The organism is Pseudomonas fragariae (ex Marin et al. 2024) (assembly GCF_059621105.1).
On sequence record NZ_CM184369.1, the window covers coordinates 4381258 to 4496600 of the forward strand.

General features: G+C 59.9%; 87 protein-coding genes and 2 pseudogenes (2 of these 89 only partly in view). 26 read left to right on the plus strand and 63 right to left on the minus strand.

The window, feature by feature from the left end:
- Positions 1-1021 carry the 3' portion of a PQQ-dependent sugar dehydrogenase gene (locus AC54XV_RS18950; protein WP_104652878.1) on the plus strand. The gene continues 308 nt to the left of window position 1, outside the view, so the window shows 1021 of its 1329 coding nt (coding positions 309-1329); its start codon lies beyond the left edge, outside the window; its stop codon occupies positions 1019-1021.
- 328 nt (positions 1022-1349) lie between these two features.
- On the opposite strand, the gene AC54XV_RS18955 is transcribed toward AC54XV_RS18950, so the two are convergent.
- The 6 genes from AC54XV_RS18955 to AC54XV_RS18980 all read right to left on the minus strand — a co-directional run bounded on the left by AC54XV_RS18955 (position 1350) and on the right by AC54XV_RS18980 (position 6684).
- Positions 1350-1895, minus strand: coding sequence for a C40 family peptidase (locus tag AC54XV_RS18955; RefSeq protein ID WP_003369637.1), 546 nt, complete (start codon positions 1893-1895; stop codon positions 1350-1352).
- An 89-nt stretch (positions 1896-1984) separates the two neighbouring features.
- Complete coding sequence (locus tag AC54XV_RS18960; protein WP_011268584.1) at positions 1985-2713, minus strand: C40 family peptidase; 729 nt, start codon at positions 2711-2713, stop codon at positions 1985-1987.
- 75 nt (positions 2714-2788) lie between these two features.
- A complete protein-coding gene (locus tag AC54XV_RS18965; RefSeq protein ID WP_162886629.1) occupies positions 2789-3553 on the minus strand; it encodes an NAD-dependent deacylase in 765 nt (254 codons plus the stop codon).
- Positions 3547-4251: a DnaA regulatory inactivator Hda gene (hda, locus tag AC54XV_RS18970; protein WP_003369632.1), complete on the minus strand. Its 705-nt coding sequence runs from the start codon at positions 4249-4251 to the stop codon at positions 3547-3549. Before hda ends, AC54XV_RS18965 begins: the two co-directional genes overlap by 7 nt.
- A 216-nt stretch (positions 4252-4467) precedes the next feature.
- Positions 4468-5541 (minus strand): AI-2E family transporter, encoded by a 1074-nt coding sequence (locus AC54XV_RS18975; protein WP_003404282.1) that lies wholly within the window; start codon positions 5539-5541, stop codon positions 4468-4470.
- A 39-nt stretch (positions 5542-5580) separates the two neighbouring features.
- Positions 5581-6684: a DUF2066 domain-containing protein gene (locus tag AC54XV_RS18980; protein WP_496717126.1), complete on the minus strand. Its 1104-nt coding sequence runs from the start codon at positions 6682-6684 to the stop codon at positions 5581-5583.
- Positions 6685-7025: 341 nt separating this feature from the next.
- Between AC54XV_RS18980 and purM the strand changes: the two genes are divergently transcribed.
- The 4 genes from purM to AC54XV_RS19000 all read left to right on the plus strand — a co-directional run bounded on the left by purM (position 7026) and on the right by AC54XV_RS19000 (position 10387).
- A complete protein-coding gene (gene purM, locus AC54XV_RS18985) occupies positions 7026-8084 on the plus strand; it encodes a phosphoribosylformylglycinamidine cyclo-ligase (RefSeq protein WP_011268588.1) in 1059 nt (352 codons plus the stop codon).
- On the plus strand, positions 8084-8734 hold the full coding sequence (gene purN / locus AC54XV_RS18990; protein ID WP_003404287.1) for a phosphoribosylglycinamide formyltransferase: 651 nt from the start codon (positions 8084-8086) through the stop codon (positions 8732-8734). Before purM ends, purN begins: the two co-directional genes overlap by 1 nt.
- A gap of 8 nt (positions 8735-8742) precedes the next feature.
- Complete coding sequence (locus AC54XV_RS18995; RefSeq protein WP_003369623.1) at positions 8743-9456, plus strand: DUF3108 domain-containing protein; 714 nt, start codon at positions 8743-8745, stop codon at positions 9454-9456.
- Between the two features lie 751 nt (positions 9457-10207).
- A complete protein-coding gene (locus AC54XV_RS19000) occupies positions 10208-10387 on the plus strand; it encodes a hypothetical protein (RefSeq protein WP_002554613.1) in 180 nt (59 codons plus the stop codon).
- Positions 10388-10465: 78 nt separating this feature from the next.
- Here AC54XV_RS19000 and AC54XV_RS19005 read toward each other — a convergent pair whose 3' ends face one another.
- From AC54XV_RS19005 to cysM, 5 genes are all read right to left on the minus strand, one after another.
- A complete protein-coding gene (locus tag AC54XV_RS19005; RefSeq protein WP_003407712.1) occupies positions 10466-11005 on the minus strand; it encodes a DUF2058 domain-containing protein in 540 nt (179 codons plus the stop codon).
- A gap of 30 nt (positions 11006-11035) precedes the next feature.
- Positions 11036-11869: a nucleoside triphosphate pyrophosphohydrolase gene (gene mazG / locus AC54XV_RS19010; protein ID WP_011268591.1), complete on the minus strand. Its 834-nt coding sequence runs from the start codon at positions 11867-11869 to the stop codon at positions 11036-11038.
- Between the two features lie 113 nt (positions 11870-11982).
- Entirely contained in the window at positions 11983-14226 is a 2244-nt protein-coding gene (gene relA, locus AC54XV_RS19015) for a GTP diphosphokinase (RefSeq protein ID WP_011268592.1), read from the minus strand.
- 156 nt (positions 14227-14382) lie between these two features.
- The gene (rlmD, locus tag AC54XV_RS19020) at positions 14383-15738 is read right to left on the minus strand and encodes a 23S rRNA (uracil(1939)-C(5))-methyltransferase RlmD (RefSeq protein ID WP_024640383.1); all 1356 of its coding nucleotides are present in this window, start codon (positions 15736-15738) and stop codon (positions 14383-14385) included.
- Positions 15738-16640 carry a cysteine synthase CysM gene (cysM, locus tag AC54XV_RS19025; RefSeq protein ID WP_003407727.1) on the minus strand — a complete coding sequence of 301 codons (903 nt, stop codon included), beginning with the start codon at positions 16638-16640 and terminating at the stop codon, positions 15738-15740. Before cysM ends, rlmD begins: the two co-directional genes overlap by 1 nt.
- A 250-nt stretch (positions 16641-16890) precedes the next feature.
- On the opposite strand from cysM, the gene AC54XV_RS19030 reads away from it, so the two are divergent.
- The 3 genes from AC54XV_RS19030 to AC54XV_RS19040 all read left to right on the plus strand — a co-directional run bounded on the left by AC54XV_RS19030 (position 16891) and on the right by AC54XV_RS19040 (position 20566).
- Positions 16891-19644, plus strand: coding sequence for a response regulator (locus tag AC54XV_RS19030; RefSeq protein WP_011268595.1), 2754 nt, complete (start codon positions 16891-16893; stop codon positions 19642-19644).
- A gap of 80 nt (positions 19645-19724) precedes the next feature.
- Positions 19725-20162: a hypothetical protein gene (locus AC54XV_RS19035; protein ID WP_003407729.1), complete on the plus strand. Its 438-nt coding sequence runs from the start codon at positions 19725-19727 to the stop codon at positions 20160-20162.
- Positions 20159-20566 carry an META domain-containing protein gene (locus AC54XV_RS19040; protein ID WP_003407731.1) on the plus strand — a complete coding sequence of 136 codons (408 nt, stop codon included), beginning with the start codon at positions 20159-20161 and terminating at the stop codon, positions 20564-20566. Before AC54XV_RS19035 ends, AC54XV_RS19040 begins: the two co-directional genes overlap by 4 nt.
- Before the next feature lie 170 nt (positions 20567-20736).
- Here AC54XV_RS19040 and AC54XV_RS19045 read toward each other — a convergent pair whose 3' ends face one another.
- Positions 20737-21204, minus strand: coding sequence for a TlpA disulfide reductase family protein (locus AC54XV_RS19045; protein ID WP_011268596.1), 468 nt, complete (start codon positions 21202-21204; stop codon positions 20737-20739).
- A gap of 128 nt (positions 21205-21332) precedes the next feature.
- Between AC54XV_RS19045 and arsC the strand changes: the two genes are divergently transcribed.
- The 3 genes from arsC (at position 21333) to AC54XV_RS19060 (ending at position 23059) form a co-directional block, all read left to right on the plus strand.
- On the plus strand, positions 21333-21686 hold the full coding sequence (arsC, locus tag AC54XV_RS19050; protein ID WP_024659880.1) for an arsenate reductase (glutaredoxin): 354 nt from the start codon (positions 21333-21335) through the stop codon (positions 21684-21686).
- Positions 21683-22288: an NAD(P)H:quinone oxidoreductase gene (wrbA, locus tag AC54XV_RS19055; protein ID WP_003418197.1), complete on the plus strand. Its 606-nt coding sequence runs from the start codon at positions 21683-21685 to the stop codon at positions 22286-22288. The genes arsC and wrbA overlap by 4 nt, the downstream gene beginning before the upstream one ends.
- Positions 22289-22387: 99 nt before the next feature.
- Positions 22388-23059, plus strand: coding sequence for a DNA-3-methyladenine glycosylase I (locus AC54XV_RS19060; RefSeq protein WP_024652778.1), 672 nt, complete (start codon positions 22388-22390; stop codon positions 23057-23059).
- Between the two features lie 6 nt (positions 23060-23065).
- Here AC54XV_RS19060 and ttcA read toward each other — a convergent pair whose 3' ends face one another.
- A complete protein-coding gene (gene ttcA, locus AC54XV_RS19065) occupies positions 23066-23890 on the minus strand; it encodes a tRNA 2-thiocytidine(32) synthetase TtcA (protein WP_011268597.1) in 825 nt (274 codons plus the stop codon).
- 194 nt (positions 23891-24084) lie between these two features.
- On the opposite strand from ttcA, the gene AC54XV_RS19070 reads away from it, so the two are divergent.
- On the plus strand, positions 24085-24579 hold the full coding sequence (locus AC54XV_RS19070) for a SprT family zinc-dependent metalloprotease (RefSeq protein ID WP_024652777.1): 495 nt from the start codon (positions 24085-24087) through the stop codon (positions 24577-24579).
- 66 nt (positions 24580-24645) lie between these two features.
- On the opposite strand, the gene AC54XV_RS19075 is transcribed toward AC54XV_RS19070, so the two are convergent.
- From AC54XV_RS19075 to AC54XV_RS19090, 4 genes are all read right to left on the minus strand, one after another.
- Positions 24646-25998 carry a dicarboxylate/amino acid:cation symporter gene (locus tag AC54XV_RS19075; RefSeq protein ID WP_003407743.1) on the minus strand — a complete coding sequence of 451 codons (1353 nt, stop codon included), beginning with the start codon at positions 25996-25998 and terminating at the stop codon, positions 24646-24648.
- Positions 25999-26392: 394 nt separating this feature from the next.
- Complete coding sequence (locus AC54XV_RS19080) at positions 26393-27739, minus strand: ATP-binding protein (protein ID WP_496717127.1); 1347 nt, start codon at positions 27737-27739, stop codon at positions 26393-26395.
- Entirely contained in the window at positions 27736-28413 is a 678-nt protein-coding gene (locus tag AC54XV_RS19085) for a response regulator (RefSeq protein ID WP_003314580.1), read from the minus strand. Before AC54XV_RS19085 ends, AC54XV_RS19080 begins: the two co-directional genes overlap by 4 nt.
- Before the next feature lie 27 nt (positions 28414-28440).
- The gene (locus tag AC54XV_RS19090) at positions 28441-28791 is read right to left on the minus strand and encodes a hypothetical protein (RefSeq protein ID WP_003407754.1); all 351 of its coding nucleotides are present in this window, start codon (positions 28789-28791) and stop codon (positions 28441-28443) included.
- Positions 28792-28963: 172 nt separating this feature from the next.
- On the opposite strand from AC54XV_RS19090, the gene AC54XV_RS19095 reads away from it, so the two are divergent.
- Positions 28964-29752 (plus strand): dienelactone hydrolase family protein, encoded by a 789-nt coding sequence (locus AC54XV_RS19095; protein WP_003407755.1) that lies wholly within the window; start codon positions 28964-28966, stop codon positions 29750-29752.
- 454 nt (positions 29753-30206) lie between these two features.
- Here AC54XV_RS19095 and AC54XV_RS19100 read toward each other — a convergent pair whose 3' ends face one another.
- On the minus strand, positions 30207-30740 hold the full coding sequence (locus AC54XV_RS19100; RefSeq protein WP_011268600.1) for an REP-associated tyrosine transposase: 534 nt from the start codon (positions 30738-30740) through the stop codon (positions 30207-30209).
- Positions 30741-31166: 426 nt separating this feature from the next.
- Between AC54XV_RS19100 and AC54XV_RS19105 the strand changes: the two genes are divergently transcribed.
- The gene (locus tag AC54XV_RS19105; protein ID WP_197739785.1) at positions 31167-31892 is read left to right on the plus strand and encodes a 4'-phosphopantetheinyl transferase family protein; all 726 of its coding nucleotides are present in this window, start codon (positions 31167-31169) and stop codon (positions 31890-31892) included.
- Here AC54XV_RS19105 and fhuF read toward each other — a convergent pair whose 3' ends face one another.
- From fhuF to AC54XV_RS19120, 3 genes are read right to left on the minus strand one after another with little or no spacing between them, the layout of a single operon-like run.
- Positions 31893-32639 (minus strand): siderophore-iron reductase FhuF, encoded by a 747-nt coding sequence (fhuF, locus tag AC54XV_RS19110; protein WP_058399499.1) that lies wholly within the window; start codon positions 32637-32639, stop codon positions 31893-31895.
- Complete coding sequence (locus tag AC54XV_RS19115) at positions 32597-34207, minus strand: ATP-binding protein (RefSeq protein ID WP_024650760.1); 1611 nt, start codon at positions 34205-34207, stop codon at positions 32597-32599. Before AC54XV_RS19115 ends, fhuF begins: the two co-directional genes overlap by 43 nt.
- A gap of 4 nt (positions 34208-34211) precedes the next feature.
- On the minus strand, positions 34212-34955 hold the full coding sequence (locus AC54XV_RS19120; protein ID WP_024650759.1) for a response regulator: 744 nt from the start codon (positions 34953-34955) through the stop codon (positions 34212-34214).
- A 707-nt stretch (positions 34956-35662) separates the two neighbouring features.
- Here AC54XV_RS19120 and AC54XV_RS19125 point away from each other — a divergent pair.
- On the plus strand, positions 35663-38575 hold the full coding sequence (locus AC54XV_RS19125) for a ribonucleoside-diphosphate reductase subunit alpha (RefSeq protein WP_496717128.1): 2913 nt from the start codon (positions 35663-35665) through the stop codon (positions 38573-38575).
- 265 nt (positions 38576-38840) lie between these two features.
- Positions 38841-40088, plus strand: coding sequence for a ribonucleotide-diphosphate reductase subunit beta (locus tag AC54XV_RS19130; protein WP_002554639.1), 1248 nt, complete (start codon positions 38841-38843; stop codon positions 40086-40088).
- A gap of 260 nt (positions 40089-40348) precedes the next feature.
- Here AC54XV_RS19130 and AC54XV_RS19135 read toward each other — a convergent pair whose 3' ends face one another.
- Complete coding sequence (locus tag AC54XV_RS19135; RefSeq protein WP_496717129.1) at positions 40349-60376, minus strand: non-ribosomal peptide synthase/polyketide synthase; 20028 nt, start codon at positions 60374-60376, stop codon at positions 40349-40351.
- 407 nt (positions 60377-60783) lie between these two features.
- Positions 60784-61113, minus strand: coding sequence for a hypothetical protein (locus AC54XV_RS19140; protein ID WP_480468218.1), 330 nt, complete (start codon positions 61111-61113; stop codon positions 60784-60786).
- Here AC54XV_RS19140 and AC54XV_RS19145 point away from each other — a divergent pair.
- Positions 61040-61314: pseudogene (locus AC54XV_RS19145) on the plus strand (ribonucleotide-diphosphate reductase subunit beta); the annotation flags it as partial. The gene AC54XV_RS19140 and the pseudogene AC54XV_RS19145 sit on opposite strands and share 74 nt — an antisense overlap.
- Positions 61315-61491: 177 nt before the next feature.
- Here AC54XV_RS19145 and AC54XV_RS19150 read toward each other — a convergent pair.
- A complete protein-coding gene (locus AC54XV_RS19150; RefSeq protein WP_011268608.1) occupies positions 61492-62748 on the minus strand; it encodes an McrC family protein in 1257 nt (418 codons plus the stop codon).
- Positions 62745-64298: an McrB family protein gene (locus AC54XV_RS19155; RefSeq protein ID WP_480468209.1), complete on the minus strand. Its 1554-nt coding sequence runs from the start codon at positions 64296-64298 to the stop codon at positions 62745-62747. Before AC54XV_RS19155 ends, AC54XV_RS19150 begins: the two co-directional genes overlap by 4 nt.
- A 429-nt stretch (positions 64299-64727) precedes the next feature.
- Between AC54XV_RS19155 and AC54XV_RS19160 the strand changes: the two genes are divergently transcribed.
- On the plus strand, positions 64728-65303 hold the full coding sequence (locus AC54XV_RS19160) for a BRO-N domain-containing protein (RefSeq protein WP_058823018.1): 576 nt from the start codon (positions 64728-64730) through the stop codon (positions 65301-65303).
- A gap of 52 nt (positions 65304-65355) precedes the next feature.
- On the opposite strand, the gene AC54XV_RS19165 is transcribed toward AC54XV_RS19160, so the two are convergent.
- The 9 genes and pseudogenes from AC54XV_RS19165 to AC54XV_RS19205 form a co-directional block, all read right to left on the minus strand.
- Entirely contained in the window at positions 65356-65646 is a 291-nt protein-coding gene (locus AC54XV_RS19165; RefSeq protein WP_058398917.1) for a hypothetical protein, read from the minus strand.
- A 424-nt stretch (positions 65647-66070) separates the two neighbouring features.
- The gene (locus AC54XV_RS19170) at positions 66071-66439 is read right to left on the minus strand and encodes a hypothetical protein (protein WP_011268612.1); all 369 of its coding nucleotides are present in this window, start codon (positions 66437-66439) and stop codon (positions 66071-66073) included.
- Between the two features lie 82 nt (positions 66440-66521).
- Positions 66522-66866: a hypothetical protein gene (locus AC54XV_RS19175; RefSeq protein ID WP_024642229.1), complete on the minus strand. Its 345-nt coding sequence runs from the start codon at positions 66864-66866 to the stop codon at positions 66522-66524.
- A 36-nt stretch (positions 66867-66902) separates the two neighbouring features.
- The gene (locus AC54XV_RS19180; protein ID WP_011268614.1) at positions 66903-67187 is read right to left on the minus strand and encodes a hypothetical protein; all 285 of its coding nucleotides are present in this window, start codon (positions 67185-67187) and stop codon (positions 66903-66905) included.
- Positions 67188-67202: 15 nt separating this feature from the next.
- Positions 67203-68546, minus strand: coding sequence for a DUF6861 domain-containing protein (locus AC54XV_RS19185; RefSeq protein ID WP_129451786.1), 1344 nt, complete (start codon positions 68544-68546; stop codon positions 67203-67205).
- A gap of 639 nt (positions 68547-69185) precedes the next feature.
- The gene (locus tag AC54XV_RS19190; RefSeq protein ID WP_480468212.1) at positions 69186-72302 is read right to left on the minus strand and encodes an autotransporter domain-containing protein; all 3117 of its coding nucleotides are present in this window, start codon (positions 72300-72302) and stop codon (positions 69186-69188) included.
- A gap of 96 nt (positions 72303-72398) precedes the next feature.
- Complete coding sequence (gene eprS, locus AC54XV_RS19195; protein ID WP_111522641.1) at positions 72399-75404, minus strand: autotransporter serine peptidase EprS; 3006 nt, start codon at positions 75402-75404, stop codon at positions 72399-72401.
- A gap of 559 nt (positions 75405-75963) precedes the next feature.
- Positions 75964-76998 carry a methyl-accepting chemotaxis protein gene (locus AC54XV_RS19200; protein ID WP_373634054.1) on the minus strand — a complete coding sequence of 345 codons (1035 nt, stop codon included), beginning with the start codon at positions 76996-76998 and terminating at the stop codon, positions 75964-75966.
- Between the two features lie 249 nt (positions 76999-77247).
- Positions 77248-77529 (minus strand): annotated as a pseudogene (locus AC54XV_RS19205) (PAS domain-containing protein); the annotation flags it as partial.
- Positions 77530-77771: 242 nt separating this feature from the next.
- On the opposite strand from AC54XV_RS19205, the gene AC54XV_RS19210 reads away from it, so the two are divergent.
- Positions 77772-78122 carry a topoisomerase DNA-binding C4 zinc finger domain-containing protein gene (locus AC54XV_RS19210; protein WP_003402554.1) on the plus strand — a complete coding sequence of 117 codons (351 nt, stop codon included), beginning with the start codon at positions 77772-77774 and terminating at the stop codon, positions 78120-78122.
- Positions 78123-78154: 32 nt separating this feature from the next.
- On the opposite strand, the gene AC54XV_RS19215 is transcribed toward AC54XV_RS19210, so the two are convergent.
- From AC54XV_RS19215 to recQ, 3 genes are all read right to left on the minus strand, one after another.
- Entirely contained in the window at positions 78155-80368 is a 2214-nt protein-coding gene (locus AC54XV_RS19215; RefSeq protein ID WP_058823022.1) for a FimV/HubP family polar landmark protein, read from the minus strand.
- 95 nt (positions 80369-80463) lie between these two features.
- Positions 80464-80898, minus strand: a complete 435-nt coding sequence (locus AC54XV_RS19220; protein WP_024651731.1) for a MarR family transcriptional regulator — start codon at positions 80896-80898, stop codon at positions 80464-80466.
- Positions 80899-80991: 93 nt separating this feature from the next.
- The gene (gene recQ / locus AC54XV_RS19225) at positions 80992-83121 is read right to left on the minus strand and encodes a DNA helicase RecQ (protein ID WP_003402551.1); all 2130 of its coding nucleotides are present in this window, start codon (positions 83119-83121) and stop codon (positions 80992-80994) included.
- Between the two features lie 177 nt (positions 83122-83298).
- On the opposite strand from recQ, the gene AC54XV_RS19230 reads away from it, so the two are divergent.
- Positions 83299-83886 (plus strand): UPF0149 family protein, encoded by a 588-nt coding sequence (locus AC54XV_RS19230; RefSeq protein WP_003314545.1) that lies wholly within the window; start codon positions 83299-83301, stop codon positions 83884-83886.
- 10 nt (positions 83887-83896) lie between these two features.
- Positions 83897-84310, plus strand: a complete 414-nt coding sequence (locus tag AC54XV_RS19235) for a YbaN family protein (RefSeq protein ID WP_053275858.1) — start codon at positions 83897-83899, stop codon at positions 84308-84310.
- Between the two features lie 38 nt (positions 84311-84348).
- Here the strand turns inward: AC54XV_RS19235 and pap are convergent, their stop codons facing one another.
- Entirely contained in the window at positions 84349-85845 is a 1497-nt protein-coding gene (pap, locus tag AC54XV_RS19240; RefSeq protein ID WP_111522640.1) for a polyphosphate:AMP phosphotransferase, read from the minus strand.
- Positions 85846-85993: 148 nt separating this feature from the next.
- On the opposite strand from pap, the gene mnmC reads away from it, so the two are divergent.
- The 5 genes from mnmC to AC54XV_RS19265 all read left to right on the plus strand — a co-directional run bounded on the left by mnmC (position 85994) and on the right by AC54XV_RS19265 (position 93948).
- Positions 85994-87991, plus strand: a complete 1998-nt coding sequence (gene mnmC, locus AC54XV_RS19245) for a bifunctional tRNA (5-methylaminomethyl-2-thiouridine)(34)-methyltransferase MnmC2/FAD-dependent 5-carboxymethylaminomethyl-2-thiouridine(34) oxidoreductase MnmC1 (RefSeq protein ID WP_111522639.1) — start codon at positions 85994-85996, stop codon at positions 87989-87991.
- Positions 87992-88193: 202 nt separating this feature from the next.
- On the plus strand, positions 88194-88862 hold the full coding sequence (locus AC54XV_RS19250) for an ABC transporter ATP-binding protein (protein ID WP_024639723.1): 669 nt from the start codon (positions 88194-88196) through the stop codon (positions 88860-88862).
- Position 88863: 1 nt separating this feature from the next.
- Positions 88864-91344: an FtsX-like permease family protein gene (locus AC54XV_RS19255; RefSeq protein ID WP_111522638.1), complete on the plus strand. Its 2481-nt coding sequence runs from the start codon at positions 88864-88866 to the stop codon at positions 91342-91344.
- The gene (locus tag AC54XV_RS19260) at positions 91334-92413 is read left to right on the plus strand and encodes a lipocalin-like domain-containing protein (RefSeq protein WP_058398909.1); all 1080 of its coding nucleotides are present in this window, start codon (positions 91334-91336) and stop codon (positions 92411-92413) included. The genes AC54XV_RS19255 and AC54XV_RS19260 overlap by 11 nt, the downstream gene beginning before the upstream one ends.
- Positions 92414-93309: 896 nt before the next feature.
- On the plus strand, positions 93310-93948 hold the full coding sequence (locus AC54XV_RS19265; protein ID WP_496718973.1) for a hypothetical protein: 639 nt from the start codon (positions 93310-93312) through the stop codon (positions 93946-93948).
- 21 nt (positions 93949-93969) lie between these two features.
- On the opposite strand, the gene AC54XV_RS19270 is transcribed toward AC54XV_RS19265, so the two are convergent.
- From AC54XV_RS19270 to AC54XV_RS19390, 25 genes are all read right to left on the minus strand, one after another.
- Positions 93970-95214: an SGNH/GDSL hydrolase family protein gene (locus tag AC54XV_RS19270; protein ID WP_496717130.1), complete on the minus strand. Its 1245-nt coding sequence runs from the start codon at positions 95212-95214 to the stop codon at positions 93970-93972.
- Positions 95211-95390, minus strand: a complete 180-nt coding sequence (locus tag AC54XV_RS19275; RefSeq protein WP_058399409.1) for a hypothetical protein — start codon at positions 95388-95390, stop codon at positions 95211-95213. Before AC54XV_RS19275 ends, AC54XV_RS19270 begins: the two co-directional genes overlap by 4 nt.
- Positions 95391-95483: 93 nt before the next feature.
- Positions 95484-96017 carry a glycoside hydrolase family 19 protein gene (locus AC54XV_RS19280; RefSeq protein ID WP_096126854.1) on the minus strand — a complete coding sequence of 178 codons (534 nt, stop codon included), beginning with the start codon at positions 96015-96017 and terminating at the stop codon, positions 95484-95486.
- A 64-nt stretch (positions 96018-96081) separates the two neighbouring features.
- Positions 96082-97422: a tail fiber domain-containing protein gene (locus AC54XV_RS19285; RefSeq protein ID WP_496717131.1), complete on the minus strand. Its 1341-nt coding sequence runs from the start codon at positions 97420-97422 to the stop codon at positions 96082-96084.
- 23 nt (positions 97423-97445) lie between these two features.
- The gene (locus AC54XV_RS19290; RefSeq protein ID WP_496717132.1) at positions 97446-98132 is read right to left on the minus strand and encodes a hypothetical protein; all 687 of its coding nucleotides are present in this window, start codon (positions 98130-98132) and stop codon (positions 97446-97448) included.
- Entirely contained in the window at positions 98132-98440 is a 309-nt protein-coding gene (locus AC54XV_RS19295) for a hypothetical protein (RefSeq protein WP_074806345.1), read from the minus strand. Before AC54XV_RS19295 ends, AC54XV_RS19290 begins: the two co-directional genes overlap by 1 nt.
- Before the next feature lie 8 nt (positions 98441-98448).
- Positions 98449-102144: a TipJ family phage tail tip protein gene (locus tag AC54XV_RS19300; RefSeq protein ID WP_496717133.1), complete on the minus strand. Its 3696-nt coding sequence runs from the start codon at positions 102142-102144 to the stop codon at positions 98449-98451.
- 54 nt (positions 102145-102198) lie between these two features.
- On the minus strand, positions 102199-102786 hold the full coding sequence (locus AC54XV_RS19305; protein ID WP_024639076.1) for a tail assembly protein: 588 nt from the start codon (positions 102784-102786) through the stop codon (positions 102199-102201).
- Positions 102783-103565: a C40 family peptidase gene (locus AC54XV_RS19310; protein ID WP_496717134.1), complete on the minus strand. Its 783-nt coding sequence runs from the start codon at positions 103563-103565 to the stop codon at positions 102783-102785. The genes AC54XV_RS19305 and AC54XV_RS19310 overlap by 4 nt, the downstream gene beginning before the upstream one ends.
- Before the next feature lie 2 nt (positions 103566-103567).
- Positions 103568-104266 (minus strand): phage minor tail protein L, encoded by a 699-nt coding sequence (locus tag AC54XV_RS19315; protein WP_496717135.1) that lies wholly within the window; start codon positions 104264-104266, stop codon positions 103568-103570.
- Positions 104267-104301: 35 nt separating this feature from the next.
- A complete protein-coding gene (locus AC54XV_RS19320) occupies positions 104302-104646 on the minus strand; it encodes a phage tail protein (protein ID WP_496717136.1) in 345 nt (114 codons plus the stop codon).
- Entirely contained in the window at positions 104646-108728 is a 4083-nt protein-coding gene (locus AC54XV_RS19325) for a phage tail tape measure protein (protein ID WP_496717137.1), read from the minus strand. Before AC54XV_RS19325 ends, AC54XV_RS19320 begins: the two co-directional genes overlap by 1 nt.
- A gap of 57 nt (positions 108729-108785) precedes the next feature.
- Positions 108786-109136, minus strand: a complete 351-nt coding sequence (locus AC54XV_RS19330; RefSeq protein ID WP_496717138.1) for a hypothetical protein — start codon at positions 109134-109136, stop codon at positions 108786-108788.
- Positions 109137-109170: 34 nt separating this feature from the next.
- Positions 109171-109437 (minus strand): phage tail assembly protein T, encoded by a 267-nt coding sequence (locus AC54XV_RS19335; RefSeq protein ID WP_496717139.1) that lies wholly within the window; start codon positions 109435-109437, stop codon positions 109171-109173.
- A gap of 17 nt (positions 109438-109454) precedes the next feature.
- Positions 109455-109790, minus strand: coding sequence for a phage tail assembly chaperone family protein, TAC (locus AC54XV_RS19340; RefSeq protein WP_103688324.1), 336 nt, complete (start codon positions 109788-109790; stop codon positions 109455-109457).
- A 9-nt stretch (positions 109791-109799) separates the two neighbouring features.
- Positions 109800-110303, minus strand: coding sequence for a phage tail tube protein (locus tag AC54XV_RS19345; RefSeq protein WP_496717140.1), 504 nt, complete (start codon positions 110301-110303; stop codon positions 109800-109802).
- A gap of 65 nt (positions 110304-110368) precedes the next feature.
- Positions 110369-110734 carry a DUF3168 domain-containing protein gene (locus AC54XV_RS19350; protein WP_496717141.1) on the minus strand — a complete coding sequence of 122 codons (366 nt, stop codon included), beginning with the start codon at positions 110732-110734 and terminating at the stop codon, positions 110369-110371.
- Positions 110734-111207 (minus strand): HK97-gp10 family putative phage morphogenesis protein, encoded by a 474-nt coding sequence (locus AC54XV_RS19355; RefSeq protein WP_496717142.1) that lies wholly within the window; start codon positions 111205-111207, stop codon positions 110734-110736. The genes AC54XV_RS19350 and AC54XV_RS19355 overlap by 1 nt, the downstream gene beginning before the upstream one ends.
- On the minus strand, positions 111200-111538 hold the full coding sequence (locus AC54XV_RS19360; protein WP_496717143.1) for a phage head closure protein: 339 nt from the start codon (positions 111536-111538) through the stop codon (positions 111200-111202). The genes AC54XV_RS19355 and AC54XV_RS19360 overlap by 8 nt, the downstream gene beginning before the upstream one ends.
- Positions 111538-111831: a head-tail connector protein gene (locus AC54XV_RS19365; protein ID WP_198710470.1), complete on the minus strand. Its 294-nt coding sequence runs from the start codon at positions 111829-111831 to the stop codon at positions 111538-111540. The genes AC54XV_RS19360 and AC54XV_RS19365 overlap by 1 nt, the downstream gene beginning before the upstream one ends.
- Complete coding sequence (locus AC54XV_RS19370; protein WP_496717144.1) at positions 111832-112050, minus strand: hypothetical protein; 219 nt, start codon at positions 112048-112050, stop codon at positions 111832-111834.
- Between the two features lie 60 nt (positions 112051-112110).
- Entirely contained in the window at positions 112111-113313 is a 1203-nt protein-coding gene (locus tag AC54XV_RS19375; RefSeq protein ID WP_198710472.1) for a phage major capsid protein, read from the minus strand.
- A complete protein-coding gene (locus tag AC54XV_RS19380; protein WP_029572532.1) occupies positions 113310-113951 on the minus strand; it encodes an HK97 family phage prohead protease in 642 nt (213 codons plus the stop codon). The genes AC54XV_RS19375 and AC54XV_RS19380 overlap by 4 nt, the downstream gene beginning before the upstream one ends.
- A complete protein-coding gene (locus AC54XV_RS19385) occupies positions 113938-115152 on the minus strand; it encodes a phage portal protein (RefSeq protein WP_496717145.1) in 1215 nt (404 codons plus the stop codon). The genes AC54XV_RS19380 and AC54XV_RS19385 overlap by 14 nt, the downstream gene beginning before the upstream one ends.
- Positions 115153-115154: 2 nt before the next feature.
- Positions 115155-115343, minus strand: partial view of a terminase large subunit gene (locus tag AC54XV_RS19390; RefSeq protein ID WP_496717146.1) — the 3' portion only. Its footprint extends 1491 nt past the window's final position; the window shows 189 of its 1680 coding nt (coding positions 1492-1680); its start codon lies off the right edge, out of view; the stop codon is at positions 115155-115157.

Below are 115343 nucleotides of genomic sequence, written 5' to 3' on the forward strand. Positions count from 1 at the left end.
ACCGGATGATTCCAAAGGCATTCGCGGCTGGGTGATGGAAAAAGTCATGGGCCGCGCCGGTGCCGGTGTGCCCAGCGCCAACCGCATCACCTTGCTGCGTGACGTGGACAAGGACGGTGTGGCAGAGACGCGCACGGTTTTCCTGCAAAACCTCAATTCGCCGTTCGGCATGACCCTGGTGGGCAACAAGCTGTATGTGGCCGACACTGACCGCCTGATCAGCTTCCCGTATGAATCCGGGCAGACCTCGATCAGCGCGCAAGCGACCGAAGTGGTCGACCTGCCGGGTGGCACGCTCAATCACCACTGGACCAAGAACGTCATCGCCAGCAAGGATGGCAGCAAGCTGTACGTGACCGTGGGCTCCAACAGCAACGTGGCCGAGAACGGCATGGACAAGGAAGAAGGTCGTGCGGCGATCTGGGAAGTGGACGCGGCTACCGGTAACCACCGGATCTTCGCGTCCGGCCTGCGCAACCCCAACGGCATGGATTGGGAACCGAAGACCGGCAAACTGTGGACGGCGGTCAACGAGCGCGACGAGATCGGCAGCGACCTGGTGCCTGACTACGTGACCTCGGTGCAGGACGGCGCATTCTACGGCTGGCCTTACAGCTATTACGGCCAGCACGTCGACGAGCGCGTCAAGCCGCAGAACCCGGCACTGGTCGCCAAGGCGATTGCCCCGGATTACGCAGTCGGTCCGCACACCGCTTCGCTGGGCCTGGTGTTCGCCGACGGCAAGACACTGGCTGCACCGTTCAACGAAGGCTTGTTCATTGGCCAGCACGGCTCCTGGAACCGCAAACCGCACAGCGGCTACAAAGTGGTGTTCATTCCATTCAGCGGCGGCAAACCCAACGGCACCCCGGTCGATGTGTTGACCGGCTTCCTCAACAAGGATGAAAAAGCCATGGGTCGCCCGGTTGGCGTGGTCAATGACCAGCGCGGCGGATTGCTGGTGGCCGACGATGTCGGCAACAAGATCTGGCGCGTGACATCCGCCAAGGCTGCTCAGTAACGCCGAGCGTAGAGGTTTGACGCAGAGCGTTGCACGATAGTTGAGATCATCGTTCCCTACGCTCCAGCACTCGGCGTTACACACAAGCCCTGGAGAGCCCGGAATACGTGCCTTTCAGGGTTCTGCCCGAAGGGCGTAGGAGCGAACTTGTTCGCGAAGGCGGTGTTTCAGAAGATGCATTTTCGGCGATCATACCGGCCCTTTCGCGAACAAGTTCGCTCCTACGGCCTACGGCCAGAATCTAAAGTAACGTTGAGCGCTCCGCGTGGGCGTGGGCATGCAGTTCTGGACGCTCTTGAGTGCGCGCAGAGCAATCAGCGCGAAGCGCTTAAGGCCGATTCTGCGCCAGGCTGGACGGCTGAATCACGCGTTTGGCGTTGAGATAGGCTCTCTGCCAGTAAGGCTTGTCGAGGCTGTCGAGCTTGACCGTGCCGCCGGTGGCCGGCGCATGCACGAAGCGGCCTTCGCCGACGTAGATCCCGGCGTGGGACACCTGCGAACCGCCCGACGTGGCGAAGAACACCAGATCACCTGACTGCAATTGCTCGCGACGAATATTCGGTGCGCCCATCACGATCATCTCGCGTGTGGAACGCGGCAGGGAAATGCCCGCCGCATCACGATAGACATAGCCTATAAGACCGCTGCAATCGAAACCGGAGTCAGGCGTGTTGCCGCCCCAGCGATAAGGCGTGCCAACCAGCCCCAACGCACGAAACAGCACGTCTTCGGCAGCCGGAGAAAGAATCTGGGGAGGTGCAGTGACCACCGGACGCTGAACGATCCGGGGCGCTTTGGGCGGAGGCGGCGCGCTGGCGCAGGCACCGAGCAACGCAGCAACAGAGATGACTAACAGGCGCAACGCAATCGACATAACCACAACAACCTATCCGGATGCGGCTTACGCTGCCGAGAAGCTCAAAAACGCAGAAAGACCCGAAGGTCTTGTGCTGCGCGTTCTATTTATTTACGCCGCTTGGGCGCGGTCTTGACTGTAGTCGAAGTCATCGCCGTTGTCTGCGTTACTTCAGGTGTCGATTTTACTGCAACAGTACCCGGGGCCATCGCCAGAGGCCGCTTGGCCTCGATGAAGGTCTTGCTCCAGTAGGCGTCATCGAGGCTGTCGATTCGCACACCGCCGCTGCGGCGACTGCTGGAGTGGATGAACTGCCGATTACCGGCGTAGATCGCTGCGTGGCTGACCTGACCACGACCGCGAGTACTGAAGAACAGCACATCACCCGGCTGAAGCTTATTGCGCGCTACCAGAGGTGCGTTGACGTTGATCATTTCACGCGTGGAACGTGGCAGGCTCATGCCGGCCTCTTCGCGAAACAGATAACCGATGAAGCCGCTGCAATCGAAACCCGAAGAGGTCGACGTGCCGCCGAACTTGTAGCGGGTGCCGATCAGCGACTTGCCACGCTCCAGGATGCTGTCGGCCAGGGCCGGCAGTTGGTAAGACTTGTTATCAGCGAACTGGGACAGTTCGTCTTCGGTAGCGAGCTCGTCCTGCAGGACTGCCGCGTCGGCACGACGGGCTGCGGACTGGGCATTGGCGTTGATTGCACTCTGATAGCGTGGAACTGGCTGGGCCTGTTCCTGCTGTGCGACCGGCATATTGGCCGAGCAACCGAAGAGAAATGTAACGAGTGCGAGAGGCACGAGGGGTGCGAAGCGAACAACTTGCATGGGCACAACCGTGGCTGACTAGTTAAGATGGCGAGACTATGCCTTTTATGAAGGTGATTTGCAAATTCAATCGAACTAGATGTGACTTATGAGTTCGGCCATGACATGTGCCGCGCGGTACGGCAAAAAGACGTCCATCTGCGCGCTGTGATCCGTCGGCTGTGGATTGATTTCTGCGGTAAAACCCCCGGAAACCCTGGTGCGAATGACCGGTTCGTGAATGTAGGGGAAGCTTGCGGTGGTGCCAATACTCAACACTGCGTCATAGCCTTTAGCCAGCTGTTCATGCAGTGTTTCCAGCGCTTTTTCGGGAAGCATTTCCTGAAAAAGAACGACGGACGGTCGCAAAATGCCACTACATGCCGGGCATAAGGGGGGCAAAGGGCGCCGCAAGTGCTCACTCAATTGCGAATCCTCAGCACCGCAGGATTGGCAAAACAGTGGCGAGAGTTGCCCGTGAATTTCGATCAGGCGCTCCGGCGGACTGCCTGCCGCGCGATGGTAACCGTCGACGTTCTGGGTCAGTACCCAGCACTCGGGTTTGATGCGCTGCAACTGGGCGATGGCGTAATGCGCGACATTCGGCTCGCCACCCAGGCACGCCTTGCCCAGTTCGGCGATGTATTTCCAGCACAGCTCAGGATCACGACGCAGCATGGGCCCGGACAGGGCCATTTCGATAGGCAGGCCATCGTCGGTCTTGCCATTGTAGAGCCCGCCCACGCCACGGTAGGTCGGCAGCCCCGAATCGGCAGACAGCCCCGCCCCGGTGATCACCAGAATCCGTTTTGCATGGCGCAAGGCAGCCGCCGTCTGCATCAACAGCGCCTGATCTACCACCCGAGGGTCTCTTTAAGGAAGGGAATGGTCAGCTTGCGCTTTTCCTGGAGTGACGCCTGATCGAGGCGCTCGAGCAATTCGAACAACGCGCTCATGCTGCGTGTACCACGCGTCAGGATGAAATGCCCGACATCGTCGGTCAGGTGCAGGCCGCGCCGTGAAGCACGCAGTTGCAGGGCACGCAGCTTGTCCTCGTCGGACAGCCCGCGCATCTGGAACACCAGCGCCATGGTCAGGCGCGATTTCAGGTCGGGAAGCTTTACCGGCAGTTCGCGGGGCGATTTGGACGCGGCAATCAGCAGACGACGGCCGCTGTCACGCAGGCGATTGAACAGATGAAACAGCGCTTCTTCCCAGTCCGGCTTGCCGACGATCGCCTGCAGGTCGTCCAGACACACCAGTTCGTACTGCTCCAGATGATCGAACAGCTCGATGCCTTCATCTATGACTTCGGCCAGCGGCAGATACACCGCAGGCTCGCCCAACTGTTCGAAACGCAGGCAGGCAGCCTGCAGCAGGTGCGTGCGCCCTACCCCGTCCTTGCCCCACAGATAGATGAGGCTTTCGGTCCAGCCAGCGTCGGCTTCGCACAGCCGCTCGACATAGCCGAGTGCAGCGGCGTTGGCGCCTGGATAGTAATTGACGAAAGTGGCGTCATCACGCAGACGCACACTCAGGGGCAGCTGAATCGGTTTCATGCTGACTAACGGCTCATGCAAACCGTCAAGGGCCTCTGTGTAAAGAGCGCAAAGTTTATACCCGTGACGCTGGTCGCACAATGCGACAGACCTCAAGCAAAATCAAAGGTTTGCGTCAGGGTGAGTGAAGCGCCGCCCAGTACGGGGCGTTTGAAGGGGCGCATACCCTCAAGGCATGAGCCTCTTCACCGGGCGGCGAAGAGGCTTGCGTCGACCTTACAGCTCCGGATCTTCCGCGCCTGCGTAGATTTCCGAGTCCTTGTACAGATCATGCATGTGCCGCACCAGCACCATGATCACCGCCGCCACCGGCAGGGCCAGCAGAATGCCGGTAAAACCGAACAGCTCGCCACCCGCCAGAATCGCGAAAATGACCGCGACCGGGTGCAGGCCGATGCGATCACCGACCAGCAAGGGCGTCAGCACCATCCCTTCGAGGGCCTGACCGATCATGAACACCGCCACGATCCCCATCATCGGGTACAGGTCACCGCCAAACTGGAACAGCCCTGCCACCAGCGCAGAACCGATACCGATCACGAACCCCATATAAGGCACGATGGCCGCCAGACCGGCAATGACGCCGATCAGCAGGCCCAGCTCCAGTCCGACCAGCATCAGACCGGCCGCGTAGATCACGCCAAGGCCGACCATCACCAGCAACTGACCGCGTATGAACGCGCCCAATACTTCATGGCACTCGCCCGCCAGCTTGACGATTTGCGCTTCACGCTGACGCGGCAGCAGGCCACGAATCTTGCCGGTCATGATGTCCCAGTCGCGCAGCAGGTAGAAACACACCACGGGAATCAGCACCAGGTTGGTCAGCCAGCCGATCAGCGCCAGGCTGGACGCAGTAGCCTGGGACAGCACGATAGAGACGATGTCCCCGGCCTGGCCCATATGCTCGGAGATGGCTGCCTTGATCTTGTCGAACTTCCAGAACCCGTCTGCCAGCCCGAACTTGGCCTGGACCCACGGCAATGCCGCGTGTTGCAGCCAGTCGAGAATCTGCGGCGCCAGCTCGTAGAGACGGAACAACTGCTTGGCCAGCATCGGCACCAGAATCAGCAGCAATGCCATCAGCACCAGCGTGAACAGCCCGAACACGACCACCACACTCAGGGTTCTGGACAGTCCGGCACGCTCCAGGCGATCCACCAGCGGATCGCCCATGTAGGCCAATAACAACGCCACCAGAAAGGGAGTGAGGATTGGGTGCAACAGCACCACGAACGCGACCAGCAAGGCCAGCCCGCCGATCCAGAACCAACGCCGCATATCAGTCATCAACATCCCTCAAGCCAATGGAAAAGCGTTCTTGCCGGATTACCAGCGGAAATAAAGTTGTGGCGCGGACGCCGGAACAATCATCGGTGCGGGCGCAGGTGCCGGAACAGCAGCAGCTCCATTGGCTGGCGCAACCGGCGCAGTCGCATCGACAGGCGCAGCAGGCGGCGTTGCGGTAGCGGCTGCTTCGGCTGCGGGCACTTCCTGCAGTTTGGCCAGCGACAACTGCGAGCGTAGCTGATCGGTGCTGCCGCTGACCTCAAACACCACTTTGTCGCCTTCGACAGAACTCAGACGCACGCCGAACGGTTCGAGTAACTGAAGCAGTTGCGCATAGCGCTCAAGCGTCATGCCCTGAACCTGGATCAGCATGCCGGTCGACGCACCGGGCTTGGCAACGAAGCGCGGCGCCAGACGCTCGCTTACCGACAGCAGCACAGCATCGGCCAGCGCCTCGGAGCTGGCGCCGGTCGCGCTGCCCTGTTCACGCTGATCACCCAGCCACAAGCGCCATTTGCCCTGCCACTGACCGCCATCTTCCTTAGCATGCACAGCCAGTATCGCGTCGGCGCCATAGCGCTCGGAGGCTTCCTTGAGCGGTGCAGGGTCAGTGCCCTCCAGGGTCTTCGCATTACCGATGCCCTGCTCGCTCAAATCAGCCAGCGGCAGACGCAGCGGCAGTCCGCGGTGCTGAGCGGCCTGGCGCAAGGGTTCGGCGGCGGCCTGACCGTCGCCGACCAGATTCGAGCCTTCCACCGAATCATTCAGCCACCAGCCGAGAATCGACGGACGATTGTTGCCCCAGATCGACAGACCCGCATCGCGCAACGCGCGTTCGGTGGTTGCCGGATCGAAGTCGACCAGCAGGGTCTCCGGCGGTCCGGCCTCGTAACCGTACTGGCTGATGATCTGCTGCGGGTCCTTGCGCAGCGCGGCGATGGCCGAACCCTGCACGGCCTTGGCGTCGCCGGTCAGGCGCAGCACCAGGGTGTCGACGGCGGCCTGCGTGGCCCGCGTGCGCTCATCGGGCGACTGGCCATTGACCGGTTCGCGGACCTGATAAAGGTTGCTGACCGTCTCGGCAAGGCTGGGAAGGCTGATCAGGGACAGACAGCCGATTAGAAGAATTCTGGAAAAACGCATGGACAGTTCCCGAACGGAAAAAAGTGAAAAGAAGCTGTTTCAGCAGGTATGCAAGTCTGGGACAGACGTGAGCCCACCCATCATTCAGTTCGCGCATAAAGTACACCTTAAACGTCCAGGCTCGCACTCACAGGCCGCCGGGTTGAGTTTATTTGGTGCAACACCGCCCTGTTGTCGGCGCAAGGATGGCCCCTGATGAGCAAGCCTGATAAAATCGCGCGCCTTCGCAGACCGGCAATCGCCATGGCCCCAACATTACCACCGCATGACAGCGCGGTGCTGAACGGGCCCTAACGCAGCGGTCGATACCTCCGAATCCCCCCTAAAGGCCTGGATTTTCTATGAGCAAGCAACCCTCCCTGAGCTATAAAGACGCCGGTGTAGACATCGACGCCGGTGAAGCATTGGTCGAACGCATCAAGAGCGTCGCCAAGCGCACCAAGCGTCCGGAAGTCATGGGCGGCCTGGGAGGCTTCGGCGCCCTCTGCGAAATCCCGGCCGGCTACAAGCAACCGGTTCTGGTTTCCGGCACTGACGGCGTGGGCACCAAGCTGCGTCTGGCGCTGAACCTGAACAAGCACGACACCATCGGCATCGATCTGGTCGCCATGTGCGTCAATGACCTGGTGGTCTGTGGTGCAGAACCGCTGTTCTTCCTCGATTACTACGCCACCGGCAAGCTCAACGTCGACACCGCTGCTCAGGTCGTCACCGGCATCGGCGCCGGCTGCGAACTGGCCGGTTGCTCGCTGGTGGGTGGTGAAACCGCTGAAATGCCGGGCATGTACGAAGGCGAAGACTACGACCTGGCAGGCTTCTGCGTCGGCGTGGTGGAAAAGGCCGAGATCATCGACGGCTCGAAAGTCGCTGCCGGTGATGCCCTGCTCGCCCTGCCATCGTCCGGCCCGCACTCCAACGGCTACTCGCTGATCCGCAAGATCATCGAGGTGGCAGGTGCCGATATCGAAAACATCCAGCTGGACGGCAAACCGCTGACCGAACTGCTGATGGCACCGACCCGCATCTACGTGAAGCCGCTGCTCAAGCTGATCAAGGAAACCGGCGCGGTCAAGGCCATGGCCCACATCACCGGTGGCGGCCTGCTCGACAACATCCCACGCGTACTGCCGCAAGGCGCTCAGGCTGTGGTCGACGTCGCCAGCTGGCAGCGTCCGGCTGTGTTCGACTGGCTGCAGCAGCAAGGCAACGTTGCGGAAAACGAGATGCACCGCGTGCTGAACTGCGGCGTTGGCATGGTCATCTGCGTCGCTCAGGAGCACGTCGAAGCGGCCCTGAAAGTACTGCGTGACGCAGGCGAGCAGCCTTGGGTGATCGGCCAGATCGCCAGCGCTGCCGAAGGCGCCGCACAAGTAGAGCTGAAAAACCTCAAGGCGCATTGATGCCAGCCATCTGCGAAGTCGTGGTGCTGCTGTCCGGCACCGGCGGCAACCTGCAAGCGATGATCGACAGCTTCAAGGACGGGGCCAGCCCCGTCCGCATCCGCGCGGTGATATCCAACCGCGCAGATGCGTTCGGCCTGCAACGCGCCCGGGACGCAGGCATCGAAACCTGCGTACTGGATCACACCGCGTACGACGGCCGTGAGGCCTTCGATGCAGCGCTGATTGAACGGATCGACGCCTTTCAGCCACAGTTGGTGGTATTGGCCGGGTTCATGCGCATTCTCAGCGCAGGGTTCGTTCGCCACTATCATGGCCGTCTGCTGAATATCCACCCTTCCCTGCTGCCGCGTTACAAAGGCTTGCACACGCACAAGCGTGCGCTGGAGGCCGGCGACGCCGAGCATGGCTGCAGCGTGCATTTCGTTACCGAGGAACTCGATGGCGGCCCACTGGTCGTACAGGCAGTTATTTCGGTACAGTTGCACGACACGCCCGCAACGCTCGCGCAACGGGTCCATGTTCAAGAGCACCGTATTTACCCACTGGCCATTCGCTGGTTTGCCGAAGGCCGACTGAGCCTTGGTGAACAAGGTGCGTTACTCGATAGCCAGTTACTCCCGGCCAGCGGCCATCTGATTCGACATTAGGAGATACTATGCGTCGCGCTCTGCTCTTCGCTTTCGCTCTGCTCGCATTGCCTGCCGTACAGGCCGCAGACCTTCAACCCTTCTCCGCGAGCTACACCGCCGACTGGAAACAACTGCCCATGAGCGGCACGGCTGAACGCAGCCTGGAAGCCGGCGCCAATGGCACCTGGACCCTGAGCTTCAAGGCCTCGATGATGATCGCCAGCCTGACTGAAGTCAGCACACTGAAGGTCGACAAGGACACCCTGCTGCCACAGACCTACAATTTCGAGCGCAGCGGCCTGGGCAAATCCAAGAAGGTCGATCTGGCGTTCGACTGGAACACCAAGTTCGTCACCGGCACCGACCGTGGCGATGCGATCAAGCTGCCGCTCAACCGTGGCATTCTCGACAAGTCCACCTATCAGCTGGCGTTGCAACATGACATCGCTGAGGGCAAGAAGAGCATGAGCTATCAGGTTGTCGACGGTGATGAAGTAGACACCTACGACTTCCGCGTGCTGGGTTCGGAAAAAGTCACCACCAAGACAGGCCAGGTCGATGCGATCAAGGTCGAGCGCGTACGTGACCCGACGCAAAGCAAGCGCACCACCGTGCTGTGGTTCGCCAAGGATTGGGATTACCTGCTGGTCCGCCTGCAACAGGTCGAAACCGACGGCAAGGAATACAACATCGTCTTGCTGGACGGCACCGTCAACGGCAAGGCCGTCAAAGGCAGCTGATTGCCCTGACCGCCCGCACCACAGAGCCCCGCTTTTCAGCGGGGCTTTTTATTGGCTGAAGGCATGCGACGCACGATAGTTACGATCATCGTTCCTCACGCTCCAGCGTGGGAATGCAGGTCTCGACGCTCTGCGTCGTCAAGAGGACGCGGAGCGTCCAGAAAGGCATGCGACGCGGAGCGTCGCACGATAGTTGAGGTTATCGTTCCGCACGCTCCAGCGTGGGAATGCAGGTCTCGACGCTCTGCGTCGTCAATGAGGACGCGGAGCGTCCAGAAAGGCATGCGACGCGGAGCGTCGCACGATAGTTGAGGTTATCGTTCCTCACGCTCCAGCGTGGGAATGCAGGTCTCGACGCTCTGCGTCGCAAAAGAGGACGCGGAGCGTCAGGAAAGGCATGCGACGCGGAGCGCCGCACGATAGTTGCGATGATCGTTCCGCACGCTCCTGCGTGGGAATGCAGGTCTCGACGCTTTGCGTCGTCACGAGGACGCGGAGCGTCTGGAACGGCGTTTTCACGTGCGTTCGGACAGCCTCGAAGCACATGAAACATCCTTCATTTTGCCACCACCGCGCTGTAAGCCTCGCCATGCAAGGGCTGCAGAAGATCGATCAGTTTCTGACCACTGGGGAACCTGAACAGGCTATTTACTTAGGCAGCTAACAAATCCTATAAAAGAGTCCTGCGACACATCGCCGCAGTATCCAGAGGCCTGACCATCAAGGCCATCAAAGTCAGGAGCTTACTACTATGACTGTCAGAGTTACTGAACGCGACGACGCCCACCTCTCTCACGAAGCCGTTGCCGACGGCATCCAGATCTGGGATGTGCACCAACAGGACCAACTGGTAGGCATGTTCCACGTTGAGTCCGATGCCCTTCGCTATAAGGAAGAGCTGGAAGCGCTGGAAAGCCAGGGCAACCACTGAACAATTCTCAGAACAGGAAAAGACAAAACCCGCTGAATGCGGGTTTTGTTTTGACAACGCAATGACCGCGCCGCGGGCTTACCACATCAGATCGTCAGGCACCTGATACGCCGCGTACGGGTCGTCTGCATCCGGCGCTTCGGTCGGGGTGTTGAGCAGCACGATACGACGCGGGTCACGCTCCTGAATCTTCAGCGCAGCCTCACGCGGAATGATCTCGTAACCGCCGCCGTGGTGAACGATGGCCAGTGAACCGCTGCTGAGCTTGTTGCGCACCATGGCGTTGACCGGGATGCGCTTGACCTTCTTGTCGTCAACGAAGTTGTAGTAATCCTCGGTGATCAGCTTGGGCAGGCGCGACACTTCGATCAGTTGCTTGACCTGAGCGGTACGGGCTTTCTGCTCGACCTTCTCCTGCTGCTGACGGTTCAGCTCCTGGTCACGCCTGGCCTTCTCGGCCATGGCCTCCTGGGCCGCACGCTTTTGCGAGTCATCGGCCTGAGCCTGACCCTTGTGCACCAGACGCTGCTCTTTCTGCTTTTCTTTGCCGACCTGCTTGGCCTGCTTTTGGTTGACCAGACCTGCCTTGAGCAACTGATCGCGAAGGGAAAGGCTCATTGTCTACTCACTTATACCGTTACCGCACACTCAGCCGCAGCCGGGTGTGCTCTTTTCCTGACGTTTGGCTTCGCCCCACAACGCGTCCATTTCTTCGAGCGAGCACGCTTCGATAGGACGCTGCAGGTGACGCAAAGCCTGTTCAATGAATCGGAAGCGTCTGTCGAATTTGCTATTGGCCGAGCGTAGCGCAGTTTCCGGGTCGACCTTGAGGTGTCGGGCCAGGTTGACGACGCTGAACAGCAGGTCGCCGACTTCCTCGGCGATGCCCTCGGCGTCATTGTCGACCATGGCCTCGAGAATTTCATCGAGTTCTTCACGCACCTTGTCGACCACCGGCAAGGCCGCAGGCCAATCGAAACCCACTTGCGCTGCACGCTTCTGCAGTTTGGCCGCACGACTCAACGCGGGCAAGGCCCGGGGCACGTCGTCGAGCAGCGACAACTGCTCGGGCACACCGGCCTTTTCGGCACGCTCCTCGGCCTTGATTTCGTCCCAACGACGATTGACCTGCTCGTCGGTCAGGCGCGGCGTTTCTGCCGGCGCGTACAGCTCGCCGGTCGGAAACACGTGCGGATGGCGACGCAGCAACTTGCGGGTAATACCGTCGATCACATCGTCGAATTCAAACCGGCCTTCCTCTTTGGCCAACTGTGCATAGAAGACCACCTGAAACAGCAGGTCTCCCAGTTCACCCTTCAGATGGTCGAGGTCGCCCTGTTCGATGGCATCAGCCACTTCATAGGCTTCTTCCAGCGTGTGCGGCACGATGCTGGCGTAGGTCTGCTTCAGGTCCCACGGACAGCCGAACTGCGGATCACGCAGCCGGGCCATGAGGTGCAGCAGGTCTTGAACTGTGTACATAGGCTTCCTTCGGTCGCAGCGGTTTAGCTTCAAGCTTCAAGCTAGAAGCCACCGCAATCTGCTTTAGCTTTAGCTTTAGCTTGCAGCTTGCAGCTTATAGCTTATAGCTGCCCCTAGGGCGTCCTGTTCCTGCGCGTTTCAATGATGTTCGGCAACTGGGAAATGCGCCCCAGCAACCGCCCCAGCGCGTCCAGACCCGGAATCTCGATGGTCAGGGACATCAGCGCTGTGTTGTCTTCCTTGTTCGAACGGGTATTGACCGCCAGCACGTTGATCCGCTCGTTGAGCAGCACCTGGGTGACGTCCCGGAGCAAGCCGGAACGGTCGTAGGCACGGATGATGATGTCCACCGGATAGGTGAGTACCGGCACCGGCCCCCAACTGACCTGAATGATCCGCTCGGGCTCGCGACCGCCCAGCTGCAGCACCGAAGCGCAATCCTGACGGTGAATGCTGACGCCACGCCCCTGAGTGATATAACCGACGATCGCATCGCCCGGCAGCGGCTGGCAGCAGCCGGCCATCTGCGTCATCAGGTTGCCGACGCCCTGAATCTGAATATCGCCACGCTTGCCGGGCTTGTAGCCGGTGGCCTTGCGCGGGATCAGCTCCAGCTGTTCATTGACGCGATCAGGCTCAACCTGCTGCTGAGCCAGATTGACCAGTTGCGCCAGACGCAGATCGCCCGCGCCCAATGCCGCAAACATGTCGTCGGCGGTCTTGTGATTGGCCTTGTCCGCCAGCTTGTCGAAATCGACCTGCGGTAACGCCAGGCGCGCCAGTTCGCGTTCGATCAGGGTTCTGCCGGCGGCGACGTTCTGGTCGCGAGCCTGCAACTTGAACCAGTGAACGATCTTGGCCCGCGCACGCGAGGTGGTGATGTAGCCCAGGTTCGAGTTCAGCCAGTCGCGGCTCGGCGTACCGTGCTTGCTGGTGATGATCTCGACCTGCTCGCCGGTCTGCAGGCTGTAGTTGAGCGGTACGATGCGGCCATTGATCTTCGCACCCCGGCAGTTATGGCCGATTTCGGTGTGCACCCGATAGGCGAAGTCCAGCGGTGTCGCGCCCTTGGGCAGGTCGATGGCGTGGCCATCCGGGGTGAAGACGTAGACGCGGTCAGGCTCGATATCAACCCGCAACTGATCGGCCAGACCGCCGATGTCGCCCAGCTCTTCATGCCATTCGAGCACCTGACGCAGCCAGGAAATCTTCTCTTCGTAATGATTGGAGCCGGATTTGACGTCGGTGCCTTTATAGCGCCAGTGCGCACAAACGCCCAGCTCGGCCTCTTCATGCATGGCGTGGGTGCGAATCTGCACTTCCAGCACCTTGCCTTCCGGCCCGATCACCGCGGTGTGCAGCGAGCGATAGCCGTTTTCCTTGGGGTTGGCGATGTAATCGTCGAACTCTTTGGGAATATGCCGCCACAAGGTGTGCACGATACCCAGCGCGGTGTAGCAGTCGCGCATTTCCGGGACCAGCACACGCAACGCACGCACGTCATAGATCTGGCTGAACGCCAGGCCCTTGCGCTGCATTTTGCGCCAGATGGAGTAGATATGCTTGGCACGGCCGCTGATGTCAGCGGTCACGCCGGTGGCCTGCAGCTCGTTATCGAGTTGAGACATGACGTCGCTGATGAAGCGCTCGCGGTCCAGCCTGCGTTCATGCAGCAGCTTGGCGATCTGCTTGTATTGATCGGGCTCCAGGTAGCGGAAGGACAGGTCCTCCAGCTCCCATTTGATGTGACCGATACCCAGGCGGTGAGCCAGCGGTGCATAGATGTCGAAGACTTCGCGAGCCACACGGTTGCGTTTTTCGTCGTCGGCATTCTTCACCGCACGAATCGCGCAGGTACGTTCGGCCAGCTTGATCAGCGCAACGCGAACGTCGTCGACCATCGCCACCAGCATCTTGCGCAGGTTTTCCACCTGCGCCTGACTGCCGAGCACCAATGACTGACGAGGGCTGAGACTGGCGCTGATCGCGGCCATGCGCAGCACGCCGTCGATGAGTTTGGCGACCGTTGCGCCAAAGCGCTGCTCGACGTCCGGCAGCGCAATGAGACCTTCACGCACGCCACGGTAAATGACCGCAGCGACCAGCGAGTCCTGATCCAGCTTGAGGTCAGCCAGGATCTCCGCGATTTCCAGACCGGTCTGGAAACTGGAGGTGCCCTCTGCCCAATGATTCTTGTGAGCCTTGTCGGTCTGCTCGGCTTCCCGGGCAAATTCACAGGCCTTTTTCATGACTTCCCGGTCCAGGACCAGGTCGACGCTGACAATATGATCGAGCCACGCGTCGAGATTGATACTGCCGTCTGTGTTTATCGGCTGGTTCGCTCTCACCTGTACCATGCTGCTTACCTTCCCTACGGCGCGATGAATAGCGCCATCAGTCGCCAGCCTTCTGAGCGAATGCCACTTGCCGGGCAAGCAAGGACCGGCATTCGCGGGCCAGTCGGATTAAATGAGATTCCTTGTCAGCAACGAACTCGTTCCAGTGAACGCCGCTCACTTACTCATTTCAAATAAAGCCATCGCCTCGACATGCGCCGTCTGAGGAAACATATCGAGGATTCCGGCACGTTTTAATCGGTAGCCCTGACGGATCAGTTCGACCGCGTCACGAGCCAAAGTTGCCGGGTTGCATGAAACATAAAGCAGTCGCCGGGCCCCCGTCTTTCTGATCTGGCGGACCACTTCAAAGGCTCCGTCACGCGGTGGGTCCAAGAGTACCGCAGAAAACCCCTCTGCCGCCCAGTCGGCCTGTGTCAGCGGCTGGGAAAGATCCGCCTGAAAAAACCGCACATTGTGCAGATCATTACTCATTGCGTTGACGGCTGCACGCTCGACCATGGTCGCAACGCCTTCGACCGCCACCACGTCCCTGGCCAGCCCCGCCAGTGGCAAGGCGAAATTGCCCAGACCACAGAACAGATCCATGACACGCTCATCTTTTGCAGGCGCCAGCCATTGCAGGGCCTGCTCGATCATCGCGGTATTGACCGCCGCGTTGACCTGAATGAAATCTCCCGGTCGCCAGGCCAGTTGCAGGTTCCACGGCTCCAGCCGGTAGCCCAGCGTATCGCCGGGGCTGGCCGGTTGCGGCTCGCCTTCGCCGTGTAGCCACAGCTGCGCGTCGTGCCTGGAGCAAAACGCCTGCAACAGCGCCAGGTCGGCCTCGGCAAGCGACGCGGTGTGGCGCAACAACACGGCAGTCGCAACCCCACTGAACAGCTCGACGTGACCCAGCACCTGCGGCTTGCTGAAACTTTTCAGCATGCCAGGCAACTCATTCATGATCGGTTGCAAGGCTTGTACCAGCACTGGACAGTGTTCGATGCTGACGATGTCCTGGCTGGCGGCTGCGCGGAACCCCACATCCAGCCTTTTGGCCTTGGCATCCCAGCGAACCGCGACCCGCGCGCGTCGGCGATAGGCCAGCTCGGCACCACTCAAAGGTGCCGCCCATTCATCCGGCACCACGTTCGCCACGCGCAGCAACTGCTCGGCGAGCATGCGCTGTTTCAGGGCAAGCTGTTCCTCATGGGGCACATGCTGAACACTGCAGCCGCCGCAGCGACCGAAATACTCACAGGCCGGAGCGCGACGCATGGCGCTGGCAGTGAACACCCGCTCGGTGCGCGCCTCGACGACCTTGCCGCGCGCATTAAGTACGCGCGCCTCGACCTCTTCGCCCGCCAGACTGCCGGCGACAAACCAGGTTTTACCCTCGAGAAAGGCGATACCGCGACCGTCGTCGGACAGCCGCTCAATGGTCAGCCGCTGCTTTTTACCGGCAGGAATCTGTACGGTTTTAACGCCGCCCGCAGGCTGAAAGCGCAAACCTCTTTCATGCTTGGCCATCAGTTGGGCGAATCATAGACGCCGGTCGACAGGTAACGGTCGCCTCGGTCACAGATGATCGCCACAATCACGGCGTTTTCGACTTCACGGGAAATACGCAATGCCCCGGCGACCGAGCCACCGGACGACACGCCACAGAAGATGCCTTCTTCGCGAGCGAGGCGGCGCATGGTGTCTTCGGCTTCGCTCTGGCCCATGTCGATGATGCGGTCGACACGGTCCGACTGATAGATTTTCGGCAGGTATTCCTGCGGCCAGCGGCGAATACCGGGGATCGAAGCGCCCTCCATCGGTTGCAGACCGACGATCTGCACGTCGGGGTTCTGCTCCTTGAGGTAGCGCGAGGTGCCCATGATGGTGCCGGTGGTGCCCATCGAACTGACGAAATGGGTCACGGTACCGCCCGTCTGCCGCCAGATTTCCGGACCGGTGGACGTGTAATGCGCCTCGGGGTTGTCGCCATTGGCAAACTGATCGAGCACCTTGCCACGGCCTTCGGCCTGCATGCGCTCGGCCAGATCACGGGCACCTTCCATGCCGTCATCCTTGCTGACCGAAATCAGCTCGGCGCCATAGGCGGTCATCGCGGCCTTGCGTTCGGCACTGGAGTTGTCCGGCATGATCAGAATCATACGGTAGCCCTTGATCGCCGCAGCCATGGCCAGCGCGATTCCGGTATTGCCGGAGGTGGCTTCGATCAGCGTGTCACCCGGATGGATCTGGCCGCGCAACTCGGCGCGGGTGATCATCGACAAGGCCGGGCGGTCTTTTACCGAACCAGCGGGGTTGTTACCTTCGAGTTTCAACAGGAGGGTATTGCTGGTATTACCCGCCATGCGTTGCAGACGCACCAGCGGGGTGTTGCCGACGCAATCGGCAATGGTTTGATACTGCAGGGTCATGGCGTCTTCGCAATCCAGACTGCGGGGGGTGCCTATCATAACGGCAAACGGCCAAAGCCCATATCACGCAAAGTGCGCTGCTTATTCCCAAAAAGAATAACCACCGATTTTTCCGCTGCCACCCCGCCCTGCATAGAGAGTTAGGTGCCCATGCCGACGGTAAATGGCTAAACTCATCCCCTTGTGCCGATACAGCAAGGCAGCCGATGCCTGATATCGACGGACTGATACGTGTTGCCGGAGGAAGAGCGTGCTGACCAAGCTGGGTATAAAAGGCCGTGTGCTGCTACTGACTATTTTGCCTGCCAGCCTGATGGCGGCGATGCTCGGTGGCTATTTCACCTGGATGCAGTTGAGCGAACTGCAAAGCCAGCTGCTGCAACGCGGCGAAATGATCGCCCAGGATCTGGCGCCCCTTGCCGCCAATGCACTGGGGCGCAAGGACAAAGTGCTGCTCAGTCGCATCGCCACCCAGACGCTGGAGCAGACCGACGTGCGCGCCGTGTCGTTTCTCGACACCGATCGCACGGTACTGGCCCACGCCGGGCCGACCATGATCAGCCCGTCGCCGATTGGCAGCGGGTCGCAGTTGCTCAGCTCGACCGGCACCGACGCCACGCGCTACCTGCTGCCGGTATTCGGCAGTCAACGCCACCTGACCAGCCCGATCATTCCTGCCGAAGCCGACACCCTGCTGGGCTGGGTCGAGCTTGAAATATCCCATAATGGCACGCTGCTGCGCGGCTACCGAAGCCTGTTTGCCAGCCTGCTGCTGATCCTCACCGGGCTGGCGTTCACCGCAACCCTCGCGGTACGCATGAGCCGCACCATCAACGGGCCGATGAGCCAGATCAAACAGGCCGTGTCGCAACTCAAGGACGGCAATCTGGAAACCCGTCTGCCACCGCTGGGCAGCCGCGAGCTGGACGAGCTGGCGTCGGGCATCAACCGCATGGCGGCGACGCTGCAGAACGCACAGGAAGAACTGCAACTGAGCATCGATCAGGCGACCGAGGATGTCCGGCAGAATCTGGAGACCATCGAAATCCAGAACATCGAACTGGACCTGGCCCGTAAGGAAGCGCTTGAAGCAAGCCGGATCAAGTCGGAGTTCCTGGCCAACATGAGCCATGAAATCCGCACGCCGCTCAATGGCATTCTGGGCTTCACCCATTTGCTGCAGAAAAGCGAACTGACGCCGCGCCAGTTCGACTACCTGGGCACCATCGAGAAGTCCGCCGACAACCTGTTGAGCATCATCAACGAGATTCTCGACTTCTCGAAGATCGAGGCCGGCAAGCTGGTGCTCGACAATATCCCGTTCAACCTGCGCGACCTGTTGCAGGACACCCTGACCATCCTCGCCCCGGCGGCGCACGCCAAGCAGCTGGAACTGGTCAGTCTGGTGTACCGCGATACGCCACTGGCGCTGTCCGGCGACCCGCTGCGTCTGCGGCAGATCCTGACCAATCTGGTCAGCAACGCGATCAAGTTCACCCGCGAAGGCACGATCGTCGCGCGCGCCATGCTCGAAGATGAAACCGAAGAGCACGCGCAACTGCGCATCAGTGTGCAGGACACCGGGATCGGCCTGTCCAGTCAGGATGTGCGAGCGCTGTTCCAGGCCTTCAGCCAGGCCGACAACTCGCTCTCGCGCCAACCGGGCGGTACCGGACTGGGTCTGGTGATCTCCAAGCGCCTGATCGAACAGATGGGCGGTGAAATCGGTGTCGACAGCACACCGGGCGAAGGTTCGGAATTCTGGATCAGCCTGAAACTGCCCAAGGCCCGCGAAGACAAGGAAGAATCACTCAATATTCCGCTCGGCGGCCTGCGCGCCGCAGTGCTTGAACATCATGACCTGGCGCGTCAGGCGCTGGAGCATCAACTGGAAGACTGCGGCCTGCAGACCATCGTGTTCAATAACCTGGAAAACCTGCTCAACGGCGTGACTGCAGCGCACGAGACGCCAGCGGCCATCGATCTGGCGGTACTTGGCGTGACGGCGCTGGAAATCTCTCCGGAACGGTTGCGCCAGCACATCTGGGACCTGGAAAACCTCAATTGCAAGGTCATGGTGCTGTGCCCGACCACCGAGCACGCGCTGTTCCAGTTGGCCGTCCACGATGTCTACACGCAACTGCAGGCCAAGCCCGCCTGCACGCGCAAACTGCAAAAAGCCCTGTCCGAGCTGATCGCGCCGCGAGCGGTGCGTGCCGACATCGGCCCGCCATTGTCGAGCCGTGCACCGCGAGTGCTGTGTGTGGACGACAACCCGGCCAACCTGCTGCTGGTGCAGACCCTGCTCGAAGACATGGGCGCTGAAGTGGTCGCTGTCGAGGGCGGCTACGCAGCGGTCAATGCCGTGCAACAGGAAGCGTTCGACCTGGTGTTGATGGACGTGCAGATGCCCGGCATGGACGGTCGGCAGGCTACCGAGGCGATCCGCGCCTGGGAGGCCGAACGCAACCAGAGCTCGCTGCCGATCGTGGCCCTCACCGCGCATGCGATGGCCAATGAAAAACGCTCACTGCTGCAAAGCGGTATGGACGACTACCTGACCAAGCCGATCAGCGAACGGCAGCTGGCGCAGGTGGTGCTCAAGTGGACCGGGCTGGCGCTGCGCAACCCTGCGCCGGAACGCCAGAATGAAGCGCTCGAGGTGCACGTCGGGCCGCTGGTGCTGGATCATGAAGAAGGGTTGCGCCTGGCTGCGGGCAAGGCGGATCTCGCCGCCGACATGCTGGCCATGCTGCTGGCCTCCCTGGACGCTGACCGCGAAGCCATTCGTGTGGCGCGTGCCAACCAGGATGTACACGCCTTGATCGAACGCATCCACCGTCTGCACGGCGCAACGCGTTATTGCGGCGTTCCCCAGCTGCGCAGTGCCTGCCAACGCGCCGAAACCCTGCTCAAGCAGAACGCCCCGCACACCGAAGAGGCCCTTAACGATCTGGACAAGGCCATCATTCGCCTGGAAGCCGAGGCGCGGGTCATGGCTTGAGCGTGCGGCGCGACACCTTTCGTGCCTGACGCTCCAGCGTGGGCGGAGCATGTTAGGATGCGCGCAATTTTGGAGGACCCATGGTCGAACACGATTTTCGCTACAGCATGCTCAACCCCCAGCACACACTGACCGAATGCCGCACGCTGGCGCCCGGTCGCTACCAGGTCACCGGCAACGGCGGCTCGATTCACGACAACGACCAGTTGCTGGTGACCATCAAAGGCAGCAAAAGCCTGCACATGCGCCTCACCGTCGAGAAAGTCCGGCACCTGATCAACCCGCCCGGCCAGTGGATTGCGGTGGCTAAAGGCCCGGTATTCGACGAGTTGGCGATCCATCAGTGGAAAGTGCATTGCGACAGCTGCGCCGCCGAACTGAACTTCGAGTTCATGGTAGAGAGCAAGCTGGGCGTCAAGGCGCAGAAACCGGCCGCTACCGCGCGCATCGCGGAGCTGGGCTGGAAAACCGATGGCGAGAAGCACTTCTGCAAGAAGTGCCAGGAGAAAGCGGCATGAAACAGTTTGCGCTCCTGAGCCTGATCGGCGGCGCGCTGCTGGTTGGTTGTACTGCTGACCCGCTGCCGATCCAGCAGGATCACAGCTATGTAACCGAGTGGATCGGCGAACGTCCGCTGATCGATAACAGTCGCTTGACCATGACGCTGGGTGCCGATGGCCGGGCGTATGGCAATGCGGGCTGCAACCATTGGTTCGCGCCCTATACGCTGAACGATCACAGCATCAGTTTCGGCCCGCTGGGCAGGACGCGCAAGATGTGTGCGCCGGCGTTGATGGAGCAGGAGCAGCGTTTTATCAAGGCGATGAGCAGTGTGCAGCGCTGGGATATCTCGCCCATCGAGCAGTTGCGTCTGTGGCCAACGCAGGGCAAGCCGTTGCGTTTCTGGCTGGAAGATAGCTGATTGTAACTATCGTGCCGAAGCTCAGCGTAACTTGCGACGCAGAGCGTCTAGAACTGCATTCCCACGCTGGAGCGCAGGGAACGATCACTATCGTGCGACGCTCCGCGTCGCATGCCGTTCTGGACGCTCCGCGTCCTCGTTGCTACGCCAAGCGTCGAAAATCGATCCGATCAGCCCTCGCCGCGCAGTGTCTTGAGCTTCTGGATCACGGTCGCGGCTGATTGTTCGCCGAGCAGTTGTTCGCGCATTTTGCCCTTGTCGTCGATGATGTAGGTCACCGGCAGCGCCTCGGAGGGCGGCAGGCTGTATTGCTCGGCTGGGTCCTGAGCGAGCACGGTGAATTTGATGCCCAGTGCATTGGCAGCGTTTTTCAGTTCGTCGCCCTGCAGGTTGTCGAAGTTGACCCCCAGCACGGTGACTTTCTGGTCCTTGAGCTGTTCGGACAATGCATTGAACTCCGGAACCTCTGTACGGCAGGGGCCACACCATTCGGCCCAGTAGTTGACCACCAGCCAGTGCCCCTTGATGCGTTCGCTGGCGACCTTCTGGCCATTCTGATCATTGCCCAGGTCCACGCCACATCCGCTGAGCAGCAAGCTGCCGAAAAGTATCACCGCTGCTGTTAATCGCCTTGCCATTTGCTTGTTTCCTCGCCCCGTTCAACCTGCAATTACTTATACCCACGCCACGACTATTGACCATTCGATATGTCGGACAGTGCCATCGCTGGTTAGAATACGCCACCCACACAAGATGCGACGAGCAAATGACCGATCTGACGCTGTATCACAACCCGCGCTGCAGCAAGTCCCGCGGCGCGCTGGAACTGCTTCAGGCCCGCGGCCTGACGCCGGACATCGTCCTGTACCTGGAAACCCCGCCCGACGCCGACAGTGTGCGCGACCTGCTCGGCAAGCTGGGCATCGGTGCCCGGCAACTGCTGCGTACCGGCGAGGACGATTACAAGCAACTCAATCTGGCCGACCCGAGCCTGAGCGACGAGCAGCTGATCGCCGCCATGGCCGCTCACCCCAAACTCATCGAACGACCGATTCTGGTCGCTGGCGACAAGGCTGTCATTGGCCGCCCACCCGAGAACATTCTGGAGCTGCTGCCGTGAGCACACCCTACATTCTGGTCCTTTATTACAGCCGCAACGGCTCCACCAGCGAAATGGCCCGGCAGGTTGCCCGCGGCATCGAACTGGGCGGCATGGAAGCGCGGTTGCGCACCGTGCCCGCCGTTTCCGCCGACTGCGAAGCGACCGCCCCCGAGATTCCGGAAAGCGGCGCGCTGTACGCGACCCTCGACGACCTGAAAAACTGCTCCGGCCTGGCACTGGGCAGCCCGACGCGCTTCGGCAACATGGCCGCGCCGCTGAAATACTTCCTCGACGGCACCAGCAACCTGTGGCTGACCGGCGCACTGGTCGGCAAACCGGCTGGCGTCTTTACCTCCACCGCCAGCCTGCACGGCGGTCAGGAAACCACGCTGATGTCGATGCTGCTGCCCCTTCTGCACCACGGCATGCTGATCATGGGCCTGCCCTATAGCGAATCGGCGCTGCTGGAAACCACCGGGGGTGGCACGCCCTACGGTCCCAGCCATCACGCAGGTGCCGACGGCAAGCGCGCGCTGGACCGTCATGAAACCGACCTGTGCCGCGCACTGGGCCAGCGTCTGGCCAGGACCGCGGTGCAACTGGACGCGCCGCGCAGTTGAACCGGCAGAACGCCGGGGGCTTTCAGTTAAATCGTAAACTTGCAGGGCAAGGGTCGGTCTGACCCCTTGTCCTGCCTGTTGAATTTCTTTGGAGAACCGATGCACGACTACAAATGGCTGAACGAGTATTGCCTGAATCGATTCGGCTCCGCCAAAGCTCTGGAAGCTCATCTGCCCTCCCCCAAGACACCCAGACAACTGCAAGCCATCAGCGCCGACCGCTACCTGTCGACCATGGCCCTGCGGGTTTTCCGCGCAGGCCTGAAACACAGCCTGGTAGACGCCAAATGGCCAGCGTTCGAGGAAGTGTTCTTTCGCTTCGACCCGGAGAAAGTCGTGCTGATGGGCGCCGATCATCTGGAGCGACTGATGCAGGACGCGCGCATCATTCGTCACCTGGGCAAGCTCAAGAGCGTGCCGCGCAACGCGCAGCTGATTCTGGACATCGAGCAGGAGCATGGCAGTTTCGGCACGTTCATCGCCGAATGGCCGGTCGATAACATCACCGGCCTGTGGCAGTACATCGCCAAACACGGCAACCAGATGGGCGGCCTGTCAGCGCCGCGCTTTCTGCGCATGATCGGCAAGGACACCTTCATTCCGACCTGGGATGTGGTTGCCGCCCTGAACGCGCAGGATATCGTCGACCGTGTGCCGAGCAGCAAACGCGATCAGGCGATCGTGCAGGACGTCTTCAACCAGTGGCACGCAGAAAGCGGTCGGCCGATGTGCCAGCTGTCAGCCATGCTGGCGTTCACCGTCAACCACTGAGCATTGTCAGATATTCACCACATTGACGAACCGTGATGCTGCGGTTTCGTCGATGCGCAGATTGGTGAAGTCGAACAGGTTGCGATCGGCCAGCTGCGAGGGCTGCACGTTCTGCAGGGCGCGGAAGATGCTCTCCGTGCGGCCCGGTGTCTTGCGCTCCCAGTCCTGCAGCATCTCCTTGACCACCTGACGCTGAAGGTTTTCCTGCGAGCCGCAGAGGTTGCACGGGATGATCGGAAACTGCTTGAGGTCCGAGTAGGCCTGGATGTCCTTCTCGTGGCAGTACGCCAACGGACGAATCACCACGTTGCGGCCGTCATCGGCACGCAGCTTGGGCGGCATGGCCTTGAGCGAGCCATTGAAGAACATGTTGAGAAAGAATGTCTCGACGATGTCGTCACGGTGGTGCCCGAGCGCCATCTTGGTGGCGCCGATCTCGTCAGCGAAGGTGTACAGCGTGCCGCGACGCAGCCGTGAACACAGGGAGCAGGTGGTCTTGCCTTCCGGGATCAATTCCTTGACCACTGAATACGTGTCTTTCTCGACGATGTGGTACTCGATACCCAGTTCTTTCAGATAGGCAGGCAGCACGTGTTCAGGGAAGCCGGGCTGCTTCTGGTCCATGTTGACCGCCACGATGTCGAACTTGATCGGCGCGACCTTCTGCAGGTGCATCAGCACGTCGAGCATGGTGTAACTGTCCTTGCCGCCGGACAGGCAAACCATGACCTTGTCACCCTCTTCGATCATATTGAAGTCGGCAACCGCTTCGCCGGCCAGCCGACGCAGACGTTTCTGCAGTTTGTTCTGATTGACTGAAAGGGTGCCCATGTATGGAAATATCCGCTGACGATAGCTTGAGAAAAGCCGGGCATTTTACCCGTAACCGACCATTCGTTAAATATGCTGCGATCGTGCTGTTCAGACAGGCGAACAGACTGGAGCAAAAATGACCACCGGGCGGCTGGCGTGTTCAGAGCTTAGCCACATTGCGGCATACTTGGCGCACTGGAGAACCCTAAAGCATGCCCGACCAACTCAATTCACGCGTCGAAACCTGTTACCAACAAGCCGAAGCCTTCTTCAAGCGCACCTTCAAACGCCCGGTGGTCAGTTTCCAGTTGCGCGGTCAGAAGGCCGGTGTCGCTCACCTGCATGAAAATCTCCTGCGCTTCAACCCGCAGCTTTACAAGGAAAACGCCGAAGACTTCCTGCGCCAGACCGTGCCCCACGAAGTCGCGCACCTGATCGCCCATCAGCTGTTCGGTGGCAGCATCCAGCCACATGGCGAAGAATGGCAATTGATCATGCGCGGCGTCTATGAACTGCCGCCCAATCGCTGCCACACCTACGCGGTCAAGCGGCGCAGTGTGATCCGTTACATCTACCGCTGCCCGTGCCCCGACAGCGACTTCCCGTTCACCGCGCAGCGTCATGGCATGGTTCGCAAAGGACGGCGCTACCTGTGCCGCCGCTGCCGCGAGACGCTGGTGTTCAGCGGCGAGACGCGCACGGAATAGTCCTCCGATAAACAGCAGGCATAAAAAAACCCATCCGAAGATGGGTTTTTTATGGCCTGAAGGGTATCAGACGGTTTTGGTGGTGTTCACTGCAGCGCCTGGAGTCGGGCCTTCGGCAACGCCGAGGTCGTCTTCAGGGCGGGTTTCCAGAATGGCAGAGCCACCGGAAGCCAGCTCAGACTGCAGCTTGTCGGTGTCCAGCTCGCCGACCCACTTGGCAACCACAACGGTGGCAACAGCGTTACCGACCAGGTTGGTCAGGGCGCGGGCTTCGGACATGAAGCGGTCGATACCCAGAATCAGCGCCAGACCGGCTACCGGCAGATGGCCTACGGCCGACAGGGTCGCAGCCAGTACGATAAAGCCGCTACCGGTTACGCCGGCAGCACCTTTGGACGACAGCAGCAGTACCAGCAGCAGGGTGATCTGATGCGTGATGTCCATGTGCGTGTTGGTCGCCTGAGCGATGAACACGGCGGCCATGGTCAGGTAGATCGACGTACCGTCCAGGTTGAACGAGTAGCCCGTCGGGATAACCAGACCGACCACAGACTTCTTGGCACCCAGGCGCTCCATCTTGATCAGCATGCGCGGCAGGGCCGATTCCGAAGAAGAAGTACCCAGTACGATCAGCAGCTCTTCACGGATGTAGCGAATCAGCTTGAAGATGCTGAAGCCGTGAGCGCGGGCGATCGCGCCCAGTACAAACACGACGAACAGTGCGCAAGTGATGTAGAAGCAGATCATCAACTGACCCAGTTGCACCAGCGAGCTCACGCCGTAGGCACCGATGGTGAAGGCCATGGCACCGAACGCACCCAGCGGGGCCAGTTTCATGATCATGTTGATGATGTTGAACATCACGTGGGCGAAGCGATCGATGAAGTCCAGAACCGGCTTGCCGTAGGCACCCAGGCGATGCAGCGCGAAGCCGAAGATCACCGAGAACATCAGGACTTGCAGGATATCGCCGTTGGCAAACGCGCCGACGATGGTGTTCGGAATCACGTTAAGGATGAAGCCGACGATACTCTGGTCCTGACCGGCAGTGACGTAGGCAGCGATCTTCGAAGCGTCGAGCGTGCTGACGTCGATATTCATGCCGGCACCCGGCTGAACCACGTTGACCACGATCAGACCGATCAGCAGGGCGATGGTCGAAACGATCTCGAAATACAGCAGCGCATAACCGCCGGTCTTGCCGACCGACTTCATGCTCTGCATGCCAGCGATACCACTGACGACGGTACAGAAGATGATCGGGGCAATAACCATCTTGATCAGTTTGATGAACCCGTCACCCAGCGGTTTTAACGCCTTGCCGGTGTCCGGGTAGAAATGACCGATCAGGATACCGATGACAATCGCAACGATTACCTGAAAATAGAGGGATTTGTAGATGGGCTGACGAGTCGTCATTGCAGTTTTCCTCAAGGGCGTCGTCGGGCATCTTCACCTGATGCACGCGAGCCTATAAAGCGCTAACCCTCCTGCACTGGAGGGATTTGTTTTGTCGAGCTGCGCAAGGCAGGTCTCTGCCATGTAGATAGCAATACGCGTGCCATGGAGTCATTTTGATATCAAACCCCCGCATTACAAGGCGCACACTGGTAACGGTAGTCGGGATTCAACAGGAGAGGTGGCGGTTTTCCGCCGTATGATGGGAAAAATGGGCACACAGTGGCGGGTATCCGCCTTCTTTCGCCGGTGACGGTAGCGCTCGGTGACGCGCAGAGGTGTGACGCAGAGCGTCACGAACGGCATTCCCACGCCGGAGCGTGAGGAAGGATAGGTGTCCGGGTGAACACGATCGTCACTGCGCCAGAAAATGAATCCTGAACGCCGCGCCGCCCAATGGGGAATCGCCCAGCGTCAGTTGCGCGCCGTAGCTTTCGATGATGTCCTTGACCACCGCCAGGCCGATGCCTTGCCCGGGGTTCTGGCGGTCCAGCCGTTCGCCGCGTTCGAGAATGCGGGCACGCTGGCTCTGCGGGACGCCGGGGCCGTCGTCTTCGACGCACAGTTCATCGCCGGTCGTTGAACGCGTGAAGCTGACGCGCACTTCGCTCAGGCACAGCCGATAAGCGTTTTCCAGCAGGTTGCCGAGCATTTCCAGCAACGCGCCCTCTTCCATATGCACCTGGCAGTGCTCGGGCAGGTCCAGCGTGGTCTTCACCTGTTTGTCGCGATACACCTTGTCCAGCGTGTTGCACAGGCTTTCGACCACGGGTCGCAGCATCACGTGATGCCGCACCAGACCGCTCTTGCGCAGGCTGGCCCGCTGCAGTTGATAGCCGATCTGCTGGCTCATGCGTTCGATCTGCGATTGCAGCACCCACGCCTGCTCGACATCCTCGGGGCGCTTGGCGATGTTCTCGCTTACGCCCTGCAAGACCGCCAGCGGGGTTTTCAGGCTATGCGCCAGGTCGTCCAGAGAGTCGCGGTAACGAATCCGCTGCTCGCGCTCGCTGCGCAACAGGCGGTTGAGCGAGTCGGTCAGGCGCAGCAGTTCGCTGGGGTGTTCTTCGCTGAGGCTGTCGCGCACGCCGGCTTCCACCTGATCCAGTTCCTGGCTCAAGCCGCGCAAGGCCCGCAGCCCCCAGGTCAGGCCCATCCACAGCAACCCGAGCAGCACCGCCAGTGCTGCGCCAAAGCCCAGATAAAGCTTGCGGCGCAGGCCGTCGATGGTTTCCTGATAGCCGCGCAACGGCTGCACGGCAACGATACTGAATGCGGCATTGCGCCCGCCGAGCAGCCGGATCTCGACGTCATAGACGAAATACTCATCGCCATTGATTTCCTTGATCTTGGTGAACTCGCTGCCCTGCCCGTCGTATTGCGGGCGGTAGTCGATGTTCTCGCCTTCGGTCGACAACGAGCGCCAGACCATCTGCCCCTGGCGGTTATAGATGTAACCCAGCAGACGGCTACCGGGCAGATTGAATTGTTCGCCCGGCAGTACAGACGGCATCAACAGATGACCATCTTCGACGCGCGCGGCCGAAATCATGGTGGTGACATCGGAAGCCAGGCGTTGCTCGATCGCTCCGCGCAGCGCCAGGCTGAACGCTCCCTGCAGAGCAGGCAGCATCAGCAGCATGAAGATCACCGCCAGCGTGGCGGCGCCCAGCATCAGGCGCAGGCGAAGCGAACGAATCACGTACAGCGCTCATTGAACAGATAGCCCATGCCGCGCACGGTTTCGATAGGTTTGAAGGCCACGCTGCTGTCCAGTTTGCGACGCAGACGACCGACCAGCACTTCGATCACGTTCGGGTCGCGCTCGTCGTCATCAGGGTACAGCTGCTCCATCAGGCGCTCCTTGGGCACCACTTGCTGGTGATGGAGCATCAGGTACTCAAGAATGCGGTATTCGTAGGCCGTCAGCGCCAACGGCTGCTCGGCCAGTGCCGCGTGCTTGCGATTGAGGTCCAGCAACAGCGGGCCAGCCGTGATGGTTGACTGAATGAAGCCGCTGGAACGCCGTAACAAAGCGTTCAGCCGTGCCTCCAGCTCTTCGAACTGGAAGGGCTTGACTACGTAGTCGTCAGCCCCGGCCGCCAGGCCTTCGACCTTGTCCTGCCAATTGCCGCGCGCGGTCAGGATCAGGATCGGAAACGCCTTGCCTAGTGCGCGCAGCTGGCGAATCAGGTCCAGGCCGCCAATGCCCGGCAGGCCCAGGTCGATCACCGCCAGGTCGTGATTGAATTGCGCGACCTGATACAACGCCTCTTCAGCGTTGGCCACCGCTTCCACCACATGCCCGGCTTCGGTCAGACGGGTTCGCAGGTGGTGGCGCAGCAGCGCTTCATCCTCAACTACCAACAACTTCATGCAGCTCTCCCAGGCACAATCGCAGCCTCAAGACAAAGAATGAAACGACATCGTCGCATCAGTACTCAACAGGCGGGCGCTGACGGGCACGTGTTGTGTCACATCATAGCTGCCCAGCAGGATTTCGCGGCTGACAGGCGCACCATTGTGAGTGCCCGTCAGACTGCCGTAAACCGGTGGCGAATAAAGCGTCCCCACCGAGACGTTGGAATGCGCCTGCTCCCCGAGCGCGTGCCCCCAGCTGTTGGTATCGTCAAGCCTTTCGCTGGTCTTGCTGAACTCGATACGGGCCACGTCAAGCCGACCATCACCCGCCTGCACCGCAGCACTGCCACCCAGAAAAGCCAGGGCCAGGAAAAACTTGTTGAGATTCAACATATCGACTCCTTTTGCGCTCGGGGACGCTGTCAAGGTATGGGCCAACAGTAATCGCGCCGGGCTGAACCCCGACTGAACACTGCATGAACCGGCGCTGAACAGTCATCCACACCCTGTGCAGCAGAATCGGCTATGGTTATTTGCCAACTCAAACATCAACAAGGAGCTGACCATGCGTGTGTGGATTGCAATGATCATGATGGGTCTGACCGGCCTCGCCCAGGCGGCGATCAAGACCGAGCAGATCGATTACAAAAGTGCCGACGGCACCAAGCTGGTGGGCTATTACGCGTACGACGACGCGGTAAAAGGCCCGCGCCCTGGCGTCCTGGTGGTCCACGAATGGTGGGGCCTGAACGACTACGCCAAGCGCCGCGCCCGCGATCTGGCTGCACTGGGTTACAGCGCAATGGCCATCGACATGTACGGCGAAGGCAAAAACACCGAGCACCCGAAAGACGCGATGGCCTTCATGCAGGCCGCGCTGAAGGACAGCGATGCCGCCGACAAGCGCTTTGACGCCGGGCTGGAGCAATTGAAGAAGCAGCCACAGACCGATCCGAAGAAGATCGCAGCGATCGGTTACTGCTTCGGCGGCAAGATCGTGCTCGATGCGGCACGCCGCGGTGAACCGCTGCTGGGCGTGGTGAGCTTCCACGGCGCACTGGTCACCAACACCCCGGCGAAACCGGGCATCAAGGTGCCAATGCTGGTCGAACACGGCGCCAAGGACAGCATGGTCACCCCTGAAAACGTCACCGCATTCAAGAAGGAAATGGACGACGCCAAGGCCGACTACAAGTTCGTCAGCATCGACGGCGCCAAACACGGCTTCACCAACCCCGACGCCGACCGCCTGAGCCACGGCGAACACGGCGGCCCGGACATCGGCTACAGCAAATCCGCCGATGAGAGCTCCTGGGCGGACATGAAAGAGTTCTTCAAGAAGATATTTGGTTGACTGTCAGATGTTCCTTCTACACGGAGCGTCGGCACGATAGTCGGGATCATCGTTCCTCACGCTCCAGCGTGGGAATGCAGTGCTCGACGCTCTGCGTCGCAAAAGAGGACGCAGAGCGTCCAGAAAGGCATGCGACGCGGAGCGCCGCACGATAATTACGATCATCGTTCCTCACGCTCCAGCGTGGGAATGCAGTTCTCGACGCTCTGCGTCGTCAAGAGGAAGCAGAGCGTCCGGAACGGCATGACGACGCGGAGCGCCGCACGATAGTTGCGATCATCGTTCCGCACGCTCCAGCGTGGGAATGCAGTTCTCGACGCTCTGCGTCGCAAAAGAGGACGCAGAGCGTCCAGAAAGGCATACGACGCGGAGCGCCGCACGATAGTTGCGATCATCGTTCCGCACGCTCCAGCGTGGGAATGCAGGTCTCGACGCTCTGCGTCGCAACAATGCGTTAATACCAGCGCTGAATATCGATCAAACCGCGCTGCCCCTCATAATCGCGGGCGCTGGAGTATCTCCAGTGCTCACCGACATCCACATAACCTCTCTTTACCGGGTTATGGTGAATGTAATCGAGCTTCTGCCGCATCACCTTTTCATTCCACACAAGCTCGGCATGGGCTCCTTCCTGCCAGACCTGATAAACCCTGTCACTCTTGTGCAGGCGCTTGACGAACCGCAGACGCTCCAATGTGCTGTCGGCATTGGCGTTCTCAAGTGCTGCGATTATCTGTCGAGCCGTAAAAGACTTGAAACTACTCACACACTTGTCCAGAGCGGGCGCTTGGGCCACGAAGTGCAAATGGTTTTCCAGTACGACATACCCGAATAGCTGCAGTCCCTGATGAGCCTGTTGATAGCGCCAGGCATTGAACAGAATGTCTACCAGAACAGGCCGGGTAAAAAGCGGTAACCACTCCACCACTGTGCAGGTCAGGAAGTGAGGCTTTTCAGGTTCGGTGATGGTGTATCTGCTTCGACCCATGTGTTCATCCTTGAATCATCAGAGGCGCGAAAGGTACCTTCCGACCGAGTACGTGGAAATAATGAAAGTGTGACCAGTTTTTTTGCTCTGAATCGCCAAGAGGACGCAGAGCGTCCGGAAAGGCATGCGACGCGGAGCGACGCACGATAGTTGAGATGATCGTTCCTCACGCTCCAGCGTGGGAATGCAGGTCTCGACGCTCTGCGTCGTCAAGACGCGTAGCGTGCGGAAAGGCCTGCGACGCGGAGCGCCGCACGATAGTTGAGATGATCGTTCCGCACGCTCCAGCGTGGGAATGCAGGTCTCGACGCTCTGCGTCGCCGAGAGGACGCAGAGCGTCCAGAAAGGCCTGCGACGCGGAGCGCCGCACGATAGTTACTGCTAGTGCCCTTCCCTCCAACCCGTTCCCCCGGCAAAATGCCGCCCATGACTGAACTATCCCACCTCCCCATCTGCTGCCCGGAACTGATCCGGCATTGGCCGCTGCCACAAGCCTTGCCGGGAGCAGTACTGGTGAGTGGACATTTTGATCCGCTCAAGCTGGCAGACGGCGACTTTCAGCGTTGTGAGCTGCAAATGCCGGCGAGCATTCAGCGCTCGGTGGCCAAGCGTCAGACTGAATTTCTCGCCGGTCGTCTCTGCGCACGCGAAGCCATGCGTCAGCTCGATGGCCGTCTGCACGTTCCTGCAGTGGGCGAAGACCGCGCGCCGGTGTGGCCCTCGGATGTCTGCGGTTCGATCACTCACAGCACCGGCTGGGCCGCTGCCGTGGTTGCGCACAAGCAGCAGTGGCGCGGGTTGGGGCTGGACACGGAAAACCTGCTGAGCCATGACCGCGCCTCGCGGCTGGCCGGGGAAATTCTGACGGCGGCCGAGCTGGCAGAGATGGCGGCGGGTCCGGAAGATCAGATCGCACTGCGCGTGACCCTGACTTTTTCGATCAAGGAAGCGCTGTTCAAGGCGCTCTACCCCATCGTGCACAAGCGTTTCTATTTCGAAGACGCACAACTGCTGGAATGGTCCGCCGATGGCCACGCCCGGCTACAACTGCTGATCGACCTGTCCAGCGAGTGGCATGCGGGCAAGGAGCTGGACGGTCAGTTCAGTGTGCAGGACGATCACCTGTTGAGCCTGGTCGCCGTCGAAGGCTGATCAGCCGGGCAGCGGACAATGCTCGCAACGCCCAACCCACTCGACCCGATGACTCAAACAGCACACACGCCGTTGCCTGCGTGGTTCACCACCTCGCGCCTGCGGCACATAACGCACGGTCTGAAACAGAGGATTGGTGCGCCCGTCCGGCCTTTTCTTCTCGCTTAACAGCGCCAGCCCCGCAGCCAGCGACGCATCACTGCAGGTAGCCAGCTGCGCAAGGCAGCCTTCCAGATAATCCCCGGCGCTGCTCCACAACACAGCAGCCGACAGTCCGCCATAAGCGCTCAGAGAAGTAATGAAGGGCTGCAGATTGTCATCGAGCAATCCGGCAAAGCGCTGAAACGGATCAACCGCAATACCCCGCCAGACGCTTCCCTCCCCTGCCAGCCTGATGCCGCTCGGCACCCCACGCTCATCCAGCGCCAACGCCACTTGCTCCAGCTGTAACGGCCAATGCCAGTCATGCACCAGGCTGGCCACCAGCACCGGCGGAATCAGTTGCATGAAGTAAAACTTGGCCCACTGCGACACCAGCACCGGCAATTGATCGGGCATCAGTTGCGGCCCGTAAACAGTCAGCAGTATCTGATCAAGACGCTCGGGGCGCAGCAGATCAGGCAACGTCATCACCGGACGCGGATCATCCGCCGTCAGCAAGGTCCGCCCGAACCGCTCAAATGGCCCGGCAAACAAAGGCAAGCTCAACGCGGCACCTGCGTGCGCGGCCAGGTCAGGCTGAAGCATGCTCCGCCCAGGCTGACGCTGTGTCCGATCAGCGCGCGGCCTTCATGCCAATGGATGATCCGCCGCACGATCGACAGACCCAGCCCATGCCCGCCCGAGGCACGGGTGCGGCTGTCATCGATGCGCATGAACGGCGTGAAAATCTGTTCCCAAGCCTGCTCCGGCACGCCAGGACCATCGTCGTCCACGTCGATACGGCACTGCTGCGCTTCCAGCCGATAACTGATACGCACCTCGTTGTCGGCATGGCGCAGCGCATTGCTCACCAGGTTCTGCACGGCGCGATGCAGGTAGCGCGGCTCACCCTCGACCCAGGCAGCCTCGCCCTCTTCGGCCCTCAGGCATTCGCCCCGCGAAACCCGCACATCGGCACGCAATGGCGCCAGTTCGGCGATCACCTGATCGATCAGCGCATCCAGATCGACACGCTGGAAGTTCAAGGTCGGCGCGCCCTGCTCAAGACGCGCGTAGGTGAGCATTTCATCGACCAGCTTGTCGAGGTCCTGAATATCGCTGTCCATGCCACGCATGTATTTGCGCCGCGCCTCGGGAGTGGCGGCGTCGCTGACCATCTCCAGACCGAAACGCAGACGCGCCACCGGCGTGCGCAATTCGTGGGACACCGCGCGCACCAGTTCACGCTGGATCATCAGTGAGCGCTGCAGGTGTTCGGCCATGCTGTTGAACGCCGCCGCCACACGCCCCACCGAGTCGGAGCCTTCGGTCGGCACGCGGCTGTGCAGGCTGCCTTGGGCAATCTGCGTGGCCGCCGCTTCCAGCTCCAGCACCCGTCGCTCCAGACGCCGCACCAGCAAGTACACCACCAGACCGATCAGACACAGGCCCATCAAGGCGATCAGCAGCAGCCAATGCAGCGGATAGGGGTTCATCTGGTACAGCGGGCCGATTTCCAGCACCCAGTTGGTGTCGACGATCCCGGCCAGCACGCGGATCGAATCGCCGCCCTTGCCCAGCGCCATGACCGTATCGCCCTCATAGACGCGGCGGCGCTGGTCATCGTCCAGATCCGCCTGATCCAGCGCCAGCAGGTGCAGGTCGAAACCGAACCCCTTGTCGCTGCGCAGGGCCTGCAGGCGCGCCGGTTGCTCGTCGACTGGAAAGCGCACCAGTTCATCGATCAGCAGGTAAATAGTGGCTCTCGCCAGTTGTTCGGTGATCTGCTGCACTTCGCCGGTCAGCAACAGTGGCTCCTTGTCGCTCAACTGACGATAAACCCTGGCAGCGTGCGGCCCGATCTGTTCGACCACTACCTTGCCGCGCGCCAGTTGCCCCAGTGCGCTGCTGTCGAGGTGAGCCTGTTCAAGGGTTTGCAGACTCAGGGGAATGCCCAGCAGGCGCTCCCAGACTGCCAGGGCGCGGCGCCGTTCGATGCCGTCGAGGGGCAGCAGATTGTCGGCCATGATCGTAAAGGTGCCATGGGCCAGGCGCTCGCGGTACTGCTCGCCGCGCGACTGGTTGAGCACATGCAGGGCCAGCACGCCGAGCAGCGCGACCAGCACCAACACGCCCAGCACGCCACCGTAGATGCGCAGAAAGATCGAATTCATCAGGTCAGCCGCTGAACACGTGGCCGCTCATGTCCTGCGCCGCTTCGGGCACAAACAGATAGCCCTTGCTGCGCACGGTCTTGATCAGACGCGGATGAATGGGATCGTCGCCGATCTTCGGGCGGATACGCGAGATACGCACATCGATGGAGCGATCCTGCCCGTCGTACCCCACACCGCGCAGCGCGGTGAAAATCTCTTCGCGGGACAGCGTGCGCCCGGCGTTGGCCACCAGCAGCCACAGCAGGTCGAACTCGGCACCGGTCAGCTCGATGCTCTGCTCGCGAAGCCAGGCCTCACGCAGTGCGTTGTCCACCACCAACGGCCCGAACACCAGACGGCGCAGCTCGGCAGCCGGCACCTGCGGCGCTTCACTGCGGCGCAGCAGGGCTTTGATACGCGCCAACAGCACGCGCGGATGCACCGGTTTGCAGACGAAATCGTCGGCGCCGGTGTCGAGTCCTTCTATATGGTCGGTGTCGTCAGTGCGCGCGGTGAGCATCAGAATCGGCCCGTCGTAGCGGTCACGCACGCTGCGGCAGATGCTGAAACCGTCCTCGCCGGGCAGCATCAGGTCGAGAATCACCAGATCCGGCTGCTCGGCGATGATCCGCACCGCCGCCAGCGCGCCGTCGCCTTCGATGCTGACGCGCAGGCCGTGGTTCTGCAGGTAGTCGCTGGTCAGTTCGGCCAGTCGCTGGTCATCCTCGACGATCAATACGTGCCAGGTGTGTGGTTCCACAGCCATCTTTCCTTGTCGTTATCGACCGCTTTTGTTTTTGCAACGCAGGGGTTGCGGCATCGCGTCGCAGGCGAGTGTAGCAACCCTTGCGCGGATCACACGACACCGCAGGCGGCATAGCACATGACATGCCAGAACGGCCTTGCAGCTGCGTTTTTTTGTGATAGGGTTCGCGCCCTCAAAAATCAGCAGTGCATCGCCGGTGCCTACAGAAATCGGTGACAAACGGTCACGATCCAGTAGTTATGCGGCCTACACGCACGGTGTGCGATTCATACACAAACTACACACACTTTATCCACAAGCGGTGCGTTGCAATTCATGTCCAAAACGCATTATCTTGTAGCCCGGCGACCAGACACACCCTACATGTGGGGTTTTGAATAAAAACGCCAGCACAACTCAAATGGGAAATTCAAGCATTTTTGTTGCGTCTGAGGGGTTGAACTTCAAGCCAGTTTAGGCACCAAGACCCTCGCGTGTGAGCCAGAGCTATCCCGTACACGTTTTGCAACATCGAACACGCACTCTTGATCAGATTTTCGAAGGATCGGGCATAGCCCGGTCCTTTTTGGCTTCAAAACCTGGAAGCGGCGACAGACCCCGCTTTCACCTTCGTTTTGGAGCCCTTTGGTCGCCTTTTGCGACTGACTGCTCTAAACGAAATGGTGGGCAGCAATGCCCGAACAAACTTAAAGAACGTGGAGTCACACATGCAAACAGACACAACTCGCGAGAACTCGCCGACCGGCGCGCCGCAGCCAAGCCAGACCCAGCAGGATCTGTCTGCCACTGCCCCCGGTCAACTGCGCGTGATCAAGCGTAACGGTACTGTCGTTCCTTACACCGACGACAAGATCACCGTTGCCATCACCAAGGCGTTTCTTGCAGTTGAAGGCGGCAATGCTGCTGCCTCGTCGCGCATCCATGACACCGTTGCACGCCTGACCGAACAGGTCAGCGCCACGTTCAAGCGTCGCATGCCTTCGGGCGGCACCATCCACATCGAAGAAATCCAGGATCAGGTCGAACTGGCGCTGATGCGTGCCGGCGAGCAGAAAGTGGCTCGCGACTACGTCATCTACCGTGACTCGCGCGCCAAGGAGCGTGCCGTTCGTACACCCGAGGAGCAGGTCCAGGCTCACCCGTCGATCCGCATCACCCGCGCCGACGGCAGCTTTGCGCCGCTGGACATGGGTCGTCTGAACACCATCGTTACCGAAGCGTGCGAAGGCCTGGCTGAAGTCGACGCCGACCTGATCCAGACCGAAACCCTGAAAAACCTGTACGACGGCGTGGCGCTGAAAGACGTCAACACCGCACTGGTGATGACCGCCCGTACCCTGGTCGAGCGCGAGCCGAACTACTCGTTCGTCACCGCCCGCCTGCTGATGGACACCCTGCGCGCCGAAGGCCTGGGTTTCCTCGGTGTCGCCGACAGCGCCACCCACCACGAAATGGCCGACCTGTACGCCAAGGCGCTGCCTGCCTACGTCGCTGCCGGTATCAAGTTCGAACTGCTCAACCCTGTGCTGGCTGAATTCGACCTCGAAAAACTCGGCAAGGCGATCAACCACGAGCGCGACCAGCAGTTCACCTACCTGGGCCTGCAAACCCTGTACGACCGTTACTTCATCCACAAGGATGGCGTGCGTTTCGAGCTGCCGCAGATCTTCTTCATGCGCGTGGCCATGGGCCTGGCAATCGAAGAGAAAGCCCGTGAAGACCGCGCCATCGAGTTCTACAACCTGCTGTCGTCGTTCGACTACATGTCGTCGACCCCGACACTGTTCAACGCCGGTACCCTGCGTCCACAGCTGTCCAGCTGCTACCTGACCACCGTGCCGGATGACCTGTCGGGCATCTACCACGCGATCCACGACAACGCCATGCTGTCCAAATTCGCCGGCGGTCTGGGCAACGACTGGACACCGGTTCGTGCGCTGGGCTCGTACATCAAGGGCACCAACGGCAAGTCGCAAGGCGTCGTACCGTTCCTGAAAGTGGTCAACGACACCGCCGTTGCGGTCAACCAGGGCGGCAAGCGCAAGGGCGCGGTCTGTGCCTACCTGGAAACCTGGCACATGGACATCGAAGAGTTCATCGAGCTGCGCAAGAACACCGGTGATGACCGTCGTCGTACCCACGACATGAACACCGCCAACTGGATCCCTGACCTGTTCATGAAGCGTGTCTTCGATGACGGCCCGTGGACCCTGTTCTCGCCCTCCGAAGTACCGGACCTGCACGACCTGACCGGCAAGTCCTTCCAGGAGCGTTACGAGCACTACGAAGCGCTGACCGAATACCCAGGCAAGATCAAACTGTTCAAGACCATCCAGGCCAAGGATCTGTGGCGCAAGATGCTCTCGATGCTGTTCGAAACCGGCCACCCCTGGCTGACCTTCAAGGACCCGTGCAACCTGCGCAGCCCGCAGCAGCACGTGGGCGTGGTTCACAGCTCGAACCTGTGCACCGAGATCACCCTGAACACCAACAAGGACGAGATCGCGGTCTGCAACCTGGGCTCGATCAACCTGCCGAACCACATCGTCGACGGCAAGCTGGATACCGACAAGCTCAAGCGCACCGTCGATGTAGCCGTGCGCATGCTCGATAACGTGATCGACATCAACTACTACTCGGTACCGCAGGCCAAGAACTCCAACCTGCGCCACCGTCCGGTCGGCCTGGGCATCATGGGCTTCCAGGACGCGCTGTACCTGCAACATATCCCGTACGGTTCTGATGCTGCCGTGCAGTTCGCCGACACCTCCATGGAAGCGGTCAGCTACTACGCGATCCAGGCGTCCTGCGACCTGGCCGACGAGCGCGGTGCCTACGAGACGTTCCAGGGTTCGCTGTGGTCCAAGGGCATCCTGCCGCTGGATTCGCAACAGATCCTGATCGAACAGCGTGGCGAGAAGTACATCAGCGTCGACCTGAAGGAAACCCTGGACTGGGCGCCGGTACGTGCCCGTGTGCAGAAAGGTATCCGTAACTCGAACATCATGGCCATCGCACCGACCGCCACCATCGCCAACATCACTGGCGTGTCGCAGTCGATCGAACCGACCTATCAGAACCTGTATGTGAAATCGAACCTGTCCGGCGAATTCACCGTGATCAACCCGTACCTGGTTCGCGACCTCAAGGCCCGCGACCTGTGGGACTCGGTCATGATCAACGACCTGAAGTACTACGACGGTTCGGTACAGCAAATCGAGCGCATCCCGCAGGAGCTCAAGGAGCTTTACGCGACTGCCTTCGAAGTGGACACCAAGTGGATCGTCGATGCAGCAAGCCGTCGTCAGAAGTGGATCGACCAGGCTCAGTCGCTGAACCTGTACATCGCCGGCGCCTCGGGCAAGAAGCTCGACGTGACCTACCGCATGGCCTGGTACCGTGGTCTGAAAACCACCTACTACCTCCGTGCCCTGGCCGCGACCAGCACCGAGAAATCCACTGTCAACACCGGCAAGCTCAACGCAGTATCGAGCGGCGGCCACGGCCCGGACGACTCGGCGATCACCGCCCCGCGCCCAACCGAAGCAGCACCTGCCGGCCCGGCCCCAGTGCCAAAGGCTTGCGCAATCGACGAGCCGGATTGTGAGGCTTGCCAGTAAGGCAACCCGCCTCGCCCCCACAGGAGAAACACAACCCTGTGGGAGCGAGAGGCCAACAAGCCTGACGCTGTACCTGTAGGAGCGGACTTGTCCGCGAAGAGGCCGGCAAGGATACACATCCCCTTGCCACCCTCCTTCTCACCCAAAGGCCCCGAAAGCCAAAAATTCATGTTCCTTGCGCGCCACACCTGAAAAGCAAGCAACACACCCTCTAGATCCAACAGGCCAGTCCACCCGACTGACCCTCAAGCAGGAGAAGTACACCATGCTGAGCTGGGACGAATTCGATAAGGAAGACGGCGAAGTAGTCGCCAAAGCGACCAACGCCGGTCATGCCAACGAAGCCAACATGGACCGCCTCGACAGCGCCGGTGGCCTGGCTGCACAGGAAGCCCGTGCAGTGACCGCCGCCGACTCCGCTGCCCTGATCCGCGCCAAGAAAGCCCTGGACGCACTGGACGTCGCTGAAGGCCTGGCCGAACTCGAAGGCGCCAGCGCCCGCGTCGCCGTTGACGAAAAAATGATGATCAACTGCCGCGCCGACCTCAACCAGCTCGTGCCTTTCAAGTACGACTGGGCCTGGCAGAAGTACCTGGACGGTTGCGCAAACCACTGGATGCCGCAAGAAGTCAACATGACCGCCGACATCGCCCTCTGGAAAAACCCGGAAGGCCTGACCGACGACGAGCGCCGCATCGTCATGCGTAACCTGGGCTTCTTCTCCACTGCCGACTCGCTGGTTGCCAACAACCTGGTATTGGCCGTGTATCGCCTGATCACCAACCCGGAGTGCCGCCAGTACATCCTGCGCCAGGCCTTCGAAGAGGCGATCCACACCCACGCCTACCAGTACTGCATCGAATCGCTGGCCATGGATGAAGGCGAGATCTTCAACATGTACCACGAGATCCCGTCGGTCGCTAAAAAAGCAGCCTGGGGCCTGAAGTACACCCGTTCGATCTCCGATCCGAAGTTCGAAACCGGCACCGTCGAAACCGACAAAGAGCTGCTGCGCAACCTGATCGCTTACTACTGCGTACTGGAAGGCATCTTCTTCTACTGCGGCTTCACCCAGATCCTCTCCATGGGCCGCCGCAACAAGATGACCGGCGTTGCCGAGCAGTTCCAGTACATCCTGCGCGACGAGTCCATGCACCTGAACTTCGGCATCGACGTGATCAACCAGATCAAAATCGAAAACCCGCACCTGTGGGATGCCGAGATGAAAGAAGAAGCCACGCAGATGATCCTGCAAGGCACCCAGCTGGAAATCGAATACGCCCGCGACACCATGCCCCGCGGCGTACTCGGCATGAACGCTGCGATGATGGAAGACTACCTGAAATTCATCGCTAACCGTCGCCTTAGCCAGATTGGCTTGAAGGAAGAATATCCAGGGACGACCAACCCGTTCCCCTGGATGAGCGAGATCATGGACTTGAAGAAAGAGAAGAATTTCTTTGAGACTCGGGTTATTGAGTATCAGACAGGTGGGGCGTTGAGCTGGGATTGATTTGCATCCCGCGGAGTTGCAATAAAAGCTGAACCCATCTCATCAAAAATGAAACGGGTTCTGAGAAAAGGGCTGCCAACTGGCAGCCTTTTTTATTTTTGTTTCGGCAGAAACGTGAGGTTTGACTCGGTTAATTCCGGTCGAACGCGACTCCGGCCGGGCCTCGCCTGTTTTTGCCTTGCCTGACCTGCCTCTCGGCCATCATCCCAGACGGCAAAGACCAGGACGACGGGTGATGGCAGAGGGAAGGTCAAACGAAACTAAACGGTTTCCAAAGACAATCTGGTTTGGCTGGCCCTCCCCTTATTGGTAACTGCCTCAAGGATCGCCCGCCCCAGCTCGCGAATGTCGGGCTCTTTCACCATGGAGTGATGAGTTCCCATGATGGAGATGACTTGCAACTGCTCCTTGGGCATCAGCGCCTCCCAACCAATGCTGATATCACTACGGTTTTCTCCCATTGCTGAGAATAAAGTGACACGCACCGGTAGCGCGGGCGGCCTGTAACGGTAGAGCGCCAGACCGATACTGCGGATCAGTACCAGGTATCTTTTTGCAAGATCACTCTCTATACCTTCAGGAAGCAGACCTTGAACTTGCGTATAAGCCAACAAGGCCTCGAAATCCCGAGCAGCAGCCAAGTGTCTGACAGGCCCCTGGCGTACATCACGCGGCAGAAGTCTCAACAAGGCTTCGATCTCGTCGAAATCCGGCCTCTCATCGAGATGAGCGTACCCACCCTCCTGCGTATCAAACAAATGCCGATAGTCGCTGGTGGTGTCGACAAGCCCGAGGAATTCTACCGTAGCACCGGCCCCTGTCAGTTGATGGGCAATTTCATAGGCGATCGTTCCCCCGGCAGACCAGCCGGCCACGCGATACGGCCCCTGTGGCTGTATATGGCGGATACCCTCAATGTAGCGTGAGGCCATTGCCTCGATAGTGGTGAGGTGTTCCTCTCCACTTTGCAGTCCGCTCGCCGAAAATCCATACACCGGAATGTCAGAGGGAATTTGCTTTGCCAACTGTTGGGCATAGCCGATATCCCCTGAGCCTTCATGAATGAGGAACAAAGGATGTTGAGCCCCCTCTTTGCGAAGGGTGGTCAGATTCGGATGCAGAGCCTTGTTCAAACCGCTATGGCAAGACGCGGCAAGTTCACAGATTGTCGGGTGCATGAACAGATCGCCTAACGCCACTTCGACCTCGAAGCGCTGACGCAGGCACGAAACCAGTTGCACTGCCAGCAGCGAATGCCCGCCCAGTTCGAAGAAGTGGTCATGGCGACCCACCCGCTCCAGCCCCAGCAATGCCTGCCAGATCTCCGCCAGCGCATGTTCGATTTCACCTACCGGCGCCTCGTAACCACGACTGGCATAAGCGTCATCCTCCGGTGCTGGCAATGCCCGTCGATCCAGCTTGCCGTTCGGCGTTAGCGGGAAACGCGCCAGCGTTACAAAGGCACTCGGGATCATGTACTCCGCCAGCCCTTGCGACAGTTGCTCGCGCAACTGCGTCGCCGACAATACGGCGCCTTCCTGCGCCGTCAAATACGCCACCAGGCGTTTGTCTCCGGGACTGTGCTCGCGCGCCAGCACTACCGCCTCCCTGACCCCGGGGCAACCCGCAAGCTGCGACTCGATCTCGCCCAGTTCGATACGGTAGCCCCGGAGCTTGACCTGATCGTCGTTACGCCCCAGGTACTCGATATTGCCGTCTGCCAGCCAGCGCCCCAGATCGCCGCTCCTGTACATCCGCGCCGCCGGCTGGGCACTGAACGGATCCTCCAGGAAACGCTCCGCCGTCAATTCCGGCCGATTCAGATAACCACGGGCAACCCCAATACCGCCGATATGGATCTCGCCGCTGACCCCGATGGGTACCGGCTGGCCGTGCGCATCCAACAGGTAAATCTGTGTATTTGCTATCGGACGGCCGATCGGAACGATACCGATATCCTGCTCTGCCACGTAATGCCATGCAGTAACGTCAATGGCTGCTTCGGTGGGGCCGTAAAGATTGTGCAACTCGCTTTTCGGGAAATGTGCCTGGCCTTGCAATAGCAAAGCATGCGGCAGCGCTTCACCACTGCAAAGTACTCGCTTGAGCGTCGAACACCGGCCTGCTGGCGTCTGATTGACGAAGGCCTGCAGCATGGAAGGAACAAAGTGCAGCATGCTGATGCTTCGGCGCTCGATCACCTCCATCAGGTAGTGAGGGTCTTGATGCCCGCCGGGGCGGGCCATGACCAGTTGTGCCCCGGTCAGCAGAGGCAGGAAGATCTCCCAGACCGATACATCGAAGCCGAAGGGCGTCTTCTGCAAGACACGATCGTCGGCTCCAATCCGGTATTCGCTCTGCGCCCACCACAACCGGTTGACGACGCCGTCATGCTGGTTGGCCACGCCTTTGGGTTTACCAGTGGAACCCGAGGTATAGATCACATAGGCCAGGTGCTGCGGCGTGATGGCCGGTACCACGGGATTGTGGTCAGCCTCAACCTCCCAGTCGGCATCTTGCAGATCGAACGTCGGCACTGCCAACTCGCCCAGCAACGTCCGGGTCTCGCCCTGCACCAGCACTGCTACCGGCGCGCTGTCTTCCAGCATGTAGCGCAATCGCTCAGGCGGATACCCAGGGTCCAGCGGCACATACGCACCGCCCGCCTTCAGAATACCCAGCAAGCCCACCACCATTTCCAGGCTGCGCTGCGCACAGATCGCAACCCGATCATCCGGCTGGATACCCAGGCCGATCAGATAATGTGCCAGTCGATTCGCCCGGGCATTGAGTTCGCCATAGGTCAGACTTCCGGTTTCATCGACCACCGCGGGGGCATCCGGTTGTTGTGCCACCTGCTCCTCGAACAGTTGATGGAGCAACGTGTCCGCCGGGTAGGCCGCTGCCGTATCGTTGAACGATTCCAATACCTGCCGACGTTGCTCGCAGGACAGCAGCGGCAGTTGTCCGACTGCTTGCTGGTCATCCGCCACCATGCCTTCCAGAAGTACCTGCAGGTGCCCCGCCATCCGTTCGATCGTCGCACGCTCGAACAGATCGCTCGCGTATTCCAGAGAGCCGATCAACCCGCCATCCGCCTCGACCAGCGCAAGCGACAGGTCGAACTGGGCCGTCGTGTGCGGTGCTTGCAGCGGCTCCAGGCTCAGCTCCGGCAGGCTGAGTTCGCCGCCGCCCGGGGTGTTGTTCAGCGCCAGCATGACCTGGAAGATCGGGCTATGACCCAGGCTGCGCGGTGGTTGCAACGCCTCCACCACCTGCTCGAACGGCAGGTCCTGATGCGCATGCGCCGCCAGCATGACCGCCTTGACCTGCTCCAGCAACGCCGCCACGCTCAGGCCCCCTTGCGGCCGGATGCGCAGCGCCAGTGTGTTGACGAAGAAGCCAATCAGCGACTCCAGTTCGCTGCGCGGACGATTTGCCACCGGCGTGCCGATCACCACATCGTCCTGCCCGCTGAAACGGCTCAACAGACTCGACCAGCCCGCCAGCAAGGTCATGAACAGCGTCGCACCGTGACGCTGACCCAACTGCCGCAACCCTGCCGTCAATGCCGGGCTCAGGGCCAGGCTCACCCTTCCGCCTGCGTAACTGCGCAACGGTGGGCGACGGTGGTCGGTTGGCAGCTCCAGCAAGGCCGGTGCGCCACTCAGGTGCTGCCGCCAGAAATCGACCTGCGTTTGCAGGGTTTCGCCCTGCAGCCACCGCCGCTGCCACGCCGCGTAGTCGACATACTGGAAGGCCAGTGCCGGCAGAGGATCGGCCAGCCCCTGGCTGAAGGCACGGTACAACATGCCGATTTCGTGCAGCAGAACGCCCGTCGACCAACCGTCCGAAACGATATGGTGCTGCGTCACCAGCAGGATGTGCTCCGTCTGCGACAGTTGCACAAGCCGCCCGCGGATCAGCGGGCCGCTCGACAAGTCGAACGGCGCCAGCGCCTCCTCGCGAGCGAGCCGCTCTACGGCCTCGGGTTGCGTCTCGTCTTGCGTCTTGTGCTGTACCGCGCTGTCCAGAGCGCGCAGGTCATGAGTGACCAGGGCGAAACCCTGGGTCTCCGGCGCGATCACCTGGATCGCCTGACCCTCGTGCAAGGCAAAATGGGTGCGCAGGGTTTCGTGGCGCGCCACGATCCGGTCCAGCGTGGCCTGCAAGGCCTCGCTGTCCAATCGGCCGCGCAAGCGCAGCCCCGCCGGGATGTGATAGGCGGCTCCCGCCGCCCGATCCAGTTGATCAAGGAACCACAAGCGCTGCTGCGCCCACGACAGCGGCAATGGCAGATCGCGGTCGACCAGCGTCAACGGCGTCTGCGCCGAGAGCCGGGCGTTCGCCACCTGACGTGCCAGACCTTGCAGCGTCGGCTCGGCGAACACATCCCGCAGTGCTACCTCGACTTCGAAGCGCTGACGCAGACGCGAAACCAGTTGCACCGCCAGTAAAGAATGGCCACCCAGCTCGAAGAAGTGGTCATGACGACCCACACGTTCCAGCCCCAGCAACGCCTGCCAGATCTCCGCCAGCGCATGCTCGACTTCACCTGCCGGCGCCTCGTAATCACGGCTGGCATAAGCGTCGTTCTCCGGCGCCGGCAATGCCCGACGATCCAGCTTGCCGCTCGGCGTTTGCGGGAAACGCGCCAGCGTTACGAAGGCACTCGGAATCATGTATTCCGCCAGCCCTTGCGACAGCTGCTCGCGCAACTGCGCCGCCGACAACACGGCGCCTTCCTGCGCCGTCAGGTACGCCACCAGGCGTTTGTCGCCGGGACGGTGCTCGCGCGCCACTACCACCGCCTCCCTGACCCCGGGGCAAGCCGCCAGCTGCGACTCAATCTCGCCCAGCTCGATACGGAAACCCCGGAGCTTGACCTGATCGTCGTTGCGCCCCAGGTACTCGATATTGCCGTCCGCCAGCCAGCGCCCCAGATCGCCGCTCCTGTACATCCGCGCTGTCGGCTCGGCACTGAATGGGTCGTCCAGGAACCGCTCCGCCGTCAGTTCCGGCATATTCAGATAGCCACGGGCAACCCCCGCACCGCCGATATGGATCTCGCCAATGACCCCGATCGGTACCGGCTGGCCATGTGCATCCAGCAGGTAAATCCGTGTATTCGCGATCGGACGGCCTATCGGAAGTGAATGACCCGCTTGAACAGCGCTGTCGCACAGGTAAAAAGTAGAGTCACCCGCCGCTTCCGACGAACCGTAGAAATTCAGTATCGTGGCCGAAGGTAACCAGGCGCGAGTGCGAGCAAGCAGGGAGGACGAAAACACCTCGCCACTGCAAACGATCAGCCGCTTTTCTGGCGAAACTTGTCGGTTCTCTATTCTCGACAGTTCTTCCAGCAGTGAAGGGACAAGAACCAGACGGGTCAACTGATGCTCTGTAACCGCCTGCCATAGCTGTAGCGGATCCCTGGAGGCCAGCGGCGACACGATATGCAGTTGCGCGCCAAACAGTAAGGGCATCAGCGTTTCAGTCACCGAATCGAGAAAACTGATCGACGTTTTTTGTGCATGCTTTTCGAGTCGCTGACCACCGAAAGTGTTATGCATCCAGTAAAGACGGTTAACCATGGCCTGATGTGGACCGCCCACGCCTTTGGGTTTACCGGAGGAACCCGAGGTATAAATCACATAGGCCAGGTGCTGCGGCGTGATGGCCGGCACCACGGGATTGTGTTCAGGTTCAACCTCCCAGTCGCCCTCTTGCAGATCGAGCGTCCGCACCGCCAACTCGCCCAGTAACCTCCGGGTCTCGGCCTGCATCAGCACCGCCACCGGTGCGCTGTCCTCAAGCATGTAGCGCAACCGCTGCTCCGGATACGCAGGGTCAAGCGGCACATATGCACCACCTGCCTTAAAAATCCCCAGCAAGCCCACCACCATTTCCAGGCTGCGTTGCGCACAGATCGCGACCCGATCATCCGGCTGGATACCCAGGCCGATCAGATAATGTGCCAGTCGATTCGCCCGGGCATTGAGTTCGCCATAGGTCAGGCTTGCGGTTTCATCAACCACCGCCAAGGCATCCGGTTGTTGCGCCGCCTGCTCCTCGAACAGTTGATGGAGCAATTTTTCCGCCGGGTAGGCCGCTGCCGTATCGTTGAACGACTCCAACACCTGCCGACGTTGCTCGCAGGACAGCAGCGGCAGTTCTGCGACCGATTGCTGGTCATCCGCCACCATGCCTTCCAGGAGCACCTGCAGGTGCCCCGCCATCCGCTCGATCGTCGCACGTTCGAACAGATCGCTCGCGTATTCCAGAGAGCCGATCAAACCGCCATCCGCCTCGACCAGCGCAAGCGACAGGTCGAACTGGGCCGTCGTGTGCGGCGCTTGCAGCGGCTCCAGGCTCAGCTCCGGCAGGCTGAGTTCGCCGCCGCCCGGGGTGTTGTTCAGCGCCAGCATGACCTGGAAGATCGGGCTATGGCCCAGGCTGCGCGGGGGTTGCAGCGCCTCGACCACCTGCTCGAACGGCAGGTCCTGATGCGCATGCGCCGCCAGCATGACCGCCTTGACCTGCTCCAGCAACGCCGCCACGCTCAGGCGCCCTTCCGGCCTGATGCGCAGCGCCAGTGTGTTGACGAAGAAGCCGATCAGCGACTCCAGTTCGCTGCGCGGACGATTCGCCACCGGCGTGCCGATCACCACATCATCCTGCCCGCTGAAGCGGCTCAACAGACTCGACCAGCCCACCAGCAAGGTCATGAACAGCGTCGCACCGTGACGCTGGCCCAACTGTCGCAACCCCGCCGTCAATGCCGGGCTCAGGGCCAGGCTCACCCTTCCACCTGCGTAACTGCGCAACGGTGGGCGGCGATGGTCGGTTGGCAGCTCCAGCAAGGCCGGTGCGCCGCTCAGGTGCTGCCGCCAGAAATCGACCTGCGTTTGCAGGGTTTCGCCCTGCAACCATTGCCGCTGCCACGCCGCGTAGTCGACATACTGGAAGGCCAGTGCCGGCAGAGGGTCGGCCAGCCCCTGGCTGAAGGCGCGGTACAACATGCCGATTTCGTGCAGCAGAACGCCCGTTGACCAACCGTCCGAAACGATATGGTGCTGTGTCACCAGCAGGATGTGCTCCGTCTGCGACAGTTGCACAAGTCGTCCGCGAATCAGCGGGCCGCTCGACAAGTCGAACGGCGCCAGCGCCTCCTCGCGAGCGAGCCGCTCCACCGCCTCGTGTTGCGCTGCGCTGTCCAGAGCGCGCAGGTCATGAGTGACCAGGGCGAACCCTTGAGTTGCCGGCGCGATCACCTGAATCGCCTGGCCCTCGTGCAAGGCAAAATGGGTGCGCAGTGCTTCGTGGCGCGCCACGATCCGCTCCAGCGTGGCCTGCAAGGCCTCGCTGTCCAATCGGCCGCGCAAGCGCAGCCCCGCCGGGATGTGATAAGCGGCTCCCGCCGCCCGGTCCAGTTGATCGAGGAACCACAAGCGCTGCTGCGCCCACGACAGCGGCAATGGCAGATCGCGATCCACCGGCGTCAACGACGTCAGCGGCGTCTGCGCCGATAGCCGGGCGTTCGCCACCTGACGTGCCAGACCTTGCAGCGTCGGCTCGGCAAACACATCCCGCAGTGCCACTTCGACTTCGAAGCGCTGACGCAGACGCGAAACCAGCTGCACCGCCAGCAACGAATGGCCGCCCAGTTCGAAGAAGTGGTCATGACGCCCTACCCGCTCCAGCCCCAGCAACGCCTGCCAGATCTCTGCCAGCGCATGCTCGATTTCACCAGCAGGCGCCTCGTAACCACGACTGGCATAAGCGCCGTCCTCCGGCGCCGGCAATGCCCGACGATCCAGCTTGCCGTTCGGCGTTAGCGGGAAACGCGCCAGCGTTACAAAGGCACTCGGGATCATGTACTCCGCCAGCCCTTGCGACAGTTGCTCACGCAGCTGTGCCGCCGACAACTCGACACTTTCCTGCGCCGTCAGGTACGCCACCAGGCGTTTGTCGCCGGGACGGTGCTCGCGTACCAGCACTACCGCCTCCCTGACTCCGGGGCAAGCCGCCAGCTGCGACTCGATCTCGCCCAGCTCGATACGGAAGCCGCGGAGCTTGACCTGATCGTCGTTGCGCCCCAGGTACTCGATATTGCCGTCCGCCAGCCAGCGTCCCAGATCGCCGCTTCTGTACATCCGCGCCGCCGGCTCGGCACTGAACGGGTCGTCCAGGAAACGCTCCGCCGTCAATTCCGGCAGATTCAGATAACCCCGGGCAACCCCCGCACCGCCGATATGAATCTCGCCGCTGACCCCGATGGGCACCGGCTGGCCGTGTGCATCCAATAGGTAAATGCGTGTGTTGCCGATGGGGCGGCCAATAGGAATCGAGCGCGAATTGTCGGACAGCGCATGGATCTCATAGGTGCTGGCAAAGGTCGTTGTTTCCGTTGGTCCATAGCCATTGATCAGATGCCTCGGGCGATGGGCGCGGGACAAAACCTTCGCAACGCTCACTGGATCGAGCACATCCCCACCGACCAGGAGATATCGCAGCTTTGAGAAGGCAACGGCGAGTACATCGACATATTCATTGAACAATCCAGCAGTCAACCATAAAGCGGTCACGCCACCTTCAATCAATACATGGTTCAAGCGCGCGGGATTGAGCAGCGTCGCCTGAGACACAACCAACAGTTTCGCCCCATTGAGCAGCGCACTCCAGATTTCCCAGGTCGAAGCGTCGAAGGCCGTATTGGCGCCATGCGCAACGCAATCCTCTGTGGTGATCCTGGCATAAGGATTATTGATAACCAGACGCAGCACACTGCGGTGCTCAATCAGCACGCCCTTCGGCACTCCCGAGGAGCCGGATGTATACATCACATAAGCCGGCATTCTCGACGTCAGCTCCAGGGCATCAAGATCCGGATTGCCACACGGCAGCCCACCGGTCCCTGAGGACAGGTCCACGCTGTCCAACACGACCTGCGGCACATTCACCGCCGGCAGGCATTCCTGCAGAGCCTCTTGCACCAGCACTGCTACCGGCGCGCTGTCTTCCAGCATGTAGCGCAACCGCTCAGGCGGATACCCAGGGTCCAGCGGCACATACGCACCGCCCGCCTTCAGAATACCCAGCAAGCCCACCACCATTTCCAGGCTGCGCTGCGCACAGATCGCGACCCGATCATCCGGCTGGATACCCAGGCCGATCAGATAATGTGCCAGTCGATTCGCCCGGGCGTTGAGTTCGCCATAGGTCAGGCTTGCGGTTTCATCAACCACCGCCAAGGCATCCGGTTGTTGCGCCGCCTGCTCCTCGAACAGTTGATGGAGCAATTTTTCCGCCGGGTAGGCCGCTGCCGTATCGTTGAACGACTCCAGTACCTGCCGACGTTGCTCGCAGGACAGCAGCGGCAGTTCTGCGACCGCTTGCTGGTCATCCGCCACCATGCCTTCCAGAAGTACCTGCAGGTGCCCCGCCATCCGCTCGATCGTCGCAAGTTCGAACAGATCGCTCGCGTATTCCAGAGAGCCGATCAACCCGCCATCCGCCTCGACCAGCGCAAGCGACAGGTCGAACTGGGCCGTCGTGTGCGGTGCTTGCAGCGGCTCCAGGCTCAGCTCCGGCAGGCTGAGTTCGCCGCCGCCCGGGGTGTTGTTCAGCGCCAGCATGACCTGGAAGATCGGGCTATGGCCCAGGCTGCGCGGGGGCTGCAGCGCCTCCACCACCTGCTCGAACGGCAGGTCCTGATGCGCATGCGCCGCCAGCATGACCGCCTTGACCTGCTCCAGCAACGCCGCCACGCTCAGGCCCCCTTGCGGCCGGATGCGCAGCGCCAGTGTGTTGACGAAGAAGCCGATCAGCGACTCCAGTTCGCTGCGCGGACGATTCGCCACCGGCGTGCCGATCACCACATCGTCCTGCCCGCTGAAGCGGCTCAACAGACTCGACCAGCCCGCCAGCAAGGTCATGAACAGCGTCGCACCGTGACGCTGACCCAACTGCCGCAACCCTGCCGTCAATGCCGGGCTCAGGGCCAGGCTCACCCTTCCGCCTGCGTAACTGCGCAACGGTGGGCGGCGATGGTCGGTTGGCAGCTCCAGCAAGGCCGGTGCGCCGCTCAGGTGCTGCCGCCAGAAATCGACCTGCGTTTGCAGGGTTTCGCCCTGCAGCCACCGCCGCTGCCACGCCGCGTAGTCGACATACTGGAAGGCCAGTGCCGGCAGAGGGTCGGCCAGACCCTGGCTGAAGGCGCGGTACAACATGCCGATTTCCTGCAGCAGAACGCCCGTCGACCAACCGTCCGAAACGATATGGTGCTGTGTCACCAGCAGGATGTGCTCCGTCTGCGACAGTTGCACAAGTCGTCCGCGAATCAGCGGGCCGCTCGACAAGTCGAACGGCGCCAGCGCCTCCTCGCGAGCGAGCCGCTCTACGGCCTCGTGTTGTGCCGCGCTGTCCAGAGCGCGCAGGTCATGGCTCGCCAGGGCGAAACCCTGGGTCTCCGGCGCGATCACCTGGATCGCCTGGCCCTCGTGCAAGGCAAAATGGGTGCGCAGGGTTTCGTGGCGCGCCACGATCCGGTCCAGCGTGGCCTGCAAGGCCTCGCTGTCCAATCGGCCGCGCAAGCGCAGTCCCGCCGGGATGTGATAAGCAGCCCCCGCCGCACGGTCCAGTTGATCGAGGAACCACAAGCGTTGTTGCGCCCACGACAGCGGCAATGGCAGATTGCGATCCACCGGCGTCAACGACGTCTGCGCCGAGAGCCGGGCATTCGCCAACTGGCGTGCCAGACCTTGCAGCGTCGGCTCGGCAAACACATCCCGCAGCGCCACTTCGACTTCGAAGCGCTGACGCAGACGCGACACCAGCTGCACCGCCAGCAACGAATGGCCGCCCAGTTCGAAGAAGTGGTCATGGCGACCCACCCGCTCCAGCCCCAGCAACGCCTGCCAGATCTGCGCCAGCGCATGTTCGACTGCACCTGCCGGCGCCTCGTAATCACGGCTGGCATAAGCGTCGTCCTCCGGCGCCGGCAATGCGCGCCGATCCAGCTTGCCGTTTGGCGTTAGCGGGAAACGCGCCAGCGTTACGAAGGCACTCGGAATCATGTATTCCGCCAGCCCTTGCGACAGCTGCTCGCGCAACTGCGCCGCCGACAACACGGCGCCTTCCCGCGCCGTCAGGTACGCCACCAGGCGTTTGTCGCCGGGGCGGTGCTCGCGCACCAACACCACCGCCTCCCTGACCCCAGGGCAAGCCGCCAGCTGCGACTCGATCTCGCCCAGCTCGATACGGAAACCCCGAATCTTGACCTGATCGTCGCTGCGCCCCAGGTACTCGATATTGCCGTCTGCCAGCCAGCGCCCCAGATCACCGCTCCTGTACATCCGCGCCGCCGGCTCGGCACTGAACGGGTCATCCAGAAAACGCTCCGCCGTCAGTTCCGGCAGATTCAGATAGCCACGGGCAACCCCCGCACCGCCGATATGAATCTCGCCAATGACCCCGATGGGTACCGGCTGGCCGTGCGCATCCAGCAGGTAAATCCGTGTGTTCGCGATCGGACGGCCGATTGGAAACACCGAAGACCGATAACAGTCGATATCGTCAATCAATCTGTGCCAGGCCACCACGTCGCTACACTCCGTAGGCCCGTAACTGTTAATGAATTCGGGCCTCGGCTCGGGAAGCATTTCCAGCCTGGCGACTTGAATAGGCTCTCCGCCCAGTACCACCCGGCGAATGCTGTCGAGCTGTCTTGAATCGTTTGCATCGATGAGTGTGTTGAACGCACTGGGTGAAAGATTGATGTGGGTAATACACTCGCGTTGAATCTGCTCCAGCAGCACCTCTGGAATGAAAGCCTCTCTGGCCAGGTGCAGTGTTCCACCGACCAATAACGGACCGAGAATATTTTTTTGCGTCAGATCGAAGCTATAGGAGGAGACAAGCAGCACGGCATCATCGGAAGCCAGTTTCAGCTCGGCCAGATACCAGTGCATCAGGTTTAGAAAGCCCCTTTGCTCGATCAACACGCCCTTGGGTTGGCCGCTCGAGCCTGAGGTATAGATCACATAGGCCAGATGATCCGGCTTGACGGCTCGCGCCACTGGATCATGGTCAGCCTCAGCCTCCCAGCACCCGCCTTCCAGGTCCAGCAGCGGCACCGCCAACTCGCCCGGCAACGCCCGGGTCGCACTCTGCACCAGCACCGCCGCCGGCGCGCTGTCTTCCAGCATGTAGCGCAACCGCTGCTCCGGATACGCCGGGTCCAGCGGCACGTAGGCAGCGCCCGCCTTCAGGATCCCCAGCAAGCCCACCACCATTTCCGGGCTGCGCTCTACGCAGATCGCCACCCGGTCATCCGGCCCGATGCCCAGGCCGATCAGATGATGCGCCAACTGGTTGGCGCGCGCATTCAGTTGCGCATAAGTGAAGGTGCGCGCCTCAAATACCAGCGCAATCGCTTCTGGCGTCTTTTCTACTTGCGCTTCGAACAACTGATGGACGCAGGTGCCTTGCGGATAATCCACGGCCGTCGCATTCCACTCCTGCAGCAACTGACGCTCGGATCGCGGCAGCATCTCCAGACTGCGTAGCAACGACTCAGGTGAGTGTTCCAGCGCGTCGACCAGACTCTCCAGCGCCGTCTCCATGTAAGCACATACCCGCTGCGGATCGATCCCCGCCGTGGCTTGAACGGTCAGGGCAAAGCCCTCGCCCAGATCGTCCACAGCCAGTGTCAGCGGATAGTTGGTTCGCTCATTCCAGCCCAGGACCTCGATTCCGCCCCAGGCGCGGTCTCCCTGGTCCGAGACTTGCGGCTCGGCGCTGTGGCGGTAATTCAGCAGCGCGCTGAACAGCGGCAACGGCGGAGCAATGGCGCTGCAGCGTTGCGCCAGCGCCAACGACGCATGTTCGTGACCGAGCAGCGCGGTCAGGCGGGCATGCGTGGCCTTCACCCCCTCTCGCACACCTTGCTCACCGACGTTCAAGCACAACGGCAAGGTGTTGATGAACATCCCCAACGAGCGGTCGGCACCATCGCCACCCTGCATGCGTCCCAGCAACACCGTACCGAACACCACGTCTTCCTGGCCCGACGTGCGCCCCAGCACCTGCGCCCAGGCCAGATGATGCAGGCTGGCAGCACTAACGCCCAGGCTCCTGGCTTGCCGACGGATCCTGCCCGCCAGATCTGCGGAAACCGCCTGCCTGGCTTGCTTGATGTCCCGACCGTCGCCCTGCACATCGTGCAACCCGAATGGCAGCGTCGGTTCTGTCACCTGACCGAGCATTTCCTGGAAGAACGCTTCATGCGCCGCTTGGCTTACGCCCAATCGCGCCTGCGCCACATGATTGCGATAGGGTACCGAATCCGGCAGTCCGGCTGCCTGCCCCAGCAGATCCGCCTGCACCTCATGTTGCACCACTTCCAGCGCCATATGGTCCAGCACCATGTGGTGAAACAGCAGAATCGCCACCCAGCGACTATTCGCTTCGTCGTAGGCGTAAGCCATCTTCATCAAGGGCGCTTTCGTCAAATCCAGCCGGTAATGCCTGGGGTCGAAGCGCTCCTGGAGTTGCTGTTCGATGTCTCCGTCGGCCGCCTTCAGCGCCAACGCCTCCACGGCCAATGGCGCTTCGCGCCAGACTGTCTGAACCGGCTCGTCAAGCCCCTCCCACAGCACTGCTGTTCTCAAGATGTCATGCCTGGCAATCACGCCCTGAAGTGCCCGCACAAACGCCTTCAAGTGATCTTCGCTTGGCAGCGCAAAACGCGTATTTAGCAGATAGGGGTCACCCTCGACCGACGCAAGGTGGTGGAACAACACCCCTTCCTGCAGTGGCGCCAGTGCATAGATATCCTGGACGTTCGCCGTCCCGCCTGGCACAGCACGCACAATCCGCTCGATGGCGTCCTCGCTCAGGTCCGCGAGCGGTAACATCGACGGTGTAATTCGTGTGCACCCGACCACGATTCCGTTGGCGGGTACTTCCACCTCATGACCGTTACCCAATACCTCGGCAAACGCCGAAAGGGTTGGCTGGGCAAACAGCATCCGCACATCCGCCGACATTCCCGCTTGACGCATCCGGCCCATCAGACTGACGGCCAGTAGCGAATGCCCACCCAGCTCGAAGAAGTGATCGTGGCGACCCACCCGTTCGACACCAAGCAGCTCTTGCCAGATTTCGGCAAGCGCCCTCTCGACCGTCCCGCACGGCGCTTCGTAGCCGCGGCTCACATAAGCGTCAGCCTCCGGCACAGGCAACGCCCGGCGATTCAGCTTGCCGTTAGGTGTCAGCGGCCACCCCGGCAATTTCACATACGCAGCCGGCACCATGTACTCCGGAAGACTCGCCTGCAAGGCCGCCCGTAGCGTCTGCACCGCAATAGTCTCTTTAGCTTCTCGCGTCGTGTAATACGCGATCAGACGCTTATCACCCGGCGTGTCTTCCCGGGCAATCACCACCGCCTCTCCGACACCAGGGCACCCAGCCAGCTGCGCCTCAATCTCGCCCAGCTCGATACGGAAGCCACGGAGCTTGACCTGATCGTCGTTGCGTCCCAGGTATTCGATATTGCCGTCCGCCAGCCAACGCCCCAAATCGCCGCTCCTGTACATCCGCGCCGTCGGGTCGTTGCTGAAACGGTCTTTCACGAACCGCTCTGCGGTCAGCGCATCACGATTCAAATAGCCGCGCGCGAGCTGTACACCCGCGATATAAATCTCGCCGCAGACGCCAACCGGGACCGGTTGCATGTGCGGGTCCAGCAGGTACATCCGGGTATTGGCGACCGGCCGGCCGATCGGCACGATCCCCGCATGCAGGTCGGGCACACAGTGCCAGTAGGTGACGTCGACAGCGGCTTCAGTGGGGCCATACAGGTTATGCAATTGCACATGTGCAAAGCGTTGCTCGAAGTGCTTTTGCAAACTATAGGGCAACGCCTCGCCGCTACAGAACACCTGCCGCAATGTGCTACAGGCCAGCGGGCCAGCCTGATTGAGGAAGCTCTGCAACATGGACGGTACGAAATGCAATATCGTGACACCCGAGTCTGCGATCAACCCGGCCAGATACTCGGGGTCCTGATGGCCTCCCGGACGCGCGATCACCAATTGCGCACCCGCGAGCAAGGGTAGAAAAAATTCCCAGACCGACACGTCAAAACCGAACGGTGTCTTTTGCAAGACGCGGTCTTCGCGACTCAGCCGATATTGGTCCTGTGCCCACAACAGGCGGTTCACAATGGCGCGATGCTCGATCATCACGCCCTTGGGCTGACCGGTCGAACCCGAGGTATAGATCACATAAGCCAGGTGCTGTGGCGTGACCGTCGGCAACACACGATCATGCCTGGCTTCAGCCGCCCGGTTCACGCTTTGCAGATCCAGCACCGGCATCGTCAGCGCACCTAGCAAGTCCCGGGTCGTACGCTGCACCAGCACCGCAACCGGCGCGCTGTCCTCCAGCATGTAGCGCAACCGCTCCGGCGGATACCCAGGGTCCAGCGGCACGTAGGCACCGCCCGCCTTCAGGATCCCCAGCAAGCCCACCACCATCTCCACACTGCGTTCCACACAGATCGCCACGCGGTCGTCCGGAGCAATGCCCAGTGACAGCAAGACATCAGCCACCTGATTGCTGCGTTCGTTGAGGTCCGCGTATGTCACACGCTCGTTGCCGCACACCAGTGCAAGCGCTTGAGGCTGCTGCTGCACTTGCTGTTCGAAAAGTTGATGGACCAATAGATCCTGTTGCCAGGCATGATGTGTCGCGTTGAACTCGACAAGCACTTGCCGACGTTCGGTTTCGCCCAAAAGCTCGATCGCGCCCACAACCTGGCGCTCGTTCTCGACCATCGCACGCAGCACCCGTTCCAGATACGCCACGTAGCGTTGGGCCGTCTCGCGGTCGAACAGCGCCGTGGCATATTCCAGCGAACCGACGATCCGTCCCTCCACCTCCGCCAAGTCGAGGGACACATCGTACTTGGTGGTGCGTGCTACCGAATCCAGCAGCGTTAGCTCCAGCCCCGCCAACGCCAGTTCTGCCGGCGGCGTGTTCTGCCACGACAGCATCGCCTGGAACAGCGGACTATGGGACAAGCTGCGCACCGGCTTGAGCAACTCCACCACCTGCTCGAACGGCAGATCCTGGTGTTCATACGCCTCCAGCGTGCAGGCCTTGACGCGACTCAGCAATGTCTCGACCGTCGGATCGTTCGACACATTCACGCGCAACGCCAGGGTATTGACAAAAAACCCGATCAGGCCCTCGACCTCAGCGCTCATCCGGTTCGCCACCGGCGAACCGATCACCACCTCATCCTGCCCCGACAAACGACTCAATACCGTCGCCCAGCCCGCCAGCAATGTCATGAACAGGGTCGTGCCGTGCCGTCGACTCAGCGCCTTGAGCTCGTGGCTCAGCGTCGCATCCAGCACCACGGGCACCGCATCGCCCGTATAGTCCTGCTGCGCCGGACGGACACGATCAGAGGGCAACATCAGCAATGCCGGCGCATCGAGTAGAGCGGTCTGCCAGTAGATGCTTTGCTTGTGCAATACCGCGCCGCTCAACCAGCCTCGTTGCCACACCGCATAGTCCGCGTACTGGATCGACAACTGCGGCAACGGGTCTGCCTCAGCTTGGCAACCGCTCGCGTAGAGTGCTCCCAACTCGCGCGTCAACACGCCCATCGACCAGCCATCCGATACGATGTGGTGCATCGTCAACAGCAACACATGGTCTTCATCGCCCAGCCGAACCAGACTCCCTCGAATCAGCGGTCCCTGCTGAAGATCGAAGCGCCCGACGGCTTCTTCGTCCATCAGTCGTGCCAACTCACTCGAGCTATCGGCATGCGTCGTGAGATCGTACTTGCGCAACGGGCAGCCTGTTTCCTCGGGATGGATGCACAGCTCTACGGCCTGATCCCCGGTCTGGACAAACGTTGTGCGCAGTACTTCGTGACGCGCCACAATGCGGTTCAACGCACGCTGCAAGGCCGCCTCATCCAGCGCGCCGACGATGCGCAGCCCCGCCGGTATGTGGTAAGCAGCGCTGGCACCTTCCATTTGCGCCAGAAACCACAACCGTTGCTGAGCAAACGACAGCGGCAGTCGCGCCTCTCGTGACGTTTGCACAATCTGCGGCAGCGTATTGTTTTGTGCCTGCGCCACCACGCAGGCAAGCGCCTCGAGCTGCGGATGGGCGAATAACGCGGCCAGTTCCAACTCCACGTTCAAACGCTGCCGGACCAGGGAGATAAGCCTCATCGCCAGCAGCGAATGCCCACCCAGCTCGAAGAAGTGATCATTGCGCCCCGCCCGATCGACACCGAGCAGCTCCTGCCAGATATCCGCCAGCGCACGCTCGACTTCGCCTGCCGGCGCCTCGTAGTCACGACTGGCATAAGCGTCGTCCCCCGGCGCCGGCAATGCCCGCCGATCCAGCTTGCCGTTCGGTGTCAGCGGCCATTCGGACAATTTCACATACGCCGCCGGCACCATGTATTCCGGCAGCCTCGCCTGCAAGGCAGCACGTAACGTCTGTGCCGTAATCGCCTGTGCAGCTTCCTGCATCGTGTAATACGCCGTCAGACGCTTTTCACCCGGCGTATCCTCCTGGGCAATCACCACCGCGTCCCTGATGTCCGCGATCTGTCTCAGTTGCGCCTCGATCTCGCCCAGCTCGATACGAACTCCCCGGAGCTTGACCTGATCGTCATTGCGCTCCAGGTACTCGATGTTGCCGTCCGCCAACCAGCGTCCCAGATCGCCGCTCCTGTACATCCGCGCCTCCGGTTCGGCACTGAACGGGTCATCCAGAAAACGCTCCGCCGTCAGTTCCGGCCTGTTCAGATAACCCCGGGCAACCCCTGCGCCGCCGATATAAATCTCGCCGCTCACCCCGATAGGCACCGGCTGGCCGTGCGCATCCAACAGGTAAACCTGCGTATTGGCTATCGGACGGCCTATGTGCAATACCGACTGCGTTGCATCGATCAGACCGGATGTGGCCACAACCGTGGTCTCGGTCGGACCATAGTTGTTGATCAGCGCAACCCGACTATCCGGATTGGGAAACTGACGCAACCGGTCTCCACCGATCAGCAACGTTTGCAGCGACGCCGGCTCGATCCCTTGGGCGAACGCAATCTCGGCAATCGGCGTAGGCAAGAAGCTCACATCCAGTTCTTGCCGACGCCACCATCCCAGCAGCGCATCGACATCATTGCCAAGCGCTTGTCCAGGCAACAGCGACAGGCTGGCTCCCACGCACAGCGCTGGCCATAGTTCCCAGACGCAAGCATCGAAACCGACGCCCGCCACGCTCGAAACCCGCTTGCGACGGGTCAGATTGAACGCCTCGCAATGCCAGGCCACCAGGTTCACGAGATTGCGGTGCTCGATCATCACGCCCTTGGGCTGGCCGGTCGAACCCGAGGTATAGATCACATAAGCCAGGTGCTGTGGCGCGACCGTCGGCAACACGCAGTCATGCTCGGCTTCAGCCGCCCGGTTCACGCTTTGCAGATCCAGCACCGGCATCGCCAGCGCACCTAGCAAGTCCCGGGTCGTACGCTGCACCAGCACCGCCACCGGCGCGCTGTCCTCCAGCATGTAGCGCAACCGCTCCGGCGGATACCCAGGGTCCAGCGGCACGTAGGCACCGCCCGCCTTCAGAATCCCCAGCAAGCCCACCACCATCTCCACACTGCGCTCCACACAGATCGCTACACGGTCGTCCGGAGCAATGCCCAGCGACAGCAAGACATCAGCCACCTGATTGCTGCGTTCGTTGAGGTCCGCGTACGTCACTCGCTCGTCGCCGCAGACCAGTGCAAGCGCTTGGGGCTGCTGCTGCGCTTGCTGTTCGAAAAGCTGATGGACCAATAGATCCTGTTGCAAGGCCTGATGTGTCGCGTTGAACTCGACAAGCACTTGCCGGCGTTCCGCTTCCCCCATAAGCGCAAGCTGGCCAATCGGCGTCGATTCATGAGCGGCAACCGACTCCAGGAGCAGCGTAATGCGGTCCCGAATCCGCTCAACTTCGTCCGGGCGAAAGCAGGCCAGATTGAAGTTGAAGTCAACGACTACGTCTTCATCCGAATAGTAATCGCAGATAGCGATTGAGAGCGGCGTCTGATCGAAGCCGCTGTACATCCTGATCGCCTTCGAAGGGGCGCCGCCAAAGACAAAGTCTGCGTCAAATTTTTCGAATGAAAGCGCTATATCGAAGATCTGCTTACGCCTGGAATGGCCAATATTCAGAGCGCGATTCAGTTCGGCAATCGGGAAGTGCTCGTGACGGTAGCAGCGTCGCAATTCGGCGGCCACATCGCCCATCAATTCGAGCAGGGAACGATTGGGGTCAACCCGTACGCCGACCGGGATGACGGAAGAAAACATCCCGATCGTCTGCTTCTGGCGGGCCGTCGTGCGGTTATGCAGGGGCATGCCGATGATGACTTCTTCTGCACCACCGACGCGTGAAAAATAGGCACTGACGACTGCAAAGAATACCGTGACAGGAGAAAGGCCATGCTCGGTGGCAACCGCGGCCACAGCATTGAACAGGTCACGCTTGATCGTCGAGCGAATATGACCGCTCTTGCACATCGAACCCACGGCATGGGCGCCGGACCACTGCAGCAGGGATGGCGGTATGTGTGCGTAACGTTCGCGCCAAAACGACCGGTCACGCTCCAGGCGCGGCGAATTCAGATAGGCCTGGTCTTTGGCCAGGAAGTCGCTGTAGGAAGGGCCTTCCTCGAACGCGTCGATGCCCACCAGTAAATTGTTGTAGGCCTTCTCGACTGCATGGCAAAACAGCGTCACCCCTGCGCCGTCCATGACCAAATGATGGTAGCGGCCCAGCCAGTAGTGACGGGATGCACTGCACCGTACGAGCTGCGCCTCCCAAAGAATGCCTTCCAATGGATTGAACGGTCGGGAAAATGCGTGTTGAAGGTATTCCTGCGCTCGTTCGACACTGTCACCGTAGTCTGAAAAATCGACGAGCGCGAGTGTGATATCGACAGATGGCAGCACCCTCTGCCGGGCTATGTCACCCTCCTGGAACAAGGCAAGCCGTAGCGCATCGTTATGCTTGGCAACGAGCTTGATAGCCTTCTCGAACATCGGAATATCGAGATCACCTTTGATCTCCAGCGTCATGCCGATGTTGTACAGCGGTATGTCCGAATTCGCTATCTGACCGAGCCAGACACCCTGCTGTACAGAGGATAGTTCATACGAGACATTGGAGTTGTTCGATACGTGTTGATGTGACGACGTCATGCGTAAACATCCCTGATTTTAATATCCTTTCGGGAGCCGAGTGACGATGTTCGCGGCCCTGCCGAATTCCTGTAGTGCTGACCAGGTTCCCCACAGAACTCGGTAGTTACAGCACAAGTTTGTCGCAGATAAACCGGATGTCAGAACCTGGCTTGCCCTGTCTGCATGACTGCCATAGGGACTTGGGAGAATGTCATCGATGTGCCGACAGTGCCGGCTAGTAGCACCTTGATACTTCCAGCCTGCGAATTTCTATTTTCCCCTAAGTCGTGAACGGCCCGAACCGACGAAAAAAAGACGCTGACCCCGGATAAGCTGCTAGACCTGCAATAATAGCGTTGACACTTACAAAGAGAAAAACAGAAATAAAGTGCTTGTCCCGCATTACCAGTGCAACCATCCCGCATTCAATAATCCGTTTTCGCTTCATTTGTCACAGCAAAAAGCGGGCATATAACCTTATCTGGAGGTGCTGGATTGATCGGTGGGCTCGGGGTTTGAACTTTGCTCAAGGCGCTGCTCGATTGGCTGGCCAGCCGCTTGGTTTCATTGAAGCCTGTCACGCTGAACAGTCCGAAGTCAGTAGGCGCCCGCGTGCCCAAGTAGCCCGTTAGCGGCATCGCAATCATCAGACCATAGAGTCCCCCGTGCGCAATGTGCGCGCAGATGATCCAGCAACGCACCCAGCTGGAAATCGAATACGCCTGCGACACCATGCCCCGCGGCGTATTCGGCATGAACGCATGCGATGATGGAGGACTATCTGAATTTCATCGCTAACCGCCGTCTGAGCCAGATTGGCTTGAAGGAAAAATGTCCAGAGACGACCAACCCGTTCCCTTGGATGAGCGAGATCATCGCCTTGAAGAAAGAGAGGAATTTCTTTGAGCACTCGGGTTATTGAGTATCAGACAGGTGGGGCGTTGAGCTGGGATTGATGATCTCGCTTGTAGAACCGTGTTAAGACCTGAAGCCATTTCATCCTGCATGAAATGGTTTCTGCGAAAAGGGTTGCCAATTGGCAGCCTTTTTTTCTCTTAGACGGAACGGAGAAATCTAAACAGAATATTTAGAAAACACAGAACCATTGATTGATAGATGACACATTTCAGTTATTAATGCTGCATCGCCCACATCAAATATCCCGTATCAAAATCAAACGGCACCACCCACAATTGCAGCCCCTCCGAAAACTCAAAAACTGGCAACGCCTCCTGAAACGATGCCCGCTTCGGATAAATCAGCACCAGATCCCCCTGTCCGCCTAGATACTTCTGCCCATACGCAAACAGCTGGTAAAAATCCGCCTGGCTTAGACCATAATTTTTGCTACCAAGCTCGCTGTCCAGCCGCTTCCACTTGGTATCCAGAACCCAGCTCTTCTCCCCCTGAGTAATCATGAGATCGGGCCTTAGCTGAAAGACCTTTTTGCCCTCATGAGTACACAGATACTCACTGCTGCGCTGCGTGTGTAGCGTAGCGTCTGGCGGCAGCGAATCCCTCAGGCACGCAGCCACGTAGCGTTCGAACAGTTTCTCCATCGGGAACAGTAAGCTCATGCCCTGCCATTCGCCCGCAATCGCCAGTGGCGTTTGCTGTTGGATGATGAGTTCGCACCACGGCTTCACAGGTTGGTAATGAGCCATGAGCCGATCGTGGCGCCACTGTTTGAAATCTTGAGCGGTGTCTCGGCTGCTTGGAATTTCTAGCAACAGTGAGCGCAGTTCGTGGGCGAGGCGCCAGTTACTGGGGTCTTGAGTGGTTTTACAGACGATACCTAACGCTGTTTTGAGAAGACGGTTCTCGGCCCGGTCGGGCAGGAATACGTCGTGACGAATTTGGAAGTGGTGTTGTCGGCCAGGAGGTTGGCGCATTTGGCGGGCGGTGTTGAGTTGGCCGCGCAAATATCGCTGTTCCTCTTCGACTCGTAGGTAGTCGAAGCGAAGGCCGCGTTTGATGAGGTGGTCGAGCGCTTCCAGAAAGCTGCTCATTACCCATTCGGTCAACGGCGCATCGAAGCGCTGTAACGCGGTTGCGCCGACCTTACGGGTTGGTAGGTCTAATGACCTCTGAATCATGCGCCTGAGCAACGCGCGGCTTTGCTGGATGCAGTCGCCTTGTTCAAAATGCTTAGGCAGGATTTCGATACGCGTACCGCAGGGTGTTTCCAGCGCGCCAACGTAGTTATCGAGCTTAAGCCAGCGGCGGCCTTCAACTTGAACCAGTGCGGCACCCGCTTTGCTAAAGCGGGAACTGGTTTCGCAGAGCCAGTCGAAAGCCGAGGGCGATACCTGGGCTACGTCGAGCGTCGGGCTAAGAACATTGCTGGTTGTCAGCCGAGCATATTCTCGGACCGTTACGGTGGTTTTCACCTTTGCTGTTCGCTAAGGAACTTGATGATCTTACGCCCGAGGCTCCGCGTGTTCAGCTTGATGCCCGACGCTGATGTAATAGGTAGGCCATGTTTGCTGGCAATCTCTCGCAAATGTGGCTTGGCAGGTTTGACCTGCTGGCCTCCACGATAGACCTCAATACTGCCATTGGCGGCTTGTCGTATGTCTACGCCTTCCGTTCTGACGCTCTTCGCTTCCAGCGGCGCGCTGACGCTCAGGTTGTGATCGATCACGCCCAGATATGACTCGATATTGTCGAATGCAGGCAGATTCAATTCCCAACGTTCGTTGTTCTGCCCCACTGTGACAGCATCTCCAAACAGCACGCTGAAGTCTTGGCTCGGCTGGATCAAGAACCTATTTTCTGGGGCTTTGCGGTGGTCGTTGAGGACCCACTGGATACGCTGCCAATCTTCGAAGAAATACTCCTGAAGTAGCGGCAGGATTTGCTCTTGAAAAATACCTGCCAGCCGCTCCAAGGTCGGATCGTTCTCAAGAGGCATGAAGTACGCGTGCCCCAGGCAATGATCTTGATCAAGCAGGACTGCTATACGCTGGTTCATCACACTGAGCAATTCGTCGATAGCGATGCCATCAACCTCTATATCTTCAAGCAGCTCAGGGTTAGGCGGCACCTCGATGAACGTGAAGCGACGACGCAGGGCAATATCAAGTGCGGCCAATGATCGGTCAGATGTGTTCATGGTGCCGATCAAGTGAATGTTGCCGGGGATGCTGAAGCGCTCTTTCGAGTAGGGCAGCGTAACCTCGAGTGCCTCTGATGCGCCCGCACGCTTGGAAGGTTCGATGAGGGTAATCAGCTCGCCGAAGATGCGCGAGACGTTGCCTCGGTTGATCTCATCAATGATCAGCACTTTTGGCCGTTCACTCTGAGCGACCTCTGCCGTCCGGAAATCTTCATTTCGCTTGCTGAGCATGTGTTCAATCAATACGGGAACAATATTGCGATAACCTTTGACCAAGTAAGGATCATAAGTAGAGTTCGGTAGTTTTTCCTCCCAATTACCTGTGCTCAAATCATTAACACTCAGTACACCTTGAGAAACGTCATCAGCCAGAGCATTAAGTAGACTCATAGCAAGGCCAAAATTTTTACCTTTTGGCTTTTCTAACTCAAGAATATCGTCATTTGCTCGAATTACCTTATAGCCTGTGCCGTAGCGCTCACCAACCTTGAATGCTCGGTACTTTCCGCTCAGTTCACTCGCAATTGACTCGCAGAGGCTTTTGAAAACGCCTGAGACCACTTCGTAACGGATCTGGCCTTGCTCATCAGTCGTAGCGCGAAGCCCTTCAACAAAGTCTTCGTAGCTGAAGCTCTGATGAAAGGTCACAAAGCGCACGTCGCCTGCTGCAAGCAGCTCGTCAAATCGAGCTTTCAGCGCTGACCGATTATCAAGGTTTTTAGCAAGAAAAGGCTGACCAAGGATCTGCAACGTAGCTTCGACTGTGGCGTAGGTTTTCCCCGTACCGGGCGGACCGAAGAAAATCTGATTGAGCGAAGGCATTGCCGAACGTCCCTGTAGGAAAAGTCCGACAACAGTATCTAGATTGCCAGCATGGGTAAAGCGAAGCGTCGGTGGTGTCGTGTTTATGTAGCAGCCCTGAGCATGCGACGCAGAGCGTCGCGAACTGCATTCCTACGCGGAGCGTTGGAACGATATGGGTTGCTTAGCCCGATACCTCGCCTGAAGATCGGAAACCCCTGACATCCTCTCACTCCCCAGTCCGATATCGACACGTTGCCAGCGCCCGTATCGTATGCGCCGGTGCCTAAGAAACACCCAACGTAGATGCAGTGAGTTCACCATAGCCCCAGATTCCAATCGTTCTAATCAAACGGGAATCTCGGCCTTGCTGATCCGCTCAGTTGGGTTTTCTTACGCCCGCTCTACGTTGGTCTTTAACGTCATTTCAGCTCATACGTAGAGGTCAGCATGTTAAGCAATTTATTTCGGGCAAGCGCTTGTCAGGCGCGCAAGGTGTGTGCCGGTTTCACCCCAACCCCCTTCCACCGCCACAACCGCCAACTCCTCGCCCTCCTCCTCGAAAACCAACCCTGGTTCAGTGCCCGCGATCTGGGTCGCATGATCGGCTGGCCATTGAACGAGCGAACGCTGCGCAAGCTGGACGCTGACCAGCACCGGATGATCACGCTCGACCTGCACGGCGAAACACAGTCAGAGCTGATGGTCAGTGAGTCGGGGGCGTACGCGATGATGGTACATCACTATCACGCAGAGAATCGTGGGTTACGGCAGTGGATTACCCATGAGGTGGTGCCTGCGTTGCGGGATGGGCAGGTGCCGTTCGATGACTGCACGCCGAACCTGAGCATGCTGCAGTGGCCGGGGTTGTCGGTAAGTATGTTGCACTGGCACAGCGAGCCGTGGATACGGTTGCGGGATATGCCGATGCTGTTGGCGCATCCGCAGATGCAGGTTGAAGCGCGGCCACGTAGTTTAGGCAGGCCTTGGTGGCGGGCGGTGTTGCCTGCTTCTCGGTTGGGTTGAATGCGTGGTGATGGCCGTGCCGTGTAGGTGACGGCCATTGCGTCTCGTCGGGTCAGTCTTTCAGGCGGCGTCGGTAGTCGTTGATCATTTCTTTAGTAACGTCTTCCTTGTAGCAGATGGGTGCGTAGCCGCCTTTGCGGCTGTACGCGCTGCGTTTGCCACATTGACTGCCATTGCGGGCGGAGTTGTAGGGGCATGGGCAGTTGCCGGGGTAGCTGTCGATGGATTCCTGGATGATGGCTTTGACGATTGAGGCGTCTGTTACCTGGGTTTCTCTGGCCTGTACGGTGAAGGCGCAGAGCAACGCGAGTATGGCGAAGAGGCCTGTCCCTGTCTTTTTCATGGCTATTCCTTAGCGAGTGCAGACGAGTGTCTGTTGCAAGGTTTTACCATGGCATCACTAGGCCATCAATTTTTAGTGAGGTCCTTGTCCGGGTCTTGTCACGTCGCGGGAGGGAGTTTTGAGACGTGTGAGGTTTTTGTCATAGCGCACAGGGTCCGCTATATGGGGCGCACGTGAATGCGCTTGTCGCTATACAAAAATCCGAGTGAGTTCGGAAAAAGGGCTAAAAAACGACGTCGCAGACTAGATGTAACCCCAGTGGGGTGAACTAAACCTTCTGCCAGAATCGAAAACAGACTTATGTATAACAACGAGCGCTCTAAGTGGTGATGATGCTTGGGAGGCTCTGTGTCCAATTCAGAGTGTGCAGTGCAACGAAGACTCGTGATACACATCGTCATCTTGGCAATACCACTTTTAAAAGTCAGGAAATCACATCAAGACGTCCACAGGAGAAACTGATCATATCTCCGACGTTGATGTCTCCGGGTAGTACATCATCCAATTCAATAGTGATTTCACCCGCAACCACCAGCGATTTTTCAACACTAGCCACCTCAGCCAGAATTTCATGAACGAATCCATCGTCAATACGTAGTACGTATGGCTGAGAGCCTGCCGCCATCTTGGCTACATTTTTTATTGATATCGCAAGGACAGGCTCAAGCAGCATGTCCCCGACATTCATATGACATGGATGACAAAAGGCTACGCACTGAGTCTCGGCATCACCGATTGTCAGCATTGCCTCTAGAGCATCTTTCGAGATCCATTCACACTGTTTAACAAACATTTAAAATCCTGAGCCTTGGCTTTTTGCTGAGCTATCGATTTCACCATTGCACAACTTCAGTGAGACACATACCCCTTTAGCACTAAAGGCTTTTTAGTTCCTCGGAAATAAATATTTCCGCCCCCGAAAAAACCGCTTCATTTTGGCATGCCTTATAAATTTCCGCCAAGAAACTTTCGAAAGCTTGAAAATAGATACTCTCAACCTCATTATTGTCGTCAAGAAAAATCGACATATTTATCTGACCGTTGGTATATTTCTTGATGCCTGCGTATTCCTCTTCAAACTTAAGACCCAAACACCCAACCAAATACTCTCCGATACTTTCAGGAAGCCTTTCAAGACTATTAAACTCCCACCCATAATCGCCTAGAACCTTAGATGCGCCTGTAGGAACTATGAAAACTGCCTGATAACTTCTCTTCATGCGACCACTCAAGTTCCTACGAGCGCCTCGTAAATTTCAATTGGTTTTTTCATCCAATGGCTGCCACAGAATCCTTTTAATATAATCCTTAGCTTCCTGCTCAGTTTCAAAATCCAAGACCTCGTACTCATCATTTACTAACATGTCTCGCCAAGAAACATTTTGATCACGAAGACATTCAGCTAACTCATACCTCATCTCATCTGTTTTGCCACTAGAATTAAGGCTATTAACATATATACCTATAGCAACGTCTTCTGCCAGATTAAAATCCGAACAAAAAACAGTCTTTAGCATGTGCCGAACATTCTCATATTTCATAAATGCCTTACCTTTTTAGGGAGCAGGTGCTGGAAAAATAGTAATTGTCTCCCAAATTTTCTTGCTGGGATTATACTGATACAAGCCTTCTACACTTCGCAAATTTTCAAGCTTTTCTGGAGCGCCATTTGTCTCAAGGTTTTTAAGGATGTTACCAGTGGGTAATACCCGCTTGAAACCTCTTCCAAGATCAACGCCGATATCGCCTGCCTCTTGAGCCGTAACCCTTATGACATCTTGGCCTGGTTGGCGCGCTATAGCCCTTTCCAAAGCTCCACCATTTCTAATGGTTTGGTCAGCAAAAATCAATAATTCATCGCTGTGGAAAGCCGATGATAAAGGTGGGACTGACGGGCCGACGTCTCCGTTCGGCTTAATGGCTGATTTTGCCCGGAGCATTAGGTCTCCATCAGAGACTTTGCCACCGTGAACACTTAGGGAGTGTGCGTTGGGGTGGCCCGTTACAAGATCTAATTGTTTTGGATCTATCTTGCTTGAAACAGTTTTTTGATCCAATGCATCTGGTTTAGCTGCGTCTGCGGTCTTTGAGCGATTTGTTGACAAAGCCTCTTGAGCTTCCAGCGCCCCCCTACCCGGCTCCGGCCTCTGCAAATCAGGTCGTTTCTTCAGGTCATTTTCATGCTCAAGCATCCACTGGCCCAGTCGCTCGCCTTTGGCGCTGGCCCGCATTTCATTTGCCAAGGCACGAGCGTTACCGCGGCCGCGTGTGATGTACTGAACCATCGCGCCCAATAGCAGAATCACTACTTCAACGTGCCCTTGTGCGATTTCCTGAACCGCACTGTTCTGTGCGACCGGGTCGTCTCCCATGAAGGAACTCCACCCTTGTTCGCGGGGGCCTTGCCATGCTGTGCTGATACCGCGAGTGTAGTAATGAATGATGCGCGGAAAGCCATCGACGACAGATTCAGCGATGGATTCCAGACCAAGAATCCCCAGTATGAAAGTACTGGCCTGCGCCCCTAATGCAGCGCCCATTAAACCACCGGGAGCAGCACCCACCCCGAAAAAAAGTGCGCCCGCGCTTGCACCGGCGACCCCTCCGACAAAAGCACTGCCGACGACGATCATGGCCATCTGTGTGACTACGTCGATCAAGTCCTTGATGATGCTGGAGATGTCGAGGTCAACGAAACGTTGTCCCAGTATGCGACAAGCCTCCCATTCGGCGCGGTCGAACGCGGACCGGACACAATTGAACCGGCGAATGATCAGCGCGGGCGACGGGACGGGTTCATTTCGATGCGTGCGAAAATGGCCCCCTCTGTAGGGCTCGATGTCACGGTCAAGCTTTCGCCGTATGTCATCCCATGAGGGCAGCATGTGAAAAAAGAACATTCAGTGTCTCCCTGACAATTCTTGATACAGCTCTGCCTGAGCAACTTAACAGAAGAAGTGCAAAAAATTCCAAGAGCCGCATGGCACCTGCAAAAATTCGGAAAATTCGTACATCAGCGTTGGTTGTTCAAAAACAGCCTTTGCCTGAGTCCTATTCGGGCGTGTGGGGAAGATGTGAAGCTGAATTTGGATATCGTCTCCGAGCGGAGGAATGAAATCTATATACCAGCCCTGTGACCGATTCGGAGAACGAGCTTCTACACGGAAGGCGTAGGCGCTTCAGTAGGTGAAGACGGCTACGATGGGCTGCGAAGCGGCCCTGAAACTGGTGACCTCGTTTGAACCTGATATACCGGGTGCACAGGTTTTGCTGCCGGTTCCCGGCAGATCGCGAACAAGTTCGCTCCTACGCCCTACGGGCAGAAGCGGGTCAGCGAAACGTCGACCGGTGCGCCCCACGGCCTACGGCCAGAAGCCGGAGTTGTGAGTGATCAGGCATTTGCCTGATGGCTTGGATATGACGCAGAGCGTCACGAAATGCGTGCCAACGCGGAGCATTGGCACGATAGTCATACGGAGCGATGGGCAAGCTAGGTGTCTAGAGCCTGCGGGGCTACTTCACCCCGCAGGCATCCCCCATCAGAACTGCCAGTCCAGCGACAGACCCACGCCGTGGGTTTTATCCCGCGCACCCAGCAAACCGTTGTAGTCCAGGTTGATGCGCGCATCCCTGCCCAGTGCCAGGCTGGCGCGGGCGCCGACGACGGCGGCGTCGCGGTCCATGGAGACGCTTTGTACGTTGAAGCTGTTGCCGGTGCTGGCGAAGGCCAGGTGTTGTTCCGACGAGGTGTCGCTCAGGTTGTGCTGCCAGCCGAGGGTGGCGGAGACGTCGAGTTTTTGGGTGTCGTTGAGGTTGAAGCGGTTACCGGCGCGCATGCCCAGGGTTGAGAGCACGGTGTCGCGGGTGTCGTCGCTGCCTTTGAGGGCCGTGGCGCCGCCTTTTTCGGTGAAGCTGTCGCTGTCGAAGTGGACGTAAGCCAGGTTGGCGAATGGCTCCAGTGCCAGCGGTTGCAGGTTCAGGCGGTAGGCGGCTTCGGTGAACACCTGGCTCGACTGGGCGTCGCGCTTGACCTTCTGACGGTCGGAAAACGCGCCGAATTGCAGATCGCGTTTCACGTCGATGCGGTGCCAGCTGTGCGACGCGCCTGCGGTGAGGCGCAGTGCGCCCTGTTCGTGGCCGATGTAGGCGCCCAGGTGGTAGCTGTCTGCCGAGGCCCGCGAGTGGGTGTCGTCGCCCAGGCTCAGCGAGGTGTCGCTGTAACCTGCCATCACGCCCAAACGGGTGTGTTCGCTGATCAGGCCGTCGACGCCTGCCAGCAGGCCACCCAGCGATGAGGTCGAGCTGGCGCTGTCACTGCTGCCGCTGTTTTTGCCCCAGGCACCCAGCGCTTTGACCCACACCGAGTTGTCTTCACTGCCCGGTGCTGGCTGGTCGTACAAGCCTTCCACGCGCAGACGGTCACCCACGGCGTCGCGCAGTTGGCGGCTGTCGTTGATCAGCTGTGTAGCAATGGCCGGGTGCACTTCGCCCGACAGTTGGGTAAACGCCCGGCGTGCGCTGGCCGTGTCCTGGCTGAGGATGATGCTCTCGTAAACCGAGTTGCCCGCACTCAGTTGCTCGATGGCCTGGGCCACGCTGCGCTGGTTGTCGGTTTGTGCAGCGCTGGCGAAGCTGTCGCCATTGCGTGCAAGGGCCAGGGTCACGCCGGTGCCGGTATAGGCCAGGTTGCCGTCCAGGAATGCGTAGTTATCGGTCACAGAACCGAACTGACCCTGAACGCCGCCAGCCGCCTGCAGCACGTTGAACTGCTGACCCAGAACGCTGCGGGTCTGGTTGCTACTGAGCAGTGCGGGATTGTCGTTTTCCAGAGACAGGGCCATGTTGGCGCCGCTCACGGTCGCGGTGCCGCCGACCACGATGCGGTCGCTGGCGGTGGGCGAGAACTCGACCGCGTAGGTCGAGCCCGGTGCCAGGTTGAGGTCGCCCGCCACTTGCAGGGTGCCGATGGAATTGCCCGGCGCAACGGTGCCGCCCTGGTTGGCGTTGAGCGACGCGACGCTGCCATTACCACCCAGAATGCCGCCGTTGTTGACGGTGACGGCCGAGGCCAGCGAGCCGTTGATGGCCAGGCGTCCTTGATTGACCAGCGTCGGCCCGCTGTAGCTGTTGGCCCCGGTCAACACCAGGGTGCCGATGCCTTGTTTGGTCAGGCCGCCGTGGCCGGAGATGTTGTTGCTCCACACGTCCAGCCCGCATTGCGGCCCGCTGCAGGTACGTTGGGTCGGTTTGCCGGCATCGACAATCGCACCAACACCGGGCAGGTCGGCCACGAACTGGCTGTCGCCGTAGGCGCCGTCGATACGAAACTCGGCAGGAATGTCCGCTTCGGTAACGAACAGGCTCGGGCCGTTGATAGCCTTGCCGAGGTTGATCATGCCCCAGCCGTACAGCGCGTCGACGCCCGGCGCGCCAAGGTCGGTGGCGGTGGTTTTCAGGACGTCGGCGACCTGCGCGCCGGTCATGTACGGGAAGCGTTCCATCAGCACGGCCATGCTGCCTGCGACATGAGGCGCAGCCATCGAGGTGCCGTTCTTGTTGGCCCAGCCGACGGTCAGGTCTGCCAGGCTGGTGCCGTTGAGCACCGAGCTGTAGATGCGCGTGCCCGGTGCCGAGACGCAGAAGCTGGCGGTGTAGCCGCAGCGCGACGAGAAGGTGCTCAACGTGTAGGGCGTGGTAGCGGCCGCTGCGGCATCCGGGTTTTGTTGCAGGGCGGCGACGGTCAGCCAGTTGGGCGCGATCTCCGGTACGAAGTAGCCGAGCCCTGCCATCGCGTCGGGGTTGTTGAGGTTGTAGTCGTTACCAGCGGCGAAGATGGTTACCACGCCGCTGCGTGCTGCGTCGATCGCGCCCTGATACGCGCCACCCGGACGCGTGCCGAGGATCTGGCGAATCTGGTCGAACTGCACTTGTGCGTCCTGCACGGTGAAGTGCGGGAACGCCGGATCGCGCCCGCCTTTGTCGAAACGGTCGGTGATGCCGATGCCCCAGCTGTTGTTGATGACCCGTGCGCCACTGTTGACCAACGCGTTCCAGCCTGCCTGATACACCGCGCCGTCGTTGCCCAGCACGATGCCGTCTTCCGGGCCCGGGTCGCCGTTGTCGGCGCTGATGATTTGCGCGTTGTAGGCCACGCCGTGCATCGGCCCGCCGTCACGATTGCCACCGGCAATGCCACCGACGTGGGTGCCGTGGTTACCGAGTTTGCCGCCGGAGTCCAGGCTCGGTGCGCCGTCGTAACGGAAAGCGTCGCCCGCCTTCACCGGGATGTACGGGTCGGTGTATTCGCGGATGCCGCTGGTGACCAGATTGACCACCTTGTCGGGGCTGTCGAATTCCGGATGCGGGGCGTAGACCGGCTGGTCGAAGATGCCCAGTTTGATGCCCTTACCGCTGTAACCTGCGGCATAGGCTTGATCAGCGTTGATCGCGCCCAGGCCCCAGTCGGCATTGAACTCGGCGCTGCGCCAGCTGGCGGCGTTGCCTGCCTGCCCTGCTTCTACATAAGGTGCGGCATGAGCCACGCCCAGTGTCGCCAGGTAGCAGGCGAGCGCGCCGCAAGAGGCGCGATTGACCGCTCGAATGGCTTGTCTTAGGGATTTGACAGAGGTGTGTCGGGTACTGAATGCATCTTTCATGAAAATTACCGTCCTTAGTTAACGCGCACGAATCTCCGCGCGCATGCATCTGCATGCGCGTCGTTCTTTTGGGTTTAGGGTTGTCTACTGCTTAGATTAGAACTGCCAGTTCAGACTCAGGCCGACACCGTGACTTTTCTCACGACTGGCCAGTTGGCCGCTGTAATCAAGGCTGACTCTGGCATCCTTGCTCAACGCCAGACTGGCGTGAGCACCGACCAGCGCGGCGTCACGCACCAGCGGCGAGCTTTCGATGCCGAAGCTGTTGCCGCTGGAAGCGAATGCCAGGTGCTGTTCGGAATCGGTGTTGCTCAGGTTGTGCTGCCAGCCGAGGCTGCCGGACAGGTCGACCTTCTGCCGGTCGCTGATCGCGATGGTCTTCAGGGCACGCAGGCCCAGAGTGCTGAGTACCGCATCACGGTTGTCGCTACCGGCAGACAGCGCGGCAGCGTCGCCCTTCTCGGTGAAGCCATCGGTGTTCAGGTGGACATAGGCCAGATTGGCAAACGGCTCAAGCGTGGCGGGTTGCAGGTGAATGCGATACGCCGCCTCGGTGAACACTTGGGTGCTCTGCGCATCGTGTTTGGTTTTCTCCTTGCCCGCTGCACCGCCGACCTGCACGTCGCGTTGCGCATCGATGCGATGCCAGCTGTGTGCGGCGCCGAGGGTCAGGCGCAGTGCACCGATTTCATGGCCCAGGTACGCACCCAAATGGTAGCTGTCCACCGACGCCCGCGAATGCGTGCCGGAGCCCATGTTCAACGAGCTGTCGCTGTAGCCTGCGACGACGCCCAGACGCGTGTCATCGGCAAGGTTGCCATCGACACCGGCCAGCAGCCCGCCAATCGAAGAGGTGTAACCCGCTGTGTCGTCACGCGAGTCGGTCTTGCCCCAGGCACCCAGCGCCTTGAGCCAGACGTTGTCTTGTGCGGCAGTGTTGCCATCAGTGCCGAACACGCTGGCACCCAGGCGCTCACCCACGGCATCGCGAACCTGACGGCTGTCGTTGATCAACACGCTGCCGATGGCCGGGTAAATTTCGCCGGACAATTGCTGGAAGCTGTCGCGTGCAGAGGCAGCGCTCTGGGTAAGCAGCAGGTTTTCGTACACCGCGTTACCGGCGCCGAGTTGTTCGGCGGCAGTCGCCACCGCAGCCTGGTTGGGGGTTTGCGCCACGCTGTTGAAAGCGGCGGTTTGCTCGACGTTCAGTGCGACCGCGTTGGCTGCGTAGTCGAGTCGACCACCGAGGAAGGCGTAGTTGGAGGACACGCTGCCAAACTGACCGTTGATGCCATTGGCGGCTTGCAGCACGTTGTACTGGCGACCGACCACGCTTTGGACGGGTGCAGCACTCAAGGCCACTGGCGTCGCATTCTCCAGCGCCAGTGTCATGTTCGCGCCTGACACAGTGGCGCTGCCGGTGGCGACGATGCGGTCACTGGCGGTTGGTGAAAGCTCCACGGCGTAGGTTGAACCCGGCTCGAGGGTTACATCGCCATTGACCTGCAATGTACCGATGGAATTACCCGGCGCGACAATACCGCCGTTGCGTGCTGTCAGCCCGCCGATCTGGCCGTTGCCGCCCAGCGTACCGCCCGCGTTGACCTGCACGGCTGACACCAGCGACCCATTGACCGACAGCACGCCGCCGTTGACCAAGGTGTCACCGCGATAGGTGTTGGCACCGTCGAGAATCAGGCGGCCTGCGCCGGATTTGATCAGGCTGCCCTGATACTGGCGCTGTGCAGCAGCGGCGGCGCGAGCGGTGCCGGTGGCGTAATCGGTTTGATCCTGTTGGCTGGCGGTGCTGGCAACACCGTTCTGCCAGCCTTTGCTGATCAGCGTCTGCTGCCAGGTGGCCTGCTCGGCGCTGTCCTCGGCCTGACGCTGGAGCAGCGCCTGATCGGAAATATTATTGCTCCACACATCAGTCAACCCTGCACCCAGATTGGCATCGAAGGTGCCGAGCAATTGGCCCGGACCACGCATCGCCCGCTCCAGGTTCGCCACACCCCAGCCGACGCTGTTGGTCGGTGCCTGAGTAATCGAACCGTCGAGCTGGGTGGCGGTGGTCAGCAGCACTTGCAGCGCCTGCTCGTTGGTCATGTACGGGAAGCGCTCCATCACCAGCGCCAGTGCGCCGGTGGCATGCGGCGCGGACATCGAGGTGCCGGATTTGACGCCATAGCCGCCGCCCGGCACGGTGCTGTTGACCAGCCGACCGGGCATGGTGATGCACCAGTATTTGGACAGGCCGCACTGGTTGTAGCGTTGACCGTTGCTGCTGTCGAGGCCCGACACGGCCAGCCAGTGACCTTCAAGATCCGGCTCGAAAAAAGGCAGCGAAGCGCGCACGCTGGCGTTGGCGTAACCGGTGTTGCCTGCGCTGAAGACGTTGATCACGCCCTTGCGCGAGACATTCGCCGCTTCGTCCAGCCAGGTGCCGCGGTTGTAGTGCTGAGCGTAGGCAGCGCGCACGCCCGCTTCGGTGGCGTAGGTCACGTCGGCCGGCTGGCTGCCCCAGCTGTTGTTGACGGCGCGCACGCCCGCATCCGCCAGGGCGCCGTACACCGCCTTGAAATACTGCGGGTCAGGGTTGGGGCCGAACAGGAAGCTGTCATTCTGGTTGGTGTTGCCGACGTATACCTGGGCGTTGTAGGCCACGCCGTGCATGCCGACGCCATCACGCGCCGCGCCCATGGTGCCGGTGACGTGCGTGCCGTGGGTGTCGTTGTTCGGGTTGATGGCGCCAGTGATGCTGAACGGTGAGCCGTCAACGTAGGTGCCGGTGGCGGTGACTGCGTGGTAGCGGGACGGCGTGGCTTCCGGGTGGGACGGGTCGAAACCCGAGTCCAGCGCACCGATCTTGACGCCTGCCCCGGTGATGCCGGCGGCGTAGGCCTGATCAGCCTGGATACGGCCCAGACCCCAGTCGCTCTGGAATTCTGCCGACCGCCAGCTGGCCGCGTCACCCGGCTTGCCCTGCTCGACATAGTCAGCATAAGCCGAGCAGCCAAACGTAAAAGACAGCGCACACAGCGCGCCTGTTCCTACAGGCTTGAACGAATGACGGACAACACCCACGCACTTCGACTTTTGCATCCCTGCACACCTGATACTGGTTGGCTCTTGATTGAGCGATTCCAGAACATAGTCCGCAGTTTAAAACTTGGCAACAGTTTTATTTCAATTCTGATACAAAGGTTAAGACATAAGGAAAACGCATCGCAGAACATATATATCGTTGATAGGCGCTTGAATCTATTGAGATTATTTTGGATTTTATTGTGCCGTTGAATTATTGAGTAGTGGCCATTTAATTGCACGCAACTTGTTTTTCCTGCGCTCTACCCACTGTTTCCAGTAATAGTTGCCAACGGCGTTACTTGTCTGAAAGCACCGAGACTTGTCCGGTAATAACAAATGTCCATTCGGAGATTCCCGGAAAAAGCTGACGCAGAGCGTCATGAATGGCATGCCCACGCGGAGCGATGGGCACGATAGAGGTGGGCTGGGGCTTGCGTGAACACCATCAAGCCCCCGCAGCACGGCACCAGGACGCGAAGCGATGGGCACAATAAGTGGCGGTCGATATCGTTCCCACGCTCCGCGTGGTAATGCCGTTCAGGACGCTCCGCGTCCTATCCAGGGAGTGGCCTGCCTAGCGGCTGAACCGTTCCGCCAGACTGTGCAGGTACTGCGCCATTTCTTCCAGCTCGCTGCTGATCTGCGAGCCTTGCTGCGCCTGGCTGGCGCTCTCGTCGCAGAGTTGCGCGATGCGGGTGATTTGCTGGCTGATGGTTTCCGCGACGTGGCTCTGTTCTTCAGACGCCGACGCCATCTGCTGGCTCATGCCGGTGATGCGGGTCACCGACTGGCTGATGCCATCCAGCGCCTTCTGCACGGCTTCAACGCTGGCGACACTCTCCTGAGAGATCTGCTCGCCCTTGCTGGCGGTCTTTACCGCCCGGTCGGCGCCATCGCGCAGCGAGGTGATGATTTGCTGGATCTGCTCGGTCGACGACTGCGTGCGAGACGCCAGCGAGCGTACCTCGTCGGCCACCACCGCAAAACCACGTCCCTGTTCACCGGCACGCGCCGCTTCGATGGCTGCGTTGAGCGCCAGCAAATTGGTTTGCTGAGCGATCGAGGTGATCACATCGACCACACTGCCGATCGATTGAGTCGCATCAGCCAGTTCCCCCACGGCGTTGCCAATGTCGGTAACCGAGGTGGCCATGTGCCGAATCGCCAACAGGCTTTCATCGGCCAGGCCACGCCCCTGTTGCGCCAGCTTGTCGGCCTCTTCGGCAGCATGGGCAGTGTTCTGCACGTTGTGGGTGACTTCCTGAATGGTCGCCGCCATCTGGTTGATAGCCGTGGCTGACTGATCGGCCTCGCTGCGCTGCTGATCCAGCGACTCGGCCTGGCGCAGGGACAATTGTGCTGACCGACCGGCATGCTGGCGCACGCTTTCGCCGGTATCCGCCAGTCGCGTCAGGGCCGTTTGCAGGCGCGCCTCTTCGCTGAGCATGGCCAGGTCGAGCTGCGCCTGCGGGCCGCGACTGTCGCTGTAGGTCAGCGCAATCAGTGCACTGGTGAAGGCCTTGGGGTGTTCCTCAAGGGTTTTGCGGATGCTGCTGCGCTGACGTACTTCAAGAAAAACGCCCAACACGACCATCACAATCGGGATCATGATGATCGACGGCAAATCGTCGAGCAGGTAAACACCCACAGCCAGCGCAAGCGCGCAGAGAATCATCGGTAACTGACGAATCAGGTGATAGGCCGCCGAGCTGCTGGCGGACACCGCCGCCTTGCCAGCCCGCAACCGCGCATAGAGTGCTTCGGCACGCCGCACCTGATCGCGGGTCGGCAGCGAGCGCACCGACTCGTACCCGACGATACGGCCGTTTTCGTACACCGCGGTTACATAAGCGCTGACCCAGTAGTAATCGCCCTGCTTGGAGCGATTCTTGACCACGCCCATCCACGGTTTGCCCTGTTTGATGGTTTCCCACATATGCGCGAACACCGAGGCTGGCATGTCCGGGTGGCGCACCAGGTTATGCGGCTGCCCGACCAGCTCTTCGCGAGTAAAGCCGCTCAGGGTGACGAAAGCGTCGTTGCAGTAAGTGATGTGGCTGTTGAGGTCGGTGGTAGAGATCAGACGTTCAGAGGCCGGAAAAGTCCGCTCAGTCTGCGTGATAGGCATGTTGACGCGCATTAAGAATCGCTCCGTGATAATGCTGATACTCAGGGCAGCTGTTGAAGGTGTAGCACAGCATTTCAAAAACAGCCGATAGCCATGATGCACTGTTATTCCCCACAGGACTCAGGGTTTAAAAAGCGCTCGGGGGTTACGCCGCTCAATAAACGGCAGGCATGAGGGCCGAGTCAGGTATTTGCGCCACGACGAGGATGCATGCACCATGCTGCCCTGATCGCGACCCGACCCAAGGCAATCCCATGGCACGCAACACGGCCTCTGCGCTGAAATCACTGATCAAGGCACTGCGCGGCTTATGGAGCCGGGTTGCACGAGGCACACCGAGCCAGCGACAGCCCCCGGAGCCCGCTACGCCTGCAGTGCAGTCGCCTGAGCCACAAGCGCCGGTCAGAACCCGCCGCGCCAAACCCGACAAGAAGCCCCGTCAAGCTGCGCCGCCAACACCCGCGACGGAGCCTGCGGCACCTGCATGTCCGCACTGCCGGAAAACCATGGTGATCAAGGTGGCGCGCACCGGCAAGAACGCCGGGGAGTTCTGGGGTTGTGTGGCCTATCCGAAATGCCGGGGGATCCGACCGATCTTTCGCTAAACGCCAGACCGGTCGCCCCTCAAGAGCTGCGCTCAGCTGATGCTGGCCAGCAGCTCCCGCGCCATGCGCTGATGCTCTTCGTCGGACTCGTCAATGATCTGCTGGAGGATTTCACGGGCCGATTCGAGATCGCCGTCCTCGATCAGCACCTGCGCCTGATTGATCTGGCTGAGCGGCGGCTCTTCCAGGTCCAGCAGGTCGAAATCGGCGTCATCGTTCATGAAACTGTCGAGGAAATCGTCACTCAGGCCGTCGGCGGCGGATGGCACGATTACCTCAACAGGCTCAACGACCTCGGGCTCGGAGAAATCACTGAGGAACTGTTCGTCCGAGAGTTCGAAGACTTCCGGCAGTTGGGTCAGGTCCGAAGAAAAACCGGGATCGACTTCAACGGGGGCTTGCGTAGCGGCAGGCTTGGCACGCGGCGGTGGGCTGTCGAACGGGTCGACCAGGTCCCAATCGGCGTCCATCGACAGGTCATCCAGGTTCAACTGAAACTCGTCGGCGGGCTGCGGATTCAGCGCCGCAGCGGCGCTTTCATCCAGCTGCGCGGCGGGTTCTGGCTCAGGCTCGGGCTGCAGGTAGCGCGAAGGCTCGGGCTCGGATTTCTCGAACGACAGTGTGCTGGCTGCCAGCGCGGCAGCCGGGACGATTGCCGCCACGGGAGCGACCTCGGCGGCCTTGAGTTGCGGGAAGCGATCGCGGATGTCCTGAATGGTCTGCGGATCGACGCCATGCTCCAGCGCGGCCTGTTCTTCGCGAACGAAGCCGCTGCCGTCGCCCTGCTCAGCGAGCAACTCCAGCAGGCGGATGCGAATGTCATCACGCTCAGGCTGGGTTTCCAGGGCGCTGCGCAGAATACCCATCGCCTCGGTGAAGCGTCCGTAGGCGATGTAAATACTCACGCCGTCCAGCGCATCCGGGGCAGAGCCAGCGGAACGTTGTGCTGGCGAAGGTTTGGCCGGTGCCGGTGTCGTCGGGCTCTGCACCACGGGTTGCGGCGCCACGGCAGGCACTTCGAACACCGGCAGCATGGCGGCCTGAGCGGGCTTGATCAGCGGGTCATCCGGAGTGACTCCGGGTGCCGCTGATTCCTTGCGCTGCTGACGTCGCTTCGAATAAGCAAACGCCACCAGCAGCAGTACGATCAATACGGCAGCGAGCAGTATCGGCAGGCTCAGGAAGGAATCGCTGCCCGACGCAGCAACAGGTTGCGCAGGAGCGGCAGGCGCAGCTACCGGCGTGGCGGGTGCAGGTGTGGTTGTTGCAGGTGCAGGTACAGCTGGCGTGGCGGCGGATTGCGCCGTGGCCAGATCGCTGCGCAAAGCAATGATCTGTTTGTCCTTGCCGCTCATCTGCTCTTGCAGTTCCTGAGTCTGGGCCTTGAGCGCCTCCAGCGACTGAGTCAATTGCTGGTTTTCGATGGCAGCAGCCGACAACTGCTCGGCGGTACGCTGCAGTTCGGCAGGCTTTGGCGACGGCGCCGCAGCGCTTGCGGCAGGCGCTGCGGCGGTTGGCAGCACTGCGGCGTCCGGCAGCAACAGGTCCTGGCCGACTTTGAGCGCAGAGCCGGCGCCTGCGGCGAAGACCTGCGGGTTGAGCGAACGAATGCCGTCCGCCAGTTGGCTGGCCGACACCTTGTTGCCCTGCAAGCGGCTGGCGATACCATTCAGCGTGTCGCCACTGGCAACCGTATAGTGTTTGCCCTGCACGGCCGCCGGTGGAGCGACCGGCATGCGGCTTTCCGAGGCGGAGCTGGCCGAGCGCTGCTGGTTGCGGCTGCGCGTGGCGGCCAGGCCTTGCGCCGAGGTGGCAGGATCGAGCAGCAAGGTGTATTCGTGCAGCAAATCGCCATTCGGCCGCGCCAGCTGAACGAGAAAACTCAGGTAGGGTTCGGTGACCGGCTTGCTGGACACCACCCGGATCACGCCGCGGTCACCACGCAGTACCGGCGTGAAGCGCAGATCATTGAGAAAGAACACGCGTTCCATGCCTGCTTTGGCGAACGCTTCGGGCGAAGCGAGCCGGGCGACCACGTCTTCATTGCTCAGACCGCCGGTTTCCAGCAGCTGAATCTCGGCATCCAACGGCTGGTTGAGCGCCGAATGCAAGGTGATTTCACCCAGGCCCAACGCCGACGCCAGCGTGGAGCAGGTCAGCAACGAAACCGCCAACACGCCCTTGCCAAATGCCTCGCGCGCCTTGCGACCTGCACCTTCGACAGCAGCCAGTGAACTCTTCAGCATGCGAACCCTTATGGAAACCACGGCAGGCTTCTCACGTAATCAGATGGACGTCAGTATCCGTTTAACGATTATGGTTGAGAATGCGCAGCTTCGTCTCAGGATCTTTCCAGATTGGCCAGAATCTGCGAATGCACGCGCATGCTGACGCGCAAATCCTCCTCGCTCACGCCCTCGAACAACTCGATACGCAATACATTGGCGATGTTTTCAATTTTTTCGATCAGGGGCAATGCCGTGTCACTGAGCAGGATCTTTTTCGCACGGCGATCTTCGAGCACTGCCTGACGCTGCACCAGGCCCTGTTTTTCAAGACTGTCGAGCAAACGCGCCAGGGTGGGGCCTTCTACGCCAACGCTTTGAGCCAGCTCGCGCTGGGTGGGCGGTTCGGTAAAGCGCGCGAGGTGCAGCAAAACCAGCCAGCGGGCCTGGGACAGGCCAAGATCGGCCAGCCGACGATCCAGCTCGGCGCGCCAGCCCCGGGTGAGGTGTCCGAGTTGCATCCCGAAACGATGTTCGTCAGTCAATGGCATAAGGTAACTCGTGATTCAAACTAATTATTAGCGAGCTAAGCATGGTCCTTATGATCAGGCAAGCGTGAGGCGGTGACGTTTCGTCGCACGCCGTTATACCTCAAACTCCGATTGCAGCGCTGCACGCACGCAATACAAAACACCCTCAGGCACCCGCCCGGCAAACTGCTCGGCAATCGCCGACACCGGCGGCAGTTCGCCTTCGCCGTCGAGAAAGGCGTCCTGCACCTCACCCAGCAGGTCCTCCGGCAAGTCCAGAGCCTGCTCGATGGATAACTGCTGCTTGCCGATGGCTTCGGCCAGCAGGGTGTAGACATTCTTTTCCGAGCACTGCAACTGACCGGCGATCTGCGTCGGGGTCATACCCGCGCGCGCCAGGCTGATCAGTTCGTGACGCACATCGGCGACCACACGTGGTGCCTCGGCCTTGCCGCTGAGCACTTCGAGAAAGGCTTCGCCATAACGCTCCAGCTTGCGCGCACCGACGCCACTGACCTTGGCCATCTCGGCCATCGATCCGGGTTTGCTGCGCAGCATCTCCAGCAGGGTCGAGTCCGGGAAAATAACGTAAGGCGGCACGCCGTGCTCTTCAGCCAGCTTGCGGCGCAGCGCGCGCAGGGCTTCCCACTGCTCGCGCTCTTCGCCACGCACCAGTTGACTGGCCGGGCTGCCGGAACTGCTTCTCGACGTGGTTTGTGGCTTGAGGTCCTGGCGCAGTTCCAGAGAAACTTCGCCCCGCAGCAAAGGGCGGCACGTCTCGCTGAGGCGCAGGCCGCCATAGCCTTCAAGGTCGATGTCCGCCAGACCCCGCGCAACCAGCTGGCGGAACAGCGAGCGCCACTCGGACTCGGTGCGCGCCTTGCCGACCCCGAACACCGACAGGTGCTGATGACCGAAGCTCTCTACTTTGTCGTTGGACTTGCCGAGCAACACGTCGACCAGATGACCGACGCCATAACGCTGGCCGGTACGGTAGATGGCCGACAGCGCCTGACGCGCAGGTTCGGTGGCATCCCAGGTTTGCACGCCATCGACACAATTGTCGCAGTGGCCGCACGGGTTGGGCATGTCTTCGTCGAAATAGGCCAGCAGGGTCTGCCGACGGCAACGGGTTTCTTCGCACAGGGCCAGCATGGCATCGAGCTTGTGCTGCTCCAGCCGTTTGTGGCGCTCGTCGCCTTCGGAATTCTGCAGCATCTGCTTGAGCATCAGCACGTCTTGCAGACCGTAGGCCATCCAGGCATCGGCGGGCAGGCCATCACGCCCTGCCCGGCCGGTTTCCTGATAATAAGCCTCAAGCGATTTGGGCAGGTCCATGTGCGCGACAAAACGCACGTTGGGCTTGTCGATGCCCATGCCGAACGCGATGGTGGCAACCATGATCAGCCCTTCCTCGTTGAGAAAGCGCTTCTGGTTGGCCGCCCGGGTTTCGGACGGCAGACCGGCGTGATAAGGCAGCGCGGGATAGCCGTTGTCACTCAGGAATACGGCGACCTCATCGACCTTCTTGCGCGACAGGCAGTAAACGATACCGGCGTCGCTGCGGCGCTCGGAAAGAAACGCCAGCAGTTGCTTGCGCGGCTGTTCCTTGGGCACGATGCGATAGAAGATGTTGGGCCGGTCGAAGCTCGACAGAAAGCGCTCGGCGTTCTGCAGGTGCAGACGCGTGACGATTTCTTCACGGGTGCGCTTGTCGGCGGTGGCGGTCAGCGCGATGCGCGGCACCTCTGGAAACAGCTCGGCGAGTTGCCCCAGTTGCAGGTATTCAGGGCGGAAGTCATGACCCCATTGCGACACGCAGTGCGCTTCGTCGATGGCAAACAGGGCGATCTTGAGGTTTTGCAGGAATGACAGCATGCGCGGCTGGACCAGGCGCTCCGGGGCGAGGTAGAGCATTTTGACTTCGCCCAGACGAATGCGGTTCGCCAGGTCGCGCTGCTGCTCGGCGCTGAGGGTCGAGTTGAGTGCAGCGGCCGACACGCCCAGCTCATCCAGTGTGGCAACCTGGTCGTCCATCAGCGCGATGAGTGGCGACACGACCACGCACAGCCCGTCACGCAACAGCCCCGGCACCTGAAAACACAGGGACTTGCCGCCACCGGTGGGCATCAGCACCAGCGCATCACCACCGCTGGCTACACGCTCAATAATGGCACCCTGGCGACCACGAAAGCTGTCGTAACCGAAGATGTCTTTAAGTACGCGTTGTGCCTGCTCAAGCATAAAAAACCCCGGAATATCCTGCTGCACTGCAAAACGGGGGAGTATACCCGAGCACTCGGGAGCAATGGATGACTGGGACATGAGCGGTCGAAATTAACTGCAATTGGCCTGCGCGCTGGCGCCACGGACGCTCAGGGCCTAGAATCCAGCATCGTTTATTTTCAAGGTAGCGCTTCCATGTCCTTCGCTGAGCAATTAACCCGCCTGCAAGTCTTCCTCGATGCAGATGAACTGCACGAAGAAGCACTGGACTACGTGGCCGCGCATGGCTACCTGACCGCCCTGTCCATCTGCGCTGAAGAGGTGCCGGAACGCGAGTGGATCGACGCGCTGTTCTCCGAGCCGCCGCAGTACTCCAGCGAAGCGCAACAGACAGAAGTCGAAGCGACGCTGATCGCCCTCAAGGCACACATTGCCCGCCAGCTGGCTTCGGACGAAGAGTTCGAGCTGCCCTGCGATCTGGACCTGGGCGACGACCCGGATGATTCCGACCTGCGCGGCTGGTGCATCGGCTTCATGGAAGGCGTGTTCCTGCGTGAAAACGCCTGGTTCGAAAGTGCCGAGGAAGAAGTCAGCGAAATGCTCCTGCCGATCATGGTCGGTTCGGGCCTGTTCGACGAGCAGCCGGAGTTCGCCGACATCGCCCAGGACGCCAACCTGATGGACGACATGATCGTGCAGATCCCCGAAGCGCTGACCGCCCTGTACCTGCTCTGCCAGGCACCGGACGAAAAGCCGGCGATCCTCAAGCCCCGCCACCACTGAGTCGGCGCCTATGGCGCAAGGCTCACCGCGCACCAGCCGTCATAAGTCGGTGCGCTATCTGCTTGTAGCGGTCGGCTGGCTGAGCGTGGTGCTGGGTGTCATCGGCATCTTCCTGCCGGTGCTGCCCACCACGCCTTTTCTGCTGCTGGCCGCTGCCTGTTTCGCGCGCAGCTCTCCGCGCTTCTACGACTGGCTGGTCAACCACCCGCAGCTCGGTCCGTGGGTTCGTGATTACCTCGAAGGCAACGGCATCCCGCTCAAGGGCAAGGTCTACGCCATCGGCCTGATGTGGCTCAGCATCAGCCTGTCCTGCTACCTGGTGCCCTCCCCCTGGGCACGCGTCTTCATGCTGACCAGCGCAGTGCTGGTGACGCTCTATATTCTCAGGCAGAAGACGCGAGCGCCGGGCGATCGTACGAGGTAGCTCCGCCCCAGGCGGACGCCACCGCAACACTCAGACCGTCACTTCTTTTTGTCCTTGGCGAACGCCGCTTCCAGCGCTTCGTTGAGGGTGCGCAACACCTTGACCCTGGCCCAGCGTTTGTCGTTGGCCTCGATCAATGTCCACGGCGCGATTTCGGTGCTGGTGCGATCCACCATGTCGCCGACTGCCTGGCGGTAGTCAGGCCATTTCTTGCGGTTGCGCCAGTCGTCCTCGGTGATCTTGTAGCGCTTGAACGGGATCTTTTCGCGCTCCTTGAAACGCTCCAGTTGGGTCTGCTGATCGATGGCCAGCCAGAACTTGACCACCACAACGCCTGCGTCGGTGAGCTGCTCTTCGAAGTCATTGATTTCCGAATACGCGCGCTTCCAGTCCGACTCACTGCAAAAACCCTCGACCCGCTCGACCAGCACGCGGCCGTACCACGAGCGATCGAAGATGGTGAATTTGCCGCGCGCCGGTATCTGCCGCCAGAAACGCCACAGATACGGTTGTGCGCGCTCGTCCTGGGTGGGCGCGGCGATCGGCACGATGGCGTATTGCCGCGGGTCCAGTGCCGCCGCCACACGTCGGATCGCACCGCCCTTGCCTGCCGCATCGTTACCTTCGAACACTGCCAGCAGCGCGTGGCTTTTCATGCGCTTGTCGCGCATGTTGCCGGACAGCCGCGCCTGCTCGGTGATCAACTGTTGCTGATAGTCGTCCTTGCTCAGGTTCAGGCTCAGGTCGAGGCTGTCGAGCAGGGTCAGCTCGTTACTGTGAATCGCCAGCGGCCCGACCGTCAGCGCCGCGGTCTCGGGTTCGGCCTTGTTCAGCGCGGCCTGCATGCCTTCCAGCAACAGGCGGCCGACGGTCAGGCTGCGGTAGTTGGCGTCCACACCCTCGATCACATGCCAGGGCGCATACTCGCGGCTGGTACGGCGCAGGACCCGTTCGCCGAAGCGCACGAACTTGTCGTAAGTCTTGGACTGCTGCCAGTCCAGCGGGCTGATGCGCCAGCTGTGCAGCGGATCGTCCTTGAGGGTCTTGAGGCGCAGCTTCATCTGTTTTTTGGACAGGTGAAACCAGAATTTGAAGATCAGCGCGCCTTCATCGCAAAGCATCTTTTCCAGACGTTCGGCGCCGCTGATGGCTTGGTCGAGAACGGCGTCCTTGAAGCGCCCGTGAACCCTGTCCTGGAGCATCTGGCTGTACCAGTTGCCAAAGAAAATACCCATGCGGCCCTTGGCCGGCAATTGCCGCCAGTAGCGCCAGACGGGCGGATGAGCGAGCTCCTCGTCGGTCTGCTGATCGAAGGTGCGTACCTCGATCAGACGCGGGTCCATCCACTCGCTGAGCAGCTTGACGGTCTCGCCCTTGCCTGCGCCTTCTATGCCGTTGATCAGCACGATGATCTGGCGACCGGCCTGCTCGTGCAGGTCTATCTGCGCTTCGAGCAACGCTTCGCGCAGTTGCGGCAACGCAGCCTCGTAAGTCTCATCGTCAATGGCATGACCGATTTCAGCGGATTCAAACATGCACAGCTCCTGATTGATGTTGGCTCAGAGAACGCCTGATGCAGATTGTGACCATTGATGACCGGCATCGGTCAATCCGCACATCCTTGATAGCACTTTTCTCTGCGCAGACGGCTAAAATGCCGCCACTGCCTTCGCTGAGCCCGACATGACCATTACCCGCCACGCCCAGATCGACTGGGACGAACACGGCAACCCGCATTCCCGCGATTTTTCCGACGTGTACTTTTCCACCGAGTCCGGTCTGGACGAAACGCGCCATGTGTTTCTGGTGCAGAACGACCTGCGCCGGCGCTTCACTGAATTGCCGGATGAAGGCCGGTTGATCATTGGTGAAACCGGCTTCGGCACCGGGCTGAATTTCCTTTGTGCCTGGCAGTTGTTCGACGAGTGCGCGCCCGCCAATGCGCGCCTGCAGTTCGTCAGCGTCGAGAAATACCCGTTGAGCCACGCCGACCTGCAGCGTGCCCTGGCGTTGTGGCCCGAGCTGTCGCCGTTTGCGGGTCAATTGCTCGATCAGTATGTGGCTGTGCATGAAGGCTTTCAGCGTCTGGTGTTCGCGGGCGGCCGCGTGACCCTGACGCTGCTGATCGGCGATGCACTGCAGATGCTGCCGCAACTGGACGGGCAGATGGACGCCTGGTTTCTCGACGGTTTTGCGCCGGCGAAAAACCCGGAAATGTGGACCCCGGAGCTGTTCGCCGAACTGGCGCGCCTGTCCACATCGAGCACCACGATTGGCACCTTCACCAGTACCGGCTGGGTGCGCCGCTCGCTGAATGCGGCAGGGTTCAAGATGAAGCGCGTACCGGGCATCGGCCACAAATGGGAAGTCCTGCGTGGCGCTTTTATCGCTTGGCCAGAGGACGTAGCGCTCCCCGCTGCTGCCAAGCCTTGGTTCGCCCGCCCCGCGCCGATTGGCGGCGAGCGTAAAGCGCTGGTGATTGGCGCGGGGCTGGCCGGCTGCGCCACGGCACAGAGTCTGGCGCAACGCGGTTGGCAGGTCAGCCTGCTGGAGCGCCACGCCGCACCGGCACAGGAAGCATCCGGCAACCCGCAGGGCGTGCTGTACCTGAAACTGTCGGCGCACGGTACGGCGCTGTCACAGTTGATCCTCAGCGGTTTCGGTCATACACGAAGGCTGCTTGAGCGCTTGCAGCGCGGGGTCGACTGGGACGCTTGCGGGGTGCTGCAACTGACCTTCGACGACAAGGAAGCGCTGCGCCAGAAACAGCTGGCCGATGCCTTCCCCGAATCACTCCTGCACCTGCTGGAGCAGCCTGCGGCCGAAGCGCAGAGCGGCGTTGCGCTGAACAGTGGCGGGCTGTTTTTCCCCGAAGGCGGCTGGGTTCATCCGCCTGCGTTGTGTCACGCACAGGCTGCGCACGCCAATATCAGCCTGATCACTCATCAACAGGCACTGGAGCTGAGACGTGTCGACGATCAGTGGCAGGTCTGGAGTGAGGAACAGTTGGTCGACAGCGCTCCGGTCGTGGTGCTGGCCGGTGCAGCTGATATTCAGCAGTTTTCACAGAGCGCCGACTTGCCGCTCAAACGCATCCGCGGGCAGATCACCCGTTTGCCGCAGACTCAAGCCAGCACGGCATTGCGCAGCGTGGTGTGCGCCGAGGGTTATGTGGCTCCGGCGCGCCTGGGCGAACATACGCTGGGCGCCAGTTTCGATTTCAACAGCACTGATCTGACGCCGAACCTGGCCGATCATCTGGACAATCTGGGGCTGTTGCGGGAGATTTCGGAAGACCTCACTTCACGCCTTGAGGCCGCCGCTTTGTCGCCCGAACAATTGCAGGGGCGCGCGGCGTTTCGCTGTACCAGCCCGGATTATCTGCCCATCGTCGGTCCGCTGGCCGACCGCAAGGCGTTCATGCAGGCCTATGCCGCACTGGGCAAGGATGCACGTCAGGTGCCGGACAGCGTCTGCCCGTGGCTGGACGGCCTGTACGTCAACAGCGGCCACGGTTCGCGCGGCCTGATCACCGCGCCGCTGTGTGGCGAACTGATCGCCGCCTGGCTCGACAACGAACCACTGCCCCTGCCACGCAGCGTGGCCGAGGCCTGCCACCCCAACCGCTTTGCCCTGCGCGGGCTGATTCGCGGCAAGGGGAAACAGACTGTCGGGCACTGAAACCCGCAGATCATCCTCGCTTGCACGACAGTTGAGATTAGCGTTCCCTACGCTCCAGTGGAATGCAGCTCTCGACGCTCTGCGTCGAAAAGAGGACGCAGAGCGTCCTGAACGGCATGCCGACGCGGAGCGTCGCACGATATTTCCTACGAGCACGCTCAGGCGCTACTCTTGAGCGTCTGTCAGAACAATTGGGCCGCTCATGCTGCAAGTGCGAAACGTATTCAAGCGCTACACCACGGCACAGGGACCGCTGGATGTCTTGCGTGGTGTCGATCTGCATCTGGCACAGGGCGAAAGCCTGGCGTTGATGGGTGAATCGGGCAGTGGCAAGAGCACCTTGCTGCATCTGGTGGCAGGCCTGGATCAGGTCGACGATGGCAGCATCGAGGTCGCAGGCCAGCGTCTGGACCTGATGAACGAAAGCCAGCTGGCCAACTGGCGGCGTACCGAAATCGGTCTGGTGTTTCAGCAGTTCAACCTGATCGGCAGCCTGAAAATAGCCGACAACCTGGCGTTTCAGGCACGCTTGGCCGGGCGTGTTGATGCGGATTGGCAGGCGCATTTGATCGAGCGCCTTGGCCTGGCCGCACTGCTGGATCGCTACCCCGAACAGCTCTCCGGCGGACAGCAGCAACGTGTAGCGATAGGCCGCGCCCTCGCCTCCCGACCCGGCCTGCTGCTGGCTGACGAACCCACCGGCAATCTCGACGAAGCCACCAGCGACGAGGTGCTGCAACTGCTGCTGGATATCCTCGCCGACAGCCCTACCAGCCTGCTGATGGTCACCCACAGCCCGCGCGTCGCGCAGCGGCTGTCGCGTAAAGTGGTGCTGCATCTGGGCCGTCTGGCTGACGAAGGCGAGCGCTGAGATGCGGGTTTTCTACTGGACGCTGCGCGCCCTGCTGAGCCATTGGCGCCGTCATCCGGTGCAGTTTTTCAGCGTATTGACCGGTTTGTGGCTGGCTACCGCGCTGCTCACCGGTGTGCAGGCGCTCAATAGCCAGGCGCGGGAAAGCTACCAGCGTGCCAGCCAGCTGATTGGCGGCGAGCCGCAGACCCGTATCACCGCCAGCAGCGGCGGGCTGTTCCCGCAGGCGTTATTTATCGAGCTGCGCCGTGAAGGCTGGCCCGTGTCGCCCATGCTGCAAGGCCGCATCGTGCTTCAAGGGCGCGAAGACCGTCGCCTGCAACTGATGGGTATCGAGCCGGTGACCTTGCCGACCGGCTCGGCGCTGGCCGGGCAGACGTTGAACGCCGAACAGGTCGTGGACTTCCTCACACCGCCGGGTATGACCTGGATTGCACCGCAGACCCTGCAAGCGCTGGGGCTTGAGGAAGGCCAGCAGCCGCTGACCGAAACCGGCGTCGCGCTGCCCCCCTTGCGCGCCAAACCCGACATGGCGCCTGGCGTTTTGCTGACTGACATAGGCTTTGCGCAACCGTTGCTGGGCCAGTCGGGGCAGTTGTCCGGAATGCTGCTGGCCAAGGATTTTGCCCGGCAGAACCCTGCGCTGCCGGCAGCCCTGAATGACCTGCTGGTGATCAAGAAAAGCGGCGAGGAAAACAATCTGGAGCGCCTCACCGAGAGCTTCCACCTGAACCTGAACGCACTCGGGGTGCTGTCCTTCATCGTCGGTCTGTTCATTGTCCACGCCGCCATTGGCCTGGCCCTTGAACAGCGTCGCGGCCTGCTGCGCAACCTGCGTGCCTGTGGCGTCAGCGCACGTCTGTTGATAGCTGCGCTGGGCGTAGAACTTGGGGCACTGGCGCTGTTGGGCGGTGTTTTTGGTGTGGTCAGCGGCTATCTGCTGGCCAGCCTGTTATTACCGGATGTCGCGGCCAGCCTGCGCGGCTTGTATGGCGCGGAAGTCGCCGGCCAGTTGAACCTCAGTCTGTGGTGGTGGCTGAGCGGTATCGGCCTGAGTCTGCTTGGCGCGTTGCTGGCCGGTGCCAACAGCCTGTTGCGAGCTGCGCGCCTGCCGTTGCTGGCGCTGGCCGATGCCCAGGCATGGCAGCAAGCCCACGCGCGATGGTTGCAGCGCCAGGCGTGGGTGGCGGTGCTGGGCGCGGTGGTTGGCGTGAGTGCGCTGGTGTTCGGCACCAGCCTGATGCTGGGGTTTGTGATGATGTCCGCCCTGCTGCTCAGTGCCGCGCTGGCCCTGCCGGTTTTGCTGGACGCCATGCTTGGCGGTCTGTTGAAGCGCAGCCGCTCGGTGCTCGGGCAATGGTTTGTCGCGGATTGCCGTCAACAGTTGCCCGCCCTGAGTCTGGCGCTGATGGCCCTGTTGCTGGCGATGGCCGCGAACATCGGCGCAGGCAGCATGACCTCGGGTTTTCGCCAGACGTTCAACAGTTGGCTGGAGCAACGCCTGACGGCCGAATTGTATGTCAGCCCGCAGACCCCCGAGCAGGCCGAGCCGCTGAACACCTGGCTGAGCCAGCAACCGGATGTCGGCGCCGTGCTGCCCAACTGGCAGGTGCCGGTGCAAGTCCAGGGCTGGCCTGCGGACCTGTTTGGCGTGATCGATCACAGCATCTATCGCCAGCACTGGGCGCTTCTGGAATCCGTCGCCGGTGATCCGTGGAATGTTTTGCGCGACGAAGACACGGTCATGCTCAGCGAACAATTGGCACGCCGCCTCCAACTGGGGTTGCAAGATACGCTGAGCATCCCGGTGCCCAATGGCAAGTGGACCCCGCGCATCGTCGGGATCTATGCCGACTATGGCAATCCGAAGGGCCATCTGCTGGTCAATGAAAAACACCTGCTCGCACACTGGCCGCAATCGATGCCGGTGCGTTTCAACCTGAGGGTCGATCAGGCGGCAATCCCGTCGCTGGTCACCCGGCTGCAAGCGCGTTTCAAGCTGGACGATAATCACATCATCGATCAGAGCCAGCTCAAGGGTTGGTCGAGCCAGGTCTTTGAACGTACGTTTGCCGCCACGGCCGCACTCAACAGCCTGACATTGGGCGTGGCTGGCGTGGCGCTGTTCATCAGCCTGCTGACTCAAAGCCAGAGCCGCCTCGGGCAGCTCGCCCCGTTGTGGGCGCTGGGGGTCACTCGACGGCAATTGATGCTGCTCAACCTGGGACAGACCTGGCTGCTGGCGGTCCTGACACTGGTGCTCGCGCTGCCACTCGGGCTGCTGCTGGCCTGGTGCCTGGATGCGGTGATCAACGTTCGAGCCTTTGGCTGGCGCCTGCCGCTGCAGGTGTTCCCGCTGCAACTGCTGCAATTGATGGCGCTGGCGATGCTGGCGACTTTGCTGGCCTCGGCCTGGCCACTGCTGAAACTGTACCGCAGCCGTCCAGCGGACCTACTCAGGACATTCGCCAATGAACCGTAAATGGCTGATGCCGCTGGTCATCGTCGTGTTGCTCTCCGCCTGCGACGACAAACCACAACCTGAAAGCGGTTTCGCCGGTCTGGGCAATACGGCCGACAGCTATGCGCAGGTGACACCCGGCAAGGTCTTTTCATTCCCGCAGGACCACGGCCAGCACCCCGGCTTTCGGATCGAGTGGTGGTACATCACCGCCACCCTCAAGGATGACGCGGGCCAGCAGTTCGGCGTGCAATGGACCCTGTTTCGCAATGCCCTACGCCCCGGCCAACAGACCGGCAGCGGCTGGAATGACGGCACGATCTGGCTGGGCCATGCAGCGGCGACTTCAAGCAGCGGTCATTATGTGGCGGAGCGTTACGCGCGCGGCGGCATCGGTCAGGCCGACGTGACGCTGGCACCCTTTTCGGCGTGGATCGATGACTGGGCCTTTACCAGCCATGTCCGCAGCGGTGATCCGCTGGCGGCCATGCAGCTGAAGGCCAGCGGCAAGGACTTTCGCTACAACCTGAACCTGACATCCAGCAAACCGCTGGTGCTGCAGGGCGAACAGGGCTACAGCCAGAAATCGGAGGCGGGCCAGGCGTCGTACTACTACAGCCAGCCGTTCTTCGACGCCAAAGGCAGCGTGGTCATTGAGGGCAAAACACATCAGGTCACCGGTAAAGCGTGGCTGGACCGCGAATGGAGCAGTCAGCCACTGACCGCCAACCAGAGCGGCTGGGACTGGTTTTCGCTGCAACTGGCAGACGGTGATCGCCTGATGCTCTATCGCATCCGCCACAAGAGCACTGCCCCCTACCTGACCGGTAACTGGATCAGCGCCGACGGCACCACCCGGATGCTGCACGCCAACGAGATCAGCCTTGAGCCACTGAAAGAAACCTCGATCGGCGAGCATAAAGTGCCCACCCGCTGGAGAGTCAGGGTCCCCGACCGGAATCTGGACATCACCAGCGAAGCGCTGAACCCTGCTGCCTGGATGGGCGTGAGTATCCCCTACTGGGAGGGGCCGGTGAGGTTCAGCGGGAGTCAGGAAGGCGTGGGGTATCTGGAGATGACCGGGTATTGAGCGGGTCTGCTGGCAGTTGCGCCTTCAATTCGAAACACCTGTTGGCGCGGGGACAACCTCCGACGCACCTCAGGCTGACTTTTTGAAATAGGGCCATGTGCTCAGGTTTTTCATTTGCCAACAGCTCGGCCAGAGCCAGACACATATCCATATGATTTTTCTCATAAAAAAATGGAGACCGATCGGGGCTCCATTTGAAATTCCTGAACAAGTTTAAAAGCCTTCGTACTCTTCGCAAGCCTGTGCGACGTGCTTGTTCATATCGATACCCCTTTATGTATGCCGAGTGAGTTAACGTGCTTTCATGTGCCCCAAACTAGCGTGCTGCAAACATCACCGTCAATGAGCCGAATCCGCTTTACATGTCAGAAAAATCCGCCCTAAAGCGGGTGCGGTAAGCACGACAGTAACCCCAACCCAGTGAAAGCATCAATTCCAGAAGCAAGCACCCAACCAGCTGAAAACAAACGCTTATAACTTTTTGATCTAAAACTACCATGCCCTCACTGGGTCAGTTTCTGGGTGACTGCACTTTCTCAGTCACCTCCCCAACGGAAACCCGGTAAGGACTTATGTGCGGATTAGCAGGTGTATGACAGATGCGTTAAATAGGGGGTCATAGCGCTGCTGAATGGCACTAAAACCCCCTATAGGGAACATTGATTGGTACGAAAAGTGGTACGAGTTTACGCACACCAAACCCTCCCCCGGCGTCCTGCCGACGAACACCACTCCCCAAATCTGAAAGACTCAACTACTGTATGCCCATACAGCAATTGAGAATCACCCCCATGAACGAGAGCAACAGCTCAGACGCCTTGGCCGAATGGCACAAAAGGCTCAACGACAGGAGGCAATGGACGAACCCTGCAGTCACCTACCGGTTTCTGGCGCGCATGGCCGAAGACATGCAGACCGGCGGGCTGATCGATCCATTGGAGCGCTTTGAGCTATTCGAACTGGCCAGCGCTGCCTTCTGCCACTTCACCGAGGAAGGCAACCATGAATGGCGGCACCAGGCGTCGGACTATCTGGCCTATAACAAGGGCGGCGTCGTAGTCGGCAGCCTGCTGAACTCCCGATACGTGCTTCATGAGGCCGACCAGTCGCCCTATCACGCCGCCCACTTCGCTTTTCTCGACGAGAAAAACGACCTCATCATGCGGGACTACAAGAAGTACGGCGTGCTCGAGGGTCGCTACATCTATACCGAAACCGGCCAGACGCTGACACTGGTTGAGCAATCCAGGCAGATCAACGGCGTGAGCTATCAACGCCTGAGCGATGAGGATCAATATCGAGCGCTCGTCGACGCCTCAGCGGTAGCCCTCGACCAAGGCGATTTCAACGCCTACGTTTCGCTATGGGAGCGTCATAGCTACTCGATCTTTATAAGATGCCTTCACTGTCTGGATGGATTCGCAGTGCGTGACGATTGCACGCACTGTGACGGACGAGGCTTTATCGAAGACCCGCAATGCCCGAACAAGCTGCCGCAGTCACTCAGCCGCCAACGAGGCGTTCCGACAGAGTAGCGGAGCGCCCCCCTCGCCCACCTATACCTTGCGTATCCCGAACTGCGCGGCCTTGACCGTCGAGTCCTGCGGCACGCCTGCTGCCAGGTACAGGCCCATGCGCGAGGTGATCACGGTTTCACTCAGGTCAATCGTGCCGCGCTGCGTTTCCAACGCCCCGGAAAAGCTGGCCGGCATGGTGAACGGCTCTTGGTACTTGTCCATCGACCGATAGTAGAACGTGGACGCAGCACCGCTGACCGTCTTGGTGATGGTCAACTCAGCCTCCCAAGCCAGTATGCCGCGCGACGACCCCATGATTTCCACCGCCGACACCATTTCGATAACGTCGCCGGCTGCCAGGTTGGTCTGTACCACGTTGGCCGTGGGCTGCATGTAGATGTAGCCGCCTGCCGCCGCCATATTGCCACGCAGCTCGATGCACTGCGCCTCACCATAGGCGGCAGGCTCCTTGTACCACCGCGTGGTGATCCCGGTCAGGCCAGAGCCAACGGCTTTGTAGCCGTCCGCCAGCACTGACCCGGCCACAGCGTTCACGCCCGCCGGTAGCGCGCCGCCAGTGCCCGCCAGTAGAGGGTTGGCATTGAGGCAGCCGAACGGGCGTATGGCCGAGTAAACGTCGCCAGCGTCAATAGGCAGCGGGATGCCGGGGAATTCGAAGTTGGCGGTGATGATCGGCACCACCCGCGAACTGATGAACTCGGCGCCCAGGATGTTGGGATGCAGGCCCTCGACTGTCATCGCTTCGGTGAAGCCGTCCCAGATGTTCACGACCGGCACGAACTGGCTGACGTAGTTCAACACCCAGTCCTTGTAAGCGATCGCATCGGCCAGCGCCTGCCCGGTCAACGCCCTGCTACCGAAGCGCGGCGTACCAGTGCCGACGATCAGGTACTTGCCGGGCGTGTTCAGGAACGCGGTGACGATCTTCATCACATTGGCTTTCGTGTCAGCCAGGCTCATACCTGCCGTGGTGCTGTCATTGGTGCGTGACAGCAGCAGCCAAAGGTCGGCAGTGGACGATGCAATGCAGGCCGGAAGCCTGGCCAGAAACTGCCCGGTGTGGTCCCCGAGCTTGCCCTGGTTGTCGACGTAGCTCGGGAATAGGCCGGTACGCGCCGCGATCCAGGCCGCATAACCATAGGCCTCGGTGCCGAACGCTGTCGCCGCGATAGTGTGGCAGTTGCCCGAGAAGCTATCGCCGAGCAGACCCAGGCCGCGCCGGATCGGTTGGCGACGTGGGATTGGGTTGACCAGAAGGCTCATGCGTAGACCTCAAATGAAGCACCAGCAGCGGGCACGTAGCGGATCGTCGCGGGCGGAATGCTCAGCGGATAGCCACCGTCTTTCCAGAACGTGTCGGTGGTGATCCAGTTATCACCGGCCTGGATCTGGACCGTCACCGACCCGCCGTTCGCCTTCACTGCCAACGTCACTTTCATGGTGCGGTCATAGGTTTCTTGTTTCGTCACTGTCTGCACTGCATTCCCCTGCGGCCTATGGCCTGAAATAGATAAGTCGGGTTGCGGTGGTGTTTACGCCAGCACCTTCAAGGCTCGCTCGTATAACGCCTGTCGATCAGCCAGGCCGTTCGTGCCGCCGTTGATGCGCTTGGTGATGGTCACGAACTCGCGCTTGTCGGCCAGCGTATTGAGCGCGGCCCGGTGCCAGAACCACCCCGCCGACATCGCGGCGTGCTGCGCCAGCTCGAGCAATTCGGGATGGTTGATCAGATCCAGGCCCAGCGCTTCGCCGCACTCGGCATAGTTCGCCCGACCAGTGATCTGGATCAGGCCGCGCCCACGGTATTTGGAGCCATCGCCCGGCACGGTATTGCCCAGATCTTTGCGCCCCTCGTATCCCAACTGCTGCGGAGTCGGTCCCCAAATCTCGCGGACGTAGCGCAGTTGGCCGGACTCATGACCGACCTGGGCGATGAAGGCCGCGATGCGCAGCGGGGTCACGATCTGGTACTTGCTCATTGCTGTGTTGAGGACGGGTGCAAAAACGCCGGCTTTCTGGCCGGCGTTCGGGAGGATCTGCAGTAGTTGCTGCGTGGTGATCGGCATCGGTGTTTCTCCAGGCAAAAAAATACCCGCTCGATGGCGGGGTGCGGGTGTCGCTGTGCAGGCTTTACGCGGCGGCAGGTTCGGCCGCTGGCTGTGCAGCAGCCTTGAGCGCGGCCAGTTCGGCACGCAGCTCTACAGATTCTGAGTGCAGCTCTTTGACAGCGCCCATCAGATCGGTGATCAAGGCCATCGGGTCGAGCTGTTGGATGCGTGCGTTGCCGTTTTCGTCGACGCCGTCCTTCTCGCCGGTCACGGCCAAGGGATTTACCGCCTGCGCCTCATGTGCAATCAGGCCTTGATAGGTGGTGCCGTCGCCACGAAACACTGCGCCGAACACCTTGCGCTGGTAGGTGACGATTCTGTAAGCGTTGATGCGATCACGGTACGACGGCACTTTCGCATCGGTGATGTACTTCTTGAACCGGTAGTCAGACCCGAACAGCGTCATGGTCCCGACATAGGTGTTGTCAATCCAAACGTCAACGTTCGAGCCGGTCCAGTTGTAGTTGTATACCGTGACGCCACGACCGGCGCTCAGACCTGCCCGGCACCAGGTGCCTGCCGACTCAAGCCTTCCCGTGATTTGCATCGCTCCCTGCAGTGTCAGCACGCCCGCTGATTGGTTGATCAGCCTGACGTCATAGTCCGCTGTGGTGTTGTTATAGTGGAAGTCGATATAAGGACTGATGTTACTGAGCTCTATTCCACCGAAGGTGGGAGCTTGATCGTTGCCTATACCAAGAGCCTTTCGTGCCGTGGCCTGACTATTGCCGCCCGTACCGCCTGATGCGATGCCGATAGGCGCAGCAGTTACGGACAACGATGGAACTGTCAGCAGCCCGTCGTAGCTGTAGGTCATGCTGGGGCCGGTGGCTGTATTCCCGGAATTCACCGATCGCCACGAATACCCACCAGCACCGCCGCCTCGGTTGACAACGAAATGGCCCTCGCCCTGTGAGCCCGAGTTCCAGCCCATGTACATGCCTTGTACGTTGTAAAGCGCGCTGGCCTGCTGCACTCCAACCTCTGAGAAAAGCACCCTTCCGTCAGTGCGGCCAGTACCACCCTTTGTCACCGGGAGAATGTCGTAGTTACCAGTGGTGCCGAGTGCGGCCAGCTGCGTACCGAACTTATTCACAAGCGCCCGCAGAGCATCCGCTGACTCTTTGACGTAGCCCTGCAGAGGGGCGAGTGCATAACCGCCTGCGTTGTTCGACGCGCCCTGATAGTTTGGCGATATCGAGATCGCTGTATCGCTGGCGATGTTGGTCACCTCGTACCAGCCGCCATCGGGCAAGCGAATTCCATCACCCACCCGGCCGTTTGAAATGAACGCAGTATTGTTGCCGATAACCGCGTTCGAATTTTGGGTGACGGAAACCGTCCCAGCTTTATACCAAGGCATACTCTTTACTCACTAAATGGGTTTCAGACATTCATCTTTGCGAAGACTGCCGGTAGAAAAAATGCTGTTGGATTGGCGGATGCAATAGTGATCGCGTAAAGCTTGCTGTTCGGAAAGTCCCACCAGCAATACAGCGCCCGCGATATGGCACTGCCTGAGTTCAGACCCATACCGAAAGAATTAATCAATAGATATTCGTTATCAGGAAAGTTAAACGGCACTGAGTAATAACACCTGACAAGATTCTGACTAGTGTAATCAAACCTCTCATAGCTCCAAGATTGGAACGAGCGGGTGAAGTTAGCGCTTGAAGTTCCAGAATCAAAAAGCAATTTAGTCGCGTCATCCCATAGCCGCATCCCGAACTCAGCCACCGGCTGGGCAGCAAATTGAGCAACGAAATAGCGGCCGTTGGGTTGAGCGGTGTTCACGTCATACGCCCGGACATAGAAACCCGTCCAGTTGCCGGCCGACCCCACAAGGCGCATCATGCAAAGCCCCGCAACCGCATTCACAGTGTCGGGCCGCACAAACACCAAGGGCGGCTCCTGTGATGTAACAGGCCGAGGAAAGTAGGTGGTTGAGCCAAGCCCGCTTTCCTCCGTGGGCTGATAGCGCCCCGAAGCAATCACCATCAGACGCGCATATTGCGAATCGAGAACTACCACATTGCTGTTGTTGGAAAACTCCAGGCCATATGCTTCCGCCATTATGAAAACCTCATGACAAGCAGCCGCATGGTGCCGGTTGAAACCGTGCTTGAGCCGTAAGTTCTTGTGTGGTTGTAAACCCTGGCGGTACCGTCAACGAGTTCCGTTTCGTGCTGCCTCTGATTGCTGTCGTAAGCGCCAGCCGGTATCACGATTGCAACACCGTTACCCGGCCCGACACCCGGCACAGCAAAGTCCTGGCTGGTCTTTGTGGTGCCGGAGAAGGTAACGAGCGTCGACAGCACAACCCGAATCGTGAACGAATTCTCGTCCAGCTGAAGCGCAGCATCTGCGCCCCATACCCTCATTCCGTTGCTCATTCGCTGAGGTCCCCCAACTGCACGCGCTTGACGTTGTTGGCGTCGTACACGCGTACCGATCTATTGGTGACCACCAGCCTGCCGCCTGCAGCGCCTGATCCGTTGATCTCAAGCGTCCCGTCCTTGCGCAAGATCCATCCACGCTGCCCAGCCACATAGTCGGTGGAGCTGATAAAGCTGCCGATCTTGGCGTTGGTTATCGTGCCGTCCATGATAAAGGTCGGACCGAGGAACAATTGCCCGTTCTGGGCAACGAACGGTGTCGATATCGTGCCGCCTGCCAACGTATTCACAAGCGCAAACCTGTCAGCAGACATGAGGATCTGGCTTTGCAGCACCTCACCAACTTTTTCAATGCCCGCTGCGATGGCAGCCATTACGTACTGCCCGTTAGCGTTGACTTGCAATCTGACGGTATACATCGCCGCAAGCTTGTTGTCCGTGCTCGCTTGGGCTGAACTAACGGTCTGTACCGCCGCGCTCGCACCATTGGCCGTGGCTTGCACCTGATCCAGCTTGGTCGAAATCGCGCCGTCAGCGGTCGAACGAGCGGTTGCCTCGGACTGGATGGCCGCCGAGTTATCGCCGACCTTCGTCGTGAGCTGCGTGATGGCCGCTGCTGTAGCGGCCTGATTGGTACTCACCACCTCGCGCAAATCAGTTACCTGTGCGCTGCTGGTGTTCACCGTGGCTGTCAGCTGGGTGACCGTGCGTGCCGTTGCTTCATTCTCGCTTGCCCGGACTTTGGACTCGGCCACGATGCTGGCAGTGCTGCTGTATCCCTTCAGCGCATCCGCGAGTTCACCCTCCCCGTCATCGTCCCTGTACGCGGCCTGCAACGCCTGCATGCTCGATGCCTGGGCGGTAACCACGCCGTTGAGCTCGGAGATGTCGGTGGTGTTGGCGGATATCTGGGCAGCAAACCCGTTTGCCGTCTCCAGCAGGTTGCCCACGTCCTCCCAATAGTCCGCATTCGGCGGCGGCGTTCCTTTGGGCACTGCCTTTTCAGCCTGGTAGATCCGGCCATCACCCACCACCAACTGACCTTTTTCATAGGTATCGTCTGGGTTGTAGGCCTTGAGCCCGTCAAGCGCATTGACCTGATCCTGCAACTGCTCGATCAGCTCGATCTTTTCCAGCAGCTTCTGGCCGAGTTCGGTTTCGGTGATCTGCCCGGCAATCATTTCAAGGATAGCTCCGGCATCACTGCTGGTCTGCCCCATGACGCCCACGCCGGTCGGATACCACGGACCCACATTGCCGGTCCGATCCACAAGCCGCGCCCAGAAGAAGAACGTCACCCCCGCCAGCAGCCCCTGCATGACGTGTTCCGACTGCGGGTAGGCCAGGTCGCTGAGCTTCGTGGCCTTGGCCAAGTCGGTCGTCGACCCGTACCAGATTTCTGTGCGCTGGGTGTCCTCTGCGCCTGGTGGGAAAGTCCATTTCAGCTTGATGCCGAATATCAGCGACGCTGCAGTAAGCGACGTAACGGCAGGTGGCAAGCTGGTCTTGCCCTGCAAGTTCGTCAGCAGCGACGTGGCCGGCAAGGACGAGACGTTCAAGGCGCTGACAGCGCGCACCCTGGCCATGTACTGACCGGAGTAGATACCCGGCACATCCACCGACTGCTCGCCAGCGCGCGGCACCTTGACCCACTCGCGCGAGCCCCAGCGCCATTCCACGTCGTATGCAACCGCGCCTGGCGCAGCGTCCCAGCTGATGGTCATGTTGGTAACCGCGATGCCCTGCTCGATCACAACGTGCTGTGTCACGAACACTGCGCCCGGCGCAGCTTGCACGCCCACTGGAATGCCGCTGATTGGGCGGATGTCCACGACGGCACCGAAGTCGATAGCGTCAAACTTGCTCGGTTCGTGCTGGATGCACTCAAGCTGGTACTGGTGCCATTCCGGGCGCGTGATGTTGCGCACCAGAAACTGCATGGTTTTCAGATCGTCGTATTCGAGTATCCAACCACATTCGGCTTCTGGCACTTCGCTGAAGCTGGCTGCAACAGTCACCCGCCGACCGGTAAGCGAGGTGATAACCCGTGCCTCCGTCTTCCCGCTCGGCAAGTTCACCCGCAGCTTGGCACCGGTGGAAAGATCGATGTCGCGATCAACGGTGATGACGCGCCCCGCCACCGCGCTGATTCGACCGCCGTTAGCACGACCGGCCAGCATGGGGTCAGCCACGGCAATGATCTGCCCTGTCTTCGGAATGCCGCCGTCCAGGCCGACGCGGAAGGTCGCGGGCCTTGTCTGCGTCTGTTCGGTGATCAGAGCGTATTGGCCTGCGCGCTGCGCCTGCCCGAGTGAAGTGCAGCCGTAGGCGTCCACCGACAGCTCGTTGACCGATCCAGATTCGGCCATCGCCACGTCATCAAAGACGGGCTCTTTGTCCGTCGCAAAACTCTGGTCCGGGTTGTCCCACGTCACCATTGCCAGGTTGTGGCGGTCGCGCGCCCGGGTGCCCGAATACTGGATTTCACCGTTGTTCAGGATCTGCGACGGGTTGTAGGTGTAGACCGGGTCGCCTGGCATGTCGGCGTTGAACGTGATCTGGCTGCCATCCCAGGTGCTCATGCCGTGGAAGATGGCCGACAGGTCCTGCAGCACCGCGTACGCATCTGCCTGCTTTTGCAGGTAGATATTACAAGTCATCCGAGGGTGCATGCCGCCCATGCCGTTTGGCACCATCTGGTCGCAATACTGCGCAATGCGGTACAGGTTCCAGCGGTCCACCATCGTGGCATCGATCCGGTGTCCGAGGCCGTAATACGGGTTCAGCGCAATGTCGTAGCACACCCAGGCCGGGTTGTTCGTGTAGGCCTCTTTGAACGTACCGTCCCATATCCCGTTGCTGGTGCCCGCGCCAGACGTTGCATAGGTCCGCGTCTCTGGGTCGTAGTTGGTCGGCACGCGCACGATGCGCCCGCGCATCAACACCGCAATCTTGGCGATATCGCCGCCGAACTGCTGGGCGTCATATTCAACGCAACCCACGGCGGTGAGCGGAAACTCCTGATCGCTGTCTACGACCTCTGCGACCGCCTCGATAAACATGCTGTCCTGAATCAGCGAGCTGTTGGCCTCGGGCGTGATCCGGCGTACGCGCATAGTCCAGCGGCTTCCCGCAGGCAGGTTGATGCGGTGACTGCGTTCGTACTTGGTGACGTTCTTTCGGTCTACGTAGTCCGCCAGGATCTGAACGAACGGCCCGCCGTCAGTGGCCAGGTCGATCGCGTAATCGATTCGCACGCCGTTGATGTTGCCGCTCTGGTCCTGAGACTGGAGTTGTGGCCAGCTGAACCGGATGCGAAGCGCATCCAGCACCGGGTTATTCACGGTGCGCAGGTAAGGCGTGGTGCTGAGCAACTGCTGGTTTACGTCGACTTCATTGCTGGACTCGGCAATGCCCTCAAGACGCTGCTGGTTCAGCTCGCCATTGCGGAACTGCCACTTCACGCCTGGGAAATTGACCGTTCCGTCCTCGGCCACCAACGGCGTACCGTCGAGCTTTACCGAGCGCAGGCCGTCCACTGGGCCAACGATCGGCCCCCAGCTCCACAGGTAGACTATGCGCGCGGTGGCAATGGAAGCCGTGCTGTTTAACGCAATCGTCGGCTGCTTCTGCGTGGCCTCGCCGCCCTTGCTCCCGCGAATGCTTCGCGCTGCTACCGCACTTCCCATACCGCCCCCAGAAAAAAGAAAACCCGCCGAAGCGGGTCTGGTATTACCTGATGATCAAATCTGATCTTGTGTGTAAATGCCGCCCGACTCGACGGCACCGCCGATCTCTCGTTCGCCGTAGAGCACGGGATAGGGGTTGCCCTGGGCAACGGTGGTCACCGCGCCCCCAAAGCCATAGCTGGGGTTGTTTCCGTCGTCATTGTTGCTGCCGACGCTGGCGGTGGTCGTCGGTGAAAGCATCTGCACCACGCCGCCAAGACCTGTCGCCGCACCCGCACCGAGCAGGCCCAGGCCGAGCGCTGTACTCGTACCGCCGGAGACAAGGCCGCCCACAACCAGCGCGACGCCCAGCACCACCTGGAACAGGCCAGCCTGCTTGCTGCCTTGGATCAGCGGCACGATGCGGATATCGGTGTTGTCGCTGCCCTGCATATCGAACTCGGCCTCGCCGGCGTTGCGCTTGCCGCAGAAGACGCTGAACACCAAGCCGCGCTCTTCACCGGTCCGCAGAAACTTCTCGAAGCCAGGCTTCATCGCGCAAAGGGCATTCACGGCATCGCGCACGCTGTGCACGTCGATACGGTACTCCCGGCCGAAATGCTTGCGCAGAACGCCGTAGAGCACGATGGTGCGCATTGTCATGGGGTGTATTCCTTGTGGCGCAGGATCAGTTTCACGCGGTTGGCCATCGACCAGCCGTAGACCTCACGGGCAGCCAGGCGACCGGGCATGTGGTGATAGATGAACGGACCAGACCCGCCTAGTGCCGGCGCGTCCTCGCTGTGCAGACTGGCATCGGCCCCGAGGTAGATCGCGGCATGATTCGGGAAGTGGCAGGGACGACCTACAGTTGGTATCTGAAAAATCAACATGTCGCCGCGCTGGGGCTGCTCGACCCGGACAAAGCCGCAGGCCTCGTAGTTCTCTTCGTAATGGCTGGGGCTGTCCGGATCTTCCCACCACAGTTCCTTGCGCTCGAAGTTCGGCAGTGGCAACGACGCTTCGCGGGCGTACCAGTCGCGGCAGGCCGTCCAGCAATCGAGCAGGCCATGCGAGAAGTCCCGGCCCAGCAGCGGAGCCTGGAACCCGCTCGGCTTGAACCACTGAATATCACCACCAGGCCACCCAACAATTGCCCAGGGCAGTTCGTGCAGCTCGCAGCTGACCAGATCGGTCATGCTCGGTGTTGCGGCGCGGTCCGGGTGGCTGTGCACGATGGCCAGCACCTCGCCCCTGTCTTCTGCCTCCGCAGCGTCGTGCTTGTCGATCAGGAAGTGCTGCAGCGGGTTGGTGGCTACGTTGCCACACGGCACGTACTCACGCCCGGCGTCGGTCTTGATCAGCAGCCCGCAGGCCTCGGCCGGGTGTGACTGCTCGGCGTGCGCCCGCATGGCGTCCTGAAGCTTTTGATTGATTCGCATGGTTACCCCTTGGCGATCAGGCTTGCGCCCATTGAGCCGCCGAACCGGCGGGTATTGCCGCGCAACTTGCAGCTGCTCCACCAGCCCCCGCAGCGGTCAAGCGCAGGGTTGTCGGTGGGTTCGTTCTTCTTGTCGAAATACGCGGTGCCTGTGTAGGCACAGGCCTCCTGCCGGTATTGACCGCGCATCGCCCAGCGGCACAACTTGGTGATCTGCTGGGACGGCAGTTGCTGGCCTTCCATGTCGATGGGGCTGGAAAGCTCGAAGCCGACCGCCGAAAAGTTCTCTTCGGTCTTCTGCTCGATTCTCCACAGGCTGGTGCGGCTCTGATCAGCAGCATCCGGATTGCCGCCGTCGAAGTTCGCGGCATCCAGAAAGTGCTTGAAGGTTTCGATCACCTTGAAGTCCGCGCCAGCGAGGTCTTTGAACTGAAGGCAAAGCGCTGACACTGCTCGCGGAATACCCGACAGTTCGTTGGCCACCCTGAGCTTGGGTGTGGCTGGGCGGCCATCACCACGGATATCTAAACCAGTGACCTCTATCTGGATAGGCGAATACAGCTGGCCCTGCCAGATGATGTCGCCCTCATGCTCATGCCCGTGGAAGCGCCAGAGCGTGGCTCCCAGCCTCGTCGCATCCAATTCGTACAGACGAATCTGGTTGCCGGGCTCCAGCTTCTGGATGTCCGCGCTGTAAATCATGGTGGTTACCTACGAAAACCCCGCAATCGGCGGGGTCAGGGTTTGAAGGTTTGCTTGAAGCTGGCGGATAGCGAGTAAATGCCCGCGCCGTGGCTCGACAGCTTGTAGCCGTTGGCGGTGTATCGGCCCTGCACGACGCCCGGCGGCGTCCAGAGGAATGACTTGAAACCCTCATGCCGGTCCAGAAAGTCCTGGACTTGCTGCAGTTTCTGGCCAGCACCGTAACGCCCGGTCACGGTCACGTCCCACGCCTGCGACTTGGTGTTGATACCGACGCCGCCTGCTTGGGTATAGCCGTCGCCGAAGTCGTTCGACCAAGTGCGCTGTTTCACATCGCCGGACGCGCCGACCTGTACGTCAAAATCGAATGTCTCAGCCATTACGTTCGCCTCCAAAGACGTCCGCCCTGGCGCATTTCTCTGTCCAGAAACTGCCCGAGCTGAGCCTCAAGTGCCGACGATATCGCCGAGCCCTGTCTGGCCGCCTCCGCGTCAGTCATACCGGGCTGGGCCTGGACATTCACTGGCGCATTGATGGTGAAAGACGGCCCACCGCCAGCACCATTTCCGGACTTGTCAGCCAGGTACTTGGTCAGGTCGCGGTTCTGGTTCGGGTTGAGCACGCGCTCACCGCCATCGAGCAGCCAGGTGCCTTCCTTCGGAATGTTGTCCATACCGTTGTGAGCCATACCGGCGAGCGCCGATGCGGATACTGCGGCTAACATTGGTGTGGTCGCCGCAGTAGCAGCCAGGGCGGCGGCTGGTGCGAGTTCTGGGCCGATCAATGGAATGCCAGCAGTAGAAGCGTAAGCGTTCAACGCTGCCTGCGCCGATGCGGCTTGCGCGTTGGCGATCAATCCGGTGGCCGCCGCCGATTGGCCGCTTTTACCAACGAGCAATTGAATACCCTGATAGATCAACCATTGAGCAGCCATGTCGGAAAGAGCATTTATCGCAGACTTGGCCATACTGGCGAACAGATCTGCTACAGCGTCCCCCGCATCCTTCGTTTTCGTGGCAATGTCAGAGAACATGTCGCCCAACCCATTGGTGGCGTCACTCAAAGTCCCTGAGACGAAGTCCGCAGCCTGAGCTGTATAGTTTTGCGCGTAGTCGACATAGTTCTGCCAGGCCCTCCCGACACCATCCATCCATTTGGCCTGATCTACGTCTACTTGAGCGTAAAAACCCTGCTGCTTAGCCAAACGTTCGGCCAGCGCATCTGTGAGAATCTGGGTTTCCTTCTTGTAAAGACCCTCGCTTATATCGCCGCTGTTGCGCTGAAGGACTAGATCACGCTGCTGCTTATTAAAGTCCTCTTGAATGCCGAGCATTTCCTGAAGCCGCTCACGCTGCTTGTCACCCATTCCTGCGCCAGCAAGCTGCTGGTCAAATCCTTCGCTGATGGCTCGGTTGCTTTCGCTCACGCTGGCCTGAAACGCCGCGAGTTTGTTAGCTTCCTCTGTAGCGATTTTCCTCAGTGCGTTTTCTTTCTCGAGTGCCGCGTTACGTCTCAGATCGGCGGTAATCGAATCCTGTTTGGCCAAAAGAGACTTCTGCTCGGCGGTCAAGGTTTGCTTTGACTTTATATCCGCGAGCTCCTGCTCCCACTTGATCAACTCGCGAGAGGCAGCTCCGATTTTGTCGATATCGCCTTTCTGAGCGCCGAGCAGCACGGATTGTTCTTTCAAAACCGCGTATTGCTGACGCGCCTGATCGAGGACCTTCTGCGCAGCATCTTCCCTGTATTTCGATTGGCCTTTGTTTGGATCTGTAGTTTCGGTGATCCGGGCAATTGCTTCGTTTGCCCGCTGGACAGCATCCTTTCTCGGGTCCTTCCCAACGCTTGGCGTATCAGCGCCAGGCAGCACCATGCTGCGACCAGTCACATCCATCTGAGCCGGAGGCGTCAGCAGCATGTTACGGCCACTGAGGAAGCTCGAGTTTTTGGAAATATTTGCAGCAGCATCGATAACCCGCTGCATTTCCTTGATTTGCTTGGTCGCGCTTTCCGTGGCCGCTTTCGCAGACGTGTTATGCGCGTTTGTGGCCGCAGCGGCGGCGTCTTGAGCAGCCTGTTCAGCCGTGTAAAGGCCGATCAATTGCCGTCTAAGCGCATCCTGCTGCACCTTATCGTTCGATTTGACTGCGTCTTTGTACTTCTCCAGGACGTCCTTTTGCTGGGAAATCACTTTCGCCTGCTCGCGCTGCTGAGAGGTAAGCCCCATCTGCTCAGCAGCATAAGCGGCCTGCGCCTCTGCGTTTGCTCCGAACAGGTCGCGGCTTTCAATCAGCTTCGCGATGTACTTTTCCCACTCAGCAAGCTGAGCCTTGGTCTGTCCACCAGAACCTGCCAAGGCCGTAGTAAGCCCCTTCGTCTGCGCGGCCAGGCCAGTCGTCTCTTGGGTCGCACCAGCGAGAAGCAACCGATATTTCTCTGCCTGCTCACCGCTCCTTTCATTTGCCGCCGCCGATTGCTCAAGAGACGAAATGTAGGCCGGCATGATGTCGCCGTTTTCCTTCACAGAAGCGGTGACGCTCGCAAGCGTCCTCGATCCATTGCGAACTTGGCTGAGCATTTGCTCAAAGGCCTTGCCGCCTTCAATACCAGCTACGCCCAGATTCTGATAGGCATTACGCCCGCGAATCGAGAATTCATCGAATGCCTTAGCCGCGGCCTCGGACGCTTCTGTTTGTTTTTCCGTCCAGGTCGAAAACTGCAGCATTTTCTGGGCCTGGCCCAGCTCTTTAAATTTCGTGATCGACTCGTCCAGCGTCAGGTTTTGGTCGATCAGTGCAGCGGTGGCGCTGTTTGCGCCGCCGCCGAAATCGATGAACGAGGCCGCTACCAACGCCGTCATGGCGATCAGGCCCACCGGCCCCGTCAGAAGTCCGAGCACACCCCGGCCGGCTGCCGATGCTGCCACCATTGCGGTGCTACTTCTGGACGCGGCAGCGGTGGCGGCATCTGATGCTCTGGAAGCGGCATCAACTGCGAGCTTAGTCTCCCCCGCCGCTGCCACTGCAGCACTTCTGGCAGCATAGGAAGCCTGTATCTCTGCGGAGGTCGCGACAGTGGTGGCTGCTAGGCTCGTTTCGGCAGCCTGTATCTGCCGGATAATGGCGACTTCATCCAACCGCGCCAGAGCCATACGATTGCGGGCTGCAGCTCGACCCTGCTCACTTATTTGCGCAGAGAGGCGTTGCTCCTCAAGGACTCGCTCGGCTGCAAGCGCTGCCTGCACGCTCTTCAGGTTATTGATTTCGGACTGTTGACGCATCCGATCTGATGAAACCTTTTGACCGGCTGCCGCGATTTCAGCATTTGCCCTAGCCAGGCTGGCGTTGGCATCTGCATATTTCGATTCGGCATTTAGAAGCGACTGCTTCGCCGCTGCGGCCTCGGCAGCGATATTTTTGATGCTCTGCGTGGTTGAGAGAGCCAGGGCTCCGGCCTGCATGATTGAGGCCTTCGTGGCCATCGCGAAACCGGCCGCACCCTGGGCAGCAGCAATAGCCATGCGTGTGCCGATGATGTAAGCCAACGTCTCGGCAGCGCTCGATATCTGCGCAAAGGTTTTCGAGGTCGCACCGAAATCTTTGGTAAGCCCATCAATAGACTGTGAAAACTTTACGATATTTGCTGATATCGCCGCACTGACACCGCTTGCCTGATCCATCCTGCCGATGAATTGCGTCAGGGAGTTGGTGGTAGCAGTAATGCTATTGCCGATCGTTACGGCCGTTTTGTTGAAGAGGTCGGAAACAGCTTTTTCCTGCGCCTGCAAAGCTTTTACGACCGCATCGGCTGTCAGCTTGCCTTCAGCCCCCAAAGCACGCAGTTCGCCAACCGTTTTGCCCATCCCTGCCGCAATGGCTTGCGCGAGAGCCGGTGCTTGTTCCATTACGCTGTTCAGTTCCTCACCGCGCAGCACGCCAGATGCGAAGGCCTGGCCAAGCTGGACCAATGCTGCGTTCGCCGAATCAGCGGAAGCACCAGATATCGCCAACGTTTTACTGATGGTTCCCACTACACCAGCAACGCCCTCACCGGTGAGCTTGAGCTCCTTTTGGTTGGTTGCGATGCGCTGGTAAAGCTCAGCTGTTGCGGTCAGAGGCTGATAAGCGCTCTGCGCAATTGAGAAAACTGCATTCTGAGCTTTTGCAAGCTCTGCCGATCCCTCAGTAACGAGCTTGAGACGACTGGTAAGAGACGTATAGGCCTCGGATGCGTTGTAAATGGCGCTCACGCTGAAAGCCGCAGAAAGCGGCCCGGCTAGACTTGCAGCCATATTGGACAAAGAAAGCATCTGCCCCTGCATCGCGGCGACTCTGGCCGATGCGGCGTCAGCTGCAGCGCCCGTGCGCGTAACCGACTGTGAAGCGCGGTCCATGTTCTGCTGGAATCCGCCAATCCGCGCAATCAGGTCCAGCGTCAATGTGCCAAGCGATCTTGACGCCATAGATTATTCTCCGGGCAATAAAAAACCCGCCGAAGCGGGTTGCAATTCGATAAACACTTAGCTCGACAACTTGAAAATAAGAATGAGAAATAATATCAAGAACGCGATCCCGGCAAGCGCAGCTCCGATCTGACTATCCGCTACCTCAGACTTTGCTACCGCGCTTAACAACTCTTCGGTCTCATTATTGACCTTAGAGGTTCTAGCATTCATTTCCTCAGTGTAAATATTGAGGAAGCGAATCTTCTCCTCTTCTGAAAGATTGGCGATAACTGCATCCATCGCGTCCTGCTGATCCAGCGATAACTGATACACATTTCCACCTTGCTGCGCGAACGCTAGAAGAGCCTCCCCATTTACTCGAACATATTCCCTTATTTCTGCCCTTGATGCGGTTGCCGGATCCATATAGTTCCCTCCAAATGTCAGGAACTCTAGCACGCTAACCCCATTCCTTCATGGCCTGCTCCAGGGTGATTGGCGGACGTTCCGCATGTGGCATGAAGTCGTAAAGGTCCGCTTCGCCCCCGTTGGCCCGATTGACCTGAAGCGCTATAAGCGCGCTGGAGAATTCAAACCGTCGCATTGGGTTCAGCGATCCATGCTTGTCCCTGTACGCAGACCAGGCCAAGACCTCCGAGTAGGTGATATTGGCCTTAGCCTCTGCAATCGTGCTTCCACCAATGCCGTTAAGCACCAGCTCATGCATCAGCTCGTCGGCGGGGGTCAGCTCTTTGCGGGGTGGTTGACCTCGTTGACAGCTGTCATGAGCGCCCAACCCAGTCCGGGGTCCAGATTCATCGCGTCATCGAATGGCAAAGGCTCATCACCTTTCGCACCCAACATGACGCTGGCAGACAGGTAACTGGCATTTTTCGACTTCTCAGCCTCGTCGCCAGTGAACATGCCTTCCATTTTGCCGAATGTGTGACGACGCACATGTACAGTGAACTTGTCAGTCACTTCCACGCCCTTCGAATCGGTATGCACCCACTTGACTTCCTTTTTCACGAGGATTTCAGCGACGACGCCACCTTTCTTTTTCAGATCTGCCAGATTCATGACTTTTCCTTACGCTGCCGGGACAATGGCTTTACGAACCCAGACGGAGCCGCCAGAGCGCTGAATAGTGCCGGCAGTTTTCACGACGGAATTCGCCGAGAAATCGAACGGGAAGTCAGACACGTAGCCGTCAATCAGGAACCAGGTGCGATCTTCTGGAAGTTCGAAGTCGTCACCTGCTGCGTTCAGCGTTGGCTTGCTTTTTCCATCAGCCCAGCCAAGAGCCCAAGCGGTGCTCTCGATGTCGTCGTTTTCCGAAAGCTCATAAACGCGGACATGTGACTTATTGCGGGGATCGGCATCCACTGCGAAGGTTGCCTGCCCAGGTGTGCGCATACCGCGCATGTATTCACGGTTTTTTTTGCTGAGACAAGAAGTCTCGATCTGGTCCGCCGGGTTGCCGCCGGGGTTAAATGCGGTGATGCATTCAACCTCCATCACCTCCAGCTTCGTTGGATCTGCGACGGTTGGCATCAGAGCAAAAAGCTGCGTGCCTTGAGTAAGAATCGCCATGATGTTCTCCAAATGACGGGCATAAAAAAACCCGCACAAAGCGGGCTGTAGTTTTTCAAACAGGGTTACCGGTGAACCATCCAGTCCACGTCGAAGCTGCTGCGGTAGGACTTCGTTACCGGGTCGCGTGACTCTGCGCCCCAGCGGGTGATGTACGCGTTCAGCTCAATGGCATCCCGCATGGCTTCTGTCACTGCGCGGGCGGATGACGCCGAATCGCCGTAGACATCAACCTGAAGCGCGTAGCCGTCAACAGTGGGTCGTCCGGAAAGGTAGTTTTCGGGGCTGCCACCGATGACCTGCCAGACCGCGTATGGCTTGGCTACACCTTCCGGGGCCTCGCCAAATGGATAAAGCCTGGTGGGTGACTGCCCCAGTAGCGTCAGCACCGCCGGATCGGCGGCGCAAACCGCGAATATCGGAGCGGCCATCAGATGCCACCCAACGCGGCGTCGATCTCTTTCATGAGTTCGCTTGCAAACCTGTCGGTGACGTTCTGAACATTCGACTGAAAGGCTGGCCGCATGAATGGCACTGCCGGGGTGTGCTCAGTGCCAAACTCGATGTAACGCCAGTGACGGGTGTCGCCGCCGGGGTTGCCCGACGCTTCCTTGCTGTGCTGGTTGCTACCAGCGCCACCCCGGACACCCACACGCATGACCACACCACCTTCCTGCCTGGATCGCTTCGCCGATTCCTGCGTAGCGATATTCTTCCAGACCTTTTCGGCGGTCGCCGGATCATCGAGCGCTTTGGCGTTCGCCTTGGCGGCGTCACGCACGATGTTCATTGCGCGGCGGGCAGCCTTACGAAGGCCCGAACGCTGCAACTTCACGGGCAGGGTCTTCATCTTCTGCACAACGCCATCCAGGCCCCGCATGTCGACACTTGTTTGGCTAGCCATTGAGCAACCCCCTTGAAACCAGAATGGTCAGATACTCCAAGCCTGAAACCGGGTCCGGCATCGGCGGGCCTTTGATGGCGTACACCTCGCCCCGGAACAGAATCCGCATCGTCGGCAGCACACCTGCCCGGTGTCGAATCACGATCCGGGCCGAGGTGTCCGACTGGGCAGCCTGAGCCGCGATCAGATCACGACTGCTGAGCGGTTCAACCGACGCCGGCACTTTGTCCCACACAGTGCGCCATTCCTTGGTTTCCTCACCGGTTTGCGGGTCTTGCGAGGCCACAAGCGACTGGAAAGCAATACGATGCCTAAGTTTTCCAGCGTTCATCAGAACCTCTTCCTGTACATAAGCAGCCGATCGACCGCCAGCGGCACGCTCGTCAGGCCGCTGGCCACGGCTTCACGGTTCGCGTACCAGTGCCCGACCAGCAGCAAAACGGCCTGCCGGATATCTTTGGTGAACCCCATCTGCTCAGGAAGCACAGGATCACCCTCTACCAGGACTCGGTCGCAGTGCTGCTCAACATGGGTCACCGCCCCATCGACATACCCCTGAATCAGGTCATCCTCTGCGTCGTGATCAACGCGCAAGTGGGCTTTCACCAGGGATAGTTCGATCATTTACTTATTCTCGTCCGGTTTCGCCGCTTTAGATTCTTTGGCTTTGGCGATTTTCGGCTTGCCGTCATCGCCAAGCTCTTGAACCAGACCTTTGCCAATGAGCGTGTGGGCGTATTCGCTGTCGATGTCCTCGAACACATCGCCGCGCTTGACTCTGCCCGAATCAGCTTTCAGTAGCGCAGGGGTACCGACAAAACTCCAAACTGCTCTGACTTTCATATTGCCTCCGGAAATAAAAAAGGCCGGCTTAGCGCCGAACTTGGAAATGCGTGGCTGGAATTAGCCGGCGGTTGGGAGATTGCCCTTAACCAGAGCTTCCCGGCGACGAACGCCGAGCCCCAGGCGCTCTTCGACGAGCATTGCGATCTCGTTGCGGATGAACTGATCGTTGATCAAGCCCATTTTGAACTGGAAGGTCATGCGGTCAAACAGAGTTGTCGAACGGGCGAAGTTGGCTACCAGGAACTCGCCACCTGCGTCCACGTCGCCTTCTTCCATTGCGTCAGACGTGATGACTGGTCGCCCCCACAGGATCGGAGTAACCAGGCCTTGCAGGTTGGCGAACAGATAGCGGTTGTCCGCATCCTTCTGCAGCTCGATGTTCATCCAGTCGAGTTCGGTCATGACAATGCCGTCAGCGGACATTTTCGACTGCTTGCGTACTTGGTAAATCGCGCGGCGAACCAAGTCAATTGCGGTGTCGCCAGTCTTGCTCAGAGCCGCATTGTAGGTAGTCGCCTGGGTCATCAGGCCATTCAGGTTCTCGCCAGTGCCGTCACCCTTGAGAATTTGGCCTTCCTCCTCCAGCTTCAGGTCGTAGCGCAGCAGCTGCTGGATGTAGGCAAACATCTGGGGTACATCGGAGAGCACCTCGTCCGTCGCAGGCATCCACACCGCGATCTTTTTGACGCGATCTGTTTCGGTAGTGAATGTCACGTTGCTGGTTGGCTTCAAGCCACCTTCGGCCACCGGTGCAGCACCGCGAGTGTGTACGTTCTCGCGGAAGTAGGTGTAAGCCTGCCCGGTTACCGGAATGGTGGTGAGCAGGTCGCGAATGCGCAGCTCTTGGCGGATACCTTGCTGGATGACCGGGTCGTAAATAGGCGCTACCAGACCGGTACTGGCCAGCTTCATTTCCTTCATGCCGGCCAGGTCGGACTTGGTGACCTCAATCGTCGCCGAATTCACGCTTTTCTGTTGCAGGCCTTTGTAATCTTCGTGGCCGCCAACCATATCGATGAAGGATTTCGCTTCACCCTGCTGGCCACGCAGCTTGACGCCCTTCTGTTCGAGATCCTGAACCTGATCAATGACCTTTTGCAGCTCATCCTTCTGTTTCTGGATCTGAGATTTCATTTCGGTGGTGACGGTATTGCCTTTTTGTAGCTCTTCGGCAACCGCATCGTATTTTTTCTGCAGGCCACCGAAACCCTCTTTCAATTGGGCTTCGAGGGACGTTTTTACTTCAAGAACATCGGTCATGGCGACACCTTAAAAAATTGGTCGAAAGTGGTGGATAGTGATTTCAGCCCTTCCACGATCGCCGTGGCCTCACTGCCGCCATCACGGCGTAGTGCGGAGTAGCCGAGCGAGGCGACTGCTGCCGCCTCTTTCTGAGAAAGTCCCATGCGTTCACGCAGGGCATTCTCGAATAGTCGAATGTCTGACTTAACTGTGAGCACCTGCGCTTCAGGGTTCATGCCAAATGGCACGAACGACGCCTCCCACAACTCGGCCTCTTTGATGATTCGAACCCGGCGGCCCGCGCGCTCTTCAAAATCCGCCTTGATGGTGTTGAAACCGATGGACATGCTGTCGAGGATTTCGGACTTCATCAGTTCATAGGCGTCACGCGCATAACTGACTGCCAGATTTACCTTGCCCTTGAGCAAAAGGCCGTGGTCATCCTGGGTGTAATCGGCAGCGCCAACCAGGCGGGTCAGATCGTGATAAAGGGCCAACTTCAGCTTGCCGCCGCGGGTCGTTTTAACTTTGGTGAAGGCACCTGGCAGGATCACGTCGTCGCCCAAGTCAACGTTGTTGAAAACAGCAGCGTAGCCTTCAAAGTTGCCAGCTTCGTCCACTGTCTTTAGTTCAAACGGGACTTCAAGTTTTGACATTGGTCTGCATCTCCCACCGGGTTACCCGGTTGTATTCATCGCCTACTAGAGCAGGCAAATTCTCTTTCTCGCGCACTTCGTTGATCGTCATCCAACCCGACCCACCGGAGCCGCCAAGCGCGCTACCGTAATAGGTAGAGCGTCCCGCACTGTCCGCGCGTAAAAGGCCTTCAACGGTGAACTCAACAAAGCGCGAAAATTTTCGGTACACCTTGTCGTTGAGTTCGTCTTCAACGGCGTCGATGTAGGGTTTCAGGCCAAAAGTGATGAAACCGGTGAGCTGCTGCTCAAGGTTTGAACCCATGATTGATGTTTTGCCGGCCCTGTTGGCCAGCCAAAGAGGTACGCCGTAGATACCCGCCAGCGCTTCCTCTTGAAACTGTTGAGACTCAATGAACTGGGCGTCTTTCTGGCTGAGGCCAGCCGGTACGATCTTCGGATTGCCCTGCAGGATCGCGACCTTGCCTATATCATCCGCATCGGCCTTCCGAACATCCGGAAACTTCGCCATGATCTGAGCTTCTTGTTGTTTGTTCAGGAAGCCCTCGTAGATCACGTATCCGCCGGTGAACCCACCTTTACGCATGAAGCGTGACGACCATTGCTGGCCAGCCTTGGCCAGCCCCATCGTCTCTGCCTGATATTCAATCGGTGAAAGGCCGACAATGCCGTCCAGGCTGAAAAGCTTGAAGTGCAGCATGCTTTCTGGCGAAACCGGGAAGCGGTCGCCGTTCTTTGGTGTGACCCAGTAGGTGAGATCTTCATCCGTGTCGATCGTGACGGTATTACAGTCCAGCGGCACGAACCCGATAGGGTCGCCATTGCGATTCCTTTCGATCAAAGCAAACGCATTACCCCTCAATGCCATATTCACAACGATGAACTTTAGGAAGTTCAGCAGCGTCATGTAGGGATTGGGCTTGCGCAAGACCTTCAATGAGCGATCAGCACCAGGAATCTGCTTGCGGCCACCTTCGCTGTCCTCATACAGCTTCAAAGGCAGCCCGCTAAGAGACTCAGAGAGGATTTTCACGCACGACCACACCATGCTGATCGAAAGCGCGGTCGTGGTGGTCACCGTAACGCCGGCTTTGGTTTTCTTGCCGCCGACCTCCATATCGACTTCGACGTAATTGCCGGTCGTTGGATCGGTGTAGCCAAGGAATCCCCACGAGCGGGGGTTGTACCAACGAAATGCCATGTTCAGCCTACTAGTCCGAAAAATCCGTTGTTGAGGTAGTCGTCCAGGCCGCCTTTAGCCTCTGGATTGAGGGAAAGCAGCGAAACGGCGTTGAACGTGGCCATGAGCGGGTCAATTTTCGCGGTGCCCGACGCTTGCTTGGTGATCAAAAAGGCATTTGCCGAGGGCACGCCCTTGGCGTTGCCGCAAGC

Coding starts and splice junctions, on each gene's coding strand:
- AC54XV_RS19005 (WP_003407712.1), bottom strand. CDS start 11,005: ATGAGCCTTTCCCTTCGCGATCAGTTGCTCAAGGCAGGTCTGGTCAAC.
- AC54XV_RS19345 (WP_496717140.1), bottom strand. CDS start 110,303: ATGGCGATTCTTACTCAAGGCACGCAGCTTTTTGCTCTGATGCCAACC.
- AC54XV_RS19155 (WP_480468209.1), bottom strand. CDS start 64,298: ATGCCTTCGCTCAATCAGATTTTCTTCGGTCCGCCCGGTACGGGGAAA.
- AC54XV_RS19190 (WP_480468212.1), bottom strand. CDS start 72,302: ATGAAAGATGCATTCAGTACCCGACACACCTCTGTCAAATCCCTAAGA.
- pap (WP_111522640.1), bottom strand. CDS start 85,845: ATGTTTGAATCCGCTGAAATCGGTCATGCCATTGACGATGAGACTTAC.
- AC54XV_RS19045 (WP_011268596.1), bottom strand. CDS start 21,204: ATGGCAAGGCGATTAACAGCAGCGGTGATACTTTTCGGCAGCTTGCTG.
- AC54XV_RS19090 (WP_003407754.1), bottom strand. CDS start 28,791: ATGTTGAATCTCAACAAGTTTTTCCTGGCCCTGGCTTTTCTGGGTGGC.
- AC54XV_RS19320 (WP_496717136.1), bottom strand. CDS start 104,646: ATGGCTGAGACATTCGATTTTGACGTACAGGTCGGCGCGTCCGGCGAT.
- AC54XV_RS19255 (WP_111522638.1), top strand. CDS start 88,864: ATGCGGGTTTTCTACTGGACGCTGCGCGCCCTGCTGAGCCATTGGCGC.
- AC54XV_RS19340 (WP_103688324.1), bottom strand. CDS start 109,790: ATGAATCTGGCAGATCTGAAAAAGAAAGGTGGCGTCGTCGCTGAAATC.
- AC54XV_RS19125 (WP_496717128.1), top strand. CDS start 35,663: ATGCAAACAGACACAACTCGCGAGAACTCGCCGACCGGCGCGCCGCAG.
- AC54XV_RS18955 (WP_003369637.1), bottom strand. CDS start 1,895: ATGTCGATTGCGTTGCGCCTGTTAGTCATCTCTGTTGCTGCGTTGCTC.
- ttcA (WP_011268597.1), bottom strand. CDS start 23,890: ATGGGCACCCTTTCAGTCAATCAGAACAAACTGCAGAAACGTCTGCGT.
- AC54XV_RS19200 (WP_373634054.1), bottom strand. CDS start 76,998: ATGATCCCGATTGTGATGGTCGTGTTGGGCGTTTTTCTTGAAGTACGT.
- AC54XV_RS19210 (WP_003402554.1), top strand. CDS start 77,772: ATGGCACGCAACACGGCCTCTGCGCTGAAATCACTGATCAAGGCACTG.
- AC54XV_RS19085 (WP_003314580.1), bottom strand. CDS start 28,413: ATGAAGTTGTTGGTAGTTGAGGATGAAGCGCTGCTGCGCCACCACCTG.
- AC54XV_RS19365 (WP_198710470.1), bottom strand. CDS start 111,831: ATGATCGAACTATCCCTGGTGAAAGCCCACTTGCGCGTTGATCACGAC.
- AC54XV_RS19000 (WP_002554613.1), top strand. CDS start 10,208: ATGACTGTCAGAGTTACTGAACGCGACGACGCCCACCTCTCTCACGAA.
- AC54XV_RS18975 (WP_003404282.1), bottom strand. CDS start 5,541: ATGACTGATATGCGGCGTTGGTTCTGGATCGGCGGGCTGGCCTTGCTG.
- AC54XV_RS19260 (WP_058398909.1), top strand. CDS start 91,334: ATGAACCGTAAATGGCTGATGCCGCTGGTCATCGTCGTGTTGCTCTCC.
- AC54XV_RS19235 (WP_053275858.1), top strand. CDS start 83,897: ATGGCGCAAGGCTCACCGCGCACCAGCCGTCATAAGTCGGTGCGCTAT.
- AC54XV_RS19035 (WP_003407729.1), top strand. CDS start 19,725: ATGGTCGAACACGATTTTCGCTACAGCATGCTCAACCCCCAGCACACA.
- AC54XV_RS19120 (WP_024650759.1), bottom strand. CDS start 34,955: ATGGCTGTGGAACCACACACCTGGCACGTATTGATCGTCGAGGATGAC.
- AC54XV_RS18995 (WP_003369623.1), top strand. CDS start 8,743: ATGCGTCGCGCTCTGCTCTTCGCTTTCGCTCTGCTCGCATTGCCTGCC.
- AC54XV_RS19335 (WP_496717139.1), bottom strand. CDS start 109,437: ATGCATGAGCTGGTGCTTAACGGCATTGGTGGAAGCACGATTGCAGAG.
- AC54XV_RS19040 (WP_003407731.1), top strand. CDS start 20,159: ATGAAACAGTTTGCGCTCCTGAGCCTGATCGGCGGCGCGCTGCTGGTT.
- AC54XV_RS19185 (WP_129451786.1), bottom strand. CDS start 68,546: ATGTTCTTTTTTCACATGCTGCCCTCATGGGATGACATACGGCGAAAG.
- AC54XV_RS19160 (WP_058823018.1), top strand. CDS start 64,728: ATGTTAAGCAATTTATTTCGGGCAAGCGCTTGTCAGGCGCGCAAGGTG.
- purN (WP_003404287.1), top strand. CDS start 8,084: ATGCCAGCCATCTGCGAAGTCGTGGTGCTGCTGTCCGGCACCGGCGGC.
- AC54XV_RS19215 (WP_058823022.1), bottom strand. CDS start 80,368: ATGCTGAAGAGTTCACTGGCTGCTGTCGAAGGTGCAGGTCGCAAGGCG.
- AC54XV_RS19250 (WP_024639723.1), top strand. CDS start 88,194: ATGCTGCAAGTGCGAAACGTATTCAAGCGCTACACCACGGCACAGGGA.
- cysM (WP_003407727.1), bottom strand. CDS start 16,640: ATGACCCTGCAGTATCAAACCATTGCCGATTGCGTCGGCAACACCCCG.
- mnmC (WP_111522639.1), top strand. CDS start 85,994: ATGACCATTACCCGCCACGCCCAGATCGACTGGGACGAACACGGCAAC.
- recQ (WP_003402551.1), bottom strand. CDS start 83,121: ATGCTTGAGCAGGCACAACGCGTACTTAAAGACATCTTCGGTTACGAC.
- purM (WP_011268588.1), top strand. CDS start 7,026: ATGAGCAAGCAACCCTCCCTGAGCTATAAAGACGCCGGTGTAGACATC.
- AC54XV_RS19295 (WP_074806345.1), bottom strand. CDS start 98,440: ATGAGGGTATGGGGCGCAGATGCTGCGCTTCAGCTGGACGAGAATTCG.
- relA (WP_011268592.1), bottom strand. CDS start 14,226: ATGGTACAGGTGAGAGCGAACCAGCCGATAAACACAGACGGCAGTATC.
- AC54XV_RS19280 (WP_096126854.1), bottom strand. CDS start 96,017: ATGCCGATCACCACGCAGCAACTACTGCAGATCCTCCCGAACGCCGGC.
- AC54XV_RS19305 (WP_024639076.1), bottom strand. CDS start 102,786: ATGACAATGCGCACCATCGTGCTCTACGGCGTTCTGCGCAAGCATTTC.
- AC54XV_RS19350 (WP_496717141.1), bottom strand. CDS start 110,734: ATGGCCGCTCCGATATTCGCGGTTTGCGCCGCCGATCCGGCGGTGCTG.
- AC54XV_RS19230 (WP_003314545.1), top strand. CDS start 83,299: ATGTCCTTCGCTGAGCAATTAACCCGCCTGCAAGTCTTCCTCGATGCA.
- AC54XV_RS19075 (WP_003407743.1), bottom strand. CDS start 25,998: ATGACGACTCGTCAGCCCATCTACAAATCCCTCTATTTTCAGGTAATC.
- rlmD (WP_024640383.1), bottom strand. CDS start 15,738: ATGGCCAAGCATGAAAGAGGTTTGCGCTTTCAGCCTGCGGGCGGCGTT.
- AC54XV_RS19355 (WP_496717142.1), bottom strand. CDS start 111,207: ATGGCTAGCCAAACAAGTGTCGACATGCGGGGCCTGGATGGCGTTGTG.
- AC54XV_RS19175 (WP_024642229.1), bottom strand. CDS start 66,866: ATGAAGAGAAGTTATCAGGCAGTTTTCATAGTTCCTACAGGCGCATCT.
- AC54XV_RS18980 (WP_496717126.1), bottom strand. CDS start 6,684: ATGCGTTTTTCCAGAATTCTTCTAATCGGCTGTCTGTCCCTGATCAGC.
- AC54XV_RS19275 (WP_058399409.1), bottom strand. CDS start 95,390: ATGAAAGTGACGTTGGCAGTGAAGGCGAACGGCGGGTCGGTGACGGTC.
- AC54XV_RS19130 (WP_002554639.1), top strand. CDS start 38,841: ATGCTGAGCTGGGACGAATTCGATAAGGAAGACGGCGAAGTAGTCGCC.
- AC54XV_RS19060 (WP_024652778.1), top strand. CDS start 22,388: ATGCACGACTACAAATGGCTGAACGAGTATTGCCTGAATCGATTCGGC.
- AC54XV_RS19265 (WP_496718973.1), top strand. CDS start 93,310: ATGGCCGAAGACATGCAGACCGGCGGGCTGATCGATCCATTGGAGCGC.
- AC54XV_RS19375 (WP_198710472.1), bottom strand. CDS start 113,313: ATGACCGATGTTCTTGAAGTAAAAACGTCCCTCGAAGCCCAATTGAAA.
- AC54XV_RS19165 (WP_058398917.1), bottom strand. CDS start 65,646: ATGAAAAAGACAGGGACAGGCCTCTTCGCCATACTCGCGTTGCTCTGC.
- AC54XV_RS19290 (WP_496717132.1), bottom strand. CDS start 98,132: ATGGCGGAAGCATATGGCCTGGAGTTTTCCAACAACAGCAATGTGGTA.
- AC54XV_RS19115 (WP_024650760.1), bottom strand. CDS start 34,207: ATGAATTCGATCTTTCTGCGCATCTACGGTGGCGTGCTGGGCGTGTTG.
- AC54XV_RS19170 (WP_011268612.1), bottom strand. CDS start 66,439: ATGTTTGTTAAACAGTGTGAATGGATCTCGAAAGATGCTCTAGAGGCA.
- AC54XV_RS19285 (WP_496717131.1), bottom strand. CDS start 97,422: ATGCCTTGGTATAAAGCTGGGACGGTTTCCGTCACCCAAAATTCGAAC.
- AC54XV_RS19070 (WP_024652777.1), top strand. CDS start 24,085: ATGCCCGACCAACTCAATTCACGCGTCGAAACCTGTTACCAACAAGCC.
- AC54XV_RS19385 (WP_496717145.1), bottom strand. CDS start 115,152: ATGGCATTTCGTTGGTACAACCCCCGCTCGTGGGGATTCCTTGGCTAC.
- AC54XV_RS19330 (WP_496717138.1), bottom strand. CDS start 109,136: ATGGATCCGGCAACCGCATCAAGGGCAGAAATAAGGGAATATGTTCGA.
- AC54XV_RS19300 (WP_496717133.1), bottom strand. CDS start 102,144: ATGGGAAGTGCGGTAGCAGCGCGAAGCATTCGCGGGAGCAAGGGCGGC.
- AC54XV_RS19220 (WP_024651731.1), bottom strand. CDS start 80,898: ATGCCATTGACTGACGAACATCGTTTCGGGATGCAACTCGGACACCTC.
- AC54XV_RS19180 (WP_011268614.1), bottom strand. CDS start 67,187: ATGAAATATGAGAATGTTCGGCACATGCTAAAGACTGTTTTTTGTTCG.
- AC54XV_RS19100 (WP_011268600.1), bottom strand. CDS start 30,740: ATGGGTCGAAGCAGATACACCATCACCGAACCTGAAAAGCCTCACTTC.
- AC54XV_RS19325 (WP_496717137.1), bottom strand. CDS start 108,728: ATGGCGTCAAGATCGCTTGGCACATTGACGCTGGACCTGATTGCGCGG.
- AC54XV_RS18960 (WP_011268584.1), bottom strand. CDS start 2,713: ATGCAAGTTGTTCGCTTCGCACCCCTCGTGCCTCTCGCACTCGTTACA.
- AC54XV_RS19360 (WP_496717143.1), bottom strand. CDS start 111,538: ATGAACGCTGGAAAACTTAGGCATCGTATTGCTTTCCAGTCGCTTGTG.
- AC54XV_RS19270 (WP_496717130.1), bottom strand. CDS start 95,214: ATGAGCCTTCTGGTCAACCCAATCCCACGTCGCCAACCGATCCGGCGC.
- arsC (WP_024659880.1), top strand. CDS start 21,333: ATGACCGATCTGACGCTGTATCACAACCCGCGCTGCAGCAAGTCCCGC.
- AC54XV_RS19380 (WP_029572532.1), bottom strand. CDS start 113,951: ATGTCAAAACTTGAAGTCCCGTTTGAACTAAAGACAGTGGACGAAGCT.
- AC54XV_RS19370 (WP_496717144.1), bottom strand. CDS start 112,050: ATGAAAGTCAGAGCAGTTTGGAGTTTTGTCGGTACCCCTGCGCTACTG.
- AC54XV_RS19105 (WP_197739785.1), top strand. CDS start 31,167: ATGACTGAACTATCCCACCTCCCCATCTGCTGCCCGGAACTGATCCGG.
- AC54XV_RS19135 (WP_496717129.1), bottom strand. CDS start 60,376: ATGACGTCGTCACATCAACACGTATCGAACAACTCCAATGTCTCGTAT.
- fhuF (WP_058399499.1), bottom strand. CDS start 32,639: ATGCTTCAGCCTGACCTGGCCGCGCACGCAGGTGCCGCGTTGAGCTTG.
- eprS (WP_111522641.1), bottom strand. CDS start 75,404: ATGCAAAAGTCGAAGTGCGTGGGTGTTGTCCGTCATTCGTTCAAGCCT.
- AC54XV_RS19095 (WP_003407755.1), top strand. CDS start 28,964: ATGCGTGTGTGGATTGCAATGATCATGATGGGTCTGACCGGCCTCGCC.
- AC54XV_RS19315 (WP_496717135.1), bottom strand. CDS start 104,266: ATGATTTACAGCGCGGACATCCAGAAGCTGGAGCCCGGCAACCAGATT.
- AC54XV_RS19310 (WP_496717134.1), bottom strand. CDS start 103,565: ATGCGAATCAATCAAAAGCTTCAGGACGCCATGCGGGCGCACGCCGAG.
- AC54XV_RS19140 (WP_480468218.1), bottom strand. CDS start 61,113: ATGCCGAATACGCCGCGGGGCATGGTGTCGCAGGCGTATTCGATTTCC.
- mazG (WP_011268591.1), bottom strand. CDS start 11,869: ATGTACACAGTTCAAGACCTGCTGCACCTCATGGCCCGGCTGCGTGAT.
- hda (WP_003369632.1), bottom strand. CDS start 4,251: ATGAAACCGATTCAGCTGCCCCTGAGTGTGCGTCTGCGTGATGACGCC.